This is a genomic window from Streptomyces yongxingensis, from assembly GCF_055597465.1.
The window spans coordinates 4,819,040-4,934,382 of the sequence record NZ_CM145717.1 but is presented as its reverse complement, the minus strand read 5'-3'; the positions used below and the strand labels follow the sequence as shown (position 1 = coordinate 4,934,382).

Genomic DNA, 115,343 nt, shown 5'->3' with positions numbered 1-115,343 from the left:
GGGATGAGAGGGTTTGCGAACCTCGTTGAGCAGGCTGGAATGGCTGATTCCGGCCCCTGTCCACAGTCGTCAAGCCCTCAATCACCGCTCACCCACACGCGTGAATCGTGTTATCAACAGCCTGTGGATAACAACGGTGGATGACGCGGTTCGACCCGCCTCCGAGCCCAAAGGATTGGCCAAATATTTCGAGTTCCGGGGCGAGCAGACCGGGCGATCCCCCGTTAGCGTGGCAAGTGAGGTGAATGAACCAAGCGGCTCCAAAAACGCGCCAAACATCTCCAAACGGGCTGTGAGCAAGCTCCGCGGTGAGCGGGCTCCGAGGTGAGCAAGTCCGAGGACCGAGGGACGCGGGAGGATCCGGGCCATGGCGGCATTCGCGGAAGGCGTGCCCTGCTGGGCGGATGTGCTGCTGTCCGACCTCGCGGCGGGCCGGCGCTTCTACGGCGAGCTCTTCGGCTGGACCTTCCAGGAGATCGCCACCGACTACGGCACGTTCACCAGGGCTCTGCTCGGCGGTAAGGACGTCGCGGGGCTGGTGCCCAAGCCGGACGGCCGGATGCCCACCGTCTGGAACATCTACTTCGCCGCCCGGGACGCCGCCGCGACCGCCGTACGGATCCGCGAGGCCGGTGGCCGGGTGATCACCCCGCCGGTGTGGATCGACGAGTTCTGCGTCATGGCGACGGCCGCCGACCCGGGCGGCGCCGTCTTCGGAATCTGGCAGGCGGGCAGCCACACCGGCTTCGCGCGGCGCGGCACGCCCGGTTCGTACGGCTGGACCGAGGTCCACACGCGTCAGCCGCGCGCCGTGGACGCCTTCTACCGGGCGGTCTTCGGCTACGGGATGACGCCTTCCGCGCCGTCCTCCGCGCCGCCCCCCGGCACGTCCCCCGCGCCGCCCTCCGCCGAGGGCGCACCGGCCGACGTGGTCCTGTGGACGCCGTACGGAGAGCCCCCGGACCCCCGTCACGCGATCGGCGGACGCGTCGTGATGGGTGAGGAGTACCCGGCCGTTCTGCCCGCCCACTTCCTGACGTACTTTGTGGTGGCGGATTGCGATCAGACGCTGCGCACGGTCCACGGGCTGGGCGGGCGGGTGCTCAAGACCGCCGAAGATACGCCGTACGGGCGTTTCGCGGTCCTTGCGGACAATCAGGGCGCGGCCTTCGCCGTCATCGACACCTCGACGGCGGGCTGGACCCGGGGCGAATAACCGGGCGATACGGGCCTGCGGGCACCTGGATGGTCCCCGGTCGAACCGGACGGACCCCGGCTCCGTATCGCCCGATGACACGACGAATCGCCCCCGGGTTCGCAACCGCCGCCTTCGCCAGAGAGAATGCAGGATGCGTGCCGCCGGTTGGTTTGTCGGTGAGACGCTGCACGGGGCTGTATTTTTTCAAGCCCCCACGGGGAGGTGGCAGGCAAGTGGTGGAGCAGCTGACGCAGCACGATCCGAGGCGGATCGGCCCTTTCGAGGTGCTCGGCCGTCTCGGCGCGGGCGGCATGGGGCTGGTCTATCTGGCCCGCTCGGCATCGGGCCGACGGGTCGCGATCAAGACGGTCCGGACCGAGCTCGCCGAGGACCAGCTGTTCCGTGTCCGATTCACCCGTGAGGTGGAGGCGGCCCGCGCGGTCAGCGGCTTCTACACGGCAGCGGTCGTGGACGCCGATCCGCGTGCCGCGGTGCCGTGGCTGGCCACGGCCTATGTGCCGGCGCCCTCCCTCGAGGAAATCGTCAACGAGTGCGGGCCGATGCCGGCCCAGGCGGTGCGCTGGCTGGCGGCCGGGGTCGCCGAGGCACTGCAGTCCATCCATGGCGCGGGCCTGGTCCACCGGGATCTGAAGCCGTCCAATGTGCTGGTCGTCGAGGACGGCCCGCGCGTGATCGACTTCGGTATCGCCTCCGGTGTCTCGAACACCCGGCTGACGATGACCAACGTCGCGGTCGGCACCCCCGCCTACATGTCCCCCGAGCAGGCGCGCGACTCGCGCAGTGTGACGGGGGCGAGCGACATCTTCTCGCTCGGCTCGACCCTGACCTTCGCGGCCACCGGGCACGCGCCCTTCCACGGCGCCAACCCGGTGGAGACCGTGTTCATGCTGCTGCGCGAGGGCCCCGATCTGGCCGGGCTGCCCGATGAGCTGCGGCCGCTGATCGAGTCGTGCATGCAGATGGAGCCCGAGCGGCGGCCCTCCCCGGCCGATCTGCAGTCCCAGCTCGCCCCGCATCTGTTCGCCTCCAACGCCGATGACAGCGGTACGGCCTCGGCCTGGCTGCCGCCCGGCGCCGTCGCGCTCATCGAGCGCAAGCGCAGCGGCCGCAACCAGGTGCGCGGCTCCTCCCGGCCCGCGGCCGGAGGCGGCCGCCCCGGCGGGAACGCCGGAAACCCGGGCAGCGCAGGAAGCGCCGCGAGCGCGGGCAGCCGCCCCTCCGCGCCGCTCCCGCCCGAGCGCCCGCCCACGCCGCCGCCCTCGTACGCCCCCGCCGCGGGAGCCGCCGCGGACGGCCATGGCGGGCGGCACGGCGCCGCCGCGGGCGGGCCCGCCGGTCCGAGCGGCTGGGAGCCCGTGGGCGTGGGTGATCCGCGCGGCGGCCTGCGCGCGCCGGAGGCCGCGAGCCCGCCCAGCGCGCTGGGCTCCATCGGGCCCGGGCGGCATGCCGCCCCGTCCGCCGCCGCTGCCCCGTCCGCCGCGGCGCCCGCCCCGGCGCCCGCCGGGGCCGACGGGTCGGTGCGGCTGCCCGGTTCTCAGGTCCCGATCGGCCCGGGGCTCCGGGCCGCCGACGCGCGGGACCCGCAGGCGCAGCACGGCACCGGGCCCGCCACCGGCTGGGTGCGCCCGCCGACCGGGGTGACGAGCGGAGGGCTGAACGGGGGCGACGGCACGGCCGCCGTCCCGCCGCCGACCCACTCCCCGTCGGCCGAGCCGCCCGAGCCGCCCGGCGGAGCCGGGCACGGCCGCTGGCGCCCGTGGCGGTTCCGCATGTCCAACGACGTATGGGGCACCCCGGCGGTCGCCGGCGATCTGCTCTACGTGACCTCGTTCGAGGTGCACGCGCTGGACGTGGGCACCGGGCGGCGCCAGTTCAAGACCCGCGACGTGGCATGGGCGATGGCCGTGGCGAACGGCCGGATCCACGCCTCCGACGGCCCCACGCTGTACGCGCTGGACGCGGAGGACGGCGCCGAGCGCTGGCGGCTGTCCACCGACGGCTGGGTCTACTCCCTCAAGGTCGACCGCGGGACGGTCGTCACCGGTACGCGCGGCGGTGGCGTCCAGGCGTGGGAGGCGGCCAACGGCGAGCTGCTGTGGGAGATGCAGGGTCTCCAGACCGACTTCGAGACGCCCGAGTCCGGCCCGGTCGTCCACGACGGCACGGTGTACGTATGGGCGGACGCGCGGCTGCGCGCCCTGGAGGCGCGCACCGGCGCGGAGCGCTGGTCGTATCCGGTGGGCGACGCGGCGTCGTGCGGCGGGGTGCCGCTGCGTCTGCTGGCGGCGCCCGACGGGGTGGTCTACGTCTCGGCGGGGACGCGGGTGCTCGCGCTCGACGTCGCCCGCGGGGATGTGCGGTGGCGTTTCGAGGCGCCCGCCGTCTTCCTGTGCGCTCCCGCGTACGCGCCGGGGCCCGCGGTCACCGGCGGCGGTATCTACATCGCCGACTATCTGGGCACGGTGTACGCGCTGGACGCGGCGAACGGCCGCGACCGCTGGCGCATCGCCACCGAGGCCCGGCAGTCGATCGAGCCGGTGCTGGTGGCCGACGGCTCGGTCCATCTGGGCAGCGGCACCGCGCTCTACACGCTCGACGCGGTCACCGGCACGCCCAAGTGGCGGTTCGCGGCGGGCGGCGAGGTCATCGGCTCGCCGGTGGTCGCCGACGGCCGGGTCCACTTCGGCTCGGCCGACCACTGCCTCTACACGGTGGACGCGGCGGGCGGACAGCTGCGCTGGAAGCTGGCGACCGGCGGCGAGATCACCGGGTCCCCGGTGGCCGCCGGGGGCGTGGTGTACGCGTGCAGCAAGGACCGCTGCGTCTACGCGCTGGACGCGGTCAAGGGCACGGGGCAGTCCCGCCCGTCGGGCGGCCGGGCCTGACCGACCCCGGGGCGAGGCGGCGACGCGGACAGGCGGTGCCGTGGCGAACCGGTGCCGTGGCGAGGCGGTGAGGCGGCACGTGGCGACGCTCCAAGGAGCGGCAGGCGCAGGCCGTGTCCATGACAATCGCCGCTACGGTTGCGGGCGTTCATCGGCCTCCTGGGAGCCGGGAGGTCGATGGGTAACTCTGCGCGGTCTTCGGGGAACCATGGTGCGGTGTGAGGTCGTCTCCGTCCTCTGAGAGCCGGGACAGGCGCGCCCGCAGGTGACTTTGGGGTAGGAAAACCCGTTGCTAGGGTGGCGTGCACTTGTCAACAGGCACGGTTGGCTTGAATGTGCCTTTTCAACGGGGGTAATACCATGCAACGCCGTTCCATGCGCATATGCGCCGTCGCCCTGGTCGGGCTCATCGCGCTGACCGGCTGCGGAAAGAAGAAGGGCGGAAGCCACGACGGCGGCCTCGGGGGGTTCGTCTCGGGCGGGAGCGGGGGCCACGACAACCCGGCGTCCGGTCCCACCGACCTCCCCAGCGGACTGCCCACGGATCTGCCCAGTGGCGCGCCCTCCGATGTGCCGTCCTACGACGCCCCCACGCCGTCATACACCTACTCCGCGCCGGCCACCTACAACTCGGACGGCACGAACGACATCACCGCCACCGGCTGCGACTACGACGAGTCGACCCGTTCGTTCCAGTACACCCTCAACCTCAGGAACCCCGAGACGCAGTCCATGCACTACTCGATCACCATCGAGTGGGAGGACCAGAACGGCGGCAGCCTGCTGGGCTCCGACTACAAGTCCGTCACCGTGGCGTCCGGCAGCAGCCAGACCCTCAACGCCACCTCCTACCGCACCCTCACCGAGCAGACGTCCTTCACCTGCAAGGTCACCTCGGCGCTCAAGTACCCGAGCTCCACCTGAGGCCCGAGCCGATCGATCCGAGGCGGACGGCCTCACCGGGTACGGAAGCCGGGCGTGCGGGCCGCGAAGAGCGCGGCCTGGCGCCCCGGCGGCAGATTGCCCAGCGCGATCAACTGCGGGGCCTGGGCGAGCGCCTGGGCGAGCGCCGCCTCCTTCGCCGCCCATAGCGCCCTTACGGTGCCCTGCACCGCCTCCGTCGGGTACGACGCGATGACCGACGCGGCGCGGATGGCCGCCGTAAGGGCATCACCGGCCGGGGCCACCTCGCTGACCAGGCCGGTCTCGTAGGCCCGCCGGGCCGAGAGCCGTTCCGCCGTCCCCATCAGCGCCATCCGCGCGACCTCGCCCATGGGCATCCGCTGTGCCATATAGACGGCCTCATAGGCGCTGACCATCCCATAGCTGGTGTGCGGATCGAAGAAGGTCGCCGTCTCGTCGGCGACGATGAACTCGGCCTCGCCCAGCAGATAGAACGCCCCGCCGCAGGCCATCCCGGCCACCGCCGCGACCACCGGCTTCCACAGGTCGTTCGCCTTGGGCCCGACGGTGCGCAGCGGATCGTCCATCGCGTAGGGCGACGGCGGCTGCGCGACCTCCACCGAGCGGTCGATGCCGGTGCTGAAGGCCCGGCCGCCCGCACCGGTGAGGACGACGGCCCGGACCGCGTCGTCCCGGCGGAAGCGCCGCCATACGGCGGTCAGTTCCGAGGCCGTCTCCAGGTCGATGGCGTTGTGCCGCTCGGGCCGGTCGAGGGTGACGACCGCGACGCCGTGCTCCTCCACCCGGGTGCGGACCGTCATGGCCGCTCCAGCAGCCAGCGCACCACCGTGAGCCCGCCGTCCGTCTCATGGAAGGCGGCCTTCACGGGCGCGCCGATGCGGATCCGCTCCGGCGGGACCGAGTTCAGCGCGGCGTCGGCGAAGGCCACCAGATTGCCCACCAGCCGGATGCGCGGGGCGTCCGTGAGCTCCACGAGGACGACGTTGTACGGCGCCTGTGCCGCGTAGGCGGGCAACAGCGGGGGATGGGGCAGCACATACGACCAGATCCGGCCACGGCCGCTCAGCTTTTTCCACAGGCTTTCGAAGGACTGGCAGTGCGGGCAGCAGGGCCGGGGCGGAAAGCGCGGTTCGCCGCAGCCGGCGCAGCACTGGACGCGCAGTTCGCCGCGCGCCGCGTAGGCGAAGAAGGGCGCCCCGTCGTCGTCGGGCACGGGTGCCAGCAGCCCATCGGCCCGGTCGCCCCCGCCACTCGCGGCCGCCGTCGTTTCCGCGGTCGTGTCCCTCGTCGTGTCCGTCTGCGTCATGGTGCCTCCGTCCGTGTCATGCCGTCGCTCAGCTCCTCAGCAGCAGGGCCGATGTGGGCACCCCCTCACCCGCCGTGACCAGGCAGGTCGTGGCGCCGGGGACCTGGGCGGTGCCGGTGCCGCGCAGCTGTCTGACCCCCTCGGTGATGAGGTTGAAGCCATGGACGTACGCCTCGCTGAGGCCGCCCCCGCCGGTGTTGAGCGGCAGCCGTCCGCCGATCTCCAGTGCGCCGCCCTCGGTGAAGGCGGCGCCCTCGCCGCGGGCGCAGAAGCCGTAGCCCTCCAGGGAGAGCGGGATCAGCGGGGTGAAGGCGTCGTAGATCTGCGCGACATCCACGTCCTGCGGCCCGAAGTCGGCGGTTTTCCACAGCCGGCGGGCGGCGGTCCAGGAGGGGCCGGTGAGCGGGTCGTCGTTCCAGTAGTTGACCATCCCGTGGTGCTGGGCCGGCAGCCCCTGGGCGGCGGAGTGGACGTACACGGGCCGGTGCCGGCAGTCGCGTGCCCGCTCGGCCGACACCACCACACAGGCCAGCGCGCCATCGGTCTCCAGGCAGTTGTCGAAGAGGCAGAGCGGTTCGCTGATCCAGCGCGCGGTCATATACATCTCGCGGGTCAGCGGGCGGTCGTACATCATCGCGGCGGGGTTCTGGTTGGCCCGGTTGCGGCAGGCCAGCGCCACATTGAAGAAGTGATCGCGGGTCGCGCCGTACTCGTGCATATAGCGCCGGGCCAGCAGCCCGATCTCATCGGCCGGGCGCAGCAGCCCGTACGGCCGGGTCCACTGGGCCGGGGCGGGCAACTGCACCTGGGTGTTGGTCCAGGGGCGCGGCCCGCTGCCGCGTTTCCGCGACCGCCAGGCCACCCCGACGCTCGCCTGTCCGGTGGCGACCGCGGCGGCCAGATGCGCGACGGTCGCGCACGAACCGCCGCCCCCGTAGCCGACCTTGCCGAAGAAGGTCACGTCCCCGGCGCCGATGGCCTTGGCGATCTCGACCTCGTCGGTCTCCTCCATGGTGTACGAGGCGAAGGCGTCCACCTCGGACGGGGCGATGCCCGCGTCGTCGAGCGCGGCCAGGATCGCCCGGCAGGCCAGGGTCTTCTCGGACTCGGGGAGGCGTTTGGCGAAGGGGGTCTGCCCGATACCGGCTATCGCCGTCGCGTCCTTCAAGGTCGCTGTCGCCCTTGCCGCCCCCATGGCCGCCTCCTCGGGTCGCGTTCACCGGTGCTGACAGCGGGGAAGGCTACCGCTAATCTGACGGGTAGTCAGCTACTGGGGTCGTCCGTCCCGGGTTCCGGGGAGGGGAGCGGTCCGATGGAACAGATGGAGCAGGGGCAACACACCATCCCGGCCCTGATCCGGGCGGCGGTCGAGCGGTACGGCTCGGCCGAGGCCGTCGTCGAGGGCCGCGCCCGGATCTCGTACGCGGAGCTCGGCGCCCGGATCGAGCGCGCGGCGGCCGCGTGCGTCGCCTCGGGCCTCGAACCGGGCGACCGCGCCGCGATCTGGGCGCCCAACACCACCGACTGGATCGTGGCGGCGCTCGGCGCGGTCACCGCGGGCGGGGTGCTGGTCCCGGTCAACACCCGCTTCAAGGGCGCCGAGGCGGCGTATGTGCTGCGCCGCACCCGGGCCACGCATCTGTTCATCACCGGCACCTTCCTGGGCACCTCGTACGTGGCGTCGCTGCGCCGGGCGGCGGGGGAGGGGCCGGGTCACGGTCCCCTGCCGGGCCTGCCCTATCTGCGGGAGGTGGTCGTCCTCGCCGACAACGGCCCGGAGGACTTCCGCACCTGGAAGGACTTCCTGGCGCTGGGCGACGCCGTGCCGCGCGAGGAGGTCCTCTCCCGGGCGCGGGCGGTGCGCCCCGTGGACCCCTCCGACATCACCTTCACCTCCGGCACCACCGGCCACCCCAAGGGTGTGGTGACCACGCACTCCCAGACCGTGCGGGTCTTCGACACCTGGAGCGAGATCACGGGGCTGACGGCGGGCGACCGCTATCTCATCGTGAACCCGTTCTTCCACACCTTCGGCTACAAGGCGGGCATCATCGCCTGTCTGAGCCGCGGCGCGACGATGGTGCCGCAGCCGGTCTTCAGCGTGGAGACGGCCCTGGCCAATATCGCCGCCGAGCGCATCACCGTCCTTCCCGGCCCGCCCACCCTCCACCAGTCCCTGCTCGACCACCCCTCCCGCGCCGCCCACGACCTGTCCACCCTGCGCCTGGTCGTCACCGGCGCCGCCGTGGTCCCGCTGGAGCTGGTGGAGCGCCTGCGCTCGGAGCTCGGGGTCGCCACCGTGCTGACGGCGTACGGCCTGACGGAGGCGTCCGGCACCGTCACCATGTGCCGTCGCGGCGATCCGCCCGAGGTCGTCGCGGGTACGGCGGGCCGCGCGATCCCGGACACCGAAGTCAAGATCGCCACGGCCACCGGACGCGAACTCCCCCCGGGTCGGCCGGGCGAGGTCTGGGTCCGCGGCTACCACGTCACGTCCGGCTACTTCGAGGACCCGATCGCCACCTCCCGCACCATCACCCCCGACGGCTGGCTGCGCACGGGCGATGTCGGGGTGATGGACGAGCAGGGCAATCTGCGCATCACCGACCGCATCAAGGACATGTTCATCGTCGGCGGCTTCAACGCCTACCCCGCCGAGATCGAGCAACTCATCGCCCGCCACCCCGATGTGGCCGACGTCGCCGTGGTCGGCATCCCGGACCCGCGCCTGGGCGAGGTGGCCAAGGCGTACGCGGTCCGCCGCCCGGACTCGACGCTGACGGCGGACGACCTGATCGCCTGGTCGCGCCGCGAGATGGCCAACTACAAGGTGCCGCGGCAGGTGGAGTTCCTGACGGAGCTTCCGCGCAATGCGAGTGGGAAGGTCCTCAAGGCGAAGCTGCGGGCGGACTGGAACGGGGTCGCTAGGGCTTGAGCGGTGGGCCTGCGAGGTTGTTCCAAATGGCAGCCGCAGCGGCGAATTGGGCGATGAGGAAGGTGGCGTGCACGGAAAGGGTGCGTACCTGGTAGATCGACAGCAGGAGGCTCAGGCGCGTCGGCCACAGTTGTCTCTCTCCGCTGAAAGTCGCCATGTCCATCCAGAGGCTGGTCAGAGTCAGAACGATGAGCATGAGGGAGATGCTGAGGACGGCATTGCCGAGCTCCGTATCAGTGATGCGGTTGACCAGGGCGCCGACGCCGATGGGGATGGCATAGGCGATGGTCAGGCTCAGCGCACGCATGGGCCCACGGTGACCGGGCAGTACACGCCACAGCGCTCCCAGGACCAGACCGGCCCCCGCCCAGGTGATCTGCCAGGTGACGAACCACGCCGCGATGTCCGGCAGCCCTGTCGCGCTTGCGCTCGTGAGCAGGAGCTGCTTGGGACTTTTGAAGTAATTCGCCCAGACAATCATGGCGCTGGAGGGGATTCCGAAGAGAAAGGCGATACGCGCACCGTGCAGGGCGTTGTCCCACCATTTGTCGTGCGGCCCCCAGCTCAGGGCCACATCGACAACAGAGACCTGGTCGGGGAGAAAGCCCCGATCATATCCGGGAGGGCGCCAACGTCGCAGCCGTCGAAGCCGGTCCTCCAGCGCCTCGCGGGTCATGTACTGTTCCGTGTGGCCCTGATCCACAAGCCGGAGCCGATGGTGGAGATTACGGTACTGATGCGCCTTCTCCAGCATGTCCCGACGACCCTGCGCGGTGCCCAACGTCTGGGTGAGGAAGGCTCCGCCCGCCTGGTGGAGCACAGACCAACGTCGGCCTGTCGCTCGCACGGCGTAGACGGCCGCGATATTCAGCAGCAGCCAGACAGTCAGCAGCAAGGAGGAACCTGCGAACAGTTGGGCCCGCGTCACCACGGCGAGGGCGAAGACAACGGCGGTCAGCCGCATGTCGTTACGCGAAGGCCCCAGCGAGACCTGCTCCGTATTCGGCTCGGACCGCGCGGCATCGGCACGGCTGTTCAGCAGAGCCACCAGTGCGATGGTCGTCAGGATCCATGTGTGGGTGTATGCCCAGGAAAGTCCAATCGACCCGAAACCAGCAAGAGTATTGTGCAGATTCTGGTCGTGGGCTCGGTCATAAGTGGGGTCATGTTCCAGGAGCCAGTTGGCGCGTCGCCAATTCAGCTCGACGGACCACCGGTACGCATACAACATCACGATGGCGACCACAGCCAATACAGCCACGGAAGCGGCCATGAAACGGATGGTGGCCGTGTCCCATGCCGCCGTCCAGGATGCGCGGGCCAGCCCTCCGTCCCTCACGAACCGCCACGCCCATGCCGCCATCGCGATCAGCCACAACCACACCATCACCAGTTGCAGCAGCATGAGTGTGATGGTGTATGCGTCGGGTGGTGCCAGTTCGCCCGGCAGGTCCACGGCGCCAGGGGCCAGAACCGCCACCAGGCCGAGGACGGTCAGGCTGAGGGAAATCAGAATTACGTTGCGGGTAAATGCCCGGCCCCGACGGTTCAGCTTGCTGGTCGGCCACTTCGGCTTATCCGTTGACCGGCCGGGGAGCCAGGGGCGCGCTGCGAGGATGAGCACCAATCCTGCGGCAATGCCGGCCAGGGTAGGCAAAACGCTGAGGCCCTTCGTCCCTGGGATCAGCAGGGCAAGGCCAAGGCCCAGAGCCGCGCTGAGCCCGGCCCACCACAAGGCTGTCCTGGCGAGGCCCCGTTTGGAACCGTCGCTGACGGCAGGGACTCGCCATGGCGGCCACCGCCAAAACCGCTCCGACGGTCTCGGCGGTGAAGGTGAGCGCGGAGCGGTACGAAGTACCGCGAGTGCCAATGCCGCTGAGCCGCATACCCACCACAAGATGAGGCCCAGTCTGCTGAGGGTGGACCCACGATTCTCCAACGCGAAGGCGGCGTGCCAAGGTGGGAACACGTCGACCCGTACATGAGGAGGGTGCCGGCGTTTGTCCCATACCCACCTGTTCTTTCCCGTGTATGCGGCGGTTTTGGGGCGCACATCACTTGCCTCAAGCCCGTCAAGCCGGACTTCCACCTGCTTCCAGTGGGCGCTTGCCAGCACCTTGCCCAGCTTGGCCGGCTGAAAAGTGGCATGCCATGGATGATCAGGCTTCCTCGCATCGATGTACCACGGTCCGATCTGAGTCTCTCCCGTATGCCTGATCAAGGCGAATGCCTTGTAGCGGACCGTGACCCCATGTCCCTTCGGCGCGGTCTTCACCTCCGGACTATGGAGGCGCCACTCGTCCTTCCAGGTGGGCGTGGTATTGGGCTTTGTCTGCGCGCGCAGCAGACAGCGCATCGCCCGCCGATACCGCTTGGATTTCTCGCCGAGCGGAAGTTGGTTCGCCAGCCGCCACTTATCCGGCACGGTCACGTCCGTGTCTGCCTGGGCCTGGACGAATGTCTGTCCATGATGGGAGAACCGCAGCACGGAACGAGCCTGCAACTTGCCCGCTCGCGCCGTGTCACATAGGTCACGCCCGGCTCCGTGGGCCTCCGTATCGCATACCGCCCACCACCCCGCCACCATGACCAACAGCCCGAGCCAGCGCCGCCACCGGTTTGCCGCCATACGTTCGCTCCGCTACACGCGCATGATTGACCTACAGTGCGCATACCTACTCATCCGGAAGCCACAGGCCCGGTGTGGACGCGCAATGATGGGCAAAGATCCCATCAGTTGGCCGCATGGTGAGCGGAAAGCTCTGGATTTGCGGCACCCCACAGGGGCGCTTACGATCTTTTAAGAGTGCATAAGCTGATCCGTTGACCATAGGAGTGGGCTTATGGCCGGTAAAAATGCGACCCAGCAACGGCCTGCACTTCCCGGGTTCGAGGAAGCCGAAGGGCTGGGCCCGCGGGACGCGGAGTTCGTCCGCGACCTCATCGCGGTGCTGGAGAAACACGGCAACCTCGACCGTTTCGGCCTGTGCCTGCTGCACGATCACTTCCCGCTCGGCGCGGACGAGGTTCTGGTCGAGACGAACGACCCCGAGACCCGCACCCTGAACATCCGCGTCGAGAAGGCGAGCGGGACCCGGCATGCCAAGCCCTCGCAATGGCGATTCCTGCCGAACGTCCCGCACGCGAAGGGCGCGGAGTTCGAAGGCGGCCCCTACCAGGTGATCCTGCAGTGCGATGTGGTCAGCCTGTGCCCGGGGCGCGATCGCTGAGGAGCGCGGTAGCTGAGGAGCGCGATCGCTTCCAAGCACTGAGGCCCGTCGCCTGATGGCGACGGGCCTCATGAGGGGCCGAGCCTCCGGTTCGGCCCCTCACCGCTCACCGGGGGGCGACGGGCATGTGCTCGTCCTGCACGCTCAACAGACCCTCCTGCTCCGCCGTTACGGACTGGCCGGGCGTCGTCGGCATGTGCTCGTCGGCGACGGCCGGGGCTGAGGCGCTGAGGGCGGCGGCAGTTGCGATGGCGAACGCGACGAGGATCTTCTTTGTTCTGGTCATATGACTCTCCATGAGAAGCAAGATTGCTATCCAAAAAGAAATCTAATGATGAAGTGCCCGTTTGTAAGCCATTCTCACCGAAAATGGGTTCGAGTTGAGGAAATACCTCGTCATGCGATCCACGCGACAGCAGGGATCGGCGCCGATGGCTCCCCCTCCGGGCCATCGACGGACCGATCCCTGCGAAGTGCCCCCGTGGGCCCTGTGTGTTGGTCCTGCCTGCCAGCCGCCTACCCCTTACGCCGTCTTGTTCTCGGCGGTCAGAGGGGCGGGGGCGGGCGCGTGCTCGTCCTGCGTGGAGAGCTGCGGCGGCACGGGCGCGTGCTCGTCCTTGGCGACCAGGGGCTTGGGCGCCGGCGCGTGCTCGTCCTGGGTGGAGAGCTGCTGCGGCACAGGGGCGTGCTCATCCTTGGTGGCCAGCGGCCTCGGGGCGGGCGCGTGCTCGTCCTGGGTGGTGAGCTGCGGCGGCGCGGGCGCGTGCTCGTCGAGCGGCCGGTAGGCGTCGGACTCGGGCTTCTTGTCCTGGGTCATGAGGATCAGCTCCATGGGATAGGGCGGCAGGTTGTGTGGCGACGCCCGCCCGGCGACTCCCCCGTGGACCGCCGGACGGGCATCTCAGGGCTGCTCACGCAAGTGGTGAGTCCCGACAACCGACCCGTCTGCCCCCCGCGGGGACGGATCGACTGCTTCAAGACTGACCGTCGGCGATAAACGATTGATGAACGCGGTATCGGGGCAGGCGTTATGCGGCCGTGCCGCCCATTGCGGGACCGCCGCCGTGCCGCCCGACACGGCCGACGCGCCGCTCGATACCGCCGCCGCGCCGCCGGTTACGCGGCCGGCGGGCCCGTTACGCGGCCGCCGCGGGCTCCAGGAGCCCGCGCACCTCGTCCGCCTCGGCAGCACCCAACTGCTCGTGGATGGACAGCGCCTCGCGCCAGCAGGCTTCGGCGCGGCCGGTCTGGCCGATCGCGATGAGCGCCTTGCCCAGCACGGTCAGCACGATCGCCCGCCGCCATTCGCCGCCGATGCCGCGCAGGGCGAGGGCCTGTTCGGCGTGCGAAGCGGCCTGCGCCGGCCGGTTCACCGTGAGGTGGGCCTCCGCGATGCGCTGGTGCGTCATCCCCTCCCACAGGGGCTGACGGCTCTCGTGGAACAGGGACAGGGCGTCCGTCAGGTGCGCGAGCGCCTCGTCCGGGCGCCCCGCCCGGGTCAGGACCAGGCCGAGCGCGTACTTGCCGTTGGCCAGGCGCAGGGTGCGCCCCAGGTCCTCGTAGATCTTGACGCCTTGCCGGGCCAGTTCGACGGCGCTCGCCACCCGGGCCAGCTCCAGGTGGACGCGCGACAGGTTGCACAGGGCGCTGGCCTCGCCCGGCGCGTTGCGGTCCTTCCGGAAGGCGGTGATGGCCTGGAGGAGATGGGTCTCCGCCTCGTTGAGCCGCTGCTGGACGAGCGCGATGATGCCGCGCTGGTTCAGGGCGCGGCAGGCGGGGACCGGGTCGTCGGCGGCCAGCCCCAGCGCCGCGGCCCGGCGGGCCTCGTCGTCGGCCTGGTCGTAACGGCCCGCCAGGCTGCGCACATGGGCGAGGAAGGTGCGGGCGCGGCCCTCCGCGTGGGCGTCGTCCTGCGCCCGCGCCGCGTCGCTGATGGCGACCGCGGTGATCTCGTACTGGCGGGAATTGGCCCCGGACTCGGCCAGGTCGACGGCCGCCATCAAGAGGTCCGCGGCGCGGCGCAGCGTGTCCGGGCGGGCGGCCGACTGCTGGGCGCAGGCGAGCAGCGGGTCGGACTCGGCGAAGAGCCAGTCCAGCGCGGCCTCACGGTCCGGGAAGGCCAGGCCGGGGTAGCGCGTCGTCTCCAGGTGGTCCACCAGCCGGTCGCCGGGCCGCTCAAGACCGTAGACCTCGGCCGCCGTCGCCAGGTAGAAGTCCAGGAGGCGCGACATCGCCGCGTCCCGCTCGGAGGGCGGCTGCTCATCGCGCTCGGCGCAGGCGCGCGCGAAGAGGCGCACGAGGTCGTGGAAGCGGTAGCGGCCGGGCGCGGCGGACTCCAGCAGGCTGGTGTCGACCAGGGATTCCAGGAGGTCCTCGGCGCGGTCGGCATCGAGGTCGAGGGCGGCCGCGGCCGCCGCCAGCGAGATGTCGGGCCCCTCGGCCAGGCCCAGCAGCCGGAACGCCCGTGCCTGCTGGGGCTCCAACTGGCCGTACCCCAGCTCGAAGGTGGCCTTGACCGCAAGATCGCCCACCCGCAGCTCGTCCAGGCGCCGCCGCTCGTCGGCCAGCTTGCGGGCGAGGACGGACACGGTCCAGGTGCGGCGGGCGGCGAGGCGGGAGGCGGCGATGCGGATCGCGAGCGGCAGGAAGCCGCACGCGGCGACGACGTCCATGGCCGCGTCGCGCTCGCCGACGACGCGCTCCTCGCCCACTATCCGGGTGAAGAGGGCGAGGGCCTCCTCCGGGCTCATCACGTCCAGGTCGACCAGGTGGGCGCTCTCCAGGTCGACCATCCGGATCCGGCTGGTGACGAGGGCGGCGCAGCCCTCCGTACCGGGCAGCAGCGGACGCACCTGGGCCGCGTCCCGGGCGTTGTCCAGCAGCGTCAGCACGCGGCGGCCATCGAGCGTGGAGCGGTAGAGGGCGGCGCGCTCCTCGACGCCGTCGGGGATGCTGGAGTCCGGTGTGCCCAGGGCCCGCAGGAAGGATCCGAGGACCGCCTCCGGCTCGGCCGGGGCCGGGCCCGCGCCCTGGAGGTCCACGTAGAGCTGGCCGTCCGGGAAGTGGTGGCGCGCGGTGTGCGCCACGTGGACGGCGAGGGTGGTCTTGCCGACCCCGCCGATCCCCGCGACCGCTGACACGGCCATGACATGCCCTTCGGCGGTGGCCAGGTGGTCGCCCAGCTCCTTCACGAAGGCCACTCGGCCCGTGAAGTCCGAGACCGAGGCCGGGAGCTGCGCGGGCCGTACGAAGACCGGACCGGCCGGGGGCTGCTCCGCGGCGGCGCTGGGCGCGGCGAGCTCGGCATCGGCCTGGAGGATGCGCTGCTGGAGCTCGGAGAGCTCCGCGCAGGGGTCCACGCCCAGCTCCTCGGCGAGCAGCCGGCGGGTGTCGGTGTAGACGGCGAGCGCCTCGGCCTGCCGTCCGCTGCGGTAGAGGGCCAGCATCAGCAGTTCGCGCAGCCGCTCCCGCAGTGGATGGGCGGCGGTCAGGGCGGTCAGCTCGGAGACGGCCTCCGCGTGGTGGCCGAGCTCCAGGTCGAGGTCCAGGCGCGCCTCGACCAGGGACAGATGCCGCTCGGTGAGCCGCACCCGCTGTGTCTCCGCATAGGGCCCCGGCACCTGGGCCAGCGGCTCGCCGTCCCACAGGTCCAGCGCCTTGCCGAACAGCTCGCGCGCCCGCAGCCGGTCCCCCGAGTGCTGGGCCTTCTCCGCCTCCGCGGCCAGCTGCTCGACCACGTCGATGTCCAGGGCGCCGAGACCGACGCGGATCGCGTACCCGCCCGACTCGCTGGCCAGCACCTCGGAGTCGGGCCCGAACGCCTTGCGCAGCCGGGAGGCGTACGTGCGCAGCGCGGCGATCGCCGCGTCCGGGGGGTCGTCTCCCCAGAGGGCGTCGATCAGCTCCGGCGCCGTCGCGGTTCTTCCGCCCCGCAGCAACAGCGCGGCCAGCAGCGCTCGTTGTTGCGGTGAGCCGGTGCTGAGCTGCTGTTCGCTCCGCCACGCCCGGACCGGTCCGAGCACGGTGAAGCGCATGTGCTGCCGCTGCGCCTGCTCCTTGTCGCGGGCCATGTCTCCCCCTGCCTGTGCTTCCCAGTCGCACGGGTCAGTTTGCCTTGTCGGCGGCGGTTACGTCAGTAGGGGCCAGCGGTCTCCACAAGGCCCACCAGAGTTGTCCGACTTCATATGGCTGGCACATCGTCAGATCGGAACGGACGGCGGTCAACGGGTCGTCATGCCCCCGGGAGGGTCGGGGTGGAGGCGGGCGGCGCCGTGGGGCGGCGCGGCCGACGAGATCGACGAGGCCCCCATCAGCGCGCTCACCTCCTCGCGCTCCGGCGACCCCAGGCGCTGGTAGATGGCCAGCGCTTCCTGCCAGTACTCCCTGGCCCGATCGGTCTGGCCGACCGCGGACAGCGCCTTGCCCAGGACCGTCAGCAGCGACCCGCGGCGCCATTCGCCGCACAGGCCCTGCATGGCCAGCGACCTCTCGGCGTGCCATGCGGCCCGGGCCGCACGGCCTGCGGCCAGATGGGTTTCGGCAAGCCGGAAATGGGCCATTCCCTCCCACAGCTGCTGGCGGGTGTCCCGGAATATGCCCAGAGCCTGGGTCAGATGGGCCAGGGCCTCGTCCAGCCGGCCCGTACGGGTCAGCGCTATCCCGAGCGTGTACCGCCCGTTGGCCAGGCGCAGCGAGGCGCCCAGCCGCTGGTAGATCGCGAGCGCCTGTTCGGCCAGCTCCACCCCGGCCTGGGCGCGGCCCTTGTCGATGTGGACGCGGGCGAGGTTGGACAGGGCGCTGGCCTCACCGGCCTCGTTGGCGTCGGCGCGGAAGGCGGCGAGCGCCCGGTTGAAGTACGCCTCGGCCTCCTCCCTGCGGCCCTGGTCCAGGACGATGCTGCCGAGCCGGTTGGGAACGCGGCTGGCGAGCATCGGGTCCCTCGCGGTCAGCTCCAGGTCCAGCGCCCGCTCCAGCTCCCGCTCGGCGGGCTCGAACCGGCCGGTGAAGTAGTACAGATTCCCGAGGGTGGCCCGTGCCCGTGCCTCGGTGCGCACGTCCCCCGCCGACCGAGCCGATTCAATGATCGCCTCGGCCACCCCCTCGTACTGGTACGACCTGGCCCCCGACTCGGCGAGGTCCAGGGCGGCGGTCAGCAGGTCGGCCACGCGGCGGCGCCGGCCGTCGGCGACGCACTGCCGGGCGCAGGCGATCAGACAGTCCGCCTCGGTGAACAGCCAGTCCAGCGCGGCCCCGGACGACTCGAAGGTGAGGCCCGGACGGGTCGTGGGCGCGAGGTGCTCGACGGTGCGGTCGCCCGGCCGCTCGGCGGCGTAGACCCGTGCCGCGGTGGCCAGATAGAAGTCCAGCAGCCGGGAGAGCGCGGCCTCCCGCTCCGCCTCGGGGAGGTCGTCCCGCTCCGCGCACGCCCGCGCGTACAGCCGCAGGAGGTCGTGGAGGCGATAGCGCCCCGGCACGGTGGGCTCCAGGAGCGAGGTGCCGACCAGCGATTCCATGAGCGTCCGGGAGGCGGCGTCGTCCAGGCCGAGCACGGCCGCCGCGGCGGGCAGCGAGATGTCCGGCCCCCCGGCCAGCCCGAGCAGCCGGAACGCCCGCGCCTGCTCCGGGTCGAGCTGGCCGTAGCCGAGCTCGAAACTGGCCTTGACCGCCAGATCGCCGGCCCTCAGCTCGTCCAGCCTGCGCCGCTCGTCGGCCAGCTTGCGGGCCAGCACGGACACCGTCCAGGTGCGCCGGGAGGCGAGCCGGGAGGCGGCGATGCGGATCGCGAGCGGCAGGAAGCCACAGGACGCCAGGACGTCCATCACCTCCTCGCGCTCGACGGCCGCCCGCTCCTCGCCCACGATGAGCGCGAAGAGGGAGAACGCCTCCTCCGGGTTCATCACGTCCAGATCGACCAGATGGGCGCCGTCCAGGCCGGCCATGGTCGCCCGGCCGGTGATCAGGGTCGCGCTGCCGTGCGGGGCCGGGCAGCCGTGCGGGGTCGCGCTGTCGTGCGGGCCGTCGCCGGGCAGGAGCGGCCGGATCTGGTCGGCGTCCCGGGCGTTGTCCAGCAGGACGAGGACCCGGCGGCCCGCGAGTGCCGAGCGGTAGAGCGCGGTGCGTTCCTCGGTGCCGTCCGGGATGGCGGCGTCCGGGATGCCGAGGGAGCGCAGGAAGGCGGCCAGTACGGCGTCGGGCTCGGCGGGGGAGGGGCCCGCGCCCCGGAGGTCCACATAGAGCTGCCCGTCGGGGAAGTGGCGGCGGGCCGCGTGGGCCACATGGACGGCCAGGGCCGTCTTGCCGATGCCCCCGATGCCGGAGACGGCGAGGACGGGAGGAGCGCCGTCCCGGGCGGCCAGCAGGCCGCTCAGCTCCCGTACGGCGTCGGCGCGGCCGGTGAAGTCCGTAGTCGCGGCGGGAAGTTGGGCGGGGCGCACGAGGGGGGCGTCCGCCGCCGGGGGGTCGTGGAGTGCTGTGGGGTCGCCGAGTGCCGTGGGCTCATGGGGTGTCGTGGGCCCGTGCAGTGCCGTGGGCTCGGCGAACTCTGCCGCGATGAGCCATTCCCGATCCCCAAGCCGCTTGTCGCCGACCATGGTGCCCCCCGCGCTTACGTTTCCCTGCACGGCCAGTCTGCCCGGTCGACCGGTTATTCGTCAGTAAAGAGCGCGTCTGTCCAGGCCGCGCGCCGGGTGACCGACGACCGCGCGCCGGACGACCGACGGCCTCGTGCCGGACGGCGGTGCGGCGTGCCGCGATAGCTGACGATCCGTCAGATCGGCGCTACCGTGCAGTCATGGAGAGCTTCCCGAAGATAATCTCGGTGGACGACCACACGGTTGAGCCCCCTCACGTCTGGCGGGACCGGCTCCCGTCGAAGTACCGCGACAGCGGGCCGCGCATCGTCCGGGCGCCGCTGAAGGAGATGACCTTCATCGGCGGCAAGTTCGCCCCGAAGATGGGCGCGCTCGGGGACGACGGGCCGCTCGCGGACTGGTGGGTGTACGAGGAGCTGCACCGGCCGCTGACCCGGCTGGACACCGCCGTCGGATACGACCGGGACGAGGTCAAGCTGGAGGCGATCACCTACGAGCAGATGCGGCCGGGCTCCTTCTCGGTGCCGGACCGGCTCGCGGACATGGACGTCAACCACGTCCAGTCGGCGCTCTGCTTCCCGACCTTCCCCCGCTTCTGCGGGCAGACCTTCACCGAGGCCGCCGACCGCGAGCTGGGGCTGCTCGGGGTCCGGGCGTACAACGACTGGATGGTGGAGGAGTGGTGCGGCCCCGAGGCCCGGGGCAGGCTGATCCCGCTGATCATCATCCCGCTGTGGGACGCCGAGCTGGCCGCCGCCGAGGTGCGGCGGAACGCGGCGCGCGGGGTGCGGGCCGTCTGCTTCTCGGAGATCCCGCCGAACCTGGGGCTGCCCTCGATCCACACCGACGACTGGGACCCCTTGCTCGCCGCGTGCGACGAGACCGGCACGGTCATCGCGATGCACATCGGCTCCTCCTCCAGGATGCCCTCGACCTCCGCGGACGCGCCCCCCGCGGTCGGCTCCACGATCACCTTCGCCAACTGCTGCTTCTCGATGGTCGACTGGCTGATGAGCGGGAAGTTCGAGCGCTTCCCGAACCTGAAGGTGATGTACGCGGAGGGCCAGATCGGCTGGATCCCCTACATCCTCGAGCGCGCCGATGTGGTGTGGGAGGAGAACCGGGGCTGGGGCGGAGTGGCCGACAAGGTGCTGCGCCCGCCCTCCGAGCTGTTCGCCGAGCACGTCTACGGCTGCTTCTTCGACGACGCCTTCGGGCTGCGCAACCTCGACGCCATCGGGGTCGGCAACGTGCTGTACGAGACCGACTATCCGCACTCGGACTCCACCTGGCCCAAGTCCCGGGAGGTCGGCGAGGCGCAGATGGGGCATCTGGCGCCGGACGTCGTGGAGCGGATCGTACGCGGCAACGCGATCGAGCTGCTGGGGCTCACCGCGGACGGGCTGTGGGCGGGGGCGCCCGGGGTGCCGGGGGCGTAGCGCGTCGGTGCCGGGGGCGTAGCGCGTCGGTCCCGGCGCCGGCCTGGTCACGGAGGAGCAAGAAAGCGGTCACTGCGGGTCAACGACAATCAGTGGACCCTCCGGCAGGCTGTGGGGCATATCGGCCCTCCCCGCCTCCTCACGCCGTCACCCACCCCTTACGACGTGACAGGGGCCGTGGGCGGCGCGGAGGGCCGGGCGTCCCCGCGCACCGGGCGTCGCGGGGCAGCGCCCGGCGCGCGGGACACAAGCGCCAGATGGCGGTAGTCACTGGGCGGCATCCCGTACGCGGCGCGGAAGGCGCGGCTGAAGACGGCGGGGTGGGCGAAGCCCCAGCGGGCGGCGAGTTCGTGGATGCGGACCGTGCGCAGGCCGGGGTCGGTGAGGTCGCGCCGGACGCGGTCCAGCCGCTGTTGCCGGATCCAGGCGGAGACCGTGGTGTCGCGGGCCCGGAAGAGGCGGTGCAGATAGCCGACGGAGATGTGGTGCGCGGCGGCGATGGTGGCCGGTGACAGCTCCGGGTCGGACAGGTTCCGCAGGATGAAGCCCTGCACCCGCAGGGCCAGGGTGTGCCGGTGGGTCTCGGGCGGCAGCGCGTCGTCGGCCTCGACGGCCTGGGCGAGCAGCGCCGCCGCCAGGTCGATCAGCACGGTCCCCAGGCGCGGCCCGTCGGAGGGGCGTAAGGAGCGGTCCGCCGCGAGCCGGGTGAGGAACCCCGTCAGCAGGGCGCCCACCCCTTCGCGCGCCGGGATGGGCCGGGCGAGCAGCCGGTCGATCCGGTCGTGCGGGACCGGGATCAGGGCCTTGGGGATCTCCAGGCCCACGCCTCCGGGAGGTCCGCCGAACGCCAGGCAGTCGAAGGGCCGGGAGGTGTCGACGACATAGAGGCCCTCCGCGCTGTGCGCGGCCTCCTGGCGGGACTGGGAGACCTGGAGGTTTCCCTCCTGGATGAACGAGAAGTGGTACAGCTCGGGGTCGGACTGCCGGATGAGCTTGGGCGTCCGCCGGAAGTTCATCTCACGGAACTTCGTGGGCCACACGGAGGCGGCGCCGAACTGGAGGATGCGCACCTCTCCGCGGAAGTCCCGGGTGTGGTCGCTGGTCATCTCCATCGGCGCCATGAGCTGGGCCATCCGCTCGCGCCAGAAGTCGAAGCGGTCCGCTCTGGGCAGATCCTCGCAGCGGAAGACCGTCTCGATCATCACATGCCCCTCTGTGCGCCCCTTGCCGTGCCCCCTTGCTGTGCGCCCTTGCTGTGCGCCCGCTTGCCGGTGCCCCGTGATGGCCCCCGGGCGGGGAAGGCGGGCGGTGGGCCCCGAGGTCCGAACGTCCGTACGCTAGCAAAGCGTTGCGCGGCGGGACGAGGCTGCCACACCCCTTGTCTGATGGACCGTCAGATACGACCATGTCCGACGTCAGATACGACGATGACGGTCCACCGACGAGGAGGCCCGGCATGCGCGTCCTGCCCCGGGGCCGGTTGAGCTACGGCATGCAGCTGCCGATCCAGTCGCAGTCCACCCTCTACGCCGAGCCGTGGGAGGCCGGGGCGGGCCCGGCCGAGCTGCTCGAGGTCGCCCGCGCCGCCGACCGGCTCGGCTTCGCGTACCTCGCCGTCTGCGACCACGTGGCGATCCCGCGGCGGCTGGCCGCGGCCATGGGCACCGTCTGGTACGACCCGGTGGCCACCCTCGGCTGGCTCGCCGCGGCCACCGAGCGGGTGCGGCTGCTCAGCCATGTGGCGGTCGCCGCGCTGCGGCATCCGCTGCTGACCGCCAAGCAGTACGCCACGCTCGACCACCTCTCCGGCGGCCGGCTGATCCTCGGGGTCGGGGCCGGGCACGTGCGGGAGGAGTTCGAGGCGCTCGGGGTGGACTTCGCCCGGCGCGGGGCGCTGCTGGACGAGACGGTCGACGCGCTGAAGGCGGCGCTGGGACCGGAGGAGTTCCCCGACTTCCGCGGCGGGCGGTTCGCGTTCAGCGGCCTCGGACAGGCCCCGCGCCCCGTCCAGACGCCGCGGCCGCCGCTGTGGATCGGCGGCTCCTCGCCCGCGGCGGTGCGCCGGGCGGCGGTCCGGGGCGACGGCTGGCTGCCGCAGGGCGATCCCCGCGACCGGCTGCCGGGCCAGATCGCCCGGCTGCGCGAGCTGCGGAAGGAAGCCGCCCAACACGATCGCGGCTGTGACGAGCCCGCCGAGATCGGCGCGATCACCGAGCCGCTGTACGTGGGCGAGCCCGGCTGGGACGTGGGGCGCCGGACCCTGACCGGCGCGCCGGAACGGCTGGCGGAAAGCCTGCGCGCGTACGCCGCGATGGGGGTGGACCAGATCCAGGTGCGGTTCCGCTGCCGGGACCACACCGAACTGACCGACCAGATGGCGGCCTTCGCCGCCGATGTCGCTCCGCACCTCGATGACTAGCGATGACTAGGGAGAACGGAATGGGCAAGCTGGACGGGCGGGTCGTCATCATCACCGGGGCGGCACGCGGACAGGGTGAGCAGGAGGCGCGGCTGTTCGCGGCCGAGGGCGCGCGCGTGGTCCTCGGCGACGTGCTGGACGAGCCGGGCGAGGCGCTGGCCAAGGAGCTGGGGGAGGGTGCCCGCTTCGTCCATCTGGACGTGGGCCGCGAGGACGACTGGGCGGCCGCCGTCGCGGCCGCCAAGGACGCCTTCGGCGCGGTGGACGGCCTGGTCAACAACGCCGGGATCCTCCGCTTCAACGAGCTGGTGGGCACCCCGCTGGCGGAGTACCTGGAGGTGGTCCAGGTCAACCAGGTCGGCACGTTCCTGGGGATGCGGACGGTGGCGCCGGAGCTGGCGGCGGCGGGCGGCGGGACGATCGTGAACACCGCCTCGTACGTCGCGCTGGCCGGTATGCCGCTGCTCACCGCGTACGCCGCGACGAAGGCGGCGGTGGTGGGGATGACGCGGGTGGCCGCGATGGAGCTCGCGGACAAGGGCATCCGGGTCAACGCGATGTGCCCGGGCGCGGTCGACACCCCGATGACCAACCCGGCCCGGCTCGACCCGGCCGCCGACACCACCGAGGCGTCGGCGGCGGTCGACGAGCTCTACCGCAAGATGGTGCCGCTGGGCCGGATCGGCCGCCCGGAGGAGGTGGCGCGGCTGGCGCTCTTCCTGTCCTCGGAGGACTCCTCGTACGTCACCGGCCAGCCGTTCGTCGTCGACGGCGGCTGGCTGACCGGCGTCTCGGTCTTCTGAGCCCGGCCTCCGGGTCCGGCACGGCCTCGGCCCTTGACGGTCCGTGCACGCGGTGCCAGAGTCAATCAAAATCTGACGATCCGTCAGATCGACGTTCGTCTGAGGCGGTGAACCTCCATGGAATTCGGACTCTTTGTGCAGGGCTACGTCCCCGAAAGCCGACGCCGAACCGACCCCGAGGCCGAGCATCACGCGCTCGTCGAGGAGACCGAGTACGTCATCCAGGCCGACCGGTCGGGCTTCAAGTACGTATGGGCCTCCGAGCACCACTTCCTGGACGAGTACTCCCACCTCTCCGCGAACGACGTCTTCCTCGGCTATCTCGCCCACGCCACCGAGCGCATCCACCTCGGCTCCGGCATCTTCAACCCGCTGCCGCAGGTCAACCACCCGGTCAAGGTGGCCGAGAAGGTCGCGATGCTCGACCACCTCTCCGGCGGCCGGTTCGAGTTCGGCTCCGGCCGGGGCGCGGGCAGCCACGAGATCCTGGGCTTCCTGCCGGGCGTGACCGACATGAACGCCACCAAGGAGATCTGGGAAGAGACGATCGCCGAGTTCCCCAAGATGTGGCTGCAGGACGAGTACCAGGGCTTCACCGGCAAGCACTGGTCCCTGCCGCCGCGCAAGGTGCTGCCCAAGCCGTACGGGGCCGCCCACCCGGCGATGTGGTACGCGGCCGGATCCCCGCCCTCGTACGCGATGGCCGGTAAGAAGGGCCTCGGCGTGCTCGGCTTCTCCATCCAGAAGGTCTCCGACATGGAGTGGGCCCTCGACTCCTACAAGAACGCGGTCAAGGAGGCCGAGCCGGTCGGCGGCTTCGTCAACGACAACGTGATGGTCACCTCGACCGCGATCTGCGCCGAGACCCACGCCAAGGCCGTCGAGGTCGCGCTCGGCGGCGGGCTCAACTACCTGCAGTCGCTGCTCTTCCGCTATCACGACACCTTCCCCCGCCCCGAGGGCATCCCGCAGTGGCCGGAACTGCTGCCGGAGTACACCGAGGAGATCATCGAACTCCTCATCGCCGAGGAGCTGATGATCTGCGGCGACCCGGACGAGGTCTTCCGCCAGTGCAAGCGGTGGGAGCAGGCCGGGGCCGACCAGTTGTCGTTCGGGCTGCCGATCGGGATCGGCTACGAGGACACGATGAACACGATCAAGCTCATCGGCGAGCACGTCATCCCGAAGATCGACACCGATCCGGTGCACCGCACGACCCGGTTCCGCCAGGCCGTCACCCAGTAGCCGCACAGCCGTCGTCCAGCGGCCGCAGACGCCGGCCGCAGACGCGAGAAGGGACCTGAACCCGTGCTCGACCACCTGATCAAGGGCGCCACCGTGGCGGACGGCACCGGCGCGCCCTCGTACGTCGCCGACGTCGGCATCCGGGACGGCCGGATCGTGGCCATCGCCGAGCCCGGGGCCGTCACCGAACCGGCCCGGTCCAGCGAGGACGCCACCGGGCTCGTCCTCGCGCCCGGGTTCGTCGATCCGCACACCCACTACGACGCCCAGTTGTTCTGGGATCCGTACGCCACCCCCTCCATGAACCACGGCGTGACCACCGTGGCCGGCGGCAACTGCGGTTTCACCCTCGCCCCGCTCAACCCCGACCGGCCCGGCGACGCCGACTACACCCGGCGGATGATGAGCCGGGTCGAGGGCATGTCGCTGGTGGCGCTGGAGCAGGGCGCGCCCTGGAACTGGCACGGCTTCGGCGAGTACCTGGACGCGCTGGAGGGCCGGATCGCGGTCAACGCGGGCTTCATGGTGGGGCACTGCGCACTGCGCCGCCATGTGATGGGCGAGGACGCGATCGGCGGACAGCCCAGCCCCGCGCAGCTGGAGGAGATGCTGCGGCTCTTCCACGAGGCGATGGACGCGGGGGCGTGGGGGCTGTCCACCACCCAGTCCTCGACCCATTCGGACGGGGACGGGCAGCCGGTCGCCTCCCGCCACGCCCGGCCCGCGGAACTCCTGGCGCTCTCCCGGGCCGTCGGCGACCACGAGGGGACGCAGATCGAGGCCATCGTGGCGGGCTGTCTCGACCAGTTCGCCGACGAGGAGATCGACCTGCTGGTGGACATGAGCGCGGCCGCCGGCCGCCCGCTCAACTGGAACGTCCTGACCATCGACGCGGCCGTCCCCGAGCGGGTGCCGCGCCAGCTCCAGGCCAGCGAACGCGCCCGTAAGGCGGGCGGCAGGATCGTCGCGCTCACCATGCCGATCCTCACCCCCATGAACATGTCGCTCGGCACCTTCTGCGCGCTCAACCTCATCCCGGGCTGGGGCGACATCCTGGGGCTGCCCATCCCGGAACGGATCGCGGCCCTCCGTGACCCGGCCGTACGGGAGGAGATGCTGCGCCGCGCCGGCAGCCCCGAGGCCGGGGTCTTCCGGCGGCTCACCCACTTCGGGCGATATGTCATCGGCGACACCTACAGCGCGGCCAACGCCGGGCTGACCGGGCGCGTCGTCCGCGACATCGCCGCCGAGCGCGGACAGGACGCATTCCACTGCCTGGTGGAGATCTGCGCGGCGGATGAGATGCGTACGGTGCTGTGGCCGATGCCGACCGACAACGACCCGGCCAGCTGGGAGTTGCGACGGCGGACCTGGGAGCACGAGGACGTCATGCTCGGCGGCTCCGACGCCGGGGCCCATCTGGACCGGATGTGCGGCGCCCCGTACACCACCCGCTTCATCGGCGACTGTCTGCGCGGACGGAAGCTGGTCGGCCTGGAGCGGGCGGTACGGATGCTGACGGACGATCCGGCGCGGCTGCTCGGGCTGCGCGAGCGTGGCCGGATCGCCGAGGGCTACCACGCCGACCTGGTCCTCTTCGACCCCGACCGGATCGACGCGGGCCAGGCGCGGCTGGTCCACGACCTGCCGGGCGACAGCCCCCGGCTGGACTCGCGCGCCACGGGCATCGTGAGCGTCCGGGTGGGCGGCACGGAGACCATCCGGGACGACGAGATCACCGGCGCGGTGCCGGGGCGGGTGCTCCGGTCGGGCCGCGACACGGAGACGGTGAGCACGAGGGGCTGAGACGGCGGTGAACGCTGCGGCCGGGGGTGGCGGGCGTGGTGGGCGTGACGGGCCGGGTGGCCCCACGGGCCCCATCGGTCCCACCGGGCTCGGTGGCGGGCGTGGCGGGCGTGGCGGGCCGGGTGGCCCCACCGGCCCGACGGACCCCACCAGCCCCGGGGGTCCCACAGGCCCTACCGGACTCACCGGACCGGGCGGCGGACGCGGCTCTCTCGCCGGGCGGGCCGCCCTGGTCACGGGCGCCTCACGGGGCATCGGGCTCGCCGTGGCGGAGGCGCTGACGGCGGACGGTGCGGCGGTGTGCGTCACGGCGCGGGACGCGAGGGGGCTGGCCGACGCCGTACGCCGCCTCGGCCCGCGCGCCATCGGCTGCCCGGGGGACGTGGCGGACCCGGCCCACGTGGAGTCGGCGGTGGCCCGCACCCTGGCGGAGTTCGGCCGCCTCGACATCCTGGTCAACAACGCCGCCACCAACGCGCCGCTCGGCCCACTGATGGCGGTGGACCCGCTCGCCTGGCGCACGTCCTTCACGGTCAACGTGGAGGCCCCGCTACGGCTGACCCAGGCGGCCTGGCGGGGCTGGATGCGCGACCACGGCGGCGCGGTCGTCAACATCTGCACCGAGGGCACGCACGGCGTCGGCCCCGACGTCGGCGCCTACGGCACCACCAAGACCGCCCTCCTCCGCCTCACCCGCCAGCTCGCCGCCGAGCTGGCCCCCTCCGTCCGCGTCAACGCCGTCTCACCGGGCCTGATCCGCACCGAGATGGCCCGCTTCGTCTGGGAGCCCGGCGAACAGGAGATCGCCGCGACGCTCCCGCTGGCCCGTATCGGCGAACCGGAGGACGTGGCGCGCGCGGTCCGCTGGCTGGTCTCGGACGAGGCGTCCTGGATCACCGGCGCGGACCTGGTGGTCGACGGCGGCCGCCGCGTCCGCGCGGCACGCCGCACCAACTGACAGGACACACGGCCCCTGTTCCTCAACCGGGGGCTGCCCCCGGGCTACCCCGGGGGCAGCCCTGTATCCGCTAGACGAGACGCAACGTAGCGTCTACTCTAGCGGCCATGACACTCACTCACACCCTTGCCGACCCCCGGGTCGAGACCGCCATCAGCCGCATGTTCACGCTGGCCGAGCAGGACGAGACCGCCCAGGCGCAGCTCCCGCCCGGCGCGCTGGAGATGGCCCCGCAGGAACTCGCCGACGCCGCGGCCGGGATCTACATGCCGATCTCCGCCGACGGCGGGAAGCTGCTCTACAACCTGGTGCGCGCCATCCGCCCGGCCACGGTGGTCGAGTTCGGCATGTCCTACGGGATCTCCACGCTCCATCTGGCCGCCGCCGTGCGGGACAACGGCACCGGGCGCGTCATCACCACGGAAATGAGCAAGGAGAAGATCGCCGCGGCCCACCGCACCTTCACCGAGACCGGTCTTGACGACCTGATCACCGTGCTGGAGGGGGACGCCCGGGAGACCCTCGCCGACCTCGAGGGCCCCTTGGACCTCGTGCTGCTCGACGGCTGGAAGGACCTGTGCCTGCCCGTGCTGCGGATGCTCGAACCGAGCCTGCGCCCCGGCGCCCTCGTCGTGGCCGACGACATCGACCAGTTCGAGGGCCCCATGCGGCCGTACCTCGACTACGTACGCGACCCGGCGAACGGCTATCAGAACGTCAGCTTCCCCATCGAGGACGGCATGGAGATCAGCTGCCGCCTCTGACCCCGCCTCTGAACCGCGGGATCGGCTCGTCGGCCGGTGACACATCACCGGCCGACGCCTCGCGGGCCTTACCTCCCCTGTACCTGTACGGCCCTGTGCCTGTACGGCTCCGACTCCCCGGGAAGCCGTCAGCGCTCGCCGAGCCAGATCGGGTTCGTCATCGCCGCCATCGGGCCCGGTATGCCCGACGCCCCGCCGTCCGCCGGGGCGTGGCGCACCTCGGCGCGGACGTACGCCGCGTAGGACGGCGTCGTACGCCATTCGGCGGTGAGCTCCCCGGAGGCGGGGACCGGCGTTCCGTAGAGCTGGCCCTGGTCGGTGATGAACCGCGCCGAGCAGCCCGGACCCACGCCGGAGACCTTCAGGCGGACCGTGATCTCCTCCGCGCTGCCGACCCTCAGGCGCTCGCCGATTCCGGCGTGCTTGCCGCGTCCGCCGACCGCCTCGAAGGTGAGGTCGATCTTCGAGGACTCCGCGATCCAGCTACGGCCGGCCCGGATGCCCTCCTGGATGGCGGTGCGGGAGAGGTCGTCGGCGAGCACCACCGTCTGGGGCAGGCCCACGACCTGGGGCTCGCGGTGGGCGTCGCTGTGGCCGACGGCGGGCAGCCAGCGGCCGTCGCCGCGGGAGGCGGCCACCAGTGTGTTGTCCCACTCGGAGATCGTGACCTCGTCGTCGGGGGTGAAGTCCGCGTTCCACACCTCGACCGCGTCGGCCTCGTTGAAGCCGAACTTCCAGTTGCAGCCGACACAGGTGCCGTGCGGATGGGCCGGGATCACCAGGCCGCCGGCCTGCCGGACCTTGCGGGCGAACTGGCCGAAGCGGTTGTCCCGGGCGCGGTAGCGCCAGTCGATGAAGACGCCGGGGTCGGTGCCGAGGGCGACCACATGGCCATTGCGCGTGGTGATCTCCTCACCGGTGAGGATCAGCAGGTCATCGCCCCACAGGCCCTCGAACGCGGCATGCGCGGACGTCGTGTTGTGCTCGGTGGTGGTGATGAAGTCCAGCCCCGCGGCGCGGGCGGCGGCGACCAGCTCGGCCGGGGTCCGCTTGCCGTCGGAGTGCACGGTGTGCAGATGCGAGTCGCCCCGGTACCAGGCGCGGCCCCGGCCCTTCGCGCGCTGCGGCGGATATGCCCCCAGACTCCGTCCGGGAGGTGCCCCCTGCTTCGGGGTGGTGCCGGGCGCGCCGTACCGCAGCGTGACGGTGACCTTGTAGTCCAGGCCCTGCGGGGCGACCGTGTACGGCCCCAGCACCACATGCCAGGTGCCCGCCCCGACCGGCCCCGCCAGATAGCCGGGGGTGGCCTCCTCGGCGCTGATGGCGAACTCCGTACGGGCCCCGCCGGACCAGCCGCGGAAGCCGCGGCCGCCCAGCTCCGTGCCGCGCTCGTCGAAGATGCCGATGTCGCAGGCGTTGCCCTGCGTGCCGGCCGGGACGGTCGGCTTGTCGTACGAGTACGACACGGCGATCTCGCGCACCCCGCGCGGGACCTCGACCGGTACGTAGACGAAGTCGGGCGCGCCGGTGGGCAGATGGCCGCTGAGGGTCTTGGTCTGCTCGGGGCCGTCGGCCGTGCCCGCCGCGTCGGCCTGCGTGAAGGTCATGGGATCGAGTGTCAGCACACCCGCCGCGCCCGCAAGCGCGGAGAGCCTGAGTACATCGCGTCGCTGCATGAGGTGCCCCCCAGAGTCGAGAGTGCCGTCCGACACCCGCGTGACACCGTTGTACGCGGGGGTGACACGCGCGGAAAGCCCTGTGGATAACTCCATGGCGGAGAGGGAACGGGCGGCCCCGCCCCGGCCCCGCCGCGCCCGCCCCGGCCCCGCCGCCCCCACCCGGCGATCCGCGCCCCCGCCAAGTCCGGTCCGGGCGCCGGTCGTCGGCGCCCCGTGCGTGTAGCCCGCACGTTCCACCACGCCGTATTCCCGCCCACGGCCCGCGGCCGCCGTGATCAGACCCACAAAACCGCAGGCCCGGGCCGTCTGGCGGTGTCCCACACCGCTCGTATGCTCGGAGGATGACCACGAGCGCGCAGGGAAACGAACCGGGTGCCCCGACTGGCTCCGCCGCCCCCACAGCCAACGCGATGCGCCGTGCACTCAAGCGCGCCCGCGACGGCGTGGCGCTGGACACCGCCGAGGCGGCGGTGCTGCTCCAGGCGCGCGGCGACGACCTGCGGGAGCTGATGGCCTCCGCCGCCCGGGTCCGCGACGCGGGCCTGGAGGCGGCCGGCCGCCCCGGGGTCATCACCTACTCGCGCAGCGTCTTCATCCCGCTCACCCGGCTGTGCCGGGACAAGTGTCACTACTGCACCTTCGCGACCGTCCCCGGCAAGTTGCGCCGCGCGGGCCACGGGATGTATCTGTCGCCCGACGAGGTCCTCGCCATCGCCCGCCGGGGCGCCGAAATGGGCTGCAAGGAAGCGCTGATCACCCTCGGCGACCGCCCCGAGGACCGCTGGCCCGAGGCGCGCGAATGGCTGGAGGCCGAGGGGTACGACGACACCATCGCGTACGTACGGGCCATGGCGATCCGCGTCCTGGAGGAGACGGGCCTGCTGCCCCACCTCAACCCCGGCGCGCTGACCTGGACCGACTTCCAGCGGCTCAAGCCGGTCGCCCCCTCCATGGGGATGATGCTGGAGACCACCGCCGAGCGGCTGTGGAGCGAGCCCGGCGGCCCCCACTACGGCTCGCCCGACAAGGAGCCGGCGGTGCGGCTGCGGGTGCTGGAGGACGCCGGGCGCAGCTCCGTCCCGTTCACCAGCGGGTTGCTGATCGGCATCGGCGAGACGCATGAGGAGCGGGCGGATTCGCTGTTCGCGCTGCGCCGCGTCTCCCGCTCGTACCACGGCATCCAGGAAGTCATCGTCCAGAACTTCCGCGCCAAGCCGGACACCGCCATGCGGGGGATGCCGGACGCGGAGCTGGACGACCTGGTGGCCACCGTCGCCGTCGCCCGCCACATCCTGGGCCCGTCCGCCTGCATCCAGGCGCCGCCCAACCTGGTGGACGCGGAGTACGAGCAGCTCATCGGCGCCGGTATCGACGACTGGGGCGGCGTCTCCCCGCTCACTCCGGACCACGTCAACCCCGAGCGCCCCTGGCCCCAGGTGGACGAGCTGGCCGAGCGCTCCGCGGCGGCCGGCTTCCGGCTGCGCGAACGGCTCGCGGTCTACCCCGAGTACGTCCGGCGCGGCGAGCCCTGGCTGGACCCCCGGCTGCTGCCGCATGTCACCGCCCTCGCCGACCCCGAGACCGGCCTGGCCCGCGAGGACGCGATCCCCACCGGGCTGCCCTGGCAGGAGCCCGACGAGGCGTTCAGCGCCTCCGGCCGCACCGATCTGCACCGCGCCATCGACACCGAGGGCCGCACCGGTGACCGCCGTAAGGACTTCGACGAGGTCTATGGCGACTGGGAGGCGCTGCGCGAGGCCGCCGCCCCCGGTATGGTCCCCTCCCGCATCGACGCCGACGTCAAGGCCGCGCTGGCCCAGGCCGCCGACGACCCGACCCGGCTGACCGACCCCGAGGCGCTGGCCCTGCTCCACGCCGAGGGCCCGGCGCTGGACGCCCTGTGCCGCATCGCGGACGATCTGCGCCGGGCGACCGTCGGGGACGACGTCACCTACATCGTCACCAGGAACATCAACTTCACCAACGTCTGCTACACCGGCTGCCGCTTCTGCGCCTTCGCCCAGCGCCGCACCGACGCCGACGCCTACACCCTCTCCCTGAACCAGGTCGCCGACCGCGCCCAGCAGGCGTGGGACGTGGGCGCGGTGGAGGTCTGCATGCAGGGCGGCATCCACCCGGATCTGCCCGGCACCGCGTACTTCGACATCGCACGCGCGGTCAAGGAGCGCGTGCCCGGCATGCACGTCCACGCCTTCTCCCCGATGGAGGTCGTCAACGGCGCGACCCGCACCGGCATGTCCATCCGCGAATGGCTGACGGCGGCGCGCGAGGCGGGTCTGGACACCATCCCCGGCACGGCCGCGGAGATCCTGGACGACGAGGTGCGCTGGGTGCTCACCAAGGGCAAGCTGCCGACGGCCACCTGGGTCGAGGTGGTCAAAACGGCGCATGAGCTGGGCATCCGGTCCTCGTCCACGATGATGTACGGCCATGTGGACCAGCCCCGCCACTGGCTGGCCCATCTGCGGCTGCTCGCCGAGATCCAGCAGGAGACGGGCGGCTTCACCGAATTCGTCACCCTCCCCTTCATCCACACCAACGCCCCCGTCTACCTCGCCGGCATCGCCCGCCCCGGCCCCACCACCCGCGACAACCGCGCCGTCACGGCCATGGCGCGGATCCTGCTCCACCCCCATATCCCCAACATCCAGACGAGCTGGGTGAAGCTGGGCACGGAGGGCGCCGCCGAGATGCTCCGCTCCGGCGCCAACGACCTGGGCGGCACCCTTATGGAGGAGACCATCTCCCGTATGGCGGGCTCCTCCTACGGCTCCTACCGCTCCATCCAGGACCTGGTGGCCATCGCCGAACTGGCCGGCCGCCCGGCCCGCGCCCGCAGCACCACCTACGGCCCCGTCCCCGAGGACCGCCAGGCCGCCGCCTTGGCCTCGGACGGCCATCTGCCGGAGCTGCTCCCGGTGCTGGGGGACTGACCCCGGCTCACCGTTCGCGGGCGCGCCGCGCCGATACTCCGGCGCGCGCCGCGCGGATACGCTGCCATGGGGAGCCGGGGGAAGGGGGACCCATGGCAGAGCGGCGTCCGACGATGCGCGAGCTGATCCAGCGGCGGCGCCGGTTCGTGGGGCGGCGGCAGGAGATGGCCGCGTTCCGGGAGAACTTCGCCGTGCCGCCCGAGGACGCCGCGCACCACTTCCTGTTCCATGTGCGCGGCGACGCCGGGGTGGGCAAGACGACGCTGCTGCGGCAGCTCGAGAACACCGCGCGGGAGCACCGGGCGCTCATCGCCTCCGTGGACGAGTCCGTGAACAGCGTCCCCGAGGTGATGGCGGCCATCAGCGCCCAGTTCGCGCAAGCGGGCCATCCGCTGAAGTCCTTCGACAAGCTGCTGGCGACGTACCGGCAGCGGCGCCACGAGGCCGACGCGGCGGCGCAGCAGCCCGCGCCACAGCCGACGGAGGGGGCGGCGGGCGGCCCCCAGCCGTCGGCGTCGAGCACGTTCGCCGTCCGGGCGGGGCTGGTCGGGCTCGGCATGGTGCCGGGCGTCGGGGCGCTCGCCGGGGCGGCGGAACCGGACCGGGTCGCCCAGGCCGCCGACCGCGCACGGGCCAAGCTCAGCGCCCGCCTCCGCAGCCATGACGATGTGGACCTGGTGATGTCGCCCCTGGACGCGCTCACCCCCGCGTTCCTCAGGGACGTCGGCGAGGTGGCCGCCTCCGTGCCCTGGGTGGCGTGGTTCTTCGACACCTATGAGCGCACCGGCCCGCTGCTCGACGTGTGGCTGCGCGATGTGATGTTCGAGGGCCGCTACGGCTCGCTCCCGGCCAACGCGGTGGTGACGCTGGCCGGACAGGGCACGCTCGCACCGCGCTGCTGGGCCGACTACGCCGACCTCGTGGTGGACCTCCCCCTGGTCCCGTTCACGGAGGCGGAGGCCCGGCAGCTCCTGACGGCCAAGGGCGTGGCCGACGAGCAGGTGATCGAGGTCGTCCTCCGCCTCACCGGAGGGCTGCCGGTGCTGGTGTCCATGCTGGCGGAGGCGCGGCCCACCACCCCCGAGGCCGTGGGCGACCCCTCCGGCACCGCCGTGGAGCGCTTCCTGAAGTGGGTGAGCGACGAGACCCACCGCTCGGTCGCCCTGGCCGCGGCCCTGCCCCGGCGCCTGGACGAGGACGTCTTCGCGGCCGCGGTGGGGGACGAGGCGGCCGAGCTCTACGGCTGGCTCCGCTCGCTCCCGTTCGTGACCGACAGCTCCGGCCGCTGCCGCTACCACGAGGTCGTCCGCACGGCCATGCTGCGACTCCAGCGCAACCAGTCCCCGCAGACGTGGCGCGCCCGCCACCTCCGGCTGGCCGATGCCTTCGCGGGGTGGCAGCGGCAGATCGAGGAGTCGTTGGAGGGGGACGAGAAGTGGCGGCACGAGCGGTGGCTGGACTGCCGGCTGGAGGAGGCGTACCACCGGCTGTGCGCGACCCCGGAGGAAGCGCTGCGCGGGGAGCTGCGCGCGTATCTGTGCGACTACCTGAACCATACGGCGACGTCCTGGGAGCGCCGCTGGATGCGGACGCTGCTGGAGGCGGGCCGCGACAGCGGAGTCGAGTCCGTACGGGCGTGGGGTGAACGCTTCCTGGCGGAGTCCACGCTGAGCGACATGGCGACGACGATGACGCTCCTGATCGGCGAGGTCGAGCAGGACGAGCGGGCCTCGGCCGTGGCCTTCGCGCTCCGCGGCATGGCCCGGGCGGACATGGAGGAGCTGGAGGAGGCGCTGGCGGACGCGGAGCGGGCGCTGGAGCTGGACGCCGGCAGCGACCGCGCCCACGCTGCCCGCGGATACGCCTACCTCGGCATGAAGCGTTACGAGCAGGCGCGGGAAAGCCTCGACCGCGCCCTCGAACTCGAGCCCGACTTCGCCTGGGTGCTGTCCCAGCGCGGCGAGGTGAACAGCCTTCTGGGGCGGTTCGAGGAGGCCCTGGCCGACCTCACCCGCTCCTTCGACCTGGACGACGGGAGCGCGTGGACCGTGTCCACCCGCGGTCTGGTCCACTACGCGATCCGGGACTACGACAGCGCGCTGGCGGATTTCACCCGAGCCCTGGAGATCAGACCCAAATGGGCCTGGGCCCACGCGGAGCGTGCGGCGACCTACCGGATGCTCGGGCGGTACGAGGAGTCGCTCGCGGACGCCGAACGGTCCATTGAACTCGGCTCCGATCATGCCGGGTTCAGCCATATCCACGCCCTCCGCAACCTGGGCCGCTACGAGGAGGCGATCAGCGCGGCCGACGGCTACCTCGCGTCCCATCCGGGCGATCAGGAGGCGCTCGCCGAGCGCGGTGAGGCGTACCGGATGACGGACCGCTTCCAGGAGGCGCTGGCGGACTTCGGCCGGGCCATCGAGATCGAGCCGTCGTATGTGTTCGCGCTGGTCCGGCGGGGGCAGACGTATCAGCACATCGGTCGGCTCGGCGAAGCCCTGGCCGATTTCGACACCGCACTCTCCGCCGATCCCGACGACGCCTGGGTGCCCGCGAACCGGGGCGCCCTGCGGCTGCGCCTGGGCGAGGACGAGGCCGCCCTCGCCGATCTGGACCGGGCGCTCGGGCTCGACCCCGACGACCTACAGACGCTGGAGGCGAGGGCCAGGTGCCACCGCCGGGCGGGCCGGTACGCCGTGGCCGCGACGGACATCGAGCGGGCGGCGGCCCTGGACGACCAGGACCTCGACATCGCCTTCGAGTACGCGATGCTGGTGAGCCGCACGGCAGGTCTCCTCGATGCGCGAGAGCGGTGGATCGCCTTCGAGGCGCTCCTGGACGAGCACCGCGACCAGTGGGACCCGCAGGCCCGGGTGGCCGCTCCGATCGTCAGCAGGGCCGCCCTCGGGGACGGGGCCGGGGCGGACCGCTTCGTGGCGGAGCTGACCGCCACCCGGCCGTACTGGGAGATCGTCGACGACGTCATACGCGCACTGGACGACCTCGCCCAGTGTCCCGGGGCCGACCCCACCCTGCTCGCCGCCCTGCGCGCCCCGCTCGCCGGGCTCCGGGCGAGCCTGGACCACGGCCGGACGGCGCTCGGATAAGGGCTTTCGGCGCGCGGCCGACATTCGGTGAGGGAATTCGCATTCTCGGAATGCGGCCGTCCGTCGTCTTCTCCGTGATGACGCCTTCACAATCCGCGGCGGCCAAGAGCCGATCATTAGGTGTCCATTACAGTTCAAAGACAGTTCAGGGCCATTCACGCAGCGAAGAAATGAGGCATAGGTCGTGACCGCAACCGCCAGCGCAGCGACCGGCGTATGGGGCCGCGCCGAACAGCAGGACTTCCGCAGCCGGGTGCGCGGCTGTCTGCTCGGCGGGGCCATCGGGGACGCGCTGGGGGCGGCCGTGGAGTTCGCCTCCCTGGACGAGATCAGGGCGGCACACGGACCCGAGGGCGTGACGGACTTCCTGCCCGCCTATGGCGGCCGCGGGCGGGTCACTGACGACACCCAGATGACGCTGTTCACCGTGGATGGACTGATACGGGCCCAGGTGCGCCGTGACACCGGGGCCTGGCACCCGCCCACCGACATCCACTCCGCCCACCGCCGCTGGTACTCCACCCAGCGCGACTGGGGCCCCGATGAGCGCCGTAAGGACGCCGGCTGGCTGGCCCGCGAGGAGTGGCTGTACGCCCAGCGGTCCCCGGGCCGGGCCTGTATCACCGGGCTCGCCGACGAGACCATGGGCACCCTGGAGCGGCCCAAGAACCCCGACTCCAAGGGATGCGGCGCCGTGATGCGCTCCGCGCCCTTCGGACTGCTGGTGGGCTGGGAGCCACAGTTGGTCTTCCAACTGGCCATCGAGTGCGCGGCCCAGACCCACGGCCACCCCACCGGCTACCTCTCGGCCGGTGCCTTCGCCCTCATCGTGCACGGCCTCGCGCGCGGCGAGGCGCTGGACGGAGCCGTCCAGCGCGCCCTCGCCCATCTGGCCACCCGCCCCGGCCACGAGGAGACCACGAACGCGCTGCGGCACGCCCTCGGCGCCGTACGGCAGGGCCTGCCGACCCCCGAGCGCGTCGCGTCGCTCGGCGAGGGCTGGACCGGTGAGGAGGCCCTGGCGATGGCCCTGTACTGCGCCCTGGTCGCCGAGGACGTCCGCCACGGGCTGCTGCTCGCGGTCAACCACGGCGGGGACAGCGACTCCACGGCGGCCATCTGCGGCAATCTGCTGGGCGCGCTGCACGGCGAGACGGCGCTGCCGCCCGCCTGGCTGGCGGAGGTCGAGGGGCGCGGCACGATCCTGGAGCTGGCCGACGACTTCGCCATGGAGATGACCCAGGGCCCGGCCCTGCACGGCCCCGGCAGCTCCTCCCCGGCCTGGCTCACCCGCTACCCGCGCGCGTAGGTCCGCTCCGGCCGCCGCCGCGCCGCACCCCCACCGGTCCGCTGCCGCCCCAAGGTCCGGATCCCCTCCCAGGGACGCCATGGACGCCTTACGGCGCGCAGGGTCAGATACGCGGCCACGCCCAGGAAGGCGACGCCGATCAGCGGATAGACGGCGGTCAGCAGCATCTGAGCGGGGTTCTGGTGGAGCTCCACCCGGGCGGGTCGGCTGTGGGGCGCGTACCAGACCATGAAGGAGCAGAACAGCAGCCCGGTCACCATCGTCCAGGCCGTCCAGCCCGCCGTGCGCCGCCGCACCGCCTCCACCGCGAGCAGCAGGACCATCGGGACGGCCCACACCCAGTGGTGCGACCAGGAGACCGGGCTGACCATGAGGGCGGTCACCGCGCAGGTCAGGGCGGCCCAGGCGCGGGCGTTCGGCAGGCGGCTGTCGTCGGTCAGCTGGGCGGCCACCGCCGTGGCCAGACCCACACAGCCGACCAGCGCGGCCGCCGCGAGCCACCACATGCCGGGGTCGGGGGTGTGCAGCACACGGGCGAGGGCGCCCTTGAGGTTCTGGTTGCCCGCGCCCTCGACATCGCCGGGGCGGTCGGTCGCGAAGACGACCTCGGTCCAGAAGCGCCGGGAGTCATGCGGCAGCGCCAGAGCGGAGAACGCGACCGTAAGGACGAAGGCGGCGGTCGCGACGGCCGCGCGCCGCAGATGGTCGTTCAGGAAGCGCCGCGGCGGCGGGCCGCTTCCGGGCCCGGTACGCCTCCGGGCCGCCCCGGCCGCCCGCAGCCGCCGGAGGCCGAGGAAGAGTCCGGCCAGTCCCAGGAAGACCACGAAGAGCCCCGGGGTGAGCTTGATCCCGGTGGCGATGCCCGTCCCGACCCCCGCCCAGCGGTGGCCCGCCCGGCGGGTCAGATCCCACAGCACCAGCGCCGTGACCAGCAGATTGATCTGCCCGTAGCGCAGGGTCGTCCACACCGGTTCGCACCACACCCCGACGGCGGCCAGGGCCAGGACGGCGGCCGGTCGCGGCACCCGGGCGGGCACCCCGGTCAGCCGCAGCGACAGATGGGCCACGCCGACCATCAGGACGAGATTGACGGCCGTTCCGAAGGTCCGCAGGACGCCCGTGCTCATCACGGTCAGCGGGGTGAAGAGCAGGGCGGCGAACGGCGGATAGGTATTGGGGAGATTGTGCTCAGTCGCCCGCATGTCATAAAGATCCACCGCATCGCGTACGGTCCATCCCTCGGCGCGGTAGACCAGCAGATCGACCATCGACACCTGGGCGGCCCGCTGCGCGATCCAGAACCCGGTGAAGGAGAGCAGGCAGAAGACCGCCGCGCACAGGACCGGTCGGCGCAGTACGAGGGCGCGGGCCCGGTGGATCCGGGAGTCGGTGATCGTCTGGGTGGCGGTCACGGGGGCTCCAGAGGTCCCTGAGGACGGCGGCTCGGTGGGGGCGGGGCGAGTCGGGTCCGGGTGGTGCGGTCGGTACGGTCGGTGGCAGGCGGGCTCGGACGGCCGACCATAGTACGTTCCGGATGAGAACCGCAGGTGAGCAAAAGGTTGCCTGGACAGCCGGGATCTCCCCACCGCCACCCCGGCCCCGCGTTCCACTTCCGCCCCGCCGGGGGCGGCCGGCCGTAAGGTGGGCCGGTGTTTGCCTCCGCCGCCGTCATACGTGATGCCACCCACGCCGACCTGGACGCCATCGCCGCGATCTTCGGTCACTACGTCACCGAGACCGTCGTCACCTTCGAGGAGACCCCTCCCACCGTCGAGGACTGGGCGCGGCGGCTCGCGGAGCTGACCGACCGGGGCCTGCCGTTCCTGGTCGCCGAGGTTCCCGCAGGCGGCCGTACGGCCGCCGAAGACGACGGCCTTACGGTCGTCGGATACGCCTACGCCGGGCCCTGGCGCCCCAAGCCCGCGTACCGCCACACCGCCGAGGACGCCATCTACCTCGCCCCCGGGCGCACCGGCGCGGGGCTCGGGGCCGCGCTGCTCGACGCCCTGCTCACCCGCTGTGCCGAGGCGGGCGTACGGCAGGTCGTCGCGGTCATCGCCGACTCCGGCAGCGATGCCTCGGCCGCGCTGCACCGGCGCTTCGGCTTCCGCCCCGCGGGCCTGCTGGCCGGGGTCGGCCACAAGCACGGGCGCTGGATCGACACCCAGCTCATGCAGTGCGATCTGACGGCCCGCCCCACCCCGTAGGGGCGCGCACCGGCCGACGAACGGACGGACCCGGGCCGCCGGTCACCCCGCACCGGGTGGTGACCGGCGGCCCGGGTCATGGCCGCCGCGCGGAAGGTGTCAGTCCGTGGCGCCCGCGACCGACTTGCGGTCGTCCGCGTCGCCCTGCACCGACAGCGCGGCACTCGCCGAACCCGGCCCGTCGTCATCCGAGTTGAGCGAGGCGAGGATGGCATCGCGCTCCGGGGTGTCCTCCGGCTTGATGTAGCCGATGGCGATGAAGAGCACGAGCGAGACCGCGAGCGGGACGGAGATCTGGTACTCCAGGTTCACGCCTCCGTCGATCGCGTCGTTGATCGGGTAGTTGACCAGGTAGAAGGCGATCAGCCCCATGGCCCAGCTGACCAGTGCCGCCGTCGGACCCGACTTGCGGAAGGTGCGCAGCATGCCGAGCATCAGCGGGATCGCGATCGGTCCCATGAGCCCGGCGACCCACTTGATCACGACGGTGATGATGTCGCCGAAGAAGTCCGAGTTGACCTGGGTGGCGATGGCCATCGACAGGGCGAGGAAGAGCAGCGTGGTGTAGCGGGCCGCGATCAGCCCGGTGCGGGAGGACCATTCCCGTACGGACTTGAAGACGGCGGGCATGATGTCCCGGGTCACCACGGCCGCGATCGCGTTGGCGTCCGAGGAGCACATCGCCATGGTGTGGGAGAAGAAGCCGACGATGACCAGGCCCAGCAGACCGTGCGGCAGCAGGTGTTCGGCCATCTCGGCGTACGAGTCGGCGGGCTTGTCCGTCTTGATGATCAGCGGCGCGACCCACATGGGGAAGAACAGCACCAGCGGCCAGACGAACCACAGGACGGCCGACAGCCGGGCCGAGCGCTTGGCGGAGTGGGCGCTGTCGGTGGCCATGTAGCGCTGCGCCTGGTTCCACATGCCGCCGTTGTACTCGAAGGTCTTGATGAAGAGGTACGCGAGCAGGAAGACCAGGGTGTACGGGCCGACGGTCGGCTGGTGGTGGCTGTCGGGGAGGTCGTCCCAGACGGTCCAGAAGGTGCTGAAGCCGTCCAGCTCGTGGAGTACGGCGATCAGCATCGAAATGCCCGCCACGAACTGGATGATGAACTGGCCGAGTTCGGTGAGCGCGTCGGCCCACAGACCGCCGACGGTGCAGTAGACGGCGGTGACCGCGCCCGTGATCAGGATGCCCTGGTTGAGCGAGACACCGGTGAAGATGGAGAGCAGGGTGGCGATGGCCGCCCACTTGGCACCCACGTCCACGATCTTCAACAGCACCCCGGACCAGGCCAGCGCCTGCTGCGTGGGCAGGTTGTAGCGGTTCTTCAGATATTCGAGCGGCGAGGCCACCTTGAGTTTGCTGCGTACCCGGTTCAGCCGCGGCGCGAAGAGGTTGGCGCCGATCGCGATGCCGATGGCGATGGGGAAGGACCAGGTGACATAGGAGGTGATGCCGTATTGGTAGGCGATGGCCGCGTATCCCGTGAACATCACCGCGCTGTAGCCGGACATGTGGTGCGAGATCCCGGACAGCCACCAGGGCATCTTGCCGCCCGCGGTGAAGAAGTCGCTGACGTTGTCCACACGCTTGTGGGACCAGAGGCCGATGCCGACCATGACACCGAAGTAGCCGATCAGTACAACCCAGTCGAGACTGTTCATGTCCCCTCCCAGGGGTCCGCCATATGAACGGGAGCGCACTTCGCCGCGACGTTCGTCATGGACGGTTCCCCCGAGCGGGAGCGGGGTACTTCCGGGATTGAACCGCTCGTTCGGGTGACCGGTCAAGGGTTCTAAAGGTCACGAATGTGAACGCAGATCAGAAAGAGAGACGATTTTACGGTTTCTTGACCCGGTGGAGTGTTGTCGTGCGCATCGTCACGAACCCACCATGATCTGGCACTTCGTCAGACGCACGCCCACCGATCGCTGGGTCGTACGGGAGCGGGATCCCGAAAGGCCGGACAGGAGTCGCGCTAACGCATCAGTTCACCGGCGTTCACCAGCAGCGACTGCCCGGTGATCGACCGGGCCCGGTCGGAGGCCAGGAACACCGCGGCCTCCGCCACATCGCCGTCCGTCGCCAGCTCCGGCAGGGCCATCCGGTCGGTGAGCCGGCTCAGCACCTCGGCCTCGCTCACGCCCTCGGTCTGCGCGGTGAAGGTCACATACGCCTGCACCGGCGGTCCCCACATCCAGCCGGGCTGCACGGTGTTGACCCGTATCCGGTGCGGACCCAGCTCACGCGCGAGCGCGTACATGGCGGAGGTCAGCGCGCCCTTGGAGGCGGCGTACGCGGTCTGGCGCAGCTCGGTGGGGGCGGCGGACGACGACTGGGTGCCGATCAGCACGACCGAGCCGCCGTTCCGCTTCAGTGCGGGCAGACAGGCGCGGGTCATCCGGAGCGTCCCGAGCAGATTGATGTCCACCACCCGGGCCCAGGAGGCGAAGTCGGCGTCCTCCAGCCCGCCGAAGTGGCTGTCCAGCGCGGCCACATGGACCACGGCGTCGATCCGGCCGAAGCGGTCGAGGGCGAGCGCGGCGAGGGCCTCGCACTGCGCCTCGTCCGCGATGTCGGTGGGCCGCCAGGCGGTGCGCTCACCGCCCGGATCGACCTCCTCCGCCACCTTCGGCAGCCGTTCCTCGGTCCGCGCCCCCAGCACCACCCGGGCCCCGTCCCGGACGCAGGCGGCCACCACCCGGGCCCCCAGTCCGGGTCCGACCCCGGAGACGACGACGGTCTTGCCCTGCAGCGGCATGGCGGAACCTCCCGTGTCTGGCGTCGCGTCAGATTAGGGGCGCGGCCGTCAGATGGCCAGAGCACCACCGGCCCCGTTTCGCCGTCCGATTCCGCGCACTTGATTCGGGCGCACCCCTCCCCAACTGACGTCACGTCAGCTACACCTGAGGGACATGACGAGCGACGCGTACGCGGAACTGGCCTCCGTCGGCCCGTACGGGGTGCGCCCTGGCCATGCCCTGATCACCCTGGTCGAACCGCATCCGGGCCATGAGTACGCCTACAACCGCTGGTACGAGGACGACCACTTCATCGCGGGCGCGATGGCCATGCCGTGGATCTACGCGGGCCGCCGCTGGGTCGCTACCCGTGAGCTTCAGCTGCTGCGCTACCCCGAGAAGTCGGCGATCGCCCAGCCGGTGACCGCCGGCTGCTACCTCTCCGTCTACTGGCTCACCGAGGGGCGCTACGCGGACCACATGCGGTGGACGGTCGGCATCAACAAGCGGCTCCTGCGGGACGGGCGGGTCTACCAGGGCCGTCGCCACGTCTTCACGGCCTTCCAGGACCGCGAGGCCACCGTCTACCGGGACGGGGCGGCCGGGCCGCGCGACCACCACGCGCTGGACCACCCCTATGCCGGGCTGGCACTGGAGGTGATCGAGAGCGAGGGCCCGGAGCAGCGGGAGGAGCTGCTCGCATGGCTCCGATCCAGACATCTGCCGCGCCGGCTCGCCGGCTCGCCCGCCGCGATGGTGACGGTCTTCCGGCCGACTCCGCTGCCCTCGGACCGGATGTCGTACGTGAAGCAGGTCGAGGGGGTCGACACCCGGCTGACCCTGCTCTGGTTCCTGGAGTCCGATCCCCGGGAATGCTGGGACCCCTGCTTCACCGGTCTGGACGGCGAAGTGGCCGATGCCGGTCTCGGCCGGGTGGAATTCATGGCGCCGTTCATTCCGACGATTCCCGGTACGGACCAATACGTGGCGGAACTCCGCTGAAGCGGCGACGTGGGAAAGCACCGGAAACGGCAAGAGCCCTCTCGGCAGGGACGGCGACCGGTCGAGAGGGCTCGGGTGCGGGTGTGGCGCTCCGCGCCGCCGACCGCGCTACCGCGGCCGGGTGTTGCGGAGATCAGTCGAGGTCGAAGGCGCCTCGGCCGACGTCGGACACAAAGGCCGACCACGATGCGGGGGCGAAGCTGAGCGTCGGTCCGTGGGGGTCCTTGGAGTCGCGCACGGCGACCTCGCTGATGACCGGGGAGGAGATTTCCACGCAAGCGCCGTTTCCGGCCGAGTACGAGGATTTCACCCACATGCTCGTCTTTCCCTGCTGAATGGACACGATTGCTCCGATGCATTGTGTAGATGAGACGCACCCCCGATTGGAGGCGTCACCGACGTTACTCGGCAACATCGTCTGGAAAGCGGGCCATTCACTCGACCGGGTGGCATATTCCCGTGGCCTCTTCCGCGGTGCGGCGCGGAGGTGTAATCTCCGCTCTTCACCGTTTGCGCCGGAGCGTTTCCGTCCCCCCTCAGTCCGCCGGAATCGCCTCGCCCTCCTCCTGGTGCCGGCGGGCGTGCTCCTGGGCCACCTCGGTGATGAACTGGCGGCTCTGATCCGCGTTCAGCGCCTGGGCCCGCAGATGCTCGTACATCATGCTGTAGCTCTGCACATCGCTGAGCTTCTCCAGATACAGGTCACTGGTCACGCCCTCGAGATAGACGACGCTGGTGTCCGACTCGTCCGAGAACTCCAGGATGGTGAACTGCCCGCTCATCCCCGGATGCGACCCCATGTCGAAGGGCAGCGCCTGCACCGTCACATGGGGCTCGTGGCTCATCCGGACCAGATAGTCCAGCTGATCGCTCATGATCTTGGAGTTGCCGACCACCCGCCGCATCGCCGCCTCGTCCACGACCGCCCACAGCCGCAGCGGGGCCAGCGGATCGGTGATCCGTTCCTGGCGCCTGAGCCGGACCTGCACCCGCTGGGCGATCTGGTCCTGCGGAGCCTCCGGCAGGGCGCCGCTGATCACCGCCTCCGCGTACTCCGGGGTCTGCAAGAGGCCGGGCAGCACCTGGGGTTCGTAGACCCGCAGCGACGCCGCGTCCGTCTCGAAGCCGATGTAGACGCTGTACGGCACATCGCCGAAGGCGTTCCACCACCCTTGCTGGCGCGACTCCTTCGCCATTTGCATCAGGGAATCGACCAGCGCCTTGTCCTCCACCTTGTAGGTGCGGCACAGGTCGCGCACATCGCGCTGGCTGATGCTGCGGCGCCCGTTCTCCAGTCGGCTGATCTTCGACTGGGAGACCATCAGCTCCTCCGCCACCTCCTCCGCCGTCATGCCCTTCTCCTGGCGGAGCCTGCGCAGTTCCTGGCCCAACCGGCGTCGCCGGACAGTGGGGCCGACGTTCGATGTCACGGGACGTGCACCTCCGGCTTCGTACTGCTGATTCATGCTGCTCAGCAGCCTGCCACTACCGGACGGGAGCGCGCTGGGAAATGGTCGCATAAATGCGGCCACGCAACGGTGGACGAACGCGCGCGCGGGGCGGTGGGGCGGCCGGTCGTCCAAATCGGCCGTCCCACCACCCCGCGCGCTTCAGCGGCTCCCGAACCGGGTCAGTGGGGACTGCGGTGCGGTCGGTGGAGCGTCAGTGGTGCTCGGTGCTGCTCGGAGCCGGACGGTGGCGCTCCGCCCCGGACGGTGCCGGGAGCGGTGTCCACCGCCCCGCTGACGGGCTGCTGGTGCGTTCGACGGGCTGGGTGGTGCGTGGTGGTGCGATGGTGCCCCGAAGGGGCCTCAGCGCGCTCCGACGCGGGCCATGCTCCCGCGACGGGACGGCTGGGCCGGAACGCCGGCCGCGGGCTCCGCCGCGGCGCGCGTCCCCGGCTGTCGGCCTGTGGCCGGTGCGCGCCGTGGCTGCGCCGCGACACCGTTCTGCACGTCCATCACGGCGTGCGCCACGAGACCGCCCATCGGGTCGTGCCGGATCAGATCCCGGAGCCTGGAGCGCGAGGAACGCCCCTCGTTCCCGGGATACAGGTGTTTGCCGAGCCCGACCGCGTGGGCCAGGGCGGCGAGCGCGGCGGTCCGCGGGTCCGGCGGTACGCCGGTGCGGATCGCGCTGTCCAGCCGGGCCCTGATCTCCCGGCTGATCGCCGTGTCCGTCGCCTGGTAACGCGTCGTCGGCAGTACGCCACACATCTGGCCCGCGACGGCATGCACCATGCCGCAGCGCTCCAGGTGCGTGAGGTACGTCTGGCGCAGCCCCAGCCGGGGCCCGCCGATCCAGTGGACCGCGCGCACCGGGCTGCCGCGTCGGCGCAGCAGCTCCAGCGCGGAGTCCAGAGTCGGATCTCCGGTCGGCCGTGGCAGCACCACGGCGATACGATCCCCGTCAGGGGCTATCCGTCCGGCCAAGGCCAGCTCTACTAGCTGTGCCCCGGCAAGACCGAGGTCAAGCGACTGCGGCTGCGCCGTGGTACCCGTGGTCGGGTCCAAAGCGAGCAGCAGAAGCTCCTCCGGAATTGTTCTGCGGCTCCTGCCCATCCATGCCTCCCCGCGTGGATGAATGACAGGGTGACCCCTCTCACATTGGTCTGTCGAGAGTGCCTGGGGGGTTTGGGTGGGAACCAGTAGGTATGTCGTTCTCGTCTAGCAGGTGGGCGGGCACCTGAAGACGCTCTCCGGCTGTGGCGATGCGCGATCGCGTGCCGGACACACAGGACACTGGTAGAGGTTGGGCTGCGGGACGTGACGCCACGGGGCGTAGGGCGTCCCGCGACACATATCGAGGAGGCATCGGTGGCGGGCGAGTCCCCCGGCAGGTCGGATCAGCGGAAGTCGTCGGGGGAGACGGCTAGGGGAGAGAGCGATCCGAGGCTCGCGATCTCGCGCGAAGCGGAGGCGAGTCAGGGCTCGACGGCGGTCGCCGTCGTGTCCGACGACCTCCGGTCGGGTTCCGAGGAGCCGGAGTCGGCTCCTGGCGAGCCCGGGGTGACCTCCCAGGCGAAGGCCGAAGCGGAGGCGGAAGCGGAACCGGAGGCACCGGCGGTCGACCGGGGCGACGCGAAGGTTTCTGGTGTTCGCGATGGTGAACAGGGCGAAGGTTCCGGGACGTCGGAGGCGAAGGCGGAGCCGGAGGCGGATGCCGGTGCATCGGACGAATCGCCCAAGGGGGATGCGGCCGAGCCCGACGCGGAGCGGGATGCGGACGAGGACGGTGCGGACGGCGCCGACGACTCCGGTGACGCCGACGACTCTGATGACGCGGATGCCGACGCGAAGGTTGAGAGCGCGTCCGACGTCGAGGCGGACGAGGACGGCGACGAGCCGTCGAAGCCGTCGGTGGATCAGCGGACGGCCGTCTTCCGTACGGTGAAGCCGAAGGAGGACGCCGACGCGAAGGCTGAGGGTGCGTCCAAAGCCGGGGCGGACGAGGACGGCGACGAGTCGTCGAAGCCGTCGGTGGATCAGCGGACGGCCGTCTTCCGTACGGTGAAGCCCAAGGCGGACGCCGAGGGCAAGGACAAGAAGGACGAGTCCGAGAAGGACGAGCCCAAGAAGGACGCGGCCAAGGAGAAGGAAGAGGCCAAGGCGGACGAGCCCAAGGGCGAGTCCGGTAAGGCCGCCGCGTCCGACGGGGACGACGACGCCTCCGACAAGCCGATCGACCGCCCGACGGCCGCCTTCGGCGTGCTCCCGGAGAAGCCCGGAAAGGGCGGCAAGGGCGGCAAGCAGGGCGTCGACCAGGCGACCACCGCCTTCAAGGCGGTCAGCCCCCCGGCTGACGGCAAGACGGCCGACGGCAAGACGGCCGACAAGGCGTCCGATGCGAAGGCGTCCGGCGCGAAGACCTCCGGCAAGAAGCCCGTCGGCGAGTCGGACAACGAGCGGACCAGCAAGTTCGTCCCGCTGCGGTCCCCCGACGACCCGGCCCCGCCGAAGCCCTCCGCCGCGCCCGCCGCGCCGAAGGCCCCCGCGGCCCCGCCCGCGGCGGTCCCCGAGGCCGAGCGCACCAAGCAGCAGCCGCTGCCGCCGCTGACCCCGGACGGCAAGCAGCCCGCGCCGCTCGACCTGCTGGCCCAGCTGACCAACACGCCGCCCAAGCCCGAGACGCCGCTGCGGACGGCGGTCCGCCGGGTCAAGATCTGGACGCCGCTGGCCGTGCTGCTGGTGATCATCCTGGGCGTCGTCCAGGCGCTGCGGCCGCTGCCGGATCCGGCGCTGAAGCTCACCTCGGACGCCGACTACCGCTTCGGCGGCGGCGCGCTCTCCATGCCGTGGCCCGACCAGGGGCAGTCCGCCGCCGAGGTCGAGGGCGTGGGCAGCCTGGGCACCTCCGGGGAGCAGAAGCCCGTGCCGATCGCCAGCGTCACCAAGGTCATGACGGCCTATGTGGTGCTCAAGGACCATCCGCTGAAGGGCGACGCGGAGGGTCCGAAGATCAAGATCGACGGGCAGGCGGCCGAGGAGGCGAAGTCCGCCGACGAGTCGCGGGCGGAGGTCAAGGAGGGGCAGACCTTCACCCAGCACCAGCTGCTCCAGTTGCTGCTGATCAACTCCAGCAACAACATCGCCCGGCTGCTCGCCCGCTGGGACGCCGGATCGCTCGACGCGTTCGTGAAGAAGATGAACGACGCGGCCGACAGCCTGGGGATGAAGCACACCACCTACACCGACCCCAGCGGTCTGAAGGAGTCCACCAAGTCCACCGCGGCCGACCAGCTGAAGCTGGCGAAGGCGGCGATGCAGTCCGAGGCGTTCCGGGCGGTCGTGGCCACGCCCAACACCGATATCCCGGGGCTCGGGGACCGCATCTACAACAACAACAATCTGCTGGTGAAGCCGGGTGTGATCGGTATCAAGACCGGTTCGTCCACCCCGGCCGGCGGTGCGCTGATGTGGGGCGCCGTGCGGACGATCGACGGCAAGAAGCAGCGGATCCTCGGCGTCGTCCTCGAGCAGCGCGCGACCACCACGCTGGACGCCAGCCTCCAGCTCGCGCAGACCAACAGCTACAAGCTGATCAGCGCCGTGCAGGACGCCCTCACCTCGGCCACCGTCATCAAGAAGGGCGATGTCGTCGGCCAGGTCGACGACGGCCTCGGCGGCACCACGCCGGTCGTCGCCACCAAGGATCTGAAGGCGGTCGGCTGGGCCGGTCTGACGGTCGACATCAAGATCGGCGACGGCGGTAAGAAGGTGCCGCACTCGGCCAAGGCGGGCACGGTCGTCGGCGAGGTGACCGTGGGCACGGGCCCCGGACAGCTCACGGCGCCGGTGGCCCTTCAGGATGACCTGTCCGAGCCCTCGTTCGGCGCGAAACTGACCCGTATCGGCTGACCCGCGAGGGAAGTGGGATAGAGGGGACGAGAGGAAGCGGCCCCGGCGCGAAACGCCGCCGGGGCCCGAGCCGGATCGGGGCCGCCCGAGCGTGCTAGCGTCGCGTGGGTCCCCGGCCTGGACCCGCCGCAGCGAACCGGAGCGATCCGGCGCGGGGTTGAGGACGATGGGGCAGACCTCGGGGGAAGACGGGGAGAGCCGCAGTGACCACCGTGGATCCGACACGGGCCGATGAAAGCGGGGGCTCGGAGGAGAGCACCGCCGCACGAATACGCGTACCCACGCAGCGCTGGCCTGCCGAGCCGACGGGCTCGGCGGAGGCGGAGCGCGAGAGCGGCGGGGCCGCTTCGCGCGGGCTGCTCCAGCGCGCCGCCCGGACGGCCCTGCGCCATCCGGTTCTGGCCACCCTGGCCGCCGCCGCGCTGCTGCATCTGCTGTGGGTGGCGCTGCTCGCGAACAGCGGCGGTGACCTCGCCGCGCAGGACGCCTGGGCGGAGTTCGCCCTCCAGCACCCGGACCTGGCGTACAACCTGGCCTGGTACGGCGGGATGCACCCGGTCTCGTACAGCGTCATCTCGCCGTATCTGATGGCGGTCCTCGGGGTCCGCTCGACGATGGTGATCGCGGGGACGCTGTCCGCCGGGCTGCTCGCGCTGCTGCTCGTGCGCAGCCGTGTCGTGCGGCGGCCGATGTGGCCCGCCCTGTACGGCGCGTTCGCGCTGACCTGCAACGCCATCTCGGGCCGGGTGACCTTCGGGCTCGGCGCGATGTTCGGGCTCGCGGCGGTGGCCGTGATCTTCGCCTGGCCCCGGCGGTGGCGCTCCCGGCGGTGGCACCACAAGGCCGGACGGTTCGTCCTGGCCGCCGTGCTGTCGGCGCTGTCGACCATGTCCAGTCCGGTGGCCGGTCTGTTCGTGGGCGTCGTGGCCGCCGGGCTGTGGCTGACCAAGCGGCGCCCCGCCGCGTACGCGCTCGGGATCACCCCGGCCGTGGTGGTCGGCCTGTCGGCGTGGCTGTTCCCGTTCTCCGGTGAGCAGCCGATGGGCATCGGGTCGGTGATCCTGCCCTTCATCACCGGTGCCGCCACGCTGATGTGCGTGCCGCGCACCTGGTCGACGGTGCGGGTCGGGGCCGGGCTCTACTGCCTGGGAGTGGTGCTCACCTGGGCGATCCCCTCCCAGATCGGCACTAATATCTCCCGCCTCGGCATGATCTTCGGCGGTGTGGTGCTGATCGCGGCGCTGCCCGCGGTGCGCAAGCCTCCGCGCGCCGAGCTGCGCACGACGCCCGCGGGCCGCCGCTGGACCGTTCTGGTGCTGGCCCTCGCGACCGTCACGGTGTGGCAGGGGGTCAAGACCGCCGACGACGTGATCCACACCGCTCCCTCGGCGTCCTGGGCCCGTGAGCTGGCTCCGCTGGTCGACCGGCTCAAGCGGGAGGAGGCCGACCGGGGCCGGGTCGAGGTGGTTCCGGTGCGCAGCCACCGCGAGTCCTCCGCGCTCGCCCCGTACGTCAATCTGGCGCGCGGCTGGAACCGCCAGCGCGACCTGGACCGGAACCCGATCTTCTACGGCGAGGACACCCTCACCCCGGTCAGCTACCACGAATGGCTCAAGCGCTGGGCGGTGCACTTTGTGGTGCTGCCCGCGGACGACCCGGACACCGCGGCGGAGAAGGAGTCCGAGCTGCTCGGCACCGGGCTGCCGTATCTGCGCGAGGTCTGGTCGGACGAGAACTGGAAGCTGTACGAGGTCAAGGACCCGACGCAGATCGCCGACCCGCCCGCCACCGTGCGGCGCGCGGGCGCCGACCAGCTGGTGCTGTCGGTCCGCGCCAAGGGCCCGGTGCTCATCCGCATCCCGTACTCGCCGTGGCTGGGCCTGGTGGACAAGGACGGGCACAGCGTCCGGGCCCCGAAGGCGGAGGACGACCGGCTGCCGATCAACCGCGAGGGCTGCCTCACCAAGCAGATCCAGGGCGGGGAAGAGGGCCAGCCGGAGGACGAGTGGACGGTGCTCCACGCCCCCCGGCCCGGCATCTACCGCATAACGGGCAAGTACCAGCTGCCGCGCGGCACGCCCTGCCCGGACGAGATGGCTCCCTGAGCCCGCTCGGCCGCGGATGGCCTTCCTGAGCCCGGCCGGCCGCGGCCCGGCTTTCGTGAGCCCGGTCAGCCGCAGACCGTCGACAGCCAGGGCTGGTCGGGAGTGTCGCGCAGGCTCTGGCGGATCCTCTCCAGGCTGCGCAGCAGCCCGTCCGGCGGTTTGCTGGTGTCGCTGAGGTAGGCCAGCGCGGCGCGCTGGAAGGCCACCCGCATCCGCGTCGGCATGGCGTCGGAGGCGTCCAGGCACAGCGAGGCCGAGTCCTGGAGCGTCTTCGCGATGCTCCGGCCCACGGCGTCGTCGCCCTGGGCGTCCAGCTGGACGTCGCGGTTGGCGAAGAACGGGTGGGTGCTGCTGTCGGCGGTCTTCTCGCCCCACGCCCGCTGGGCGTCGGCCGAGATCAGATAGCGCATCAGCTCCTGGGCCTGCGGGGTGTCGCGGAACATCGCGGCGAAGTCGCCGGACACCTCCCGGGCGGTGGACCGCCGGTCGGTGTCGGGGAGGAGCCCGGGGGAGAAGGCGAAGGCCGCCTCGGCGGGGTCGGGGTAGCCGCCGCGGATGAACGACCCCTGGTGCTCCAGCGCACACGGCGGGTCCGCGCCGAACAGCTTCGTGCCCGCCTCGCGGAAGTCGGTGATCAGCGCGGTGCGCGCGGTGTCCTTGCCGAAGAGCGAGCCCCAGCTCCGCCAGGCCCGCTCCACCCGGGGGTCCGTCCACGGCAGCCCGCCGGTGGCCCAGTCCTGGTAGACGGATCTGCCCTGCTGCTGGAGGAGCAGATCCTCGATCCAGTCGGTGCCGGGCCAGCCGGAGGTCGCGTCGTCGCCCATGCCGACGCACCACTGGCGGCCGTCGGCGGCGAGGGCGGGCAGGGTGTCCGGGCGGCGGTCGCGGTCGTACCACACGATGCTCTTCAGATCGGCCTTGACCGCGATCCCGTACACCGGCCCGTCGGCGCTCAGCCGGGGCTTCCACAGCTTTCCGTAGGCCGTGCGCTCCCGGCTCGGGATCACTCCGTCCAGCGGGGTCAGCTGGCGCTGGCGGGCGTACGCGGCCAGCTCGCCGGTGCTGGGCAGCACGGCGATGTCGGGCGGGGTTCCGGAGGCCACCTCCGAGGACAGCACCTCGCGCAGTGCGGTGGTGCCCTGATAGTCCACATGGATGCCGGTACGCCGGGTGAACGTGTCCAGCAGACCCCGGAACGCCTTGCCCTCTCCGCTGGTCCACGACGCGAGCACGCTCACGCTGCCGCGCGACTGCCAGCCGCTCGTATCGCCCGCGCCCACGACACACAGCAGCACCATCCACAGCCCGAGGACCGTGGCCGTGGCGTGGCCGGACCGCTTCGCCGCGCTCATCGGGGCTGGAACCGGTACTCGTCGATGCGCGGCTGGAGGCCGACCAGGATCAGGGCGGCCAGCACGGCGCCGCCCACGGGTATCCAGCCGACCGCGCCCGCCTGCCAATGCGCGTTCCGCATCGTCCTCGCGACCTCCCTGGCGGTGGGGCCGCCGGTGCGGCCGATGTCCGATCGCGTCAGGCTGGCCCGGGCCGACTCCAGCCGGTCCTGGGTCTGATACGTGAAGACGGCCAGCGGCAGCAGGGCGACGAGCAGCGCGGTGGCCGCCGCCAGCCAGGGATTGACCAGCCGCCGGAAGCGGTGCCGCAGAAAGCGCTGGGTGTGGACCAGCAGCGCCGCCAGCGTGAGGAACAGCCCCGGCACCAGCAGCCACCAGGCGAACGCCAGCAGCCAGCCGAACGAGGTCTGGTCGTCGAGCACGCCGAACTGCCGCTGCTGCACCGCCTTCAGACGGTCGAGGACGCCGCTGTGGTCATGCCGCAGGATGGAGTCGGCGTACCACAGGTAGGCATCCCTGAGCGTCGGGTTCTCGCGGTTCGCGTACGCCTGCTCGACGGTGTCGCCGTAGGACGTCACCAGCGCCGCCGAGGTGCGCAGGGCCCCGCGCGCCGACTCGCCCCCGATGGTGCTCTTGGACACCTGGGTCAGGCTCTGCTTGGCCGTCGCCAGCTTGTCGCGGTACTCCTCGCTGAGCCCCTCGAACTCCGCCGTGGGGCTGGAGATGCTGCGCCGCGCCTCCTCGTACGAGGCGTTCAGCGCGTCGATGGCGGCGGCCACCTGCAGTATCGCCGGGGTGGACCGGTCGGTCACCGCCCTGGAGTTGCGGCTGACGCCGTAGTACGCGGCCAGCAGCGCGGCCACGGCCACCGCCGATACCACGAGCAGGGCGATCATGCGGCGCACCAGGAAGGCCCGGGTGGCGCTCATATCGCGCCGCCCGCGCCGCTCGGTTCCCCCGGTTCGCCGTCCAGGGGAGCGTTGCACTGCTGGCAGAACCCGGCGGTGGCGGGCGACCGGCGCCCGCAGGCCGGGCAGAGGACATCCGCGGCGGGCGGCGCGGCGGGCTCCGGGCGGGCCCTCCCCATGAAGGGGGCGCTCTCCTCCGACACGACGATCACCGAGTTGAGGTCCAGCGGCCGGATGGGCTCGCGGATCCGCACCTCGCCGGTGGCCGCGTCGACGATGTGGACCAGCCCGCTCAGCCGGGCCAGCATCTTCTCGCTGCCCAGCTGACGGGCGAGCTGGACGGCGCGCCCCCACTGGCGGCGGGCCCGCTCCCGGTCACCCGCCTCGTACGCGTCGCAGCCCGAGGTGATCGCGTGACCCAGCTCGGAGTCGGCGTCGTAGTGGGCCAGCCGGGGGTCGATACGGGACGACAGCAGCACATCGTCCGTCCACTGGACCAGCAGCGACTCGGGCTCGGGCAGCGGCAGCGCGGTGTCGCCCTCCACCGCCAGCTCCACGGCGGCCAGCTCCACGTCCTCGCCCATCGGATCGCGCCGCGGATCGGCGAGCACGGACACCTGGTACTCGCGGGTCTCGTCGCCCCACGCCCTGGTGGTCCACTCCCAGGTGCGCTCATCGGGGCGGACGCCCTCGTCGGTGACGTCCACCCGGGTGGGGTGCACCTGCTTGACGAAGCCGACCCGGCTGCCCGCCCGGGTGCGGATCCGGATCCGCACCCCGGCCAGCGCCTTGGCCATCGAGGCGGAGACCATCTCCTCGAACTCGGCCGCCAGCGCGGAGTCCTTGAGGACCGCGTCGGCCCGGCCGTGCAGCCGGTGCGCGATCTGCTTCAGCTCGGTGGCGTCCCAGCCGTCGCCGATCCCGCGGGCGTCACAGGTGAAATGCGGGGCACAGGCGTCCAGCACCTGGTCCAGATAGCCGGGCGGGTCGTGTTCGTTGCGGCCGTCGGTGAGCAGCAGGGTGTGCCGGATCGCGGCGGGCTGCCGCAGATGGAGCCGCCGGGCGAGATCCAGCCAGGAGCCGATCGCGGTGCCGCCGACCGCGGGCAGCCGGGCCGCCACCCGGGCGGCGGCGGCCTTGGTGTCCGGCCCCGCCACCGCCATGCCGCCGGTGAACGGATAGACCACCTGGGCCTGTTCGGTGCCCTCGACGATCGCGAAGCGGGTGCCGTCGCGCAGTATGCCGACCGCGGTGGCGGTGGCCCGGCGCGCCGCCGCGATCTTCGTCGGCGGCCAGCTCATCGACATCGAGCAGTCGATGACGATGACCTCCGACGCGGCGGTACGGGCCGCCGCCGGGCCCAGGCCGTGGGCCCGCACGCTGACGATGGCGTGCATCTCGGTGCGGCCCGCGGAGGCGGGCAGGTACTTGTTCTGGTGCACCCGCAGGGTGAGGGCCGGGCCCCCGCCCGCACCCTCTGGGCCGGGGCCGTGCTGTCTCTTTCTGCGGTCCTCGTTCATCTGATCCCCCTGTCAGACGCGGGTCACCGGCCGGATGGCGTTCGCGCGGTCGATCAGCGCCCCGAGCGCCTCGGGGCTGTCCGCCTGCCGGGCCACCCGGCGCAGCGTCAGCTCCAATTCCCCACGCAGCGCGCTTTCGTCCTCCCACTCCCCATACACCAGAGACTGGGGTTCGGTTCCCCTCCGGGGCGCTTCAGCCGCCAGACCGGCGCGCCCCTTCCGTATCCAGCGCCTTGAACGGGCGTGCCCAGCGGACGCACCCCTCTGCTCCCCGGCGCCGGACCGCCGCTCCGCCCAGTCCAGCGTCACCTCCAGCGACTCCGCCGTCAGCCGGTCCCGGGCCGGGCCGGACTCGCGCCCCTCGTCCAGATACAGCCGCGGCAGCCTCGTGCGCACCTCCGCCAGGTCCTCGGCCGTCGGCAGGGCGTCGGGGTGGCCCAGCCGCCCCGACAGCACCCGCACTATGGCGATCCGCGCGGCGTCGTAGTGGCGGGACACCTTCGGCACCCCGCCGAGGATCTCGACCGCGCCGCCCCGGTCGCCCGCCGCGAGCCGGAGCCGGGCCAGCCCGAAGGCGGCGCTGCCCTGCGAGCGGTTGCGCTGCCACACCGCCTCGTAGAACCGCTTGGCGGCCTCGTGGTCGCCCAGGTGCTCGGCGCAGTAGCCCAGCGCCAGCTTCGGGGCGTACTCCCCGGGAAGGGCGCTGTAGACCTCGTCGAACTCCCGCTGGGCTTCGGCCACCGCGCCGTCCGCGAGCCGCAGCAGGGCGCGGTGCCAGGACAGCCGCCAGTCGTACGGGGCGGTGGAGCCGATCAGTTCGACGGCGATCGCCAACTCGTCCGCCGCCGCGTCCCGTTCGCCCAGCTCCAGATAGGCGCGGCAGACGCGCAGCCGGATCTCGGCGGAGGGGCGGGGAAAGGCGTGGAGCTGCTCGATCAGCCGCCGGGGCCCGCTGTCGGTCGGGACGCCCAGCAGCGCCGCGCCGGGATCCGCCGCGTCCGGGAACGGCACCGGCAGCCCGAGCGGCACCCGCTCGGGCCGGGGCAGCCCGGACTCCAGCAGTGGGCGCGGCTCCCCGTCCAGCCAGCGCTCCAGGTCCGGGATCCGGCCCAGCGAGGAGTCCAGCAGCGCCGAGGTCGGGGCGAAGAGCGTGGACGGCTCCGGCTGCTCCCGGCTCAGCCGCAGCGAGTGGATCTCCCGCAGCACGCCCCACAGCTGCTCGGACATCTCCGCGGCAGAACCGAACCGCCGCTCCGGGTCGGCCGCGGTGGCGCGGGCCAGGACCCGCCGGTAGGACTCGGCGCCGAGGCCCGGCGGCCGCTGGGTCTGCCGGCGGGCCTTGTCCGAGAGCTCCTCGAGCGTCCTGCCGACCCCGAAGAGGTCATGGCGCTCGGTGAGGGCGGAGGCGCCCCGGGCCAGCACCTCGGGGGCGGCGAACGCCTCGGTGATCACCGGCGGCCCGCCGTCCCGCCGGCCCAGCCGCCACACCGCGCCGAGGTCGATCACCTTGACCCGGTCCTCGTAGTGCATCACATTGCTCGGCTTGAGATCGCAGTACAGCAGCTTCTCGCCGTGCAGATAGCCCACCGCGCGCAGCACCAGACAGCCGTAGGCCAGGATGTGCTCGTACAGCCGCGGCCCGTCGTACGGCTTCACCGCGTCCGCGATGTGGTCCTTGATCTGGGCGAGGGTCATCCCGCCGACGAACTCCATCACGATGTAGCCCGTGAGCGCGCCGTCGTCGTGGGGGTGGGGCTGGGTGACGTAGTTGATGATCCGGACGATGCCGGGGTGGTCGAGCATGGTCAGGTAGCGGCGCTCCTCGACCGCCGCCCGCAGGGCCGCCTCGTCCTCGTTGTTGATCAGGCCCTTGATGGCCACGGGCTGGTCGTCCAGTTGGGTGTCCTCGGCGAGATAGACCCAGCCGAGCCCGCCGTACCCGACGCAGCCGATCACCCGGTACTGATCGCCCAGCAGATCGCCGGGGCTCAGCCGCGGGGTGAAGTCGAACGGATGGCGGCAGCGCGGGCAGTAGCCCCGGGAGAGCGCGGACTGTCCGGCGTAGGGCGCGCCCACGATCTCGTCGCACCCCTCCCAGCCGCAGGTCTGGCCGCGCGACGGCGGATGCGGATCGTCCATCACCAGGTCGCGCAGCGAGGGCAGTTCGACGCGGGGCAGGTCCAGCAGGCCCTCGCCCGCCGGCCGCACCGTGAACTTCCGCGCCACATCGCGGCGGCGGGCACGGGCCGTGGTCGCGGTGGACTCGGACGCCGGAACAGCCGTCTCAGCGGGCGGGGGAGGGGGAGAAGGCGCGGCGGGCAGGGGCCTGCGGCCGCACTCCGAGCAGAACCCCCGGGCGTTGATCCGGCCCAGGCCCTCGCCGCGGCAGTCGGGGCGGTCGCAGACGGTCACATCCGTCGGGTCCGTCATGGCGCCTCCCCCTCCGGCGGTGTGTGCACGGCGGCCACGAACCGGTCGACGGCGCGGCGGGCCTCCGGCAGATCGCAGGGCACCTCGGCCAGCAGCCGCACCGCGGCGCGGTGCAGCGGGATCAGCTCGGCCCGCTCGGATTCTGCCTTGGTCCCGAGCATCGCCGTGTACGACACCAGCTGCCACTTCAGCTCCTGGACCGCGGGCTGCTGGGCGTCGATCACCCGCAGCGTCTCCTCGGCCCGCTCGGCGACCGTCCGCACCGAGTGCTCGAACGCGGCCAGCTTGGCGACGATGCGGTGGGAGCGCAGCTCGGGATCGGAGCGCAGCCGGGTCAGATTGATCCGCAGGGCCGTGGCGTCCTGGGCGTCCGATAAGGAGGAGCGGCGCGCCCCGCGCTCGGCCGTCTCGTGTTCCCGGTCGGCGGCGAGGGCCACCCGCCCGGCGAGCTCGTCCAGCCAGGCGTCGATCCGGGCCGCCTCGGGGCGGAACAGCCGCTCGGCCAGCCGCAGTCCGCTCGAGTGGGGGTCGCGGAAGACCAGCAGCAGCCGGCTGCCCCGGTCGGCGAGCAGCTTCATGAAGCCGACCAGCGCCTCCGGGTCGCGGGCGCGGTCCACGCCGACGGCCACGATGGTGAGCGGCACGGCGTTGGCCCGGACCCGGCTGAGCGGGGAGGTGTCGCCGGGCGAGCGCAGATCCATCCGGTCCGCGACCCGCAGCGCGACCTCGGTGTCGGTGCGCTTGGTGACGTCGATGGCCAGGTCCACACTGCCCAGCGGCGGTACGGTGCCCTGCGGCGCGGCCGAGACCGCCTCGTCGGGGCCGCCGCCCGACAGCTCGCGGTCGGCGAGCGTGATGGCGCGGCTGAGCGCCTCGTACCGCGCGTGGTCGTCGTCCTCGATGACCACGGTCTCCACGTCCGTGATGCCCGGGCGCCCGGTCAGGGGCTCCCGGCGCAGCCATACGGCGAGCCGCTGGGCGAAGCCGACGTCCTGGACGCCGGTGGTCAGCGGGGAGACCAGCGGCCGGTCCACCCCGGGGTCCCCGCGCACCCAGCGGTGGACCACCGGCAGATGGCGCACGATCGTCTCGACCGGGATCATGTAGGAGACGCTGAGGCGCTCGGCGGAGGGTACGTCGACGGGGTCGTCGTACCGGCTGACGACCATGCCGATGACATGCCGGGTCGCCTCGTCCTCCACCCCGGCACCGCTGAAGCCCTTACGGACCACATCCCGGGGCGACTTGGGGTCGAGCCCCACCCACTCCGCCCGGGGGCCGACCCGTCCGGCGGTCTTCGCGCGCAGATAGTGGCCGTTGTCGAGCCCCTTGGGGAAGCCGCCCATCCACACCGGCCGGCCGAGCACCGGCGGCAGCCGGTAGAGCGGCGCGGCGTGCTCGGCGGGCTGCGGCCGGCCCAGCCGCAGCAGCGCCACATCGCCGCAGCCGTCGGAGCGCTGGGGCACCCAGCAGCCGTCGGCGACGCGCGCGGGGACGGGCTCGGCCTCGTGCACCTCGACCAGCTCCACCAGCACCTCGGTGGCGGGCACCGGGAGTCCGTCGTCGGGGATCACATGGGCGCACGTCAGCACCGTCTCGCTGCCCAGGAGGATTCCGGCGCCCAGGACGTCACCGGCCGAACTACGGATCCTCACCCGCCACGTGCCCCCGTTGGAGGTCGCATCGGCGGTAATGCCCATTTCCGCCCCCATGTGGCAAGAGCATACGCCCGGGACGTACGGAAGTGACCCGTCCGTCCGATGGGTCACGGGAACGGGTGAGGGGCGGGGCCCGGGCCGGAGAGGGGCGTGCCAGGGCGGTACGGGGTGGGACGGCAGGCCCGGCGCGTCCGGTGTGCGGCGCCGCCGGTCTCGCACGCCCGGCCATCCGGGTGACAGGGCGTCACCCTTCTTGTGGCGGACTACGTCGGATGGATTACTGAAAGTGTGCGGTGGAACCCCCCGTCGATTCTTTCGGCGCTGGGGGCGCCGCGTCCTCGCCGGAGCCGGGCGCCAGGCGTACCGCGAGGAGGACCGGGCGGGTGCCCCAAAGCCCGCGGTCGCGCACCGGACTCCCGTGAGCGCGAGCGGGTCCAGCCCGCCCGGTCCCGTCCACGCCCCGCCCTCATCCAGGAGGCAATGCGCCATGCCCATCACACCCAATCAGGGGTCCAGCGCCGGCGGACAGACCGTCGTCATCACCGGCAGCAACCTCGGCGGTGCCACGGCCGTGCACTTCGGCGGCAAACTGGCCACCATCACCGCAGCGGCCGGTCGGCGCACGGCCGGGACCACCACACGCCCTCGCCGTGCGTCAGCCGGGGCAGGTCCCGCTCGAAACCGTGCACCCGGCGTACCGGGATCTCGCCCCGCAGCAGCCACCCCGTGGCACCGTCCACGCTCTCGCCGATGTCCGCCTCGGCGGCGGCGAGGCGGGCGGTGACCCCGGCGAGCGTCTCGGCCGGAAGCTCCAGCTCGAAGGCGTGGTACGGCTCGTAGATCCGCCACCCCGCCCGCTCCAGGGCCTCCCCGAGCACCACCGGGGTGACGTCGCGGAAGTCGCCCGCGGTGCTCACCGGGCCGATGAACCCGGAGCGGACGAGGACGACCCGGCAGTCGGTCACCGAGCGCCCGCGGGGCCCGTGGAAGAGCGTCTCGTACACGGTCTCCTCGATCGCGTTGTGGAACGCTCGGGGCAGCGCGCCCAGTTCGGTCTCGTAGCCGAAGACCACCCCGGCGCCGCGCTCGGTGGGCTCCACGCGCAGCCCGACGGTCGCCCACGGCCCGGTGTGGCCGACCCGGGCGATCTCGCGGGCGGCCTCGCCGACCCCCGAGGGGCGCTCGACCAGTACGGGACGGCTCGGTTCGAAGTCCGCCTCGATGCCGTAGTCCTGGACCAGCGTGGCCGCGATGATCTCCTTCTGCACCTCGCCGTACAGCAGCACCGAGGTGGCCCCGCCCGGCATCGCCCGCGCGTGGATCAGCGGATCCTGGTCGGCCAGGTCCAGCAGCGCGGTGTGCAGCCGGGACGCGGCCGCGGTGCCGGGCTCGCGGGCGCGGACGAGGGTCTGGAGGCTGGGTGCGGCGAAGTGCCGACGGTCCGACGGTGCGCCGTGGGCGGGCCCGAGCCGGTCGCCGACGCGGACCCCGGGCAGACCCTTGATCCTCGCGATGTTCCCGGCGGTCAGCGGCCCCCGCGCGGTCCCCGCGTCTCCGATGACCTCCAGCGCGGTGATCTGCCCGGTGTGCTCGGTCAGGGCGCCGCCGGGCTCGCGGCGGTGCAGGGTCACCCGCTGCCGCAGCGTCACCTCGCCGGAGAACAGCCGCAGATACGCCGTACGGCCACCCCGGGCGCCGCCACGAGCGCCTGTGCCGCCTCCGCCGCCTCCGCCGCGCTCCACGGCGAAGACCGTGCCGCGCGGCTCCGCGCCGCCCGGCGCGGGCGGCACCAGCCGCGCCACCCCCTCGACCAGTGCCCCGACGCCCTGGCCGCTGAGCGCCGAGCCGAAGAAGACCGGATGCGCCAGCCCCTCCGCCGTACGGGCCGCGAGCGCCGCCCCCACCTCCTCGGCCGAGGGGAGCGGACCGTCCACGACCCGCGCGAGCATCGCGTCATCGGTCTCGGCCAGCACCTCGGCCGCCTCGGCGCGCACCTCCGGATCGTCCAGGGAGCGCGGCCGGACGCGGGCGTTCCGCGTGCCCAGGTCCCGTACCGCCGTCAGCGGGACGAGATGCGGGGCCAGGGCGCGCCGGATGTCGGCGAGCAGCCCCTCGTCGCGGGCGCCCGCACGGTCGATCTTGTTGATGAAGAGCAGCACCGGGAGCCGCAGCCGCCGCAGGGTCTTCATCAGCACCCTGGTCTGCGCCTGGACCCCCTCGACGGCGGACAGCACGAGCACCGCGCCGTCGAGCACCCCGAGGGCGCGCTCGACCTCGGCGATGAAGTCGGAGTGGCCCGGGGTGTCGATCAGGTTGATCTGGGTGTCCCCGGCGGTGAGGGACGCGACCGCGGTCCGCACGGTGATACCGCGCTGCCGCTCGATCTCGCCGGTGTCGGTCTGGGTGTCCCCGGCGTCGACGCTGCCGAGCCGGTCGATCACCCCGGCGTCGTAGAGCAGCCGCTCGGTCAGGCTGGTCTTACCGGCGTCGACATGGGCGAGCACACCGATGTTGAGGGTCCGTGAGACCCGTGGAGAGCTGGGCATGGATGCTGAGGTCCTCGAAAACGGTCGTCCGGTGGGGGCGCTGAGTCGTTCCGAGGAATCGGCGCATCGGTTGCTCCTGTTCGTGGAGGTGAGGTCGCGGACATCCTGGACACGGGGACGGGCGGAGGCAACCGAATTACGGGCGGCCCGTCACCGCGTGACCGATCGGCCCGACCTGAGGGAAGCGCGATCGGCTCGTAGAAAGCGCTGTCACGCCTCTCGACAACGCCCGCCGCTGCCCCGACGCTTCGTAAGCGACGGGGACCGGTGCGGCGGAGGGGACTGACGATGCGGCGCAGAACGCTTCTGGCGGCGGCGGGCACCACGGTGTTCGGGACCGCGCTCACGACGGGCACCGCCTGGGCCGACGAGACCATCGGCGTCGACCCGGGCACCGACCACGGGGCCTGGGAGGGCTGGGGCACCTCGCTCGCCTGGTGGGCCAATCTCTTCGGGCAGCGGGACGACTTCGCCGATCTCTTCTTCACCACCAAGTCGGTGGGCTACGGCGGCCGGTCGCTGCCCGGTCTCGGGCTGAACATCGCCCGCTACAACCTGGGCGGCTGCGCCTGGACCAGTGTGGGCGGCGCGTCCATGCTGGCCTCGCCCAACATCCCCCGGTTCAAGCAGATCGAGGGCTACTGGCACGACTGGAACAGCGAGGACCCCGCCTCCGCGGCCTGGCACTGGAACGCCGACGCGGTCCAGCGGGCGGCGCTGGCCAAGGCCGTCCAGCGGGGCGCCGTCAGCGAGTTGTTCTCCAACTCGCCCATGTGGTGGATGTGCCTCAACCACAACCCGTCCGGCGCGGCGGACGGCGGCAACAACCTCCAGTCCTGGAACTACCGCCAGTTCGCGCTCTACCTCGCCACCACCGCCCGCTACGCCCAGGACCACTGGGGCGTCCGCTTCGCCACCGTCGAGGCGTTCAACGAACCGTCGTCGGCGTGGTGGAAGGCGGACGGCACCCAGGAGGGCTGTCACATCGACGCGGCGGTCCAGCGGACCGTCCTCGGCCACCTCCGCGCCGAGCTGGACGCGCGCGGGCTGAGCGGCACCCGGATCTCGGCGTCGGACGAGACCAGCTATGACCTGGCCCGCACCACCTGGAGTTCGTTCGACACCGCCACCCGCGCCCTGGTCGACCAGGTCAATGTCCACGGCTACCAGGGCTCGGGCGGCCGCCGCGATCTGCTGTACGCGGATGTGCGCGCGGCGGGCAAGAAGCTGTGGAACTCCGAGACCGGCGACAAGGACGGCACCGGCCTCACCCTGGCCACCAACCTCTGCCTGGACTTCCACTGGCTGCACCCCACCGCGTGGTGTTACTGGCAGGTCATGGACCCCAGCGCCGGCTGGGCGCTGATCCACTACGACCCGGCCACCGCCCAGCCCGGCGCCGTGCAGACCAAGTACTACGTGCTGGCGCAGTTCACCCGCCACATCCGCCCCGGGATGCGGATCCTGGAGACCGGCTCGGACCACGCGGTCGCCGCGTACGACCCGGGCGCGCGGCGGCTCGTGCTCGTCGCCGTCAACCCCGGTGCCGCGCAGACGCTGACCTTCGACCTGTCCCGCTTCGGCCGGGTCACCGGGGGCACGGGCGGGCTGGTGCCGCGCTGGTCCACCCAGACCTCGGGCACCGGCGATCTGTACACCGCGCGCCAGGACACGGCGCTCGACGGCAAGCGGCTGAGCGTTCCGTTCGCCGAGAAGTCGGTGCAGACGTTCCAGATCGACGGGGTGACCGAGTGAGCCGACGGTAAGGGCGCGCGGTTACGCGGCGAGGTGACGGACGATCCGGCGCAGCTGCTCCTCCCACCGCTCGCGGAACTCCGGCGAGTCCGGCTCGAGGCCGAAGATCTGGCGGACGGCGTGCGGCATGGTGGCCGGCGCGGAGACCATGGCGTAGCACATCAGCAGCACGGCGGCCGGGTCGAGGTCGTCCGCCAGCTCGCCCGCCGCCTGCCGACGCCGCATGTCGGACAGGTCCTCGCGCGGCTCGTCCCCCACCTCGCCGGTCAGCGCCTGCCAGATGGCCAGCCGGATGCCGCGGGGGTCGTCGAACGCCTCCCGGAGGTAGCGGACGACCAGCTCCTCGAAGGGGACCGTGGGGTCGTTGAAGGTCGCCTCGCGCCGCAGCCACTCGCGGCCCAGCTCCCGGTAGAGGCCCTCCTTGCCGCCGAAGTAGTAGGTGATCAGCTGCTTGTTGAGGCCCGCGCGGTCCGCGATGTCCTGGACGCGCGCCCCCGCGAACCCCTTCTCGGAGAACTCGTCCATGGCCGCCTCCAGCAGCAGCCGCCGGGAGCGCTCCGGGCACTGCTTGCGCTCCTCGGGCGTGGGGGCGCGGCGGGGCCTCTTGGGCGTCCCCTGCATCGTCGTCATCTCCTCTTCCTCGGCCCGGACAGGCTAGCCGGGGGTACCCGCCATGCTCTCATCCAACTGTTTGACAAGTTCATCCGTTTGGATGAACCTGGCTGCGGTCAGGTAGGGATCGCAGGACACGCAAGGAGATCGATCATGTTCGTGGTGACCGGAGCCACCGGAAACGTCGGCAGCCATGTGGTGAAGCACCTGGCCGACGCGGGCGCCGAGGTGCTCGCGCTCACCCGCGACCCCGAGGCGGCCCGGCTGCCGGAGGGCGTGCGGGCGGCCCGCACCGATGAGCTGCCCCTGGACGGTGCCACGGCGCTGTTCCTCAACCCCGCGGTGGTGTGGCAGGTCGGGACCGAGAAGATCCTTGAGCGGGCCAAGGAGGGCGGGGTACGGCGGATCGTGATGCTCTCCTCGTCCTCCGTCCTGGACGATGTCGATCCGCAGCGGAACCCGATCGGCGCCCGCCACCGCGCGCTGGAGGCCGAGGTCGAGGCCACGGGTCTCGAGTGGACGTTCGTCCGCCCGGGCGCCTTCGCCGCGAACGCGATGCAGTGGGTGGACCAGATCAAGGCCGGGGACGTGGTGTACGGGGCGTACGCCGGGGCGCAGATGGCCCCCATCCACGAGGCCGACATGGGCGCGGTCTCCGCCCGTGCCCTGCTCGCCGACGACCTGGTCGGCAAGGCGCCCGAGCTGACCGGACCCGAGTCGCTGAGCTTCGCCGACCAGGTGCGCGTCATCGGTGAGGTCATCGGCCGGCCGCTGCGGTACGAGGAGATCCCGCACGAGGCGGCGCGGGAGCGGATGTCCGGCGGGTTCCTCACGCCGGAGATGGCGGACTCGCTGCTGCGGGTCTTCGCGGAGCTGGTGGACCGGCCGCAGGCGATCTCGCCGGAGGTGGAGCGCATCACGGGCCGCCCCGGGCGGACGTTCGCCCAGTGGGTGGAGGACCACGTGGCCGCCTTCCGCTGAGGCGCTGCCCGCGCCGTGGCGCGGGTGCGCACCGGGGCGGGGCCGGGGCCGGGTGGCCGAGCCCAGAGGTGAGGCGGCGCCCGCACTCTCGGGGGGAGCGGCGTCCTCGTTCTCCGGGGAGCGGCGTCCTCGCTCTCCGGGGAGGAGCGGGCGCTGGTCGGCTGACCGCGGGGCGCCTGCGGCGGGCCTTCCCCTACCCGCCCCTTCCCGAACCATGGGGCTCCGCCCCTGGACCCCGGACGCCCTTCGGGCGTGTCCTCAATCGCCGGACGGGCTGGAATCAGCCCGTCCAGGGGGGCACCTCCCAGCGGTAGCTGGGGGAGATTGAGGGGCGGGGTCCGGGGCGGAGCCCCGGTTGTGGGAAGGGGCGGGTAGGGGACAGCCCGCCGCAGGCGCGCTGTCCCAGGGGCGGGGCCTGGGAGTCGCGGTACGCGGGACCTCGGCCGGACACCACCTCGGGCGAGGCGACACCGGCAGCAGCTCGGCCGGTGCGCCGGTCGGCGGGGCGGCGCCGGGGGAGGGCCCGTACCCCTGGACGGCGCGCGGAACGTTCCACGCCGGGCGGTGCGCGCTCGCCGGTACCAGGGCCGCCTCCAGGCACGGGCCTCCCACCGGGGAGAGGCCCGCGTCAGGAGGCGGTCCGCGTGCCGCGCTTGCCCGTCTGCTTCTTCGCGGTGGTCTTCTTGGCCGCGGTCTTCTTCGCCGCGGCCTTCTTCGTGCCCGTCTGCTTCTTCCCGGCGGCCTTCCCCGCGGGCTCCTCCTCCGCGGCCTTGGCGGCCTTCGCCGTCTTCGTCCCGCCTCTCTTCGAAGCCGTCTTCTTCTCGGCCGCGGGCGCCTTCTTCGCCGGCGCGGCCTTCTTCGCCGGGGCCTTCTTGCGGCCGCGCAGCTCGTGGACCGTCGCCTCCGCCTCCTCCTCGGCCTCGCCCTCCCCGGCCCCCTCGCCCCGGGCCTCCTTGGCGCTGCGGACGCTCTCCTTCAGTGCCGCCATCAGGTCGACCACCTGCGCGCCCGCGGGCCGCTCACCGGGCTCGGCGGTGGGCGTGGCGCCGGACATCTTCGCCGCCACCAGCTCCTCCAGCGCCTCGTGGTACTCGTCGCGCAGATCGTTCAGATCCACCTCTCCGAGCGTCTCCATCAGGGTGTCCGCGAGGTCCAGTTCCGCCGGCTTCACGGTCACCTTCTCCTTGGGGGCCACCCCCGCGGGCTCGCGCACCTCGTCCGGCCAGAGCAGCCGGTGCAGCGCGATCGTGTCGCCCACGACGCGGAGCATCCCCAGCCGCTCGCGGCCGCGGTGGGCGTATTTGGCGATGGCGACCTTCTCGCTGCGCTTGAGCGCCTCGCGCAGCAGGGTGTACGGCTTGGCCCCGGCGGCGCCGGTGGTGCCCAGGTAGTAGGCGTCGCCCATCTGGAGCGGATCGATCTCGGAGGCGGAGATGAACGCCTCGATCTCCAGGGTGTGGGTGGTGGGCAGCGGAAGGGCCGCGAGGTCCTCCTCGGTGATCGGGACCAGCGCGCCGTCCGCGTCCTCGTACGCCCGCCCGATCTCGCTCGACTCGACCGGCTTGTCCTCGAGCTCGCAGACCTTGCGGTAGCGGATGCGGCCGCTGTCGCGGGTGTGGATCTGCCGGAACGAGATCGAGTGGTCCTCGGTGGCCGGATAGATCTTGATCGGAATGCTCACCAGCCCGAAGGAAATGTTCCCATTCCAGATAGATCGCATGCTTGATCCCTTTCGTGAGATTCTTATCGTATGTCCCCGATCGCGGAGGTGGAGGGGCGGCGGATCACGCTCAGGAACCTCGACAAGGTCATCCATCCGGCCACCGGCACCACCAAGGGCGAGCTGCTGCACTACCTGGCGTCGACCGCGGACGCGCTCCTCGGCCATCTGCGCGGGCGGCCACTGGCGTTCCTGCGCTACCCGGACGGCCCCGACGGCCAGAAGTTCTTCACCAAGAACCCGCCTCCGGGCACGCCTTCCTGGGTGACGACGGCCGAGGTCACCCGCCATAAGGGGGAGACCGCGCGGCAGGTGGTGATCCAGGACCTGCCCTCGCTGATGTGGTCGGCCAACCTCGTGGTGGAGCTCCACACCCCGATGTGGCGGATCGACCAGGGCGTGGGCATCGCCGACCGGCTCGTCTTCGACCTCGACCCCGGGCCGCCCGCCACGATCGTGGACTGCCGAGTCGTCGCCGTATGGCTGCGCGAACGGCTGGCCGACGACGGCCTTACGGCGTACGCGAAGACCAGTGGCTCCAAGGGGCTGCATCTGCTGGTGCCGGTGGAGCCGACCCCCTCCCGGCAGACCACCGCCTACGCCAGACGGCTGGCCCTGGAGGCCGCGAACGCCCTGCCGGACCTGGTCATCCGCAAGATGACCCGCTCGCTGCGGCCGGGGAAGGTGTACGTGGACTTCAGCCAGAACGCGGCCGCGAAGACCACCGCCGCCCCGTACACCCCCCGCGCCGTTCCCGAACCGGCCGTCTCCGCGCCCGTCACCTGGGAGGAAGTCGAGGCGTGCGGCGACCCGGCGGCGCTGTCCTTCCTGATCGACGACATCCCCGCGCGGCTCGACCGCCACGGGGACCTGCTGGCCCCACTGCTGGACCCGGCGGAGGCGTGCCCGCTGCCGACGGGTGGGACCGACGTCGAGGAGGACGAGGACAACGGCCAAGGCGACGACGAAGGCGCGGCCGACCCATGACGTCGTCCTCGCATGAGCCGCCCCTTCAGCCGCCCGTCGAGGTGGCGCTGGCCCGCGTCGTCCCGATCCTGCCCACCGCCCCGCCCGGACGGCGGCTGGCGTACGAGCCCAAGTTCGACGGCCATCGGCTGCTGATCTTCCGGCTGGGGGACGCCGTAAGGATGCAGGCCCGCTCCGGCCGCATCGTCACCCGCGCCTTCCCCGACCTGGCGGCCGCCGCGCGGCCGCTGCCGCCCGGCACGGTCCTCGACGGCGAGGTGGTGGTGTGGGCGGGCGGCCGTACGGACTTCGCCGCCGTCCAGAAGCGCGCCTTCGCCGCGTCCGAGTCCCGGGCGGGGAGGCTCGCCCGGGAACTGCCCGCCTCCTACGCCGCCTTCGACCTGCTCGCGATCGGCGCGGAGGATCTGCGGCCGCTCCCGTACGAACAGCGCCGCGCCCGGCTGCTGGCGCTCCTCGAACCGCTCGGCCCACCGCTCCAGGCTGTGCCGATGACGACCGATCCGGAGCTCGCCGCCACCTGGTACGAGTCGCTCCTGGAGATCGGTATCGAGGGCCTGGTCATCAAGGAGCTGGACCAGCCCTACCGGCCGGGCCGCCACTGGCGGAAGGTGCGCCATTCGGAGACCCGTGACGCCGTCGTCGTCGGCGTCGTCGGTCCCCGCCTCCGCCCGCGCGCCCTCGCGCTGGTGCTCCCCGGCGACGACGTGCCGTTGATCTCCGCCCCGCTCTCCACGGCCGTCCGCGCCCAGCTCGGCACGGCCCTGCGCGACCTGCCCGACCCCCAGCCCCCGCCCGCCGAACTCCCCACCGCCCTGGACCGGGTCGGCGCCGAGATCGCCTACCGCCCCATCGCCCCGGACCTGACCGTCGAGGTCCGCCAGGAAGGCACGGTCCGCCACGCGGCCACGAGAGTCATGCGCCTGCGCGTCCCCGACTGATCACCCCGCCCCGCCCCCGTGCCCCGTGCGCCCCGGCCGTGCGACGATGCGCGGATGCGGGTGACGGTCGTGGGCAGCGGTGACGCGTTCGGCTCGGGCGGGCGGTTCCAGACGTGCCTGGCGGTGGCCCCCGACCCGGCCGACCCGCCCCACGTCCTGGTGGACTGCGGAGCGACCAGTCTGACGGCGATGCGTCAGCAGGGGATCGAGGCCAACGACATCGACACGGTCCTGGTCACCCATCTGCACGGTGACCACTTCGGCGGTCTGCCGTTCCTCGTCCTCGACGGGCAGTTCCGGCACCGCACCCGTGATCTGACCGTGGTCGGCCCGCCCGGGACCGGTGACCGGCTGACGCGGGCGATGGAAACGCTGTTCCCCGGCTCGAGCGGGCTGCGACGGCGCTTCGACGTCCACGTGATGGAGCACGCCGACCGGTGTCCCAGGGAACTGGGACCCCTGCGGGCGACCCCCTTCGAGGTGCGGCACGCCTCCGGGGCTCCCGCCTACGCGCTACGGGTGGAGGGGCCGAGCGGAGCGATCGCCTACTCGGGCGACACCGAGTGGACCGATGCCCTGCTCGACGCGGCGGACGGCGCCGGGCTGTTCCTGTGCGAGGGCTACAGCCCGCGCCCCATCCGCTGGCATCTCGACCTCGACACGCTCGCGCGCCACCGTGACCGCTTCACCTGCCGACGGCTGCTGCTCACCCACCTGTCCCCGACGGCGCTGGCCGAGGACCTGAGCGGCTGGGACGTCGCCCACGACGGGCTGCGCGTCGAGCTGTGACCGCCGCGGCCCCGGCCGGAGCCGGCTGGGAACGCTGGAGTCGGCAGGGAGCGCCCGGAGCCGGCTGGGAGCGCCTGGAGCCGGCTGGGAGCGCCTGGAGCCGGCTGGGAGCGCCTGGAGCCGGCTGGGAGCGCCCGGAGTCGGCAGGGAACGCCCGGATCCACCCGCTCCTACGGGCCACCCGGCGGGCCCGCCGGGTCCGGAGGCCCCGTCACCACCGCCGTCACCCGGCTGCCCGGGGCCAGTCCGCCCCGCTCCACCAGCCCGTAGACGCCCCACAGCAGCTTCGCCACGTACCGCCGCTCCAGCCGGACCCCGTGCCGCTCCTCGAACCCGGTCGCGAACGCCTCCAGCTCCGCCGGGACCCGTCCGTAGCCGCCGCCGTGGTAGCCGTGTTCGATCCGCCAGTCGCCGAACGCCCGCCCCCAGCCCCGCTCGTGCAGCCGCGCGACCTCGCCCTCCAGGTAGCCTTCCGCCCCCTTCAGGACGGCGAACCCCACCGCCCGCGCACCGGCCGGGAGCGCGGCCGCGATCCCGGCCAGCGTGCCGCCCGTGCCGACGGCGCAGCACACCACATCGCCCGGCCCCAGGTCGGGCAGCTCCGCGACGAGCTCCGCCGCCCCGCGCGCCGCCAGAACGTTCGTACCGCCCTCCGGCAGCACCCAGCAGCGCCCCCACCGCTCCTCCAGTCCCCGCAGGGTGCCCGGGTCGTCCTCGCTCAGGCCGCGCAGCGTCTCGCGGTAGGCGGAGCGGGTGACGAAGGCCAGCTCCATGCCGTGGTCCTCGGCCCGCGCCAGCGACCAGTTGCGCGGTGCGTCGGCCAGCTCATCGCCCCGGATGACCCCGACCGTCGACAGCCCGTACGCGGCCCCCGCCGCCGCCACCGCGCGAATGTGGTTGGAGTACGCACCGCCGAAGGTGAGCAGCCGGGTGTGACCGCGCTCGACGGCCGCGCGCAGATTCGGGGTGAGCTTGCGCCACTTGTTGCCCGGCACCAGTGGGTGGATCAGATCGTCCCGCTTCAGCCGCAGCGCCACGCCCCGGTCGGCGAGCCACGGGTCGGTCACGTCCCGCACGGGGGACGGCAGCCGGGGCCGTATCGGGGGCGCGGTGTCCAGCGGGCGTCTCACCCGTCCATTCTCACCGCTGACCCGTTCAGGCCGGGGCGCGGCCTCAAGGCCGCGATCGGCGGCCGCCGACGGCCGGTCGGGACACCGGCCGTCGGCGAGTGGTCGTCCCGTGGTGTCACAGCTCCACGATGACGGCACCCAGATGGCGCCCCTCGGTCAGCTCGCGGAGCGCCCGGGGCGCCTGCTCGATGCCGCGCAGCCGGGCGTGCGGGAAGGAGAGGGCGCCCGTGCGCAGGCCCTCGGCGAAGCGGCGGTTCCACTGGGGGATCAGGTCCAGGTGGTCGTAGAGGGCGATACCCCGCAGGGTGATGCTGCGGGAGAGCAGCGAGAGCGTGTCGATCTCGGTCTTGGCGGCATGCGTGGTGTCCGCGCCGAGCTGGCTGGCCAGCGCGCCCACGATGGCGATCCGGGCGCCCCTGTTGGCGACGGCGATGGCCGCCGTGAGCTGCTCGCCGCCCACATTGTCGAAGACCGCGTCGACGCCGTCGGGGGCGGCCTCGCGGAGCTGGTCCTCGACGGGGCCCGCGCCGCGGATGACCACCGCGTCATAGCCCAGTTCGCCCATCAGCCGGTCGGCCTTCGCCTGCGAGCCGGTGCTCCCGATGACCCGGGCCGCGCCGAACTGCCGAGCGATCTGGCCCGCCAGGGAGCCCACGCCGCCGGCCGCCCCCGTGACGAACACCGTGTCGCCGGACCGCACTTCGGCGCCGCGCTCGATGCCCATCAGGGCGGTGGGGCCCTGGGAGAGATAGGCGGCCGGGTCGGGCATCAGGCCCGGTTCGAGGCGGTGTGCCTGATCCGCGTCGAGCAGCGCGTACTCGCGCCAGCCGAGCCGGTGTTCCACCAGGTCGCCGGGGGTGAGCTCGGTGCCGGGGGCGGCTACGACCTCGCCGACCGCCGGGCCGTTCAGCGGTGCCCCGATCTCGAAGGAGGGCATCGGCACGTCCGTGTTCTCGTCCATCAGCGTGCGCATCACGGCGGCGACGGCCATATGGGTGTTGCGCACGAGGACCTGGCCCGGTCCTGGCTCGGGGACCGGCACCTCCGCGATCTCGAAGAGGTCATCCTTGACCGGTCCGTCGGGACGGGCCGCCAGCCGGACTTCGCGGTGCGTGTGCTTCGTCATGGACCCCAACCAAACGTGAGGCATGCGGCAAGGTCAACCGGACCCGACGCGTCGGAAAAATTTGACGCGTCGGAGATCTCCGACGTAATCTCCGAGCCGTGCCCACAGACGTCTTCAGCGCGCTCGCCAACCCCGTGCGCCGCAAGCTGCTCGACTGCCTCCGGGACGGCCCCCGCGCCGTCAACGACCTCGCGGGCGAGTTCGAGCTGAGCAGACCGGCGATCTCGGAACACCTCCAGGTGCTCCGGCAGGCCCGGCTCGTACGGGAGGAGCCGCGGGGGCGGCAGCGGTATTACCACCTGGAGCCGGATCCGCTCGCCGAGGTGCGGCAGTGGCTGCACCCCTTCGAGCACTACTGGCGCGCCCGGCTCCACGCGCTGCGCGACGTCCTCGACGAGGAGAACCCATGACCGAGCCCGATGCCATCCACTGCGACCAGTTCCTGCCCCACCCTCCGGCCGTCGTGTGGCAGGCCCTCACCGATCCGCGGCTGCACGCGCGGTGGTGGGCCGCGGGCGATGTGCGGGCGGAGGTCGGCCACCGCTTCACGCTCGACATGGGGTCCTGGGGGGAGCAGCCCTGCGAGGTGATCGCCGTCGAGCCGGAGCGGCTGCTGAGCTACCGGTTCGCCGAGACCACGCTCGACACCACCATCACCTGGCGCCTCGAACCGGAGGGCGCCGGCACCCGGCTCCTCCTCGAGCACGCCGGGTTCGACCTCGACTCCCCGCTGGGCAGGAAGGCGCTCGACGGCATGGGCCGCGGCTGGCCCTCGGTCCTGCGCCGCCTCGCCACGGTCCTCGCCGAACCGGCGGGCCCCGCGGAATGAGCGCCGGGCGTCACGAGAAGCGCGCTATCGCCGTCATCGTCGGCCGCAGATTCCGAACCGCGGGCAGCCACCGCATCAGCGGCGCCAGCGCCCCGTAGTAGAACCCCCGCCCGCGCGGCGGCGGCACCTCGCGCACGTCCGTGATCGCCGGATGGGCCGTCCGCACCTTCGGCAGCTCACCCGCGTCCATGCCCCACGGCATGGGCGGCGGGCTGTAGCCCCGCGCGGTGCGCATCTCGCCGCGCATCGTGCGGGCGCTGAACCACCGCGGCACCGCGTCGAAGACCAGCGCCCCGCCCCGGAACCGCTCGGCGCACCCCGCGATCAGGTCCTTCACCTCGGTCGGCCGCAGATACATCAGCAGCCCCTGCGCGGTGATCAGCACCCCGCGCGCCGGATCGACCTCGTCCCGCCAGGACAGGTCGAGCGCCGAGCGGGCGAGGGTGCGCCGCCGCTCCTCGTCCGGCAGCAGCGCCCGCCGCACCTCGGCGGTCTCCGGCAGCTCCACGCACAGCCAGCGCGCCCGCCCGTTGTCCACCCGCCAGAACTGCGTCTCCAGACCCTCGGCGAGCGTGACGACCGTGCCGTCCGGATGCTCGTCGAGGAAGGCCCGTACGGCGGTGTCGAAGGTGCGGACCCGCAGCGCGTGGCCCTGAGCCAGCAGCGGTCTTGGCGCCCCGAAGGTCTCCTCGAAGGGGTAGTCGACGCGGTCGACCAGCTCCACGGCCTTGGGGTCGTCCAGCACGGGCCGCGCCCGCCGGGCCTCGGCGGCCCGCATGTAGAGGTTCCACAGCAGGGTCTCGGGCACCCCGCTCAGCTCGACGCGCCGACCGCCCTTGCCGTCCCTCGTGCCGTCCCCGTCCCCGTCCCTGTTCCCGTTCCCGTCCGGTCCGGCGTCCGCCATGGCGTCGTCACTCCTCGCACGCGCGTCCCTCGGCGTTTCCCCCACCGCTTCCATCGCCTCCACCGCCATTCAACCTCACCCGATCCCTCATCCGGAACGGCGAACGCCCCGGCCCCCGGACGAATCCGGGGCCGGGGCGTTCAGGCGGCGGGGTGGTCCTTCAACCCGCCTCGGCCGGAACCGGGCCGATCGCCCGGCCCGCCCACTCGGGGGCCTTCTCGACCAGATCCGTCAGCCGCTCCCGCACCTCATCGGGGAACGGGGCCGAGCGGCTCTCCTTCTGGTCGATGTGGAGCGCGAGCAGCTCGGTCGTGGCCACGGGGGCGCCGTCCGGCTCGCCCACGTGCATCTCGTGGGTGAACCGGACCTTCTTCTCGTCCACGCCGATGACGCGCGTACGGATGGTGAGTTCGGCGCCCTCCTCGACCTCGTTCAGATACCGGATGTGCGACTCCACGGTGTAGAGGGAGCAGCCGGTCTTGGCGCGGTAGGCGGAGTCGAGCCCGGTCTCCACCATCATCTCGTCGGTGCTGTGGCCGAAGACGAGGACGTAGAACGCCTCGCTCATATGGCCGTTGTAGTCGATCCACTCGGGACGTACGGTCTGCCGGTAGTCGGGGAGCGTGGTGCTCACTTCTCGTCTCCCATGGTGCTGGTGGGGGTATGTGCGATGCCGTCCGTCCCCTCGGTGCGCTGCCGCGGCAGTCGGCCAGTCGCCCGCAGGACGTCGATGACGCCCTGGTCCCGCTCCGCGACGAGCTGCGCGATGGTACGGCTGCCCGCCGCCTCGTCACAGCCGTCGACCATGGCCGCACGCAGCGTGTCGTCCAGCTCAGGCGCCTCGAGACGGGTCCACGGAGACTTCAACGAGGGTCCGAAGTGGTCGAGCATATGTCCCATGCCTCCGTCGCCGCCCGCCAGGGCGAACGTGAGGCAGGGACCCATGAACGCCCACCGCAGCCCGGGCCCCTCGGTGATGGAGTCGTCGATCTCCTTCACCGTGGCCTCACCGTTGGCCACCATGTGCAGCGCCTCCCGCCACAGCGCCTCCTGGAGCCGGTTGGCGATGAAGCCGGGCAGCTCGCGCTCCATGGTGATCACGGACTTGCCCGCCACCGTGTAGAAGCGCGAGGCCCACTCGACCGCCGCGGCGTCCGTCTGCTTCCCGCCGACGACCTCGACCAGCGGAATGAGATAGGGCGGGTTGAAGGGGTGGCCGACGACGAGGCGGCCGGGGTCGGCGGCCTCGGTCTGCATATCGGTCATCGGATAGCCGGAGGTGGAGGACGCGATGACGACACCGGGCGGGGCCGCCGCGTCGAGCCGGGCCAGCAGCGACCGCTTGAGCTCCAGCTTCTCGGGGGCGCTCTCCTGGACGAACCGCGCGTCGGCCACGGCCTCCTCGGCGGTCGCGGTGACGGTCAGCCGGTCGGGGGAGGCGCCGTCGGCGAGGCCGATCTGCTCCAGGGCGGGCCAGGCGGCTGCCACGAGGCGGCGCAGCTTCTCCTCGGCGTCGGGGGCCGGGTCCCAGGCGGTGACGTCGTAGCCGCGCGCCAGGAAGTGGGCGACCCAGCCGCCGCCGATGACTCCGGCGCCGACACAGGCGACGCGGCGTACCTCTTCGGGGGCGCAGGGGGATGAGGGCATGGCGGTCCTAAGGGTGTGAGGGGGGAGGAGAGAGGGGGAACCGGTGGGGGGATCAGGCGCGGGGCTTGAGGCCCAGCCGCTGCCGTGCCTCGTCCGGTGTGGCGACCTTCGCGCCCAGCAGCTCCGTGATCTGGACCGCGCGCTCGACGAGCTGGCCGTTGGTGGCCTTGACGCCCCGGCTGAGGTAGAGGTTGTCCTCCAGCCCGACCCGGACGTTCCCGCCGAGCAGGATGGACTGCGCCACCCACGGCATCTGCGTCCGGCCCAGCGCGAAGCTGGCCCACTGGGCGCCCTCGGGCAGCATGTTGACCATCGCCTGGAGCACGCCCGGATCGGCCGGGGCGCCCCACGGGATGCCCATGCAGAGCTGGAAGACGGTCGGGTCGTCCAGCAGCCCCTCGTCCAGCAGCTGCTTGGCGAACCACAGCTGCCCGGTGTCGAAGATCTCCAGCTCGGGGCGTACGCCCAGCTCCTGGATGCGCTTGGCGCCGGTGCGCAGCATGTCGGGGGTGGAGACGTAGAGGTTGCTGCCGTCGCCGAAGTTGAGCGAGCCGCAGTCCAGGGTGCAGATGTCGGGGAGCAGGTCCTCGATGTGGGGGAGCCGGTCCAGGCCGCTGACCAGGTCGGTGCCGGGGAGGTGGGTGAGCGGGTCCTCGGGGTCGATGACCAGGTCGCCGCCCATGCCCGCGGTGAGGTTGATGACGACGTCGGTGCCGGTCTCCTTGACCCGTTCCACGACCTCGCGGTAGAGCCGCGGATCGCGGGCGGGGGCGCCGGTCTCGGGGTCGCGTACGTGGATGTGGACCACGGCCGCCCCGGCCTCCGCGGCCTCGACGGCGGAGCGGGCTATCTGCTCGGGGGTGACGGGGACATGGGGGCTGCGGCCCACGGTGTCACCGGCGCCGGTCAGGGCACAGGTGATGATGACGCTGTCGTTCATGGGCATGGGCTTCTCTCCCTCTCTTTCGGTGCAACGCACTCTTGTGGTGCACCGCACTCTTGTGGTGCTTCGGCTACGGTCCGGGCCGGTCGGTCGGCCCGGCCGCATCGGCGCCGGACCGCCGTGCGGTCAATTCGGTGTCCACGTACGCGTTGCAGGCGATGTCCATGGCCTCGGCGCTCGTACCGCCCGCACCGGGCCCGGTGGCCAGCACCTGAATGGCGAGTCCGTCGATCAGCGCGGTCAGGCGCAGCGCGCTGAACTCCGGGTCGACGGCGCGGAAGACCCCCTGCTCGATACCGCGCCGGATCACCTCGGCCACGGTCTGCCGCCACTGCCGGTAGAAGTCGGCGTGCAGCCGCCCGATGGCCGTGGACCGCGCGGCCTCGGCCCACAGGTCCATCCACACCAGCCACTGCTGCCGCTGCCGCTCGGTGTGCGGGGTCTGGAGCGCGATGAGCTGCCGCAGCTCCTCGCGCGCGTCGTCGGCCTCGGCGATCCGGGCGGCGCGGCGCGCGGTGTCCTCGTCCATGCACCAGCGCACGGCGGCCTCGAGCAGCTCGGCGCGGCCCGGGAAGTGGTAGTGGATGGTGGCGGTGCTGGTGTCGCAGGCGGCGGCGATGTCGGCGACGCGTACGGCGTGGAAGCCGCGCTCGGCGATGAGCCGCACCGTCTCCCGCACGATCTGCAGCGGCCGCCCGCTGCCGGGGGGCGCGGCGGGCGCGGGCGGCCGCGGCGCCCCGGCCGCCCCGCCGGCCGCTCCATCGGCTCCGCCGTCCGCTCCGTCGGCCGTCGTGGTGCCGAGCAGCCATCCGGCGTCCACGTTCCCGGCGTCGGCGATCCGCGCCAGCTCGGCCACGGTGAAGCGCCGGCTCCCGCTGAGCGAACGCGAGAGCTTGGACGGGTCCATCACGACCCGCCGGGCGAATTCGCGCTGGGTACAACCGGCCTCGCCGATCACCTGACGTACGCGCTCCGCCACGTCGAACTGTTGCCGCATGGCCGACACCGTACGGACGCGTTGAGATAAGCGCAATGAATATGACAGCGGAGTGCCCACTTCCTCCCGGAATTTATGGGAATCTCACCCCGAGATTGCGATGCGGACTGACTGACGCATCAGTTGCGCTCGATGATGTTCGAACACTTCCGACTATGCTCACCGGGCGTGAGAACAGGAGAGATCGGGTGACATCGGGTGGGGACGGCGTACGGCTTATCGGCGGCCGCTACCAGCTGGGCAATCGGCTGGGACGAGGCGGTATGGGCACGGTCTGGCGCGCGTACGACCAGATGCTGGCGCGCGAGGTCGCTGCCAAGGAGCTGAACGTCGCGAGCGACGACCACGAGTACCACCGACGGCTGCGCCGGGCGCTGCGAGAGGCACGTACCGTCGCCCGGGTGCACCACCCGCATGTGGTGGGCGTCCATGACCTGGTCGAACACGACGACCGGCTGTGGATCGTGATGGAGCTGATCGACGGCCCCTCCCTGGCCCGCCGGATCGCGGACGACGGCCCCCTCACGCCCCGCCACACCGCCGCCCTCGGGCTGCAGCTGCTCGGCGCGCTGGAGGCCGTGCACGCCGCCGGGGCGCTGCACCGCGACGTCAAGCCCGCCAACGTCCTGCTGCGCCGGGACGGCGGCGCCGTCCTCACCGACTTCGGCATCGCCGCCCTGGAAGACGACGAGTCGCTCACCACCACCGGTGAACTCCTCGGCTCCATCGGCTACATGGCGCCCGAGCGGCTGACCGCGGAGGAGGTGGGCCCGCCGTCGGACCTGTGGTCGCTGGGCGCGACCCTGTCCGCGGTCGCCTCCGGCGTACCGCCCTTCCAGCGCCCCACCGGGGCCGCCGCGCTGCACGCGGTCACCTTCGCGGATCCGGTCATCCCGGAACGGGTCGGCCCCCTGCGGCCCGTCGTCGAGGCCCTGCTGAACAAGTCCCCGGGCGAGCGGCCGTCCGCCGCCACGGTCGGGGCCGCGCTGCGGCGCGTGGCGGACGGCGCGGAGGACCCGGGCCCACTGCCCCCGGCGGGAGCCCCGGGCGACTTCCCGGGAACCCCCACGGACGCGGCGGCCACCTCCACGAACGTGGCGGACCCCGCGACGCTGACCGCGACGCCCACGGTGACCGCGACCCCCGATCCGACAGCACCCCACACCCTCACCGGATCGCCCACCCTCGCCGGGAACCCCACCCTGGACCGGGAACCGACCGTCATCGACCAGGCGGCCGGGTCGCCACCCCCTCGACCGCGCGGCCGGGGCCGGGCCCGGACCTGGTGGTGGACGGCGGGCGCGGCACTCGCGGTGGCCGCCCTCGCCACCGCCCTCTTCTTCACCTTTGGGCCCCCGTCCGACGGCGACGGCGCTGGCGACGGCGACGCGGCGCGGCCTCCCGCCACCACCACCAGCAAGGTGACCGTGGACGCGGCCCGCGGCTGGCAGTCCGCGACGAGCACCCCGGTCCAGAAGGGCGACAAGGTGTCGGTCCGCTACACCAGCGGCACCTGGACCGTGGACTCCGCCAACCTGCCCTTCGTCGGCCCGGTCGGCCACACTGCCGCCGACGACGAATCCCTCCGTTTCGCCTGGCAGAACTGCAAGGTGAACTCCGCCGTCCCCTTCGGCACCCTCCTGGGCCGCTACCCCGGAAACCCCGGCAACCCCCACGCCGTACGCCGCGCCTGGCACTTCCAGGCCACCCGTCCGGGCACCCTGCAGCTCCGCGTCAACGACGGCGAGGGGTGCCTCGACGACAACAAGGGAGCCCTCACCGTCACCGTGCGGATCACTCACTGACCGGGCGGCGCGGCGCGCCCCAGCACGCGGTTCCGCGAAAAACCTGGACACCGCGGGCAACGGGCAGGCTCCGCCGACGCATCCTCCCGGGCGGTCCGGACAGCAACGGCCTGGACACCAGCACGGACAGGGAGCGTCACTTGGATACGGAGAAGAGGAAGAAGTCGCTCGCACGGCGACGTGTTCTGGCCCTGACGGGCGGAGCTCTCATCGCCGCGGGGTGCACACAGGGCGAACGGCGGCCCGCCGACGAGGCCAGTCACGACCCCGAGGCAAAGACCCCCGCCGACGGGCCGGACGGCGCGCTGGGAGCGAACTTCAACGAGGACCCCGACAGCGTGACCTTCGGCGAACTGCGTGAGCTCTCCGCGAGCTGGCTCCGGGGTTTCGTTCCGATGCCCGAGGTCACGGACGACGCCTCCCACCAGCGCGCCATCGCCAAGCTCCTGGACGCCCATCGCCTCGGCCACGGCACGGTGCTCTCGCTGAAGTTCCCGTACAACCACAAGCCGATACCCCGACCGGGCAGTTCGGCCATGGACGTGGAGCTCGCCCGGGTCGACAAGGTCCTGCACACCGTCCTCGACACCGTCGACGTCCTGGCCATCGGCAACGAGCCGTTCATCGAGAGCCTTGCCCAGGACCGCCGCTCGGGCGCGCTGAACGCGTTCTACGAGACGGTCGCCGAGCACATCATCGCGTACCGGAAGAAGCACTTCGGCTCGCGCTGCCGGACCCGCCTCCACATGGGGGCGCTCAACTACCTCGACAAGCCGGACAAGCGGACGCCGGCCACCGACCGCTGGCTGTCCTTCACCCGCCGGACCCCGGAGATCGAGGGCGTGGACATCCACCCCCATGTGTCCGCGCCGGAGAAGGTACAGCCCTACCTCGACTACATCCTGCCCCGCCTCCGCGACGGCCAGAAGTTCCTGGTCACCGAGTTCTCCCTGGTCCAGCTCTGGAAGCTGCACCTGAACGACACGATCCCCGCGCGCTTCGCCCGCCGCTACCGCCTTCCGGCGGACACCCCGGTATGGAAGGTGATCAGGGAAGCCATCGAGCACCCGTTCCCCGAGGAGAAGTGGCGCGACTTCCTCGCCATGAGCCCCTGGTTCGAGAACAACAAGCACTTCCTGCGGGACCAGGTGCGCCGCTTCCGCGACACCGGACGCCTCGCCGTGGCCACGTACGGAGTCACCCAAGGCGCCGCCATGACCCGGGACTTCGGCCCGGACAAGCACCCCTGGCTGCTGAACAGCCTCTACGCCAACCGCACCGTGGAGCGGGCCGATGACGGCTCACCGGCCCACAACTACGGCTTCTTCGACGACTTCCGCGCCCTCCAGCGGCCCCAGGACCACCGCCCGGCGCGGAACTGATCTCCCTCCGGGTCTCCCCTGTGCGTCACGCGGGAAGCGCGTTCAGCCAGTCGACCAGCAGCCGATTGACCTCTTCCGGGCGCTCCTGCTGGATCCAGTGGCCGCAGTCCTCGAGGACGTGCGAGCCGACGAGCCCGGGCAGCGTGCTCGGGTACGCCTTGATCGCGTCGCCCATCCAGGCGGTCGAGGCGTCCAGGGCGCCGCCGACGAACAGCGACGGCTGGGTGATGGGCGCGCCGTCGTACTCGGCCAGGTCCTCCCAGTCCCGGTCCATGTTGCGGTAGCGGTTCAGCCCTCCGCTCAGCCCGGTCCGCTCGAACTCACCGGCGTAGACATCCAGATCCCCCTCGCTCAGCCAGGCGGGCAGCCGCCCGGCGGGGAACCGCTCGCGCATCGTCCCGCCGCGCGTGATGAAGTGCGGGTCGGGCAGACCGGGCCCGGGCATGGTGTCGCCGGACAGCGCGGCGTAGATCCCCGCGAGCCAGCCGCGCACCTCCGGCTCGATCTCCGCCTCGGCCCGGCCCGGCTCCTGGAAGTAGGAGACGTAGAACTCCTCGTCCCCGCCCATCCCGGTGAAGATCTCGGAGGGCCGGGGGCCGCCGCGCGGGGTGTACGGCACGCTCAGCAGCCCGACCGCCCGGAACACATCCGGGTGCGACAGGGCGGAATTGGCGGCGATGGGCGAGCCCCAGTCGTGCCCGATCACCACGGCGGACTCCTCGCCGAGCGCCTCCACCACGGCGACGTTGTCCGCCACCAGCTCCCGCATCCGGTACGCGTCCACCGCCCCGGGCCGGGACGAGCGGCCGTACCCACGGACATCGACGGCGGCCACCCGGTACCCGGCCGCGGCCAGCGCGGGCAACTGGTGGCGCCATGAGTACCAGGACTCCGGAAAGCCGTGGACGAGCAGCACCAGCGGCCCGGTGCCCTGCTCCACCAGGTGGATCCGCCCGGCGGGTGAGGGCACCAGACGGTGGGTGAGGTCGGTGGTGGGCGGCGTCTGCGGCATGGTTCCCTCCCGGGTCGCGCTCGGCGTTCTCTGCGGCGGCCGATGGGTCCGAGGTTGCCGTGCCGTCCGTGGCTCGGACCACACCTGTTGCCAGTTCGGCAAATTCACTCCGGCCGCTCGCCGACGCGCCAGATGTGCGGGTTCACGACGTTACTTCCAGAATTGATCCCACGGTGAGTCTTCTCGTGGAGGTGAGGGCCGTGGCGACCTACATCACGCTGCTGAACTGGACCGAGCAGGGAGTGCGCGCCTACAAGGACACCACGCAGCGCACCGAGGACTTCGCCGCGGCGCTGGCCAAGCTCGGGGCGCGGCTCGTGGACACCTACTGGACGGACGGTCCTTACGACCTCGTGTGCATCGTCGAGGCCCCGGACGACGAGACCGCGACCGCGGCGTCGCTGCAGCTCAGCGCGTTGGGCAATGTCCGCACCACGACCCTGCGGGCCTTCGGACGGGAGGATATGGACCGCATCGTCGCCAAGGTCGCCGGCTGAGGCGGTGCGCACAGCAGGAGCGGTGCGCGGACGAAGACCGGTCCAGGAGGGGAGCCCTCCTGGACCAGCGCCGTGCCGCGGTGCGGTGAGGTGTCAGTCCTGGTGGACGACGTTCCTGCCCGGGCCCCCGGACAGGGTGTCCGTGCCGGGGCCGCCGTATGGCCTGGCCCGGAAAAGCCGGGCCAGGCCACCGAACCGACAACGACCTGGTGCTACTTCGTAGCGGGGCCGGACAGCTCCTTGCCGAAGGCGGCGTCGTTCGCCGGGGAGCCGAGATCGCCCGGCCCGATGAGGGCGGAGCCCTCGGCGGTGAGCCCGTCGGCGCCCGCGTACAGCAGGGCCACCGCGCCCGCGCCCTCGGTCCGGTTCGGGACCCCGACGGCCAGGTCGGGCTTGCCGTCGCCGTTGTAGTCGGCCGGCGAGATGGCGTCGCCGAACCAGTCGCCGCCCGTCATGTCGCCGGGGACGCCCTCGGTGTCGAGGGAGAAGGTCTGCGCCCCCGCGTCGGTCAGCCAGTCCTTGGTGCCCTTGAGCACCGTGATGGCACCGGCGTCGTTGTAGCCCCCGGGGGCCTCGGCGTCCGTGTCGCTGACGACGAGGTCGTCATGGCCGTCACCGTTGATGTCGGTGAGCCGGGCGGCGATGCCGTTCTGGGCCTTGCCCGTCCAGTTCACCGGGGTGCCGAGCCCCCCGGCGGTGCCCGGGTACGTCCGCAGGCGCGCGTCGTCCGGACCGTCCGTGAAGCCGGTGTCCGTGACGACGTCGTCCTTACCGTCGCCGTTGATGTCACCCACCACGGCCCGGTACGAGGCGAACGGCAGCGGCACGTCCTCGCCCAGCGAGGTGCTCTTCAGCCCCCTGGACGAGCCGGGCAGCACGCCGAGCGTGCCCTCGTCGGCGGGGTCGTCCTGGTAGGCGACGGTGACCAGGTCGGCGAACCCGTCCCCGTTGATGTCGCCGGAGGACAGGTGCTCTGTGCCCGCTCCGCCGCCGGGCGGGGTGACGCTGGTCATCTTCGGGGTGGCCGTCTCGCGCAGGTTCGCCGCGCCGTTCACGACCTGGACCTCGGTGCCGTCGGAGATGGCGATGTCGTCGCGGCCGTCGTGGTTGTAGTCGCCCACGGCGATCCTGTCGCCGAACAGCGCGTAGGCGGTGGCCTTGGGCGCGTGGAAGGCGATGGCGTCGCTGGAGAGGCCGTCCTTCGAGCCGAAGACGACCGTGACCGAACCGGCCCGCTTGGCGCTGCCGATGGCCTCGTAGTTCGCGGCGATGATCAGGTCGCCGTACCCGTCCCCGTCCACATCGCCGCGCACCACGGCCGAGCCGAAGTGGTCCCCGGCCTCGGGGGTCCCGGGAATCCCCGGGCTGGCCTGCGACAACGTGCCGTGCCGCCCGGTGTCGACCCCGGCCTTCGCCCCATAGGTCACACCCACGTAGCCCGACTTGGACTTCCCCGAAACGGTCCCGTCGGGCGCGCCCACGCCGAGGTCGGCATAGCCGTCGCCGTCGATATCGCCTGGTGTGGTCTTCCCTGCCGCGGCAGCCGTGGGGGAGGGCTGCTTCTGGTCGGTCCCGTCGCCGTTCGACACCACGGCGCCGGCCCCGGCGGCCACGGCGGCGGTCACGACGGCACCCACCGCCACGCCCACCACACCTCGGGTTCTATTGCGCACAAATCCTCCATGAGTAACGCATCGGTCGCCCTTGTGCCCCGACCGCCATCTGTCTCCCCCGGCGGCCGGAACGGAAGGGTCATGGAAGGAGAGCTGTCCGGAAGCTGAACGGTTGCATAATCAAAGGAAAACGAGACAGGGCCGTAATCAACGCTGGGCGCGGCTAACTCCGCTGCGGAACAGGGGACTTGAGGTCAAAGGCGGAGAAGCCGGACGCATGGCGGACGGCCGCCGCCGCCCGCGCCAACGAGATGCCCCGGCCGCGTCCGCCAAGGTCTGTCACTGACCGTGAGGACCCCCATGTCCCCCGGCCCGCGTGCGCCCCGCCCCGTACCGTCGCAATCTGGACGCATGAGCCGTCGGCGCCCGGCGAAAGGGGCCCCGTCGACCATGCCGAGGGCTCTCCCACCCCAGCCGGCCCACCCTGGAGGTCTCGCCATGTCGAGCAAGGAGTCGATGGCAGGCAGCGCCGAGAGCCAAGCGCGCTTGGCGGCGCTGAGCTCGGCGATCACCGTGCTGCAGTCGGCGAAACCGCCGTTCGTGCCGGAGGGCGCGGAGGGGATGACGATCCGCGTCGACTACCCTCCCGGCGACCCTGGCCTCCCCCCGCACCGGCACTCGGGCCCCGCTTTCGGCTACGTGCTGGAGGGCGAGATGCTCTTCGAGCTGGAAGGCGAGCCGGAGCGAGTGATCAGGGCGGGGGAGACGTTCTGGGAGCCGGGCGGCGACGTCATCCACTACCAGGACGGGAACAACCGGACGGACTCCTGGAGCCGCTTCGTCGTCACCATGTTGTGCGCGCCGGGCCGGCCCATGCTCACCCTGGTCGACGACGAGGAACTGGCCCGGCGCCAACACCTCCGGGCTCCCCGCCCGGGCGCGTGATCTCCCCCGACGCCGAAGCCGGACGTGAACCCGGGCGTCTGAGCCCTCGACGACTGCCGTCCCCACCAGCTCCTCAGTCGGCGCGGCCCGTCGCCGCCACGGTCACGCCCAGGCCGATCATCGCGAGGCCGCCCGCCCCGCCGACCATCGACAGACGCCGGTCCGAGCGGGCGAACCAGGAACGGGCCGCGGAGGCACCCAGGCCCCAGAGGGTGTCCGTGATGAGTCCGATGGTGATCGGGACCAGGCCCAGCACCATCATCTGCAGGGGCAGGTGGCCCGCCGAGTGGTTGACGAACTGCGGTAGCACCGCCGCGAAGAAGACGATGCCCTTCGGGTTCGTGACGCCGACGAAAATGCCGTCCAGGATCGTCCGCAGATCACCGCGCTGCGCACGGGCCGGGGCCGCCATGTCCGTCACGCGCATGTCCCCGCGGCGCCGGAACGCCTGCGCGCCCAGATAGACCAGATACGCCGCGCCTGCCAGCTTCACGCCCGTGAACACCGCCGCCGAGCTTGCCACCAGCGCGCCGAGGCCCCACGCCACGGCGATCACGAGCAGGTAGGAGCCGACGACGTTGCCGAGGACCGTCTCCAGGGCCGTGCGACGGCCGTATGCGAGGGCCCGGCCGACCACGAACAGCACACTCGGCCCCGGAATCACGATCACCAGTAGCGACATCGCCGCGAACGCGAGAACGCTCTCCGTGGACACCATATGTCCGTCCCTCCTGGACCGGCTCAGTACAGGAGGCATTCAAACAGAAGCCGGAACGTCCGCTCCAGACCCATCCGCGTCCCGGTATCTCGACGGCCACTGCCCCCGCACGCAGATCGCCCTAATTCACCCCGGCGGCGAGTTCGCCGAAAAGGCGGTTCGCCGTGGGCGAGTTGAATTGGCGTTCCAGTTCCGCTCGGGCGATCTGCTTGCGGAACTCTCCTTCGTAGGAAGCGTCACCGGCGTTGTGCATGACCTCAGTGATCCATGCCGCGTATGCCTGGTAGTTCCAGACATGGCGCAGACAGGTCTCCGAGTAGCCGGTGAGCAAGGCCGGATCGTCCTTCTGGATCCGGTCGATGACGGCGCGGGCGAACACTTCGGCGTCGTGGAGGGCGAGGTTGATTCCCTTCGCGCTCATCGGGGGGACAATGTGCGCCGCGTCTCCGAGCAGGTACAGCCTGCCGTGGCTCATGGGGCTGTACACCACACTCCGGAGCGGCAGGATTTGCTTGTGGATGACCGGGCCGGTCGCCACGGGGGTGCCGAAACGAGCTTCCAGCTCGCTCCAGACGCGCTCGTCCGGCCACTGCTCAAGGGTGTCGTCGGGCGCGCACTGGAGATAGAGACGACTGGCCGTCGTGCCACGGGGGATGATTCCCGCCAGGCCGCGGGAATGGATCGCCATGGCCGCGGGATCCGGCGTCACGTCGGCCAGGACGCTCAGCCAGGCGTACCCATAGTCGTAGGAGTAGCGAGTAAGGGCGTCGGCGGGGATGGATTCCCTGCTGACCCCGTGGTAGCCGTCGCAGCCGGCGATGTAGTCGCAGTTGATGACCCGTGACGCGCCGGCGGCGTCCCGGTAGCGGACTCGCGGCCGCGCGCCGCCGATGTCGTCCAGGGAGATGCCGACGGACTCGTAACGAAGGTCTCCGCCGTCCCGCAGGAAAGCGTCCGTGAGGTTCCGGACGAGGACCTGCTGAGGGCAGAACACCATATCCTTGATGTCGCCGTCTTCGTCCTCGAAGAAGTCGTGCGCGAACTCTTCTCCGTCCATCCGGAAGCTTATCTCCTCTTCCGGGGCGCCGGAACTCTCCACGACCTCTTCGAGCCCCCACGCGCGGAACATACGCACCCCGCGGCTGTCGATGGTCCCGGCCCGCTGCCGCCGCTCGACGTATTCGCGGCTGCGCTTTTCGAGAACGACGCAACCGATGCCGTTGCGCAACAGGAAATTGCCGAGCGTCAGTCCGGCGACCCCGGCCCCTACGATGACGACGGCGGTGTCCTCGCCTGTTTCGGACATGTGTTTCCGAGCCTCCTTGAAGAAAGTGGTGGTCGAACACGCCGGAGCAGCATGAACCGGAGTCGATACGACTGTGTCGCCCGGGTGGTGCGGCGTGCCGATCACCACTGTGGACCCGACCGTGGTCGCCGCCCACTGATGAATGGACACCGAATGCCGGAAAGCCGCCAACTTGGTGTTGCCCGAACTCCGCGGGGGCGCTTCCTTCGAACGCTGGGGCTGGTGCGGCTACTTCGCGTCGTCGCGCAGATCTGCCTGATAGCGGCCCGGGGTCTGCCCGACGACCTCGGTGAACGCCTCGATGAAGCTCGAGGGGTTGGACCACCCGCACTCCGTCGCGGTGTCGGTGACGGACCGGCCGTTGGTGAGGTGGACCAAGGCGTGGTGGATGCGCAGGATGGTGCGCCAGCGGTGGAAGCTCATCCCCAGCTCGGTGTGGAACAGGCGGCTCAGCGTGCGGTCGCTCGCCCCCACGGCCCGCCCCAGCTCGGTCAGGGTCGTGGTCCGGCCGGGATCGGCGTGCAGGAGGTCGGTGACGGCACGCAGCCGGTCGTCGCGGGGTTCGGGCAGGTGCAGGGACTGCTCGGGGGTCGTGGTGAGCTCGTCGATCACCACCGCGCGCAGCCGTTCGTAGGCGCCGGGCCGGACCTCCCGCCGATCGGTCAGCGCCAGGAGCGCCTCTCGCAGCAGGGGGCTCACCGCGAACACGCTGGGGTGTGCCACGAGCGCGTCGCACAGGTCGGCCGGGATGACGACCAGGCGGACGTCGGTCCTGCCGTAGAAGCGATGGGAGTGGTCGAATCCGGGCGGCGTCCACGTCACCCGGTTGGCCGGGGCGACCCAGGTCCCGCGTTCGGTCGTGGTGGCCAGGGCGCCGGCGGCCGCGTACACCAACTGGCCCTGGGGGTGGGAGTGGGTGTCGAGGCGGTAGCCGTGCGGGAGCCAGCCTCCTCCGCTACGAGGTGAGGTCTTCCGTGGCGTCGTCGGGGGCGGTGGGCAAGGCTGGCGGGTTTCCGGCATCGACCGTCAGCTTACCGCCGGCACGACACCCGCGGTCCGCCACGTCCGGGTGGCGGTCCTTCCCGAGCAGGGAGGCTATGAGGACGGCGCCGAGCGCGAGGAGGGCGGCGGCGATGGAGAGCGCGTAGGAGAAGCCGTCCGCCGCGGCATGCCGTGCGCCGTCCGCCGCGGCCAGGGCGTTGCCGTCGACGACGCCTACTGGGTTCTGCCACCCACACGGGCGCTGTGGCTGCCCGCGGGGATCGTTCACCGGACCGGCGCGACCGCGACGCGGTGCTGTGCGGCCTCTACTTCGCTGCTGGCCCACTTGATCGCCTACCCGGACCGGAACGACCTGTCCGACGACGCTCGGCTGCGGGCCGAGGGAGTCGTACGGGATCTGCCGCGCCCGTTGCCGAGCACGCCCATCAATGTGCCGACCCCGGCCGACGACCGCGTACGCGCCGTCACCGAGGCGCTGCTCGCCGACCCCGCGGACCCCCGCGGCCTGGAGGCGCACGCACGGTCCGTGGGAGTGAGCCGACGCACTCTCACCCGGCTGTTCCCGCGCGACACCGGCATGACCTTGGACCGCTGGCGCACCCATGCTCGACTGCGCGCGGCACTGTCCCTCCTCGCGGAGGGCCGGCCCGTCTCCCGGGTCGCGCACACCGTGGGCTATGCGACGCCGAGCGCGTTCCTCGCGGCGTTCCGGCGAACCGTCGGCACCTCCCCGGGGCGCTACCTGAGCGGCGACACCTCGTTGATGTCGGACCCGGATGTCAGACCAGGTGACGGGAGCCTCGGGGCCTCACTGTGCCTCCGATATACCCCCGGGGGGTTATTATCGCCGTGGGTCCCGGGAGTGAGTCCCGGGCGCGCTGAGAGCTGAGCGAGATGCGGCACGATGAACGTTGAGGGATTCGTCGCGGACGGGTACGACGCGGTGCGCCAGGTCTTCCAACGGCTGGTGGACAACGGTCTGGAGACCGGGGCAGGGGTATCGGTCTGGCGGGAGGGCCGCGAGGTCGTCCGGCTGAACGCGGGGTGGGCGGATGCGGGGAGGAGCCGTCCCTGGCGTGGCGACACCCTGGTCCAGCCCTACTCGCTGTCGAAGTCGTTCGTCACGCTCGCCGCCCTGACCGCGGTCAGGGCGGGTGCGCTGGCACTGGACGAGCCGATCGCCGGGTATTGGAGCGCGTACGGGGCCCGGGGCAAGGAGCGGACCACTCTCCGCCATGTGCTCACGCACCGGGCGGGCCAGCCGCGTTTCGCTCGCGAAGCGGCAGGCTTCGACCTGCTGGATGACGGCGGGCTGCGGGAAAGCCTGGCGCGAGCGGCGCCGGAGTACCTTCCCGGGACCTCGCTCGGGGAACATGCGTTGACCTACGGTCACTTGGTCGACGGCATCCTGCGGGCGAGCGCCGGTGCGACGCTGGGGGAGATGTTCAACGATGTGGTACGGCCCGCCCTGGGGCTCGACGCGTGGTTCGGAGTGCCGGATGAGGCCCTGGACCGTGTCGCCGACTTGGAATACGCGGACCCGAACTGGCCACGGCAACTCCACGCCGCGCCGTGGCTGCGGACCCCGGTCGGGGTGCTGGACGTGGAGCGGGTCAACTCCCGGGCCTGGCGGCAGTCCGTCTTCGGGGCGGTCAACCTGCACACGACCGCGACCGCCATGGCTGAGTTCTTCTCCCGGCTCACCAGCGAGGACGGGCCGGTACGCGAACTGCTGGGGCCCCGGTTGCACACTGAGCTCCTCGCCTCCCAAGTCACCGGTTACGACGAGGTCTTCGGTACCGAGATCACCTGGACGCTGGGTTTCGTACGTGACAAGGGGAAGATCGCCAAGGGTGGGATCGGCGGCTCGGCCGCCTGGTGGTCCCTCCGGCACGGCCATGCCTGCGCTTACCTGACGCGCCGATTGGACGACCATTCCCGGGCCGCAGAAATCGCCGCGGCGCTGGGTGACGACCTGACCGTGGTGGGCGAAGACTCAGGTGGCTGAGCCCCGTCCGGTGCGCCGGGAGTCGCGGGCCTGAGTCATACAAGGCCCATTCCCCATGCTGCGCGGGAACTTGGCGCGAAGTCTCAGGTCTTTCTCGGGCGCTTACGCATCGGTGCTAGTGTCACGGCATGGTTACGGCCTGGTCTCCCTCCGTTACGTCGTGGTGCCGCCCGTCGCGGCGGACGCTGCGTGTGCTGTGGGTGGCGGCGCTTCTGCTCGGGCTTGTGTATACGCATGTCGTGAGCGCGGAAGGCGTAGCCGGGCATCTCGCGTTCGGTGCGGTGGATCAGGGCGCGACCGTGAGCCAGGGCGACACCGGGACAGCGTCCGTCGCCGCTGAGAAGATGTCCCACGGCGGGGTCGAGTCACGGGCCGATCACCACCACGGCGACCATGACTCCTCTCACCCGGCACATGAGTGTCTGATGGCTCAGCCGCAGCACGGCTCCGGATGGGTGGCCCCTTGCTCGGCGATGTTCAGCCGGGCATCGACACCTCTTGCCGTGCCCTCGGGGATGACCGGCCTGGTCCAGTTGGTTTCGGACGGATGTCCGTCGACAGACTCCGCTGCCTGCGTGGTTCTGCGGATCTAGGCACACCCTCGTACCGCCGCCCGGTCGGCGTATGCCCGCCATACGCCCGGCCCGGCTCGGTGCCGCGTGTTCGCCGTGCCCCTGATCTCCCGGTCGCTGATGTCGCACGCGGTTCGGGGACATGGGGGCGCTGAGCGCTGAACCCTGCCCTGCCGGTCTCTGCCCACCGCCCATCCCCGCTCGCACCGGGGGCGGTGGCCCCATGCGGAGGAACTGTTGCCGTTACCTCGCCACGTCCGCCCTGCTCTCTTACCGGGGTCTCCTTGGCATCGCTGCCTCATCGCCGTCGTGTTGTGCGGGTTGCTGCTGGCCGTGCTGGACTGTGCCGGTCCACATGAGGAGTCAGACCATCGGAGCTCATCGGTACCCATCGCGTCCGGGGGGTCCGCGCAGGCGGCATCGCCCGCGCACTCGGACACCGAGGCGGTACCCAGCACGAAGTCCTGCGTTCCACGCGGACTTGCCGGCCTGTCCGTACCGCGGCCACCGGCGCCCTCACGTGAGCTGGTACCGGCCGTCGGCGTAGCTCCGGCATTCGCCATGGCCCTCTTCCGCGCCGTGGCACGCCCTGTGCGAGAGACCAGCAGCAGAGTAGTGGCCGGGAGTTCCAGGCTGTCCGTCGTCTGCCGGTGGCGCATCTAGGCCGTGCCCGCCACCGCCGTCATGCCGGCGTAACCGAGCGAGCGGCCCCGGATCCGGGAAGCGCGCTACAGGTCCCGCCGGGACGCGATCAGACGACCCGACAGCTTTTCACGCTCTGAAAAGAAGGCGGAAAGATGCACTCCTCGACCACTGCCGACACCGGTCCGCTGACCGCCAGGTCCGCCCTTTCCGGGCTGGTCGGCAACACCCCGCTCCTGCGAGTGTCCGAGCCCCTCGTCCCGGCGGGACGAGGCTTCTGGGCCAAGCTCGAGGGCTTCAACCCCGGTGGCATCAAGGACCGCCCCGGCCTGCACATGGTCCAACGGGCCCGGGCCCGCGGTGACCTGCGGCCCGGCGGCCGGATCATCGAGTCCACCAGCGGCACCCTGGGGCTGGGACTCGCCCTGGCGGGCATGGTCTACCACCACCCGGTCACCCTGGTCACCGATCCGGGACTGGAGTTGTCCATGACCCGGTTGCTGACCGCGTTCGGCGCCCAGGTCAATGTCGTCTCCGAGCCCCATCCGACCGGCGGCTGGCAGCAGGCCCGCCGTGACCGCGTCCAGCGACTGCTGGACCAGCACCCGGGCTCATGGTGCCCGGACCAGTACAACAACCCCGACAACGTCGCCGCGTACACCCCGCTCGCGCTCGAGCTGGCCCGCGAACTCGGCCATATCGACGTGCTGGTGTGCAGCGTCGGCACCGGCGGACACTCTGCCGGGGTCTCCCGGGTCCTGCGACAGCTCTACCCCGAGTTGACGGTCGTCGGAGTCGACACCGTCGGATCGACGATCTTCGGTCAACCCGCCAGGCCCCGCCTGATGCGGGGGCTGGGATCCAGCATCTACCCCCGCAACGTCGCCTACGACCAGTTCTCGGAAGTGCACTGGGTAGCCCCCGCGGAAGCCGTGTGGACCTGCCGCCAACTGGCCGCGTCCCACTACGCCACCGGCGGATGGAGCGTCGGAGCGGTTGCCCTGGTGGCGGGCTGGCTCGTCCGGACCATGCCCGCGGAGGCCCGGATCGTGGCGATCTTCCCCGATGGACCGCAACGCTACCTGGGGACGGTCTACGACGACGACTACTGCGCCGCCCACGGTCTGCTCGGCTCACCCCCCGCACCCGAACCCGACCTGATCGGCCGCCTGGACGAAAAGGAGGTACACCGCTGGACCCGGTGCACCACCGTGGCCGACCCCCTCACCCTCAAGGACGCCACGGAGGACCCCGACGAGGAGGTGGCGTAGTGAAGTCGCTGTTCACACAGGCGCGTTCCTACGAGCGCAGTGTCCAGCTGTTGATGGTCAACCAGTTCACCATCAACCTGGGTTTCTACATGCTCATGCCTTACCTGGCCGCCCACCTGTCCGGCACTCTGGGACTGGCGGGCTGGCTCGTCGGACTCATTCTGGGCGTGCGCAACTTCAGCCAGCAGGGCATGTTCCTGGTCGGTGGCACGCTGGCGGACCGGCTCGGCTACAAGCCGCTGATCATCGCCGGATGCGTGCTGCGCACCGTCGGATTCGCCGCTCTGGGGCTCGTGGACTCCCTGCCCGCGCTCCTCGCCGCCTCGGCGGCCACGGGGCTGGCCGGTGCCCTGTTCAACCCCGCGGTACGGGCGTACCTCGCGGCAGACGCGGGAGAGCGCCGGGTGGAGGCGTTCGCACTGTTCAACATCTTCTACCAGGCGGGAATCCTGCTCGGCCCGCTGGTGGGCATGGTGCTGACCGGCATCGACTTCCGCGTCACCTGCTTGGTCGCGGCAGCGGTCTTCGCCCTGCTCAGCGTCGTACAGATCCGCGCGCTGCCGCCCCGCAGGGGCGACAACACCAAAGAGTGCCAGGACACAGGGGCCGAAAGTGTGCTGTCGCAGTGGCGAGGGGTGGTGGCCAACCGGCCCTTCCTGCTCTTCTCGGTCGCCATGATCGGCTCGTATGTCCTGTCGTTCCAGGTCTATCTGGCCCTGCCACTGGAAGTGCGCCGCCTCGGCGGCGAGGGTGAGTCCGGGACGGTGGCGGTGGCATTGCTGTTCGCCGTCTCGGGACTGAGCACCATCCTGGGGCAGACGAAGGTCACCGCCTGGTGCAAGGCCCGGATGGAGCCGGGGCGGGCGCTGACCTGGGGGCTGCTCTCGATGGGCGTGGCGTTCGCACCGCTGCTGCTCGCGACCGCCGTGCCGGTACCGGACGGTGGCGTGGCCCGCTGGCTGCTCGCGGCCGTCCCGCCCGCGCTCTCGGCATTGCTGCTCGCGCTGGGGACGATGATCGCCTATCCGTTCGAGATGGACACCATCGTCCGGCTCTCGGGGAACCGGCTCGTGGCCACCCACTACGGGCTGTACAACACCATCTGCGGCGTCGGCATCACCCTGGGCAACCTGCTCACCGGTGCGGCGCTGGACGCTGCCCGGGCGGCCGGGATGTCCGCGCTGCCGTGGCTCGCGCTGCTGGCACTGGGCCTGGCCTGTGCCGCGGCTCTGTACGGGTTGTACCGCACCGGCCGCCTCGCGGCCGTGCAGGCGCCCGAGGCACAGCCCGCGTCCGCCTGACGGGCCATATGCGGGAACGGAGCGGCGGACGGGGATCAGCCCCGCTCGCCGCTCCTCACCCGCGTCCGAGGCACGGCCATGCGCGGATCGCCGCCCGACCGGACGAGGCCAACAGCGGTTTGACGTCCCGCTGGAACAAGGCGGCACAAGGCGGCCGGATTGCCGAGTGTCACGGGGGCGGCGGCGAGAATGGCGAGCGGGGAGGACGAGGGGGGTATCCGTGCCGGAGAGTGCCAGTGCTCCGAGCCGCTACGGGCCCGCGAGGGCGCTCCCACTTCAGGAGCCACGGTCGGCGGGCGGACGCCCCTCGCCGGCGCCGGACCGGCCGTCGCGTTCCCGGGACCCCGCAGAGGCGCCCGTTAAGTGACGACCAGGTGCGACGTGGTCAGGGAGCGGCGTTGGGGCCGATGCCCTGCGCGTCAGCGAGGGAGCCGATGTTCCGCCAGCTGCTCGCTGTGCTCCGCAAGCGTCCGCCTGGTGCGGGTGTGACACGTGGGGGACGTGTGGCGCAGTCGGAGTGAGACGGCTGGTTATCGGCGAGTCGGGTCCGCAGGTTTTCCGTATCTGTGGATCTCCTTCTCCGGTACGGGCGGAGAGTCCTGCCCGCACCGGAGTCCGCGCCGGTCCCGGACCGCGGTCGTGGTCACGGTCGTCTCACGCAAGAGATCACTGACGAAGGAAGCGTGCATTATGTACAACGCCCAGATCGAGACCCGCGAGATTTCCGACGCCGACCTGGACGGCGTTGCCGCCGGTGCGGCCGGCGGGCTGGCCCTGCAGAGCCAGCCGGGCAACCTGGAGGGCATCGGCGGCGTCGAGCTGGCCGGCCACAGCGTCGTGGTGGATGGTGCGGCGAACCTGCAGAGCGGCCAGGCGGGCCTCAACGTCACCGCCGTCTGATCAGCCGCAAAGACTGAACATGCTCAAGGCATGACGGCCCTCGGCCACACGGCGGATTCGAGGGATCGTTGCGACACAAGTGATCAACTGGCTTGTGGCCAGGAGCTGAGCGAGGCGCTCGGCTGGGTTTCCCAGCCGAGCGCCTCGCGCGGTCGGCTGTTGAGTTCGGCTGCGACGGTGTCAAGGTCCTCACGGGCGTGGACGGACAGGTCGGTGCCGTCAGGCCACCAGCTCAGTGGCAACGGCCCCGGCCCGACACGCTGGCCGATGGCATCAGAACAGTAGACGGCGCAGCACTGAGCTTCGCCGGACTGCGGTTCGGGGAACTGGCCTCACTCCGTCGACGGGACGTCGACACCGACAACGCCGCGCTCCTGGTCCAGCGCTCGCAAGCCGAGATGCAGACCGGGGCGCTCTTCGACAAGGCCCCCAAGTTGAATGCCGGTGTCCGCCCTGTGGCCTTCCCGTCCGAACTTCTGCCGGACGTGAAGCGTCATCTCGACGCCTACGCCGGAGCTGGCCGTGATGGTCACGTCTTCCTCGGTCCCCAGGGCGGTCGGCTCCGGCGGAGCAACTTCCGAGACGACTGGATCAATGCGCGGAAGAAGGCGGGCATCACCGTAGACGTGCACTTCCACGATCTTCGGCACACGGGGAACACCCTCGCTGCGTCCGGTGCGAGCCTGCGCGAACTGATGACCCGGATGGGCCATAGCACGCCTCGCGCGGCGCTGATCTATCAGCACATGGTCAACGGCCGTGACCGCGAGATCGCCGATCGGCTCGGCTCGATGATCCGCAAGGAACGGGGTGACGCGGACTCCTAGCGGACCTTGTGGCACGGGTGTGGCACAGCCGTGATCACAAGGAAGGGCCAGTTCGAGAGGATCAAGCCTCTGAACTGGCCCTTTGTCGTGTGCCCCCGGCAGGGCACCACGCAGAAGGATGACCCCACTGACCTGCGGAATTTGCTCGGCAGGCTGGTGATCAAGGGCAGCTTCGAACCCGTGTCGTGGGGCGGAGCGGGTCGATGAATGGCGAGAGGTCGACACACGCCGGTAGCCGGGCGGGGGCTGCTTTCGAGCGAGCGGTCACGCTTCGGGCGTGACGCTGATCATGGCGGCGGTGGTGGGGCTGACGTTCTTGTTTGGCTTTGGCAACGTATGGACTCTGGCGCTGCGGTTGGGCGTGCCGCCGTGGGTGGCGCCCTTGGTGGCCCCGGCGGTGGATCTTTCTGTGCTGGGTTTGCTGCTGGGTACGCGGTATCTCGCGCTGCAGGGTGCGAGTCGGGAGCAGCTCCGGCCGGCGCGTCGGTTGCTGGTCTTCTCCAGCCTGATGACGTTGGCGCTGAACGTGACGGATCCGCTGCTGGCCGGTCAGAACGGCAAAGCTGCTTTCGACGCGGTGGGGCCTTTGCTGTTGATCGGTTGGGCAGAGGTGGGTCCGGGGCTTCTGCAGGCCATCAGTGGTGCTTATGGGACGTCGCAGAGGGCGGACTTCCCGGAGTGTCCCATGGGTCACGCTCCGGTGATGGTCGAGCAGGAGGGCGTGAACGTTGACCAACCGCATGCCCTGTCCTCGGATGACGGTAATCAGCGAAGCCGGTTCGGGTCTGGTGGGGACGACCTTCTGGTGCGTGCGTTGGCAGAAGACGCGCGCCATTGGGAGACATATCAACGGCCGATCTCGGCTGAGACGCTACGGAAGCGGCTGCATGTCGGGGCGGCCAGGTCCCGGACGCTGGTGTCCATGGTGCGCTCGACAAGGACTGATCGTCTGGCGATGGAGGCATCGTCTGTCGAGCCTGGTCGTGACTTCTCAGCCTCGACGTCAGATTGACCGTGCAGGCGAAGAAGGCTGGCATGTGGAGCCCGCCTAAGACGGCGGTTCCCCATCAACGCCAGGTGTGGCATATATCACTCCGTCCAGGCGAGGGGATTGCGCTGAATGTGAGCCGATGCCCCTTTGTGGTTGCCTGGACTGGTGTGCGAGGCGATGTCTACTCTCACGTTCACGATTCCATCAGGAATTGTTCATAACTGAGCAAGGTCTGGGGAGGCCTTGTGGGGGGAGTCTGCTATGCCTTTGGGCATTCGGCGGTGTGCGCGCGTGTCCGGGGTGGCGTTGGTTACCTCGGTCATTTTGGGAGCGCTCCCGCATGCTGGTGCGCAGGTTGCCGCAGTGCGCACGGTGCCGGTGGCCAAGGAGGCGCGCGGTGTGAAGAGCGCGGTGAGTGAGGAGTTGGCGCGGGCGGCTGCTGAGCGTGAGGGCAAGCCGGTGGAGATCGCCTCGATGCGGGGTGAGAGCAGCGAGGTGTTCGCCACTCCTGACGGGAAGTTGGAAGCCAGAGAGTACCTGCGTCCCGTTCGAGCGCGCGTAGATGGTGAATGGAAGGCCATCGACACCGCGCTGGTGAAGACCGGCGACGGGATGGTTGCTCCGAAGGCGACGACGGTGGACTTGGAGTTCTCCGGCGGTGGGAGTGCACCGCTGGTGCGGATGACGAAGGCGGGGCGTGAGCTGGCGCTGTCCTGGCCGACGAACCTGCCGGCCCCGCGATTACAGGGGGACACGGCCACCTATCCGGATGTCCTGCCGGGTGTGGACCTGCGGATGGGAGCCCAGGAGGACGGCTTCACCCAGCTGTTGGTGGTGAAGTCGGCCGAGGCCGCGGCCAGTAAGGAACTGGCGGAGTTACGGCTGAAGCTGGACGCGGGCGGCCTGGACGTCCAGGAAACCGGCACCGGCGGGGTCGCGGCGAACGACAGAGGCGCGAGCGGCGCGGTGTTCGAAGCGCCTCAGCCGGTGATGTGGGATTCCAGCCCCGGCCCGGGGGCGGGTGCGCAAGGGCCCGCCGGTGTACGGGCGCAAACCGCCGATGTTGCCGGGGCTGAGGAGGAAGAACCGGCCGCGGGTGAGTCGGGGAAGCTGGCCCCGGTGGGGGTGGAGGTGCCGCCGGCGCAGGATGAGCTGGTGCTGAAGCCGGATGCCGATGTGCTGAAGGGCGCTGGCACGGTGTATCCGGTCTTCATCGACCCTCAGTGGTACTCGCCGAAGGCGTCGGCGTGGACGATGGCGTCGAAGTACTGGGCGTCGTCACCGCAGTGGAAGTTCAACGGTGACTCAGACGGCGGCATGGGGTACTGCGGCTGGGCCTACTGCCAGCCGCAGGACACCAAGCGCCTCTTCTACCGGATCCCGACATCGCGGTTCGCGGGCAAGTCGGTGCTGTCGGCGGAGTTCGTGGTGCGGAACACGTGGTCCGCCTCGTGTGACGCGCGAGGCGTGCAGCTGTGGCGCACCAAGGGGATCTCCTCCTCTACGACGTGGAACTCGCAGAACGCGGACGGCTTTTGGATCGATCACCTGAAGACGGAGTCGTTCGCCTACGGCTACGACGGCTGTGCGGCGAAGGATGCGGAGTTCTCCGTGCGGTCCGCGGTGCAGGAGGCCGCGGACAAGAAGTGGTCGACGATGACGTTCGGCCTGCAAGCCTCCAGCGAGAGCGACCGGTACGGGTGGAAGCGGTTCTCGGATGACGCGTATCTGCGGGTGAAGTACAACCGTCCGCCCGGGCAGGTCAGGATGTCGCAGCTGACCATGGAGTACGGAGGCACCTGCAAGAAGCCGGGAGACGCGGCGCGGGTGCGCACCCTGGGCAAGGTCTCCGCCAACAACATCACCGACCCGGACCGCGACAGTGTTGCGGTGCAGTTCCAGGCGAAGTGGGACGCGGGCGACGGCAAGGGGCTGATCGCGCGGTGGAAACCCGCGTTGACCTCGTCGAAGCGGTCGGGCTCGGAATTCACGATCGCGTTGCCGTCCTCGATTCCGGCGAACAAGACCGTTCACTGGTATGTCCGCTCCTTCGACGGTGCGCAGTACTCGCCGTGGTCGTACGCGGGCGGTGCGACGGGGTGCTACTTCGTCTATGACACCTCGGTGCCGAAGGCACCCGCGGTCGCGTCGGGTGAGTATCCGGCGTCGGACCCGGAGGATCCTGAGGACCCGTGGCTGGACGGGGTGGGTCAGTACGGCACGTTCGAGCTGAACTCCTCCTCCACGGATGTGACGCGGTACCGGTGGGGTTTCAACGGCGATCCGGTGTCGGCGAACCAGGTGTCCACCTCCGCCGGTGCGGCCAGGTCGGTCAAGGTGCTCCCGGCGAAGCCGGGCCTGAACTTCGTCACCGCGCAGGCTTTTGACGAGGCGGGGAACGGCTCGGAGATCCGCACCTATCAGTTCCGGGTGAAGGCCGGGCAGCCGGAGCGGGCGACGTGGCAACTGGACGAGAAGCCCGGCGCAGCCCAAGCGGACGGCTCGACGCCGCCTCGTACGCTCGCTCTGCACGGTGGTGCCGCTACCGGGGCGGAGGGCGTTGTGGGCAAGGGGCTGTCGCTGAACGGTACGGACGGTTACGCGTCCACCGACCTGTCCGTGGTCGACGGCACCCGCGGGTTCTCGGTATCGGCGTGGGTGAAGCTGTCGGAGGTGCCCGACCACGCGGCGATGGTGGCGTCCCAGATCGGCAACCAGACTGCCGGTTTCGAGCTGTACTACTCCGCCAGTTACGACCGGTGGGTGTTCAACACCTTCGCCGCCGACGAGCCCGGCGCGACGATCGTGCGGGCGATGCCCGGCACACCGGGCGGGGTGAAGGCCGGGGTGTGGACCCATCTGGTCGGCGCGTACGACAGCGTGGACAAGAAGCTGCAACTGTTCGTCAACGGCAAGCTGGCGGGCACGGCCTCCCACGACATCGACTGGAACGCCCGCCGGGGCCTGATGATCGGCGCGGGTGCGTCCGGCGGAGAGGCGAAGGACGTCTTCCCCGGCACGATCGACGAGACGCAGCTCTTCGACAAGCCCGTCGCCCAGGACGAGGTCGACAAGCTCTACGCCCACCAGACCGTCGGCGACCCAGGCCGCCCCGCGGTGGCGGTCTTCCCCCTCGACGAGGAAACCGGCGCCACCGACATCAAGGGCCACGGCGGAGTGATCCCCGCGAAGTACGTGGGCGGCGCCACCACGGGAGCGGCCGGTGTGGCGGGCAAGGCCACTCGGTTCAACGGCACGGACGGATACGCCAAGATCGGCCAGGAGCGCGCTCCCCATGTCAACACCTCGCGCAGCTTCACGGTCTCGGCCTGGGCCAAGCTGGACAAGAAGCCGGACGGCGCTGCGGTCATCACAGCCCAGGCCGGGAGGTACGCCCCGGGCTTTGAGCTGTACTACTCCAAGACCTACGACCGGTGGGCGGTCAACCAGTACTCCGCCGACACCGCCGACGCGACACCGATCCGGGCCATGCAACCAGACGGGACGCAGGCGCGCGCGGGGGAGTGGGTGCATCTGGTCGGCGTGCACGACACGGTCGCCAACACCCTCACCCTGTACGTCAACGGGGCCAAGGCCGGATCGACTCAGCTGGCCGGTGCGTTCTATGCGGATCAGTCGATGTACATCGGAGCCGGCTCCTACAGCGGAGGGGTCGACAATCACTTCCCGGGCACGATCGACGATGTGCGGCTGTTCGACCGCCCGGTCTCGGCCACCGAGGCACAGCAGTTGTTCAAGCAGCGCGCGCTGGTCAAGGGACGCTGGACATTCCAGCAGGCGGCCGGTTCGCCACTGACCACACCGGACACCTCCGCGTCCGGCAACGACATGACACTCAACGGCGGCGCACAGGTCGGAGCGGGCTGGGTCGACGGTGGCCTCCTGCTCGATGGCGTCAACGACTACGCCGCGACGTCCACGGTGCCGGTGGACACGAGCGCGAGTTTCACGGTGACGGCATGGGTACAAGCCGCGGCCGTACCGAAGGACGAAGTGGCGCTGCTCAGCGCGCCGGGCGCACTGCAGGATGTGTTCGCGGTGCGGTATGTGCCCAGTACCACGCCGGACTCCGACCCGGGCCGGTGGCGCATCTCCATGGCGAGTGCGGACAGCAAGGACGCCACGATCACGCATATCGAGAATGGCCAGTTCTCCAGCCCTGCTGACTGGACACATCTGGCGCTGGTCTATGACGGGTTCGCCAGGCAGCTCAGGCTCTACGTGAACGGAGAGCTGGAAGAGACCGCCTGTGCGGATACCGATGGGGACGGTGTGTCGGACGATGCGGCCTGCACTGACCGGATCTCCCAAGCGGACAACGTGCTGTCCTTCAAAGGCACACAGCCGCTGCAACTGGGGCGTGCCAAGACCGGGACCACCTGGGGTGAGTACTGGCCAGGCGCAGTGTCCGATATATGGTCTTTCCAGGGCGCGTTGACGGATACGCAGATCGCCCAGCTAGCCATTGGTATGCCTGGCATGCCCACGGACGTACCAGGCGGCGACTGACATTCGCAGAGGGTGAGGCCGAGTGGCCTCCGGCCACCAGGCCACCGGCAGTTCCCGAGTATCGGCTTTCTCTCTACCCCGTGGCGTATGCCTACGGCGGTGCATACAGCGAGGGATGAAGGACAGGGATGAACGGCAGATCGAGCAAGCGGTTACGGACACTGCGACCTCGTGTCGCGCTGGCCTCGGCCGTGGTCATGGTCGCGACCTTGCTGCAGGGAGTGGCGCAGCCTGCTGTTGCCGCAGACGACGGAAAAGGACGCCCTGTCCTTCCCCGTGCGGAGCAGCCGGTGCCCGGCACGATCGGCAAGGTCAAGCCGCGCACGGTCATGAAGGGGCCCCGTACCCCGCAGTCCGCCCCTCGCACCACTTGGCCGAGGGCGGCATCAGGCGTGGTGACACTTCCCGCCGCCGGTGGGAAGGCCGGGACAGGGCCGAAAAAGGTGCGTGGCCTGCCGCTGGCCCTGGATGCGGAAGGGGGGCGCGGCAAGGCAGCCCGCGGTGACGTTACTGCCCGGGTGCTGGGTCGCGAGGTAGCGCGGAAGGCCGGGGTTGACGGACCGCTGTTCACGCTGCAGCCCCACCCGGGGCAGAAAAGCGTGAAGAACACCATGGCGGGCCGGGTACGGGCCCGAATCGACTACGCGTCCTTCGCCGGGGTCTACGGTGGCGGCTACGCGTCCCGACTGACGTTGGTCGAGTTGCCCGCTTGCGTGCTGACGACGCCGGCCAGACGGCAGTGCCGTACGCCCAAGCCTGTCGAGGTCGTCAACGACACCGAGAAACGGACTCTCACCGCTCAGGACCTGTCTTTGCGTGCGGGTGAACCGACGGTGCTGACGGCCGTAGCAGAAGAGAAGGGAGACAAGGGGGACTACAAGGCCACCTCGCTCTCGCCTTCTGCGACGTGGAACACCAACCTGAACACCGGCGACTTCACCTGGTCGTACGGTATGCCCGTACCGGACGTGCCAGGCGGACTGACACCGAGCGTAGGAGTGTCGTACTCCTCGGGCGGAGTCGACGGCCGCACCGCGAACACCAACAACCAGTCCTCCTGGGTGGGCGACGGCTTCGACCTGTGGCCGGGCTACATCGAACGCCGCTACAAACCATGCGCGGAAGACGGAGTGAAGGACGCGGACGGCGGCAAGCCGGGCGATCTGTGCTGGGCCTACGACAACGCGTTCATCTCCTTCAACGGCAAGGGCGGGGAGCTGGTGCCCAACGGCACCAACTCCTGGAAGCTCAAGAGTGACGACGGCACGAAGATCGACCGCCTCTACGGTTCGACCGACAACGTACGCGGTAACGATGCGAGGAATGACGAGTACTGGCGGGTCACCACACCCGACGGCAACCGCTACTACTTCGGCTACAACCGCCTGCCGGGATGGGCCGATGGCAAGGAGACCACCGATTCCGCGTGGACGACGCCGGTGTTCGGCAATGGTGCCGACGAGCCTTGCCATGGGGCGACGTTCGCCGACTCCTGGTGCCAGCAGGCATGGCGATGGAACCTGGACTACGTCGTCGACCCCCACGGCAACGCCATCGCCTACTACTACGACAAGGAAACGAACTCCTACGGCCGCAACCTCAAGGCCAAGGACAACACCCGCTACGTCCGCGGGGGTGACCTGGACCGGATCGAGTACGGCCTGAAGTCGTCCTCGATGTACGGCACCAAGGCGCTGGCCAAGGTCGACTTCACCAGCGGCGAGCGCTGCCTGCCTGATGAGCAGACCGACTGCGCGTCCATCGACAAGGACGCTTTCTACTGGTACGACACCCCCTGGGACCTGAACTGCACGGTGGACGAGGACTGCGACGACGGTCGGCTCTCGCCGGTGTTCTTCACGCGCAAGCGGCTGACCCGGATCACCGCACAGGCCCTCGACAGCGGCACCTACAAGGATGTCGACTCCTGGGCGTTCGCCCATCGCTGGGGCAAGGCTGACACCGACTACCAACTGGAGCTGGAATCCATTCAGCGCACCGGCCACAGCGCTGACCCAGCCATCACGCTACCGAAGACCACGTTCGCCTACACCCAGTTGGCCAACCGCCTGGATAAGACCGGCGACGGTTACGCACCGTTCATCAAGGACCGGCTGTCCACGGTCGCCGATGAGTCCGGTGGGCAGATCGACGTCAAGTACTCCGCTGAGGAATGTGACTGGGACTCCCTGCCGACCCCGCAGACGAACACCACGCTCTGTTTCCCGCAGTACGTCGGTGGCAGTACCAGCGACGACCCTGAACGGCAGTGGTTCAACAAGTACGTGGTCACCTCCGTGACCACAACCGACCGCACTGGTGGCGCGCCTGATCAGGTGACCGCCTACGACTACAAGGGCGGCGCGGCCTGGCATTACGACGATGACGACGGACTGACCAAGGAGAAGTTCAAGACCTGGTCGCAGTGGCGCGGCTACGGGCAGGTGCGGGTCCAGACCGGTGGCCAGGGTGGGACGGGTGCGATGAAGTCGCAGCAGGACACCTACTTCCTGCGCGGCATGGACGGCGACCGCAAGGACACCGGAGGCGGCACCAGGAGTGTCACCGTGGCGCTCGATGATGACGAAGGCGACCCGATCACCGACCATGATTCGGCGGCCGGCTTCGCCTACAAGACAGTCAGCTTCTCCGGGCCGGGCGGAAAGGTCCTCACCAAGACCATAAACCGGCCCTGGCACCACGAGACCGCGAAAAAGGTCCGCGACTGGGGCACGGTCACAGCCAACCTCACCGGGACCGCCCACACCAAGACCTTCACCTCACTGGATGACGGGGCCGGGACCAAATGGCGGACCGCATCAACGGCCACCAGCTTCGACACGGTGGCCGGTCGGATCACCCAGGTCGACGACTTCGGTGACAACGACACCGCCGCCGACAACACCTGCACCCGCACCACCTACGCCACCAACACCGACAAGAACATCCTCACCCTCCCCTCCCGGGTAGAAGCGGTCGCCACAGCCTGTGACACGACCGCCAACCGACCGGACGACGTCATCTCCGACGCGCGAACCGCCTACGACGGCGGCACCTATGGCGACGCCCCCACGAAAGGCGACGCCACCGGAACCGCGGTACTGAAGAAGTACGACGGAACCACCGCCGTCTATGTGGAGTCCGGCTCGACCTACGACTCCTACGGACGGAAGCTCACCAGCACCGACCTGACGGCCGACGTCACCGTCACCGCGGCCGGAGCACTCAAACGGACCGCTCGCACCGACGGCCGTACCACCACAACCGCCTACACTCCCGCCTCCGGTTTGCCCACCAGCGCGAAGGTGACCTCGCCCCCCGCCAAGACCGGCGACGCGAGCACCGCGCAGACCACGACCACCACGCGCGACGTGCTGCGCGGCCTGCCGCTGACTCAGACCGACACCAACGACAAGGTCACCAACTACGCCTACGACGCCCTGGGCCGCTCCACCAAGGTCTGGCTGGCCGACCGGCTCACCGGCCAGACCCCCACCTACGAGTTCACGTACACCGTCACCGACCGGCAGCCGGTGGCGGTGGGCACCAAGACACTCGGGAACAACGGTACCCAGCAGACCTCCTACACCCTCTACGACGGCCTGCTACGTGAACGGCAGACACAAGCTCCCGGACCAGACGGCGGACGGCTGCTGACCGACGTCTTCTACGACGAACGCGGCCTGAAAGCCAAGGACTTCGCCACCTACTACGCTGACGGCAAGCCGAGCGGCACCCTGTTCAAGCCAGAAGACGCACTGAACGTCGAAACGCAGAACCGCTACACCTATGACGGCCTGGGCAGACAGACCGAGGCACGGCAGATCGCCGGAAACGGCGACGGCGGCACGGTCCTGGGCGTCACCAAGACGATCCACGGTGGCGATCGCACCACGGTCATCCCACCCGTGGGCGGTACCGCTACCACCACCCTCACCGACGCCCGCGGTAAAACCACCGAACTGCGCCAACTCCACCAGCGCACGGTCGGCGCCGCCTATGACACCACCACCTACGCCTACACACCACGCGGCGAACTGAAGACGGTCACCGACCCAGCCAAGAACACCTGGAGCTACAGCTACGACCTTCTCGGCCAGCTCACCCGTGCCAAGGACCCGGACAAGGGCACGACCAGCAGCGTCTACGACGACCGCGGTCAGCTGACCTCCACCACCGACGGACGCAACACCACCCTCGCCTACGTCTACGACGGCCTTGGCCGGCGGACCGAGCTGCGCAAGGACTCGCCCACCGGCGAGCTGAGAGCGAAATGGGTCTACGACACCGTCAGTAACTCGAAGGGCTACCTGGCGGAATCCACCCGCTACGACAACGGCCGGGCCTACACCTCCAAGGTCGTGGCCTACGACCGCCTCTACCGAGCACTGCGCACGTCCGTCACCATCCCCGCCGAAGAGGGCCCACTCCAGGGCACCTATCTGTCCGCCACTACGTACAAAGTCTCCGGACTCGTGGAAGGGAAGGGCTATCCCAAGGCCGGATCCCTTCCAGCGGCCACCATGGCCTACACCTACGAGGACGAGACCCTGCGCCCCATCGCCATCGACGGCAGCCAGGGCGTGAAATCCAGTGTCCTTTACAGTCTGACCGGCAAACCGCAGCAGTACGAACTCTCCAGCGGCGGCGGCAAGAAAACCTGGGCCACCAACACCTACGAATGGGGCACCCAGCGCCTGGCCACGGCGCGGGTGGACCGGCAGGACGTGGCGGGCGTCGACCAGTACAACACGTATCGCTACGACGAGGCGGGCAACGTGCTGTCGGTATCGGACGTCTCCCGCTCCGGCACCGACAACCAGTGCTTCACTTACGACTACTTGCAGCGCCTGACCGAGGCATGGACCCAGGGCGGCAAGGAATGCGCCGCCACCCCGAGCGGCAGTGTGCTGGGCGGCCCGGCTCCGTACTGGACCTCCTACACCTACGACCAGGTCGGCAACCGCAGGACGGAAACCCTGCACAACCCGTCGGGCGATGCCGCCAAGGACACCAAGCGCACCTACGACTATCCCGACCCGGGCAGCGCGCAGCCACACACTCTGACTTCCGTCAAAGCCACCGGGCCCAGTGGAACCGCGCAAGACACCTTCGGCTACGACAAGAGTGGCAACAACACCACCCGAAAGCTGGGCGGCGACACCCAGACCCTTGACTGGGACACCGAGGGGCACCTGTCGAAGGTGACCGAGCCGGTCGAGGGCGGCGCCGACAAGGTCACCGAATACCTCTACGACGCCGACGGCAACCGGCTCATCGGCCGCACCTCCACCGAGACCACCCTCTACCTGGGCGCCACCGAGATCACGCTGCCCAAGGGGTCATCCACACCGAGGGCCACCCGCTACATCGACCTCGGCGGCGGCCACCAGGCCGTACAACAGGACGACGGCAGCGTCTCCTTCACACTCGCCGACCACCACGGCACCGCACAACTCGCCATCGACGCCGCCTCCCAGAAACTCACCCAGCGACGCACCCTGCCCTTCGGTGATCTGCGTGGCGAGGAACCTGCCGCCTGGCCCGGCACCAAGGGCTTCGTCGGCGGGACCGACGACACCAAGGCCACCGGCCTCACCCACCTGGGCGCCCGCGAATACGACCCCACCACCGGCCGCTTCCTGTCCGTCGACCCGGTCATGGACCTGACCGACCCCCAGCAGATCAACGGCTACGCCTACGCCAACAACAACCCGGTCACCGGCTCCGACCCCACCGGGCGCTTCTGCGACGGTTGCAGCGCCGATGGCGCCAACAACAACTGGACTCCGAGCCACGGTCCGGGCTGCACCACAGAGGGCTGCTACGACACCAGTGGCCGTATCCTCTACCCGGTCTCCAGCGGCCCTTCCCGAGCCCGGCCCAGCGGCGGCAATTCCTACCGTCCCGGGCGGACGATCAACATCACCCAGAAAAAGGGTGAACTGCGGCTCGAGGGCATCAGGATTCCGTCCGCCGGCGAACTGGCGAAGCGCTTCCCGGGGTACGACAGCGAAGAGCAGCTCCAAAGATGGGCGCAGCAGAAGTGCTATTCGCCGTCCACCCGGCCCGAGGGATTCTGCTCGGCCGCCGAGGCGATCGGGCTGGTGAACTACGAACAGAACGGCTTCGAGAAACTGGTGACCGCGGTCGCGGTCAGCGTGGCCTCCCCGGATATCGGCGCGTGGAAGAGCTGCCTGAGCGGCAAGAGCCTCAAAGCCTGCGGCGCGGCCTCGCTCGACCTCCCATGGGCCCGGGCCTTCAAGGGGCTCAAGGTCCTCAAAGCCTGCAACAGCTTCACCCCAGACACCCAAGTGCTGATGGCCGACGGCACGACGAAACCTATCGAGGACGTCCAGATCGGCGACAAGGTCCTCGCCACCGACCCCAAGACCGGCAAGACCACCACCAAGACGGTCACCGCCGAGATCAAGGGCAACGGCCTGAAACACCTCGTCAGAATCACCCTCGATCTCGACGGCAAGAAGGGCGAGAAGACCGCCTCCATCACCGCGACCGACGGCCACCCCTTCTGGGTCCCCGAACTCCACGCATGGATCAACGCCACCGACCTCCGCACCGGCCAGTGGCTCCGCACCTCCGCCGGCACCCACCTCCAGATCACCGCCGTCAAGCACTGGACCCAGCAAGCCACGGTCCACAACCTCACCATCACCGACCTCCACACGTACTATGTGCTGGCGGGGGCCACTCCGGTCCTGGTTCACAATTCCACACCGTGCGATCCTCCTCTGAAGTCGCTGCACCCTGACAGTTCACTCGATAAGAGTTCGCTGGATTTCTGGGGCAAGCAAGACACAGAAGATATCGTCTTTTCGTTGAGGCCAGGTGCGAAGGAGGCGCTGAGGGTGAAGCCGGACGGGACGATCGCGAATGGAAACACTCGGATAAAGGTCCTGCGGGATCGCGGATACGATATCGACTCCTTGCCTCGCGAGCCCTATGGCAGCAGCCGACCAATGACGGACGAGGATTTCTGGGACATGGATCAATGAGTATTCGAGATCGAGTGCTCGCAGTCCTGGAGTCGGAGTCCAAGGAAGTGTTCCTGCTGGCCTTGGGGCATCGGCTAGGAATATCGGCGCGGTTCATTTTCTCGGAGGGAAGTTCGGATGCGCTGCAACAAGCCCGAGCTTGCAATGAGATGATGATCGCCATTTGGTTGCAGGTGTGGGCTATGAAGGATGCTGAAGGGGGTGGCTACCCAGATTCAGAATTCCTTCCGATCCTGCTAGGGAAGGCTGACGCAGGAAACGCGCGTCCGCATCTTCGTAATGCAATCGAGAGTGCCCTGCTCTCAGTCGGCGGAGATGGGGATAGGGGCGGAGAGTGATATAAGTCCGTAACCTGCCCAGGTCGTGAGATCCCAGAACGCTGAGGAGCCCCGTCGGAAGGACATTCCGGCGGGGCTCTTGGGGCGTTTGACGGCAACGCTGACGGCAACGTCAGCGGACGGCTGCTGCGGCGGGTGGGTCGTCACGTCTGTCACCCTCGACGCTGAGCACTTCATAGAGGGTGTCGATGGCTTGGCGTTGGAGGCGGAGCCGGACGGTGGGCGTAGACGCCGGCGGTGACGCCGATGTGCGCCTGGCCGAGGGCTCGGGCAGGCCGGCGTGGACACGGCCTGTTCGGTGCGCCAGGCGCGGCGGGCGACCGCAGCGCGCCGAGAGTGACGGAGTAGCGGCGAAGACGCGGGGGTGGGTGCGGGCGGTGTCGAGCACGGACGCCCGCGACGCCATCGCGCCCGGCACGAAAACCCTGTCGACGACCGAATACCGCTGGCTGGCCTGCCGGTTGACAGAGGCCCTGAGGGACACGCTCAGGGTCGCGGAATCGCGGGGACAGCGCATCCCGGATCAGGAAGAGGCGACCGAGGATGCCTGACTCTCCGAATGCCGGCGCACCGGTACGCAATGACTCTCGGGGGCGCTACCGCTTCCGCGAGTACCACGTGACCACCGTCCCCGACCCCATGGCCCTGCCAGCGTTCGAGGCGGTCTGCGTCATCGGCGAAGCGCGCAACTGCGGCGCACCTCAGGCACGCTGCACACCCCCGACGAACTGACCCTTTGGATCGCCGGACACTGCGCCCAGAGCGGCCACGAGCTCTACGAGCAGACCGTCCGCGCTCTCGTCCGCGTCGAACAGGGGGCGTGGCAGTAGGGCAATAGAGTCCCCCTTCGCCGACACCACGCCAGCGGCAACGCGACCGTGCAGCCCGAGCCGCTGACGGCAGTAGCGACGGCAACACCCACGGATTTCCCCGCACAACCACGGACGCCAGCGGATCCCGAAACAAGCGCTGACCTGCAAATAAGCAGGTAGAGCGGGTCCACGTAGCACACGTACTATGTGCTCGCGGGCCAGACACCGGTTCTCGTTCACAACGCCAAGTGCGGTGAACAGGGCGGCTCCTTGAGCCGGCTCTTCGGTAAGCGGAATAACCCAGCCTTCCGGAGCCGAATGCTACGGCGGGAGATCTTCGCGGGATCGCCCATGACATGGTTGATGAGAACGACGCGTGGGCCCATGACCCGCCGGCACCCGACGATGAGGAACCTGCGTGCCGTCTGCCGCGTTCGGCGAAGTGACGCGCAGGTTCCATCACTGAAGTTTGTCGGGGTGCCTCAGATCGCAAGCGCAGTCGGTGTTGAGGAGCGGCGAACGGTCAAAGCGGCGGTGAGGTTAATTGCGACCATGATCGTGGCGTTCAGTCGAAACGGATGGCACATCGCTCAACCCGGGGCGCAGCACCACACCCTTGTTCTGGTCGCCTTTCACGTTGATTGCGGCGCCGCTCTCGCGGCTGGCCGTTGGGCGCTGCTCGTGCAGGACATGCTCGGCTCGACCGATCTCGCGGGTCTGCAGTGCGCCCCGTTTGCTGCCGAATCCGCGACCGCGACTAGCATCAGGCTGGCTACACCTGAGCCGGCCTCGCCGGGCCCGCGCTGTTTCCGCCGTCCTCCCTGCTGGCCGCCACCGCCGACCGCCGACGAGTACCAAGAACCTCTGGTTCCTGGCGAAGGCGGTCATGTTAGGCATGGACACGGCCCCCGTCTCTTGGCGATGGCGACTTCGTCGGGACGGGCTCCATAGGGACGCAATCTCGGCGTCCTTCGAGTTCAGTTGGCGCGGACAGAGTGCCTCGCCGCGCACCTGACAGCGCCGCCAGCGCAGCACACGCGTCGGCGCGAGGTAGATCCGTCCTGCATGCGCTCGACCTACCGCCCGAGTTTGCGGGCGCTGGCGACGACCGCGTAGCTACTCGGAGCCGAGGCCGACGGTGGCGGCGACCAGGGGCCTCTGGGGCGACGGTCTTGTCTGTACCGCAGCTCGTCGGCCGTCAGTAGCGGACCAGCTTCGGACCACGACGTCCCCGGCACCTGGTGGAAGAACTCCTGCCGAAATCCAACGGCGGACTGCGGGCCCGGGACACCTGCGGCGTAGCGCGAACACGTTGAGGCCCCGACGGAGCATTCGCCGGGGCTCTCGCATGATGGGGTCTCAGATGGTCGTGGTGTCGATCACGAAGCGGTAGCGCACGTCGCCGGCGGCGAGCCGCTCGTACGCCTCGTTGATCGCGGAGGCGGTGACCCGCTCGACCTCCGCGCCAATGCCGTGCTCGGCGCAGAAGTCCAGCATCTCCTGGGTCTCGGGGATGCCGCCGATCATCGATCCGGCGAGAATCTTGTTGCCGCCGATGAGGGCGAACGGGTGGAAGGCGACGGGCTCCTCCGGGACACCCACGTTCACCAGGGCGCCGCGCGTCTTCAGCAGGCTGAGGTAGGCGCTGACGTCCAGCGGTGCCGACACCGTGGAGACGATCAGGTCGAAGGAGCCGGCGAGCTGCTCGAACGTCTTCGGGTCGTTTGTCGCGTAGTAATGGTCGGCGCCCAGCTTCAGGCCGTCGTCCTTCTTGCGCAGCGACTGCGACAGGACGGTGACCTCGGCACCGAGCGCATGGGCGATCTTGACGGCCACGTGGCCGAGACCGCCCAGGCCGATCACCGCCACCTTCTTGCCGGGGCCCGCGCCCCACTGCTTGAGCGGCGCGTAGGTGGTGATGCCCGCGCACAGCAGCGGCGCGGCGGCGTCCAGGGACAGCCCGTCGGGGATGCGGACGACATAGTTCTCGTCGACGACGACCTTCTCGGCGTAGCCGCCGTAGGTGATCTCGCCATCCCGGCCGATAGCGTTATACGTGGTGATCATGCCCTTGGTGCAGTGCTGCTCCTGGCCGGCCTTGCAGTTCTCGCACTCGCGGCAGGAGTCGACGATGCAGCCGACGCCGACGCGGTCACCGACTTTGTACTTGGTCACGCCGGGGCCGACCTCGGAGACGACGCCCGCGATCTCGTGGCCGGGGACCATCGGGAAGATCGCCTCACCCCAGCCCTCGGCGACCTGGTGGAGGTCGGTGTGGCAGATACCGGCGAACTTGATGTCGATCAGCACGTCGTGCTCGCGGACCGCACGGCGCTCGATGGTGGTGCGCTCCAAGGGGGCCTTGGGGGCGGAGGCGGCGTACGCAGCAACAGTGGTCATGGCGGGGGTTCTCCTAGCGGTGTCTCGCGCCCGGCTGCCTTCATCCGGTCGGCGCGTTCCCAGGCCTGCTTGGTGGGCCGGTACAACGAAGCTAACGCAATCGACTTGCGCTGTCAACGCAAGTCGATTGCGTTAGCTCGCCAGATGGGGGCGCCACCCCTGATCGATCGATGATTGTTCGCTCTGCGCTCCGCCGCCGCCCTGCATGGGCGGGCCAGCACGTTGTGGCAGATGGCCGCCCAGGGGCCGCGGCCGCAGAGCGCCGACCAGCGGGGTGGCCCCGGCCAGGTGTGCCGCGTTACTCGTCGCCGGCTTGGGCGTGCCGGCCGGTGGCGAGGCCGTCCACGAGGGCCGTGGCCAGGCGGGGGAAGGTGTACTCGAAGTCGATGGCGACGTGAGCCAGTTGGGGCTCCTCGCGGTACAGACGCAGAGTGTTCTGCGAGGGGTGGCCGGCTTGCCACAGTTGGGCGGCCAGGGCGAGGACGGCCATGACCAGTTCCTCGGCGGTGGTGCGATCCAGGGCGCTGCGCTCAGTGAGCGTGTCGCTGACGCTGTTGATGGCGTGGCTGGCGGAGACCTTGAAGGCGCGGACGCATTCGTAGCTCGACTCGTGCTCGAGGCTGAGTGTGACGTGGGTGAGCAGGTCACAGAACAGCGGGCGCTTGCGGAGGCCGGCGACCAGCGCATGAGCGATGTCGGCAGCGGACAGGCGGTCGTAGCGGGCGAGACGGGCGACGGCGTCCTCGCCCCACTCCTCGATGCCCTCCCGGGCGAGGCTGAGGAGGATCTCTTCGCGGGAGCTGAAGTACCTGCGCACCGCCGAGGCGTGGACGCCCGCGTGCTGGGCGATGGAGGTGAGCGTGACCGCGCGCACTCCGTCCCGGGCGGCAAGCGTGCGGGCGGCGTCGGCGAGGTCGCTGGCCCGCTGCGCCTTGTGCTCGGCGGAGTAGGCGCGCTGGAAGGCGGAACCTGAACTCATGTCCGGCATGGTAACGCAAAGCGGATGCGTTAAGGCCGCCCGATCTAACGCAATCGACTTGCGTTGACAACGCAATTCAGTTGCGTTAGCTTCTTGGTCAGTGCCGCGGTCGCCTCGCCATCGGACACCTCCAAGGTCACGGGAAGCCCAGGCGATGTGCCGGACCGTTATCCCTCGAGACCGCTCAGCCCCGGGACAGCCACCGGCCCTTTGCGTCTCCCCTGAAGAATCCAGGAGCCAGTCAATGAAGATCGCCAACCAGCATTTCATCGGCGGACAATTCGTCGAGTCACACGGCCGGGAGACCATCGACGTCCACAACCCTGCGACGGGTGAACTCATCGGCCGTGCCGTCCTGGGCGACGAGACCGACGCCGAGCGTGCCATCGCTGCCGCTCACGCGGCCTTCCCCGCCTGGTCCAAGACCACGCTCGAAGAGCGCCGGATGTACCTGCAGCGGATCGCGGACGCGATGGCCGAACGCATGGACGAACTGATCGCGATCACCGTCGAGGAATACGGCGCCACCGTGTCGTTCGCCGGCATGTTCAACCAGCAGGCGCGCGACTTCATGCTGCTGGCCCAGGACCTGCTCAAGCCGGAGAACTTCGAGCAGAAGAACGGCAACGCCACCATCACCAAGGTGCCGGTCGGCGTCGCCGCACTGCTCACTCCGTGGAACGGCAGCGCCTGGTTCGTCGCCGGCAAGACCGCCTCCGCGCTGGCGGCCGGCTGCACCGTGGTCGTCAAGCCCAGCCAGATGAGCGCCCTGCAGAGCCGCCTCCTCATGGAGTGCTTCGACAAGGCCGGCCTGCCGGCGGGCGTCGTCAACATCGTCAACGGCGCTGGCGCGACGGTCGGCAACACCTTCACCCGCAGCCCCCTGGTGCAGAAGATCTCCTTCACCGGGTCGACCACGGTAGGCAAGCAGATCCACCGCGACGCCATCGACACCATGAAGCGCGTCACCCTGGAGCTGGGCGGCAAGTCGCCGACGGTGATCCTCGACGACGCCGACCTGACCAAGGCCGTCCCGTTCGCGCTGACCGCCGGCCTGCTCAACACCGGCCAGGCGTGCGTCGCCGGAACCCGCATCATCGTTCCCGAGAGCCGGCTTCAGGAGACCAAGGCCGCCCTGAAGGCGGGCGTGGAAGCTCTGAAGCTCGGCTCCCCGGCCGACCCGGAGACCACCATCCAGCCCATGGTCTCCAAGGGCCACTACGAGCGGGTGCAGAGCTACATCCGCAAGGGAATCGAGGAGGGCGCCGAAATTCTCGTCGGCGGTGAGGGCAAGCCCGAGGGCTACGAGGCGGGCAACTACGTCAAGCCGACCATCTTCGTGGGCGTCACCAATGACATGACCATCGCGCGGGAGGAGATCTTCGGCCCCGTCCTGTCGGTGATCACCTACCGCGATGACGAGGAGGCCCTCAAGATCGCCAACGACACGGACTATGGCCTGCACGGCTACGTCTACGGCGAGGATGTGGAGCGGGCTCGCGGCATCGCCAACCAAATCCAGGCCGGCCGGGTCATGGTCAACGAGTTCGTGGACGACCCCACCAGCCCGTTCGGCGGGTTCAAGATGTCCGGCATCGGCCGAGAGTTCGGTGTCCACGGCCTCAACGCCTACCTGGAGACCAAGACCGTCTTCGCCGCCTGACGCGTCGTCTGACGCAGCCGCGGCGCCCCGACCGGGTTCGGGGCGCCGCGACCACCAGGCGGCGACCGGCCCTCCACAGGCGGCAGGGGCACCGCTTCACACAGGGTGGGAGACCTCGCCAGCTGGGAGGAGCTGTTCCGCCCAGATGACCTTCCCCTCGCGGCTGTGCCGTGTGCCCCAGTCTTCGGTGAGCTGGGCGACCAGAAGCAGGCCACGTCCGCCCTCGTCGAAGATGCGGGCCCGGCGCACGGCAGTGACCCGGGAGGGCAGACCGCTGCAGCACGCCCCCGGCACTCACGAGAGTGTCTACGTGCTGCCCGACCAGCATGTTCAACGCGCCTCGCGGAACGTCTTCGAGGAAGGCGCTCTAGAGGCCCTGAACGCGGCACGGGCGGTCGTCTTCGCGGGGCACGTCGCGGATGCACCGGACCCGAGCCACCATGAGACCGCCACGGCGGACTGTGAGGACGAGAGCACCAGTCCCTGGCCAGCGCCGCAGGGCGGGTGTGCGGCGGACTTCCTCCTCTGTCTGGCCTGCAGGAACGCTCACGTACATCCCGCTCACCACCCCCGGCTTGCCCACCTGCACCAGCAGTTGCTGGGCCTTCGGTCCGTGCTGGACGACCGCTCCTGGCTCCAGCACTGGAACGACCATCTGCTCCGGCTCGACGACCTGCGCAACAACAAGGTCGGCCCGGCGACTTGGCAGGCCGCTCTGTCCCGCGTCGACGCCGCTGACCGTGAGGTTGTCCGGCTTCTGCTGAACGGAGAGCTCACCGCGTGAACCCCCAGGCCACCGCCGAGGACGATGCATACCTCCTGCCGCTGCCGGATCCCGACGGGCCGGTGGTTTTGCCTCAATGGGTCAGCGCCATCAACGCACACCCCAACTCCCGCTACCGGGAACTCACCTGGTCCCTCGCCCCGCTTATCGACAACCCCGGAGGCAGCCTCACCAAGGTCCGATGGGGTGCGTGTCCACCGACGCTGCGTGAACAGGTGCGATTGACGGCCTGGACGATGATCAACGGCCAACTGCGGCCCACCTACCTGCAGCAGCAGGGAAACCACTCCAGGGGCCGGTCTTCGCCCAAGGATCTGGCGGACGCATGCCGCGAGTGGATGCGATTGGCCCGCTGGCTGCACCGACGCCGCCTTGCCAGCCTGGCCGACTGCACCGACACCCAATGGCGGCTCTACCTCTCCGGACGGTGGAACGACGGCGTGAGCCGGGTGCGCGCGGAGAGGATCTGCATCCACCTGACGAACCTATGGGCCTTCGACCAACTCAGCGCCCGGCCCTCGGGCATCAGTCGTCCCCCGTGGTCGAGCGAGGGCATCGACGTCTTCCTTCCCGCTGCCGGAGAGAGGTCCGGAGGCGAGAACTCGACCGAGCCACTGGGGCCGCAGGTTCTGGGACCGCTGCTGATCTGGGCCATCCGGCTCGTCGAGGACTGCGCCGACGACATCATTGCCTCCTGGACGGAACGGTGCCGCTTGGTCGAGTACGCCGAAACGGCAACGTCCCGGCCCGCGGGCCAGGCCGCCCTGGAGGCATACCTGTCGCCCCTGCTCGAGGCCGGCGCGCCCCTTCCCTCCGGGACGTAGCGCGGCCGCTCCGCGTTGGCCCGCTCGTTCCTCAGCGGCACCACAGGAGCAAGCCTCACACAGGTCGATTCCTACCGCCGACAACACCAGCTGGCAGCGCGCGTCACACAGCGGCCGGGCCCCTGCCCCCTGCAGGTGCCGCTCTTGGGCCGGATCGCGGGAGAGCCCTGGCGCGAGTACATCGACTTCTACGAAGCGGCCGAACTGATGCGTCACCTGGGAACGGCCGCGGCCATCGTCTGCCTCTACCTGACCGGCATGCGCCCACAGGAGGTGCAGGGCCTTCGGAGCGGATGCTGCCCCACCCCCGCCCCGGGTGGCGACGGCACACCTGGCCGGCACCTCATCAGGAGCCACCACTTCAAGAACGTCATCGACGCCGACGGCAACCATGTCTCCGGCGGAGAGATCCGCGACATCCCGTGGGTGGCGATCGCCCCGG

At 70.9% G+C, this 115,343-nt stretch carries 81 protein-coding genes and 5 pseudogenes (1 of these 86 cut by a window edge); 45 read left to right on the top strand and 41 right to left on the bottom strand.

The window, feature by feature from the left end:
• Nucleotides 1–367: 367 nt before the first annotated feature.
• The 3 genes from ACZ6TD_RS20840 (at nt 368) to ACZ6TD_RS20830 (ending at nt 5,028) form a co-directional block, all read left to right on the top strand.
• Nucleotides 368–1,216, top strand: a complete 849-nt coding sequence (locus ACZ6TD_RS20840; RefSeq protein WP_471356160.1) for a VOC family protein — start codon at nt 368–370, stop codon at nt 1,214–1,216.
• A gap of 215 nt (nt 1,217–1,431) precedes the next feature.
• Nucleotides 1,432–4,104: a protein serine/threonine kinase AfsK gene (gene afsK / locus ACZ6TD_RS20835; protein ID WP_471356157.1), complete on the top strand. Its 2,673-nt coding sequence runs from the start codon at nt 1,432–1,434 to the stop codon at nt 4,102–4,104.
• A gap of 375 nt (nt 4,105–4,479) precedes the next feature.
• Complete coding sequence (locus ACZ6TD_RS20830; protein ID WP_471356155.1) at nt 4,480–5,028, top strand: hypothetical protein; 549 nt, start codon at nt 4,480–4,482, stop codon at nt 5,026–5,028.
• A 32-nt stretch (nt 5,029–5,060) separates the two neighbouring features.
• Here ACZ6TD_RS20830 and ACZ6TD_RS20825 read toward each other — a convergent pair whose 3' ends face one another.
• Genes ACZ6TD_RS20825 through ACZ6TD_RS20815 form a run of 3 tightly spaced genes read right to left on the bottom strand, consistent with a single transcriptional unit; the run spans nt 5,061 to nt 7,529 of the window.
• Nucleotides 5,061–5,828, bottom strand: a complete 768-nt coding sequence (locus ACZ6TD_RS20825; RefSeq protein WP_471356152.1) for an enoyl-CoA hydratase/isomerase family protein — start codon at nt 5,826–5,828, stop codon at nt 5,061–5,063.
• On the bottom strand, nt 5,825–6,334 hold the full coding sequence (locus ACZ6TD_RS20820; protein WP_471356150.1) for a Zn-ribbon domain-containing OB-fold protein: 510 nt from the start codon (nt 6,332–6,334) through the stop codon (nt 5,825–5,827). Before ACZ6TD_RS20820 ends, ACZ6TD_RS20825 begins: the two co-directional genes overlap by 4 nt.
• 28 nt (nt 6,335–6,362) lie before the next feature.
• Nucleotides 6,363–7,529, bottom strand: coding sequence for a lipid-transfer protein (locus ACZ6TD_RS20815; protein WP_471356148.1), 1,167 nt, complete (start codon nt 7,527–7,529; stop codon nt 6,363–6,365).
• Nucleotides 7,530–7,646: 117 nt separating this feature from the next.
• Here ACZ6TD_RS20815 and ACZ6TD_RS20810 point away from each other — a divergent pair, with 117 nt between their 5' ends.
• Nucleotides 7,647–9,269 (top strand): FadD3 family acyl-CoA ligase, encoded by a 1,623-nt coding sequence (locus tag ACZ6TD_RS20810; RefSeq protein ID WP_471356145.1) that lies wholly within the window; start codon nt 7,647–7,649, stop codon nt 9,267–9,269.
• On the opposite strand, the gene ACZ6TD_RS20805 is transcribed toward ACZ6TD_RS20810, so the two are convergent.
• Nucleotides 9,259–11,757, bottom strand: coding sequence for a DUF6185 family protein (locus ACZ6TD_RS20805; protein ID WP_471356144.1), 2,499 nt, complete (start codon nt 11,755–11,757; stop codon nt 9,259–9,261). The two genes, ACZ6TD_RS20810 and ACZ6TD_RS20805, sit on opposite strands and share 11 nt — an antisense overlap.
• Before the next feature lie 355 nt (nt 11,758–12,112).
• Here ACZ6TD_RS20805 and ACZ6TD_RS20800 point away from each other — a divergent pair, with 355 nt between their 5' ends.
• The gene (locus ACZ6TD_RS20800) at nt 12,113–12,499 is read left to right on the top strand and encodes a hypothetical protein (RefSeq protein WP_471356142.1); all 387 of its coding nucleotides are present in this window, start codon (nt 12,113–12,115) and stop codon (nt 12,497–12,499) included.
• A 106-nt stretch (nt 12,500–12,605) separates the two neighbouring features.
• Here the strand turns inward: ACZ6TD_RS20800 and ACZ6TD_RS20795 are convergent, their stop codons facing one another.
• The 4 genes from ACZ6TD_RS20795 to ACZ6TD_RS20780 form a co-directional block, all read right to left on the bottom strand.
• Nucleotides 12,606–12,785, bottom strand: coding sequence for a hypothetical protein (locus tag ACZ6TD_RS20795; RefSeq protein ID WP_471356140.1), 180 nt, complete (start codon nt 12,783–12,785; stop codon nt 12,606–12,608).
• Nucleotides 12,786–13,022: 237 nt separating this feature from the next.
• Complete coding sequence (locus ACZ6TD_RS20790) at nt 13,023–13,331, bottom strand: hypothetical protein (RefSeq protein WP_471356138.1); 309 nt, start codon at nt 13,329–13,331, stop codon at nt 13,023–13,025.
• A 304-nt stretch (nt 13,332–13,635) separates the two neighbouring features.
• Nucleotides 13,636–16,569 (bottom strand): SARP-family global regulator AfsR, encoded by a 2,934-nt coding sequence (gene afsR / locus ACZ6TD_RS20785; RefSeq protein ID WP_471356135.1) that lies wholly within the window; start codon nt 16,567–16,569, stop codon nt 13,636–13,638.
• A gap of 150 nt (nt 16,570–16,719) precedes the next feature.
• Entirely contained in the window at nt 16,720–19,119 is a 2,400-nt protein-coding gene (locus ACZ6TD_RS20780) for a tetratricopeptide repeat protein (RefSeq protein ID WP_471356134.1), read from the bottom strand.
• Nucleotides 19,120–19,289: 170 nt separating this feature from the next.
• Between ACZ6TD_RS20780 and ACZ6TD_RS20775 the strand changes: the two genes are divergently transcribed.
• The gene (locus ACZ6TD_RS20775; RefSeq protein ID WP_471356132.1) at nt 19,290–20,528 is read left to right on the top strand and encodes an amidohydrolase family protein; all 1,239 of its coding nucleotides are present in this window, start codon (nt 19,290–19,292) and stop codon (nt 20,526–20,528) included.
• 158 nt (nt 20,529–20,686) lie between these two features.
• Here the strand turns inward: ACZ6TD_RS20775 and ACZ6TD_RS20770 are convergent, their stop codons facing one another.
• Nucleotides 20,687–21,730, bottom strand: a complete 1,044-nt coding sequence (locus ACZ6TD_RS20770) for a helix-turn-helix domain-containing protein (protein WP_471356130.1) — start codon at nt 21,728–21,730, stop codon at nt 20,687–20,689.
• Between the two features lie 254 nt (nt 21,731–21,984).
• Between ACZ6TD_RS20770 and ACZ6TD_RS20765 the strand changes: the two genes are divergently transcribed.
• The 6 genes from ACZ6TD_RS20765 to ACZ6TD_RS20740 all read left to right on the top strand — a co-directional run bounded on the left by ACZ6TD_RS20765 (nt 21,985) and on the right by ACZ6TD_RS20740 (nt 28,523).
• Nucleotides 21,985–22,947: an LLM class F420-dependent oxidoreductase gene (locus ACZ6TD_RS20765; RefSeq protein ID WP_471356128.1), complete on the top strand. Its 963-nt coding sequence runs from the start codon at nt 21,985–21,987 to the stop codon at nt 22,945–22,947.
• Nucleotides 22,948–22,967: 20 nt separating this feature from the next.
• Nucleotides 22,968–23,750, top strand: a complete 783-nt coding sequence (locus ACZ6TD_RS20760; RefSeq protein ID WP_471356126.1) for an SDR family NAD(P)-dependent oxidoreductase — start codon at nt 22,968–22,970, stop codon at nt 23,748–23,750.
• A 117-nt stretch (nt 23,751–23,867) separates the two neighbouring features.
• Complete coding sequence (locus tag ACZ6TD_RS20755; protein WP_471356124.1) at nt 23,868–24,995, top strand: LLM class flavin-dependent oxidoreductase; 1,128 nt, start codon at nt 23,868–23,870, stop codon at nt 24,993–24,995.
• A 63-nt stretch (nt 24,996–25,058) separates the two neighbouring features.
• Nucleotides 25,059–26,801 (top strand): N-acyl-D-amino-acid deacylase family protein, encoded by a 1,743-nt coding sequence (locus ACZ6TD_RS20750; RefSeq protein WP_471356122.1) that lies wholly within the window; start codon nt 25,059–25,061, stop codon nt 26,799–26,801.
• Between the two features lie 265 nt (nt 26,802–27,066).
• Complete coding sequence (locus tag ACZ6TD_RS20745) at nt 27,067–27,759, top strand: SDR family oxidoreductase (protein ID WP_471356120.1); 693 nt, start codon at nt 27,067–27,069, stop codon at nt 27,757–27,759.
• 107 nt (nt 27,760–27,866) lie between these two features.
• Nucleotides 27,867–28,523: an O-methyltransferase gene (locus tag ACZ6TD_RS20740; protein WP_471356119.1), complete on the top strand. Its 657-nt coding sequence runs from the start codon at nt 27,867–27,869 to the stop codon at nt 28,521–28,523.
• 128 nt (nt 28,524–28,651) lie between these two features.
• On the opposite strand, the gene ACZ6TD_RS20735 is transcribed toward ACZ6TD_RS20740, so the two are convergent.
• The gene (locus ACZ6TD_RS20735; protein WP_471356117.1) at nt 28,652–30,199 is read right to left on the bottom strand and encodes a CehA/McbA family metallohydrolase; all 1,548 of its coding nucleotides are present in this window, start codon (nt 30,197–30,199) and stop codon (nt 28,652–28,654) included.
• A gap of 344 nt (nt 30,200–30,543) precedes the next feature.
• Between ACZ6TD_RS20735 and ACZ6TD_RS20730 the strand changes: the two genes are divergently transcribed.
• The 3 genes from ACZ6TD_RS20730 to ACZ6TD_RS20720 all read left to right on the top strand — a co-directional run bounded on the left by ACZ6TD_RS20730 (nt 30,544) and on the right by ACZ6TD_RS20720 (nt 37,575).
• Nucleotides 30,544–33,156 carry a bifunctional FO biosynthesis protein CofGH gene (locus ACZ6TD_RS20730; protein ID WP_471356114.1) on the top strand — a complete coding sequence of 871 codons (2,613 nt, stop codon included), beginning with the start codon at nt 30,544–30,546 and terminating at the stop codon, nt 33,154–33,156.
• 92 nt (nt 33,157–33,248) lie between these two features.
• Nucleotides 33,249–36,266, top strand: coding sequence for a tetratricopeptide repeat protein (locus tag ACZ6TD_RS20725; RefSeq protein WP_471356112.1), 3,018 nt, complete (start codon nt 33,249–33,251; stop codon nt 36,264–36,266).
• 184 nt (nt 36,267–36,450) lie between these two features.
• Nucleotides 36,451–37,575: an ADP-ribosylglycohydrolase family protein gene (locus tag ACZ6TD_RS20720; RefSeq protein WP_471356110.1), complete on the top strand. Its 1,125-nt coding sequence runs from the start codon at nt 36,451–36,453 to the stop codon at nt 37,573–37,575.
• Here the strand turns inward: ACZ6TD_RS20720 and ACZ6TD_RS20715 are convergent.
• A complete protein-coding gene (locus ACZ6TD_RS20715) occupies nt 37,560–38,987 on the bottom strand; it encodes a glycosyltransferase 87 family protein (RefSeq protein WP_471356109.1) in 1,428 nt (475 codons plus the stop codon). The two genes, ACZ6TD_RS20720 and ACZ6TD_RS20715, sit on opposite strands and share 16 nt — an antisense overlap.
• A 237-nt stretch (nt 38,988–39,224) precedes the next feature.
• On the opposite strand from ACZ6TD_RS20715, the gene ACZ6TD_RS20710 reads away from it, so the two are divergent.
• Nucleotides 39,225–39,782 carry a GNAT family N-acetyltransferase gene (locus tag ACZ6TD_RS20710; protein WP_471356107.1) on the top strand — a complete coding sequence of 186 codons (558 nt, stop codon included), beginning with the start codon at nt 39,225–39,227 and terminating at the stop codon, nt 39,780–39,782.
• 99 nt (nt 39,783–39,881) lie between these two features.
• Here the strand turns inward: ACZ6TD_RS20710 and ACZ6TD_RS20705 are convergent, their stop codons facing one another.
• Both ACZ6TD_RS20705 and ACZ6TD_RS20700 read right to left on the bottom strand, forming a co-directional pair.
• Nucleotides 39,882–41,450 carry a sodium:solute symporter family protein gene (locus ACZ6TD_RS20705; RefSeq protein WP_471356104.1) on the bottom strand — a complete coding sequence of 523 codons (1,569 nt, stop codon included), beginning with the start codon at nt 41,448–41,450 and terminating at the stop codon, nt 39,882–39,884.
• 314 nt (nt 41,451–41,764) lie between these two features.
• Nucleotides 41,765–42,547, bottom strand: a complete 783-nt coding sequence (locus tag ACZ6TD_RS20700; RefSeq protein WP_471356101.1) for an SDR family oxidoreductase — start codon at nt 42,545–42,547, stop codon at nt 41,765–41,767.
• A 154-nt stretch (nt 42,548–42,701) separates the two neighbouring features.
• On the opposite strand from ACZ6TD_RS20700, the gene ACZ6TD_RS20695 reads away from it, so the two are divergent.
• Nucleotides 42,702–43,529, top strand: coding sequence for a hypothetical protein (locus ACZ6TD_RS20695; protein ID WP_471356099.1), 828 nt, complete (start codon nt 42,702–42,704; stop codon nt 43,527–43,529).
• Between the two features lie 133 nt (nt 43,530–43,662).
• Here ACZ6TD_RS20695 and ACZ6TD_RS20690 read toward each other — a convergent pair whose 3' ends face one another.
• The 3 genes from ACZ6TD_RS20690 to ACZ6TD_RS20680 form a co-directional block, all read right to left on the bottom strand.
• A complete protein-coding gene (locus ACZ6TD_RS20690) occupies nt 43,663–43,872 on the bottom strand; it encodes a DUF397 domain-containing protein (protein WP_470004170.1) in 210 nt (69 codons plus the stop codon).
• Between the two features lie 193 nt (nt 43,873–44,065).
• Nucleotides 44,066–44,959: a helix-turn-helix domain-containing protein gene (locus ACZ6TD_RS20685; protein WP_471356097.1), complete on the bottom strand. Its 894-nt coding sequence runs from the start codon at nt 44,957–44,959 to the stop codon at nt 44,066–44,068.
• Between the two features lie 381 nt (nt 44,960–45,340).
• The gene (locus ACZ6TD_RS20680; RefSeq protein WP_471356095.1) at nt 45,341–46,090 is read right to left on the bottom strand and encodes a GOLPH3/VPS74 family protein; all 750 of its coding nucleotides are present in this window, start codon (nt 46,088–46,090) and stop codon (nt 45,341–45,343) included.
• Between the two features lie 255 nt (nt 46,091–46,345).
• Here ACZ6TD_RS20680 and ACZ6TD_RS20675 point away from each other — a divergent pair, with 255 nt between their 5' ends.
• Together ACZ6TD_RS20675 and ACZ6TD_RS20670 are read left to right on the top strand one after the other, a co-directional pair.
• Nucleotides 46,346–48,886: a D-alanyl-D-alanine carboxypeptidase gene (locus ACZ6TD_RS20675; protein WP_471356093.1), complete on the top strand. Its 2,541-nt coding sequence runs from the start codon at nt 46,346–46,348 to the stop codon at nt 48,884–48,886.
• A gap of 203 nt (nt 48,887–49,089) precedes the next feature.
• The gene (locus ACZ6TD_RS20670; protein WP_471356092.1) at nt 49,090–50,991 is read left to right on the top strand and encodes an MFS transporter; all 1,902 of its coding nucleotides are present in this window, start codon (nt 49,090–49,092) and stop codon (nt 50,989–50,991) included.
• 65 nt (nt 50,992–51,056) lie between these two features.
• On the opposite strand, the gene ACZ6TD_RS20665 is transcribed toward ACZ6TD_RS20670, so the two are convergent.
• From ACZ6TD_RS20665 to ACZ6TD_RS20645, 5 genes are read right to left on the bottom strand one after another with little or no spacing between them, the layout of a single operon-like run.
• On the bottom strand, nt 51,057–52,343 hold the full coding sequence (locus tag ACZ6TD_RS20665; RefSeq protein WP_471356091.1) for an ABC transporter substrate-binding protein: 1,287 nt from the start codon (nt 52,341–52,343) through the stop codon (nt 51,057–51,059).
• Nucleotides 52,340–53,272 carry a hypothetical protein gene (locus ACZ6TD_RS20660; protein WP_471356089.1) on the bottom strand — a complete coding sequence of 311 codons (933 nt, stop codon included), beginning with the start codon at nt 53,270–53,272 and terminating at the stop codon, nt 52,340–52,342. The genes ACZ6TD_RS20665 and ACZ6TD_RS20660 overlap by 4 nt, the downstream gene beginning before the upstream one ends.
• Entirely contained in the window at nt 53,269–54,771 is a 1,503-nt protein-coding gene (locus ACZ6TD_RS20655; RefSeq protein WP_471356087.1) for a VWA domain-containing protein, read from the bottom strand. The genes ACZ6TD_RS20660 and ACZ6TD_RS20655 overlap by 4 nt, the downstream gene beginning before the upstream one ends.
• Before the next feature lie 12 nt (nt 54,772–54,783).
• Nucleotides 54,784–57,201 carry a serine/threonine-protein kinase gene (locus ACZ6TD_RS20650; protein ID WP_471356084.1) on the bottom strand — a complete coding sequence of 806 codons (2,418 nt, stop codon included), beginning with the start codon at nt 57,199–57,201 and terminating at the stop codon, nt 54,784–54,786.
• Nucleotides 57,198–58,913 (bottom strand): S1 family peptidase, encoded by a 1,716-nt coding sequence (locus ACZ6TD_RS20645; RefSeq protein ID WP_471356082.1) that lies wholly within the window; start codon nt 58,911–58,913, stop codon nt 57,198–57,200. The genes ACZ6TD_RS20650 and ACZ6TD_RS20645 overlap by 4 nt, the downstream gene beginning before the upstream one ends.
• Here ACZ6TD_RS20645 and ACZ6TD_RS20640 point away from each other — a divergent pair.
• A pseudogene (locus ACZ6TD_RS20640) lies at nt 58,894–59,412 on the top strand (hypothetical protein); the annotation flags it as partial. The gene ACZ6TD_RS20645 and the pseudogene ACZ6TD_RS20640 sit on opposite strands and share 20 nt — an antisense overlap.
• Before the next feature lie 46 nt (nt 59,413–59,458).
• Here the strand turns inward: ACZ6TD_RS20640 and otr(A) are convergent.
• Nucleotides 59,459–61,405, bottom strand: coding sequence for a tetracycline resistance ribosomal protection protein Otr(A) (otr(A), locus tag ACZ6TD_RS20635; protein WP_471356079.1), 1,947 nt, complete (start codon nt 61,403–61,405; stop codon nt 59,459–59,461).
• A gap of 288 nt (nt 61,406–61,693) precedes the next feature.
• On the opposite strand from otr(A), the gene ACZ6TD_RS20630 reads away from it, so the two are divergent.
• The gene (locus ACZ6TD_RS20630; RefSeq protein WP_471356077.1) at nt 61,694–63,160 is read left to right on the top strand and encodes a glycoside hydrolase; all 1,467 of its coding nucleotides are present in this window, start codon (nt 61,694–61,696) and stop codon (nt 63,158–63,160) included.
• Nucleotides 63,161–63,181: 21 nt separating this feature from the next.
• Here the strand turns inward: ACZ6TD_RS20630 and ACZ6TD_RS20625 are convergent, their stop codons facing one another.
• Nucleotides 63,182–63,790, bottom strand: a complete 609-nt coding sequence (locus ACZ6TD_RS20625) for a TetR/AcrR family transcriptional regulator (protein WP_471356075.1) — start codon at nt 63,788–63,790, stop codon at nt 63,182–63,184.
• 135 nt (nt 63,791–63,925) lie between these two features.
• Between ACZ6TD_RS20625 and ACZ6TD_RS20620 the strand changes: the two genes are divergently transcribed.
• Nucleotides 63,926–64,753 (top strand): NAD(P)H-binding protein, encoded by an 828-nt coding sequence (locus ACZ6TD_RS20620; RefSeq protein ID WP_471356073.1) that lies wholly within the window; start codon nt 63,926–63,928, stop codon nt 64,751–64,753.
• 628 nt (nt 64,754–65,381) lie between these two features.
• Here the strand turns inward: ACZ6TD_RS20620 and ku are convergent.
• Nucleotides 65,382–66,473, bottom strand: a complete 1,092-nt coding sequence (gene ku, locus ACZ6TD_RS20615; RefSeq protein WP_471356071.1) for a non-homologous end joining protein Ku — start codon at nt 66,471–66,473, stop codon at nt 65,382–65,384.
• A 30-nt stretch (nt 66,474–66,503) separates the two neighbouring features.
• Between ku and ligD the strand changes: the two genes are divergently transcribed.
• Genes ligD through ACZ6TD_RS20600 form a run of 3 tightly spaced genes read left to right on the top strand, consistent with a single transcriptional unit; the run spans nt 66,504 to nt 69,187 of the window.
• On the top strand, nt 66,504–67,460 hold the full coding sequence (ligD, locus tag ACZ6TD_RS20610; RefSeq protein ID WP_471356069.1) for a non-homologous end-joining DNA ligase: 957 nt from the start codon (nt 66,504–66,506) through the stop codon (nt 67,458–67,460).
• The gene (locus tag ACZ6TD_RS20605; protein WP_471356067.1) at nt 67,457–68,398 is read left to right on the top strand and encodes an ATP-dependent DNA ligase; all 942 of its coding nucleotides are present in this window, start codon (nt 67,457–67,459) and stop codon (nt 68,396–68,398) included. Before ligD ends, ACZ6TD_RS20605 begins: the two co-directional genes overlap by 4 nt.
• A gap of 54 nt (nt 68,399–68,452) precedes the next feature.
• Complete coding sequence (locus ACZ6TD_RS20600) at nt 68,453–69,187, top strand: MBL fold metallo-hydrolase (protein WP_471356064.1); 735 nt, start codon at nt 68,453–68,455, stop codon at nt 69,185–69,187.
• A gap of 170 nt (nt 69,188–69,357) precedes the next feature.
• Here the strand turns inward: ACZ6TD_RS20600 and ACZ6TD_RS20595 are convergent, their stop codons facing one another.
• Both ACZ6TD_RS20595 and ACZ6TD_RS20590 read right to left on the bottom strand, forming a co-directional pair.
• Nucleotides 69,358–70,317 carry a 1-aminocyclopropane-1-carboxylate deaminase/D-cysteine desulfhydrase gene (locus ACZ6TD_RS20595; RefSeq protein WP_471356062.1) on the bottom strand — a complete coding sequence of 320 codons (960 nt, stop codon included), beginning with the start codon at nt 70,315–70,317 and terminating at the stop codon, nt 69,358–69,360.
• 115 nt (nt 70,318–70,432) lie between these two features.
• On the bottom strand, nt 70,433–71,443 hold the full coding sequence (locus ACZ6TD_RS20590; protein WP_471356060.1) for an MDR family NADP-dependent oxidoreductase: 1,011 nt from the start codon (nt 71,441–71,443) through the stop codon (nt 70,433–70,435).
• Nucleotides 71,444–71,541: 98 nt separating this feature from the next.
• Here ACZ6TD_RS20590 and ACZ6TD_RS20585 point away from each other — a divergent pair, with 98 nt between their 5' ends.
• Together ACZ6TD_RS20585 and ACZ6TD_RS20580 are read left to right on the top strand one after the other, a co-directional pair.
• Nucleotides 71,542–71,853, top strand: a complete 312-nt coding sequence (locus ACZ6TD_RS20585) for an ArsR/SmtB family transcription factor (RefSeq protein ID WP_471356057.1) — start codon at nt 71,542–71,544, stop codon at nt 71,851–71,853.
• Entirely contained in the window at nt 71,850–72,272 is a 423-nt protein-coding gene (locus tag ACZ6TD_RS20580; protein ID WP_471356056.1) for an SRPBCC family protein, read from the top strand. The genes ACZ6TD_RS20585 and ACZ6TD_RS20580 overlap by 4 nt, the downstream gene beginning before the upstream one ends.
• A gap of 10 nt (nt 72,273–72,282) precedes the next feature.
• On the opposite strand, the gene ACZ6TD_RS20575 is transcribed toward ACZ6TD_RS20580, so the two are convergent.
• The 5 genes from ACZ6TD_RS20575 to ACZ6TD_RS20555 all read right to left on the bottom strand — a co-directional run bounded on the left by ACZ6TD_RS20575 (nt 72,283) and on the right by ACZ6TD_RS20555 (nt 76,763).
• Nucleotides 72,283–73,176, bottom strand: a complete 894-nt coding sequence (locus tag ACZ6TD_RS20575) for a class I SAM-dependent methyltransferase (protein WP_471356053.1) — start codon at nt 73,174–73,176, stop codon at nt 72,283–72,285.
• Between the two features lie 160 nt (nt 73,177–73,336).
• A complete protein-coding gene (locus ACZ6TD_RS20570) occupies nt 73,337–73,810 on the bottom strand; it encodes a thioesterase family protein (protein WP_471356051.1) in 474 nt (157 codons plus the stop codon).
• Complete coding sequence (locus ACZ6TD_RS20565) at nt 73,807–74,823, bottom strand: 3-hydroxyacyl-CoA dehydrogenase NAD-binding domain-containing protein (RefSeq protein ID WP_471356048.1); 1,017 nt, start codon at nt 74,821–74,823, stop codon at nt 73,807–73,809. The genes ACZ6TD_RS20570 and ACZ6TD_RS20565 overlap by 4 nt, the downstream gene beginning before the upstream one ends.
• 52 nt (nt 74,824–74,875) lie before the next feature.
• Nucleotides 74,876–75,769: a beta-keto acid cleavage family enzyme gene (locus ACZ6TD_RS20560; protein WP_471356046.1), complete on the bottom strand. Its 894-nt coding sequence runs from the start codon at nt 75,767–75,769 to the stop codon at nt 74,876–74,878.
• A gap of 67 nt (nt 75,770–75,836) precedes the next feature.
• Nucleotides 75,837–76,763, bottom strand: coding sequence for a TetR/AcrR family transcriptional regulator (locus ACZ6TD_RS20555; RefSeq protein ID WP_471356044.1), 927 nt, complete (start codon nt 76,761–76,763; stop codon nt 75,837–75,839).
• Between the two features lie 188 nt (nt 76,764–76,951).
• Between ACZ6TD_RS20555 and ACZ6TD_RS20550 the strand changes: the two genes are divergently transcribed.
• Nucleotides 76,952–78,568 carry a serine/threonine-protein kinase gene (locus ACZ6TD_RS20550; RefSeq protein WP_471356043.1) on the top strand — a complete coding sequence of 539 codons (1,617 nt, stop codon included), beginning with the start codon at nt 76,952–76,954 and terminating at the stop codon, nt 78,566–78,568.
• A 140-nt stretch (nt 78,569–78,708) separates the two neighbouring features.
• The gene (locus ACZ6TD_RS20545) at nt 78,709–79,950 is read left to right on the top strand and encodes a hypothetical protein (RefSeq protein ID WP_471356041.1); all 1,242 of its coding nucleotides are present in this window, start codon (nt 78,709–78,711) and stop codon (nt 79,948–79,950) included.
• Between the two features lie 25 nt (nt 79,951–79,975).
• On the opposite strand, the gene ACZ6TD_RS20540 is transcribed toward ACZ6TD_RS20545, so the two are convergent.
• Nucleotides 79,976–80,962 carry an alpha/beta fold hydrolase gene (locus ACZ6TD_RS20540; protein WP_471356039.1) on the bottom strand — a complete coding sequence of 329 codons (987 nt, stop codon included), beginning with the start codon at nt 80,960–80,962 and terminating at the stop codon, nt 79,976–79,978.
• Nucleotides 80,963–81,162: 200 nt separating this feature from the next.
• On the opposite strand from ACZ6TD_RS20540, the gene ACZ6TD_RS20535 reads away from it, so the two are divergent.
• On the top strand, nt 81,163–81,459 hold the full coding sequence (locus ACZ6TD_RS20535) for a GYD domain-containing protein (protein ID WP_471356037.1): 297 nt from the start codon (nt 81,163–81,165) through the stop codon (nt 81,457–81,459).
• Nucleotides 81,460–81,671: 212 nt separating this feature from the next.
• Here ACZ6TD_RS20535 and ACZ6TD_RS20530 read toward each other — a convergent pair whose 3' ends face one another.
• Nucleotides 81,672–83,132: an FG-GAP and VCBS repeat-containing protein gene (locus ACZ6TD_RS20530; protein WP_471356034.1), complete on the bottom strand. Its 1,461-nt coding sequence runs from the start codon at nt 83,130–83,132 to the stop codon at nt 81,672–81,674.
• Nucleotides 83,133–83,588: 456 nt separating this feature from the next.
• On the opposite strand from ACZ6TD_RS20530, the gene ACZ6TD_RS20525 reads away from it, so the two are divergent.
• Nucleotides 83,589–84,017, top strand: coding sequence for a cupin domain-containing protein (locus ACZ6TD_RS20525; protein WP_471357914.1), 429 nt, complete (start codon nt 83,589–83,591; stop codon nt 84,015–84,017).
• Nucleotides 84,018–84,090: 73 nt separating this feature from the next.
• On the opposite strand, the gene ACZ6TD_RS20520 is transcribed toward ACZ6TD_RS20525, so the two are convergent.
• The 4 genes from ACZ6TD_RS20520 to ACZ6TD_RS20505 form a co-directional block, all read right to left on the bottom strand.
• Nucleotides 84,091–84,735, bottom strand: coding sequence for a LysE family translocator (locus ACZ6TD_RS20520; RefSeq protein WP_471356031.1), 645 nt, complete (start codon nt 84,733–84,735; stop codon nt 84,091–84,093).
• A 121-nt stretch (nt 84,736–84,856) separates the two neighbouring features.
• A complete protein-coding gene (locus ACZ6TD_RS20515; RefSeq protein ID WP_471356028.1) occupies nt 84,857–86,041 on the bottom strand; it encodes a 4-hydroxybenzoate 3-monooxygenase in 1,185 nt (394 codons plus the stop codon).
• Nucleotides 86,042–86,269: 228 nt separating this feature from the next.
• Nucleotides 86,270–87,061: a helix-turn-helix domain-containing protein gene (locus ACZ6TD_RS20510; RefSeq protein WP_471356026.1), complete on the bottom strand. Its 792-nt coding sequence runs from the start codon at nt 87,059–87,061 to the stop codon at nt 86,270–86,272.
• A complete protein-coding gene (locus ACZ6TD_RS20505; RefSeq protein ID WP_471358916.1) occupies nt 86,997–87,311 on the bottom strand; it encodes a hypothetical protein in 315 nt (104 codons plus the stop codon). The genes ACZ6TD_RS20510 and ACZ6TD_RS20505 overlap by 65 nt, the downstream gene beginning before the upstream one ends.
• Here ACZ6TD_RS20505 and ACZ6TD_RS20500 point away from each other — a divergent pair.
• The 5 genes and pseudogenes from ACZ6TD_RS20500 to ACZ6TD_RS20480 all read left to right on the top strand — a co-directional run.
• Nucleotides 87,225–87,800, top strand: a pseudogene (locus ACZ6TD_RS20500) (helix-turn-helix transcriptional regulator); the annotation flags it as partial. The gene ACZ6TD_RS20505 and the pseudogene ACZ6TD_RS20500 overlap by 87 nt on opposite strands.
• 147 nt (nt 87,801–87,947) lie before the next feature.
• Nucleotides 87,948–89,051, top strand: coding sequence for a serine hydrolase domain-containing protein (locus ACZ6TD_RS20495; protein ID WP_471356024.1), 1,104 nt, complete (start codon nt 87,948–87,950; stop codon nt 89,049–89,051).
• 1,369 nt (nt 89,052–90,420) lie between these two features.
• Nucleotides 90,421–91,536, top strand: a complete 1,116-nt coding sequence (locus ACZ6TD_RS20490) for a PLP-dependent cysteine synthase family protein (protein ID WP_471356022.1) — start codon at nt 90,421–90,423, stop codon at nt 91,534–91,536.
• Nucleotides 91,536–92,837, top strand: coding sequence for an MFS transporter (locus tag ACZ6TD_RS20485; protein ID WP_471356019.1), 1,302 nt, complete (start codon nt 91,536–91,538; stop codon nt 92,835–92,837). Before ACZ6TD_RS20490 ends, ACZ6TD_RS20485 begins: the two co-directional genes overlap by 1 nt.
• Nucleotides 92,838–93,527: 690 nt before the next feature.
• Nucleotides 93,528–93,737: a type A2 lantipeptide gene (locus ACZ6TD_RS20480; protein WP_471356016.1), complete on the top strand. Its 210-nt coding sequence runs from the start codon at nt 93,528–93,530 to the stop codon at nt 93,735–93,737.
• 96 nt (nt 93,738–93,833) lie between these two features.
• Here the strand turns inward: ACZ6TD_RS20480 and ACZ6TD_RS20475 are convergent.
• Nucleotides 93,834–93,967, bottom strand: a pseudogene (locus ACZ6TD_RS20475) (IS30 family transposase); the annotation flags it as partial.
• 69 nt (nt 93,968–94,036) lie between these two features.
• On the opposite strand from ACZ6TD_RS20475, the pseudogene ACZ6TD_RS20470 reads away from it, so the two are divergent.
• From ACZ6TD_RS20470 to ACZ6TD_RS20450, 5 genes and pseudogenes are all read left to right on the top strand, one after another.
• Nucleotides 94,037–94,564, top strand: a pseudogene (locus ACZ6TD_RS20470) (tyrosine-type recombinase/integrase); the annotation flags it as partial.
• Nucleotides 94,565–94,841: 277 nt separating this feature from the next.
• The gene (locus ACZ6TD_RS20465; protein WP_471356015.1) at nt 94,842–95,576 is read left to right on the top strand and encodes a DUF2637 domain-containing protein; all 735 of its coding nucleotides are present in this window, start codon (nt 94,842–94,844) and stop codon (nt 95,574–95,576) included.
• A gap of 453 nt (nt 95,577–96,029) precedes the next feature.
• On the top strand, nt 96,030–100,085 hold the full coding sequence (locus tag ACZ6TD_RS20460; RefSeq protein ID WP_471357911.1) for a LamG-like jellyroll fold domain-containing protein: 4,056 nt from the start codon (nt 96,030–96,032) through the stop codon (nt 100,083–100,085).
• Between the two features lie 128 nt (nt 100,086–100,213).
• Nucleotides 100,214–107,101, top strand: a complete 6,888-nt coding sequence (locus ACZ6TD_RS20455; protein ID WP_471356012.1) for a polymorphic toxin-type HINT domain-containing protein — start codon at nt 100,214–100,216, stop codon at nt 107,099–107,101.
• A gap of 715 nt (nt 107,102–107,816) precedes the next feature.
• A complete protein-coding gene (locus ACZ6TD_RS20450; protein WP_471356010.1) occupies nt 107,817–107,990 on the top strand; it encodes a hypothetical protein in 174 nt (57 codons plus the stop codon).
• 1,620 nt (nt 107,991–109,610) lie between these two features.
• On the opposite strand, the gene ACZ6TD_RS20445 is transcribed toward ACZ6TD_RS20450, so the two are convergent.
• Both ACZ6TD_RS20445 and ACZ6TD_RS20440 read right to left on the bottom strand, forming a co-directional pair.
• Nucleotides 109,611–110,651 (bottom strand): NAD(P)-dependent alcohol dehydrogenase, encoded by a 1,041-nt coding sequence (locus tag ACZ6TD_RS20445; RefSeq protein ID WP_471356007.1) that lies wholly within the window; start codon nt 110,649–110,651, stop codon nt 109,611–109,613.
• 298 nt (nt 110,652–110,949) lie between these two features.
• Nucleotides 110,950–111,630 carry a TetR/AcrR family transcriptional regulator gene (locus ACZ6TD_RS20440; RefSeq protein WP_471356005.1) on the bottom strand — a complete coding sequence of 227 codons (681 nt, stop codon included), beginning with the start codon at nt 111,628–111,630 and terminating at the stop codon, nt 110,950–110,952.
• 244 nt (nt 111,631–111,874) lie between these two features.
• Between ACZ6TD_RS20440 and ACZ6TD_RS20435 the strand changes: the two genes are divergently transcribed.
• Nucleotides 111,875–113,293: an aldehyde dehydrogenase family protein gene (locus tag ACZ6TD_RS20435; protein WP_471356003.1), complete on the top strand. Its 1,419-nt coding sequence runs from the start codon at nt 111,875–111,877 to the stop codon at nt 113,291–113,293.
• 96 nt (nt 113,294–113,389) lie between these two features.
• Here ACZ6TD_RS20435 and ACZ6TD_RS20430 read toward each other — a convergent pair.
• A pseudogene (locus ACZ6TD_RS20430) lies at nt 113,390–113,542 on the bottom strand (ATP-binding protein); the annotation flags it as partial.
• A 61-nt stretch (nt 113,543–113,603) separates the two neighbouring features.
• Here ACZ6TD_RS20430 and ACZ6TD_RS20425 point away from each other — a divergent pair.
• The 3 genes from ACZ6TD_RS20425 to ACZ6TD_RS20415 all read left to right on the top strand — a co-directional run.
• On the top strand, nt 113,604–114,077 hold the full coding sequence (locus ACZ6TD_RS20425) for a hypothetical protein (protein ID WP_471356000.1): 474 nt from the start codon (nt 113,604–113,606) through the stop codon (nt 114,075–114,077).
• A complete protein-coding gene (locus ACZ6TD_RS20420) occupies nt 114,074–114,901 on the top strand; it encodes a hypothetical protein (protein WP_471355998.1) in 828 nt (275 codons plus the stop codon). Before ACZ6TD_RS20425 ends, ACZ6TD_RS20420 begins: the two co-directional genes overlap by 4 nt.
• Before the next feature lie 144 nt (nt 114,902–115,045).
• Nucleotides 115,046–115,343 carry the 5' portion of a hypothetical protein gene (locus tag ACZ6TD_RS20415; protein WP_471355997.1) on the top strand. The gene runs 257 nt beyond the window's last position, so only the first 298 of its 555 coding nucleotides appear in the window; it begins with the start codon at nt 115,046–115,048; its stop codon lies beyond the right edge, outside the window.

Coding starts and splice junctions, on each gene's coding strand:
- ACZ6TD_RS20840 (WP_471356160.1), top strand. CDS start 368: ATGGCGGCATTCGCGGAAGGCGTGCCCTGCTGGGCGGATGTGCTGCTG.
- ACZ6TD_RS20830 (WP_471356155.1), top strand. CDS start 4,480: ATGCGCATATGCGCCGTCGCCCTGGTCGGGCTCATCGCGCTGACCGGC.
- ACZ6TD_RS20825 (WP_471356152.1), bottom strand. CDS start 5,828: ATGACGGTCCGCACCCGGGTGGAGGAGCACGGCGTCGCGGTCGTCACC.
- ACZ6TD_RS20820 (WP_471356150.1), bottom strand. CDS start 6,334: ATGACGCAGACGGACACGACGAGGGACACGACCGCGGAAACGACGGCG.
- ACZ6TD_RS20815 (WP_471356148.1), bottom strand. CDS start 7,529: ATGGGGGCGGCAAGGGCGACAGCGACCTTGAAGGACGCGACGGCGATA.
- ACZ6TD_RS20810 (WP_471356145.1), top strand. CDS start 7,647: ATGGAACAGATGGAGCAGGGGCAACACACCATCCCGGCCCTGATCCGG.
- ACZ6TD_RS20800 (WP_471356142.1), top strand. CDS start 12,113: ATGGCCGGTAAAAATGCGACCCAGCAACGGCCTGCACTTCCCGGGTTC.
- ACZ6TD_RS20795 (WP_471356140.1), bottom strand. CDS start 12,785: ATGACCAGAACAAAGAAGATCCTCGTCGCGTTCGCCATCGCAACTGCC.
- ACZ6TD_RS20790 (WP_471356138.1), bottom strand. CDS start 13,331: ATGGAGCTGATCCTCATGACCCAGGACAAGAAGCCCGAGTCCGACGCC.
- afsR (WP_471356135.1), bottom strand. CDS start 16,569: ATGGCCCGCGACAAGGAGCAGGCGCAGCGGCAGCACATGCGCTTCACC.
- ACZ6TD_RS20775 (WP_471356132.1), top strand. CDS start 19,290: ATGGAGAGCTTCCCGAAGATAATCTCGGTGGACGACCACACGGTTGAG.
- ACZ6TD_RS20770 (WP_471356130.1), bottom strand. CDS start 21,730: ATGATCGAGACGGTCTTCCGCTGCGAGGATCTGCCCAGAGCGGACCGC.
- ACZ6TD_RS20765 (WP_471356128.1), top strand. CDS start 21,985: ATGCGCGTCCTGCCCCGGGGCCGGTTGAGCTACGGCATGCAGCTGCCG.
- ACZ6TD_RS20760 (WP_471356126.1), top strand. CDS start 22,968: ATGGGCAAGCTGGACGGGCGGGTCGTCATCATCACCGGGGCGGCACGC.
- ACZ6TD_RS20755 (WP_471356124.1), top strand. CDS start 23,868: ATGGAATTCGGACTCTTTGTGCAGGGCTACGTCCCCGAAAGCCGACGC.
- ACZ6TD_RS20740 (WP_471356119.1), top strand. CDS start 27,867: ATGACACTCACTCACACCCTTGCCGACCCCCGGGTCGAGACCGCCATC.
- ACZ6TD_RS20735 (WP_471356117.1), bottom strand. CDS start 30,199: ATGCAGCGACGCGATGTACTCAGGCTCTCCGCGCTTGCGGGCGCGGCG.
- ACZ6TD_RS20730 (WP_471356114.1), top strand. CDS start 30,544: ATGACCACGAGCGCGCAGGGAAACGAACCGGGTGCCCCGACTGGCTCC.
- ACZ6TD_RS20725 (WP_471356112.1), top strand. CDS start 33,249: ATGGCAGAGCGGCGTCCGACGATGCGCGAGCTGATCCAGCGGCGGCGC.
- ACZ6TD_RS20705 (WP_471356104.1), bottom strand. CDS start 41,450: ATGAACAGTCTCGACTGGGTTGTACTGATCGGCTACTTCGGTGTCATG.
- ACZ6TD_RS20700 (WP_471356101.1), bottom strand. CDS start 42,547: ATGCCGCTGCAGGGCAAGACCGTCGTCGTCTCCGGGGTCGGACCCGGA.
- ACZ6TD_RS20695 (WP_471356099.1), top strand. CDS start 42,702: ATGACGAGCGACGCGTACGCGGAACTGGCCTCCGTCGGCCCGTACGGG.
- ACZ6TD_RS20680 (WP_471356095.1), bottom strand. CDS start 46,090: ATGGGCAGGAGCCGCAGAACAATTCCGGAGGAGCTTCTGCTGCTCGCT.
- ACZ6TD_RS20665 (WP_471356091.1), bottom strand. CDS start 52,343: ATGAGCGCGGCGAAGCGGTCCGGCCACGCCACGGCCACGGTCCTCGGG.
- ACZ6TD_RS20660 (WP_471356089.1), bottom strand. CDS start 53,272: ATGAGCGCCACCCGGGCCTTCCTGGTGCGCCGCATGATCGCCCTGCTC.
- ACZ6TD_RS20655 (WP_471356087.1), bottom strand. CDS start 54,771: ATGAACGAGGACCGCAGAAAGAGACAGCACGGCCCCGGCCCAGAGGGT.
- ACZ6TD_RS20650 (WP_471356084.1), bottom strand. CDS start 57,201: ATGACGGACCCGACGGATGTGACCGTCTGCGACCGCCCCGACTGCCGC.
- ACZ6TD_RS20645 (WP_471356082.1), bottom strand. CDS start 58,913: ATGGGGGCGGAAATGGGCATTACCGCCGATGCGACCTCCAACGGGGGC.
- ACZ6TD_RS20630 (WP_471356077.1), top strand. CDS start 61,694: ATGCGGCGCAGAACGCTTCTGGCGGCGGCGGGCACCACGGTGTTCGGG.
- ACZ6TD_RS20625 (WP_471356075.1), bottom strand. CDS start 63,790: ATGACGACGATGCAGGGGACGCCCAAGAGGCCCCGCCGCGCCCCCACG.
- ACZ6TD_RS20620 (WP_471356073.1), top strand. CDS start 63,926: ATGTTCGTGGTGACCGGAGCCACCGGAAACGTCGGCAGCCATGTGGTG.
- ku (WP_471356071.1), bottom strand. CDS start 66,473: ATGCGATCTATCTGGAATGGGAACATTTCCTTCGGGCTGGTGAGCATT.
- ligD (WP_471356069.1), top strand. CDS start 66,504: ATGTCCCCGATCGCGGAGGTGGAGGGGCGGCGGATCACGCTCAGGAAC.
- ACZ6TD_RS20605 (WP_471356067.1), top strand. CDS start 67,457: ATGACGTCGTCCTCGCATGAGCCGCCCCTTCAGCCGCCCGTCGAGGTG.
- ACZ6TD_RS20600 (WP_471356064.1), top strand. CDS start 68,453: ATGCGGGTGACGGTCGTGGGCAGCGGTGACGCGTTCGGCTCGGGCGGG.
- ACZ6TD_RS20590 (WP_471356060.1), bottom strand. CDS start 71,443: ATGACGAAGCACACGCACCGCGAAGTCCGGCTGGCGGCCCGTCCCGAC.
- ACZ6TD_RS20580 (WP_471356056.1), top strand. CDS start 71,850: ATGACCGAGCCCGATGCCATCCACTGCGACCAGTTCCTGCCCCACCCT.
- ACZ6TD_RS20575 (WP_471356053.1), bottom strand. CDS start 73,176: ATGGCGGACGCCGGACCGGACGGGAACGGGAACAGGGACGGGGACGGG.
- ACZ6TD_RS20565 (WP_471356048.1), bottom strand. CDS start 74,823: ATGCCCTCATCCCCCTGCGCCCCCGAAGAGGTACGCCGCGTCGCCTGT.
- ACZ6TD_RS20560 (WP_471356046.1), bottom strand. CDS start 75,769: ATGCCCATGAACGACAGCGTCATCATCACCTGTGCCCTGACCGGCGCC.
- ACZ6TD_RS20555 (WP_471356044.1), bottom strand. CDS start 76,763: ATGCGGCAACAGTTCGACGTGGCGGAGCGCGTACGTCAGGTGATCGGC.
- ACZ6TD_RS20540 (WP_471356039.1), bottom strand. CDS start 80,962: ATGCCGCAGACGCCGCCCACCACCGACCTCACCCACCGTCTGGTGCCC.
- ACZ6TD_RS20525 (WP_471357914.1), top strand. CDS start 83,589: ATGGCAGGCAGCGCCGAGAGCCAAGCGCGCTTGGCGGCGCTGAGCTCG.
- ACZ6TD_RS20520 (WP_471356031.1), bottom strand. CDS start 84,735: ATGGTGTCCACGGAGAGCGTTCTCGCGTTCGCGGCGATGTCGCTACTG.
- ACZ6TD_RS20515 (WP_471356028.1), bottom strand. CDS start 86,041: ATGTCCGAAACAGGCGAGGACACCGCCGTCGTCATCGTAGGGGCCGGG.
- ACZ6TD_RS20510 (WP_471356026.1), bottom strand. CDS start 87,061: ATGCCGGAAACCCGCCAGCCTTGCCCACCGCCCCCGACGACGCCACGG.
- ACZ6TD_RS20495 (WP_471356024.1), top strand. CDS start 87,948: ATGAACGTTGAGGGATTCGTCGCGGACGGGTACGACGCGGTGCGCCAG.
- ACZ6TD_RS20490 (WP_471356022.1), top strand. CDS start 90,421: ATGCACTCCTCGACCACTGCCGACACCGGTCCGCTGACCGCCAGGTCC.
- ACZ6TD_RS20480 (WP_471356016.1), top strand. CDS start 93,528: ATGTACAACGCCCAGATCGAGACCCGCGAGATTTCCGACGCCGACCTG.
- ACZ6TD_RS20460 (WP_471357911.1), top strand. CDS start 96,030: ATGCGGGGTGAGAGCAGCGAGGTGTTCGCCACTCCTGACGGGAAGTTG.
- ACZ6TD_RS20455 (WP_471356012.1), top strand. CDS start 100,214: ATGAACGGCAGATCGAGCAAGCGGTTACGGACACTGCGACCTCGTGTC.
- ACZ6TD_RS20445 (WP_471356007.1), bottom strand. CDS start 110,651: ATGACCACTGTTGCTGCGTACGCCGCCTCCGCCCCCAAGGCCCCCTTG.
- ACZ6TD_RS20440 (WP_471356005.1), bottom strand. CDS start 111,630: ATGAGTTCAGGTTCCGCCTTCCAGCGCGCCTACTCCGCCGAGCACAAG.
- ACZ6TD_RS20435 (WP_471356003.1), top strand. CDS start 111,875: ATGAAGATCGCCAACCAGCATTTCATCGGCGGACAATTCGTCGAGTCA.